The following is an 83,887-nucleotide window of genomic DNA, read 5'->3' as shown; positions in this document are numbered from 1 at the left end:
AACCCAATACACCATTTTTTCTATAAGCAGCACGCCATCTACTTCCCGATGACATAACTCGTTTCATTCCAATCATATCTATATCAAAACCACATTCTTCAAAAATATTTCGAGGTAGCTTTCCTTTTTCATTTTCCTCAATAAAAATATGCTTAAATTCCTCTGTATAAGTGATACCTTTCTGACTTACAGATTTTACGTATAGATTATTTGATAGAATTTGAATTTCTCTTTCTGTAAATAGTTTTTTTGTCATTTTCAACATTCTCCGATCCCAATTTTCCTTTTATTATACAAGAAATACCCTATAGAATAGACTTTTTTCAAGTGTCTATTCTATAGGGTACATTTTATTTCGATTCAGTTTTTTTATTCATATCAAATGCGAATATACCCTCGTTATGTAATACGGAGTAAACTTTGTGAAACACACTTTTTAGTTCATCTAAATTAAACTATCACCGGCAGAGATGACCAGTCCCGCAACAAAAATCTAATATACGAGAGTAGGGAAGAGCATCTTGTAAAACGAGGCTGGATAGGAGTATTCAACAAAATGTCCCCAATGTTTATTATAGATGTCTGCTAAAATATCATAATTAGAATAAATTGTTTTTTTAACATATGTATTCACCTAAAAATTAATTAAATTATAATAGTCATGCCTCGTGTTAATTTCAAAACCACATTGTGTATATAGTTTTAAAGCGTGGATATTTTTCGTTTCGACGTCTAACTCAATTGTTGAAACTCCTTCTGTAATAAGAGTATGTACTATATTACAAAGAATATCTTTTCCGTATCCTTTACCTTGATAAGAAGGATGAACGGCGAATCCTGATAGTGTAGTAGATTGCTCTTGTTTAGAAACTGTAATTGTTCCTATCACTTTTCCAGCAATAAGGGCACTGTAAACTTGATGGGAAGATGAATTCATCATTTTTTGTAACCATGTAGCCGTATTTTCTACTGAATCACCAAAAGCTTTACTAGAAATTTCAATAAGATCAAGAAGTGATTCTGAAGGTGCAAGAGTAAGCTGTATATTATTATCTGTTGTTTTTTGAATTTCGTTTGTTTTGAACCCCATACTATATTCACTATATAAATATGGTAACTTCATATGTTTTACAAATTCATTCCCAGAAATAGAATCCCCATTAATAATAAGAAGAGCTTCATCTGTCTCTCTATTTTGTATTTCTTTCATTGCAGTTTGTAAAAGGATAGTTCCGAAACGTTGTTTTCTAAAATGAGGATGTACAAAGCCTATTAGTTCAAGCTTTGTTGGTCTTTCGAAATCATACATATTTAAAGCGCCAATTAATTGAGTACCGTTATAAAGAAGAAAATCGTTTATATAATCTTCATTTCGATTTTTTAAAAAGTTGATATGTAAATCTGAAGAGTAATCAAGATTGTCTTGTTGCCCGCAAATATAAGCCAAATCCTTCATTTGCTGTATTTCACTTTCTGTTACATAACGCTTTTTCTGAATATCCATTGTATACTCCCTCTCATTTGTATTTAAAAATAGGATGGGTGACTTAACCATTTCTTTAATTCCACATTACCTTGCACAGATAACAGTCGGTATAAATAACGATAAGGCTGTCTATATTCTTCTAATTGAGGAATAGACATAATTGTTTCGTAACCACTTTTAAAGGCATGCGCTTATTTTTCTGTAAATTCTATAAATTAATTATATAACAGATGATGTGTTATGAGGATAAAGATAAAAAGATAGACAGCATACTTACATTTATAGTGAAAACTCATTAAAAATATTATATTTCTCTATTTTTGTATGAATTGTCTAAAAATAATGGTGGTAATACTTGAATGTAAGACTCGTATCTTTAAATCTATGAAGAGTAAAAGTAAAATTAAGCATTCATTTATAAGATTGTAAATCACAATAATGTAGACTATAGAAAATATTTCTCAATAATAAAATGAAGAGAAAAGCATGAAGAAGTAGAATGCATTCATTTATAATAGACTTAAATTAATTAATATAATTAATTGTTAATTTTATTATATTAATTGGATAGGAGAGAATGTTATGGCAAATGTACTCGTAATAAATTTTCCTGGGGAAGGTCATATTAATCCAACTTTAGCTGTTGTAAGTGAGTTAATTCAGCGAGGGGAAACAGTTGTTTCTTATTGTATTGAAGATTATAGAAAGAAGGTTGAAGCAACAGGTGCGGAATTCCGAGTGTTTGAGAATTTTCTCTCTCAAATTAATATTATGGAACGAGTAAATGAAGGTGGGAGCCCTTTGACGATGCTATCTCATATGATTGAAGCATCAGAGCGTATTGTTACTCAAATTGTAGAAGAAACAAAAGAGGAAAAATATGATTATTTAATATATGATAATCATTTTCCAGTAGGACGTATTATAGCGAATATTTTACAATTACCAAGCGTTTCATCCTGTACAACGTTTGCTGTTAATCAGTACATTAATTTTCATGATGAGCAAGAATCGAGACAAGTAGATGAAATGGATCCATTATATCAATCTTGTTTAGCGGGAATGGAAAGATGGAATAAGCAGTATGGAATGAAATGTAATAGTATGTATGATATTATGAACCATCCTGGTGATATTACGATTGTATATACTTCAAAAGAATATCAGCCACGTTCAGAGGTATTTGATCAATCGTATAAATTTGTAGGTCCATCAATTGCTACTCGAAAAGAAGTGGGGAGTTTTCCTACCGAAGATTTAAAAAATGAAAAAGTGATTTTCATTTCTATGGGAACAGTTTTTAATGAACAACCTGCTTTGTATGAAAAATGTTTTGAAGCGTTTAAAGATGTTGATGCGACAGTCGTATTAGTCGTTGGTAAGAAGATAAATATAAGTCAATTTGAAAATATCCCGAAAAACTTTAAGTTGTATAATTATGTCCCGCAATTAGAAGTTTTACAGCATGCTGATGTATTCGTGACACATGGTGGTATGAATAGTTCGAGTGAAGCGTTATATTACGGTGTTCCATTAGTTGTAATTCCGGTAACAGGAGATCAGCCATTCGTTGCAAAACGATTGACTGAAGTAGGGGCAGGAATAAGACTTAATCGCAACGAGTTAACTTCTGAATTGTTACGTGAGACTGTAAAGAAAGTAATGGATGATGTGACGTTTAAGGAGAATAGTCGTAAAGTGGGAGAGTCGCTTAGAAATGCCGGTGGATATCAAAGGGCAGTTGAGGAAATATTCAAATTAAAAATGAAGCCGTACGTAAAGATTAAATAGATGTTAAAAACACACTTACTTTTAATTTGTAAGTGTGTTTTTAGTATTACGCGTTCCATGTGTTACATAAAAATAGCGATAAAGGAGAAACTTTTGTGTATATAAATCGATACCTTTGAATTAGTAGTAAAATTACGTTAAAATAATACTAAGAAAATATATAAGTTTTGGGGGTAATGAATGAAGAAAGTATTTGAATACGTATTATTAACAATTGGCTCAATTATAGTAGCAGGTTCATTAGAGCTTATTTTAGCACCTAATGGATTAGTAGATGGCGGGGTAACGGCTATTGCTATTATGGCAAATAAAGTCGCAGGATTGCCGCTTTATGGTGTGTTCTTAGGAATTAATATCCCAATTTTATTATTTACTGCAAAAGTAATGGGAAAGAAATTTTTTATCCGTACATCTTATGCGAATGTAGTTACAACACTCGGATTAATTTATTTAAAACCATTTCCAGCAATTACGACTTCTGAGTTATTAATTGTACTTTATGGTGGAGTACTGTTTGGAATTGGTGTTGGGATTGTTGTTAAAATGGGTGGAGCAATTGACGGTTCGGAAATGTTAGCAGTTTGGATGAATAAACACTTTAATGTACCGATTAGTACATTTTTACTTGCAGTAAATGCAGTTATTTTCATCTTTGTTGCCATTTTATTTTCAATCGAACAAGCGATGTTCTCATTAGCAATTTTCTATATTGTTACGAAGATGATTGATTTTATATTAGATGGTATTAATCAAGGTAAGAGCGTTATGATTATTTCTGGTAAGAATAAAGAAATAGGCGATTTACTTATGAAAGAATTGCAACTATCTGTTACGTATCTACATGGAGAAGGTGGTTTTTTAGGGGAGCATAAGAGAATCATTTATTGCATTACAAACCGATTCATTTATCCGAAAATGAAAGATCTCGTTCTCTCTGTAGATCCAGCCGCTATAATCGAAGCTTCCTATTCAACAGAAACGACTGGTGTGAAACGTCCGGGAAGGAAAGCTAGGTCAGGTGAATAACTAGAAGAAGGCTGTCCAAAAAGTTATTTTGGAACAGCCTTCTTTTTTATTTTGTTGAATTGTTAACATGTTACAAGTTAAATCCACTGTTAAAAAGTTTCCTTGCAACTAGGAAACCAAGCGTCTTTTAATAATGTAGCCAACGTTTCAATTTTATTTTCTGGAATACTACCAAAGCCGAGTAATACGTATGATTCCTTACGTAAATCATTCACGAAATCATATGGAGAAAGTGGGTATAATTTAACGCTTTGTTTTTTAGCGGATTCAATCAGTTCATTTTCATTCATACTGTTATGGACATATAAAACAATATGAAGTCCGGACTGTTCGCCAAGAATTTGAACATTAGCCCCCATTTCTTTCATAATGGATTTTACTAACGCATGATGTTTTCTTTTATATAGTGTACGACTCCGATTAAGGTGACGTTCCCAATTCCCGCTTTGTATAAAGTTAGCAAAAGCAAGTTGTTGTATTGTAGCGACTGTTTGTTTGAAAATTCCATGCAGTTCTTGATATGTTTTTAAAAGGTGTGGTGGTAAAACAACATATCCCATTCGTAAAGAAGGTAAAAAAGATTTTGAGAAAGTCCCCATATAAATAACGCGTTCATTTGAATCAAGACTTTGTAAAGAAGGAATCGGCTTACCAGCGTAGCGAAACTCTCCATCATAGTCATCTTCAATAATGTATCCGCTGCAATCATTAGCCCACTTTAACAATTCTAATCTTCTAGATAAAGGCATAATAATCCCGAGTGGAAATTGGTGTGATGGTGTAACGTATGCGACATTGGAATTTGTATTGTATAAACTAGAAATATCAATACCTTTTTCATCCAATGGTATGGGATGAATTTGTCTATCACAGCTTTTAATGATTGCGTGTATACGGTGAAATCCAGGGTTTTCAATGCCGTATTCTTTTGTAGGGCCAAGCAGTTGAAGTAGTAGCCAGAGAAGTGGCTGCGTTCCGGCGCCAATCACAATTTGATCAGGTGAAGAATGGACACCGCGAGAATGATATAAATATGTTGATATATGCTCTCGAAGAGCGAATTCACCTTGAGGGTCTTCTTTGGCAAATAGTGCATTTTCGTATGTAAGTATGGATTCTTGTAATGCTCGTTTCCAATTTGTAATCGGAAATGCATTTTGATCAATAAGTCCTTGGCTACAATCATATTCAAATTTTTCGTCTATCAAATTGCTCGTCTTCTTTGCTGCATTTCGCTTTTTATTTGGGATAACGTCAATATCGAAATTTGCTACAAAAATACCACGTTTCGGTTTACTTTCTACATAACCTTCAGCTAATAATTGTTGATAAGCTGATTCAACAGTAATGCGGCTAATATTAAGTTGTGATGCTAAATTTCTGTGTGAGGGTAGACGTGTGCCGACAGAAATAGTCCCTTGTATAATTTCAGCTTTTATATATTCGTAAATTTGCAAGTAAATAGGTGTGTTACTTTGTAATTGCAATGGGATAGTAAAATCCATATAAAACTCTCCTTTAAAACTGGCCTTATAAAAAACACTTAAACTGTCACTTAAGTGAAGGGCAGTTACTTTCTATAATAATGATATAACATTTAGAAAATTAAATAAATATTTAGAGGAGAGTTAAAAATGAATGTTAAAGAAGTAGTAACAGAAGAGCAATTACATGAAGTATTACCTGTTTTACAGCAATTACGAATGAAACTTTCAAAAGAGGAAACAAGCTCTTTATTTCGAAATATGAAAGAAGAAAATTATAAACTATTTTCGCTGCGTAATGAGAATGATGAAGTTGTTAGCCTTGCAGGTGTAGCGATTTGTACGAACTTTTATAATAAGAAACACGTTTTCGTATATGACCTTGTAACAGCAGAAGCACATCGTTCAAAAGGACATGGGAAAGTATTACTTTCGTATATAGAGAACTGGGGAAAGGAAAACGAATGTGAGTCTATCGTCCTCACGTCAGCATTTTCAAGAATTGATGCTCATCGTTTTTATGAAAGAGAAGGGTATGATAAGGTGAGTTATTCTTTTCATAAAGAATTATAAAAAATAAGAAGAAGTTGTCCCGCAAAAGTTGGGAACAGCTCCTTCTTATTTTTTAAGTTATTATTAAACCGTAAATAGGTTGTAAGTTATGGTATATGTATTTGAAAAGGTTATATAGTGTATTTTGTCGAATAGTTTTAATTTAATAAAGAGAATGATTGGAGCGCTTATACTTGAAAAAAATAAAGAAACTATCAATCCCTAATGATGCTAGAGTTATCGTCATATCGGATATTCATGGAGAATTAAATCTTTTAAAAGAAGCACTACATAAAGTTAACTTTAAAGATGAAGATTATTTAATTATTAATGGAGATCTTTGCGAGAAAGGACGAGATAGCGTAGGCGTAGTAAACTACGTTATGAATCTTGTAAAGAACAATTCAAAGGTTCACGTTGTTGAAGGGAATTGTGAAGTTTTAGTTGATGCTCTTCTAAATGAAAATCCTGGTCTTATTAATTATTTATGTACGAGGAAGCATTCAATTTTTAATGAATGGCTAGAGCAATTGGGTTTTTCAGTTCATGAGGGCACTTCAATTCGTGAAGTGAAAGAAGCATTGTTAAGTGAATTTTCACAAGAACTATATTGGCTAACAGAGTTGCCAACAGCGATTGAAACAGAAGATTATATTTTTGTGCATGCCGGTCTAGAAGATAGAGTAGATTGGAAAGAAACTGAGCGCAAAAATGCGATAGCAATGCCGGAGTTTTTCAATCAATCACATAAAGCAAATAAGTATGTAATAGTCGGTCATTGGCCTGTCGTGAACTATTCTGAAGAAGCACCGTCTAATAATCCAGTTATTGATAAGGAGAAAAAAATTATTGCAATTGATGGAGGAAATGCAATTAAAGAAGCAGGGCAATTAAACGTATTTATTATTCAGAGGAAACAAACGGGCGATACGTTTTCTTATACATATGTAGACTATTTTCCAGATTACGAAGTAATAGCGGATTTTAATGCGAATTCAGAAATGCAGGGCGGAGTGACATATCCGTATTATTACATAGAGCCTATCGAGAAGATGCAAGATTACACCGTATGTAAACAAAAGGAAACGAATAATGTGCTCACTGTAAAAAATGAATATATGAAACAACTTAAGTCAGGTGAATATACAGTGAAAACCGATATTTCTTGTGCGCAAATAAGCGTTAGGAAGGGAGATATCGTTTCTCTCATTGATGATAGCTGTTCAGGATATGATTTAATTAAAAAAGATGGCGTAGAGGGTTGGATAGAGAAAGGGATTTTAGTTGAGATAGAAAAAGTGAAAAATAAAACATTAAGCTGAAATAGGAGGGATATAACCTCCTATTTTTTTAAAGGAGTAGATTGCTTGCTGTCTTTAATAAGTAAATAAATCGTACTTGGCAGAATGATAAGCGTCATTCCTAAAAGAATTGCTAGTATAGCATAACCTCTATAGGGAGCAGAAACGATAAAAGGAAGTATCGCTAAAAAAATACCTGCTATCATCATTGAAATACTACTAATATTTGAAGCTCTTTTTTCAAGGTACTTATCATTCCATTCTAATGAAACGGTTGATTTAGTCGTATCAATTTTGGAACTGAAATAACCTATTAATATAAATAAAAGCCCTAATGCTAAAAATATGAAATGATCAAGAGGAAGTGAAAAGCCAAGAGCGATGAGGGCGATGACAATATTGACAAAAAATAAGAATAGTAACATTGTGTTGCCGATCCAATGGAGAAATTTCTGGTTACTCGCTGCTTTAGATAAAGCTAAAAATACAAAGAATAAGAAGGAACATATAATTATATTTACGATTACAAAAGTGCTTTTATCCATTGTTGATGTAGGCGTTCCATTAAAGTCCCATTTCGTAACAATACTTAATGGTAAGAAGAAATAGAGAATAATATTTGTCATAATAATAGTAAGAAATAAAGCAATACTAAATCGTTTATTCATTGAATCACCAGCTTTCTAAATCAATAATTGGTACCTTATAACAAAATTATACAATATAATAAATGATATTTGTTTTGATTTTTCAGAAAAAATATTATAATTATATATGAAATAAAGAGGAATGCAGGAGGGAATTATGCAAAACGTTGTATTAAAGGGGAAGAAAGTTACAATTCGTACAATTGAAGAATCAGATATAAAAACATTATGGAATCTCGTGTTTAAAGAAGAAAATCCAGAATGGAAAAAATGGGATGCACCGTATTTTCCGTTTTCAATGCAAGAATACTCATCCTATAAGGAAAAGATGCAAACTCGTTTAAAAGAAGAACCGCTATCCAATTTAATTATAGAAAATAACGGTCAAATCATTGGGACAGTTGGGTTTTATTGGGAATACAAACCGACGCGTTGGTTAGAGATGGGGCTTGTGATTTATGACCCAACATACTGGAATGGTGGATACGGTACAGAAACATTGACATTATATAGAGATTTGCTATTTGAAAAAATGGAGATTGGTAGAGTAGGAATCACGACTTGGTCTGGCAATGAACGAATGATGAAAGTAGCGGAGAAAATAGGAATGAGCTTAGAAGGTAGAATGCGAAAGTGTCGTTATTATAACGGAACATACTATGATTCTATTCGAATGGGCATGATTCGTGAAGAATGGGAAGCGCTATGTGTAACGAAGGGGTGAGAAAGATTGTACGCTATTATTGCTACATTTGATCGTGTGTTTACTAATAAAATTACAGAACTGCAAAATGAATTAACAAATGTAATTGGAACAAATCAACTAGCTGGAGTAGAACCTCATATTACGTTAGCTGATTATAATGAGTTAGATGTTCATTTGTATACTGAGAAACTAGGGGAGTTTGTAGCTATTCAAGAAAATATGGATGCAGTAACTTTTCCTTCTGTTGGAATTTTTCCTACTAATGGAACGGTCTTTCTAGCGCCGACTGTTACCAATGAATTGTTAAAACTTCATCATTCTTATCATGATTATTTTAAAACTTTTCATGACAACCCAAATTCATATTACGTACCGGGAAAATGGGTACCGCATTGTACAATTGCAAATAGATTACATACAAAGCAGTTTTTAAGTGTAATGGAATATATTTATGAGAAATTTGATTTTGTAACAGCTTCAATTGAGAAATTAAAATTAATTAAGGTGAATTATGAAAATGGTTCTGCCATTTCTTCTAGTATATTAGCAGAATATAATTTAAAGAGAATGGAGACATCGAGATGACATATATAATTAGAGAAATGAAGCAAGAAGATATTCATGCTGTACAATCAGTAGCAAAAATAGCTTGGCATGATACATATGAAGGCATTATTCCAAGAGAAATTCAAGACAGTTTTTTAGACGAGGCATATTCTGATGAAAAAATGAAATATCGTCTTAAAAATACGCATTTATTCGTTGCGGAAGAAGAAGGAGAAGTAATAGGGTTTGCGAACTTTTCACCTGTTAGACTACAAAATGAAGCGGAATTAGGTGCGATTTATTTGTTACCAGATCAGCAAGGAAAAGGGATCGGAAGTGCTTTATTACAAAAAGGAATTAAAGCATTAAATGGGATACGGAAATTGTACATACATGTAGAAGCAGCAAATGAAAAAGGAAAACGCTTTTATGAAGCGAAAGGTTTTGCTGAATTAGAGCAATTTGAAGAAGACTTTGAAGGACATATGATGCAGACAGTAAGGATGGTTTTATACGTATAAGGAGAACTAGTAATGAAAATTTTTGATTTTAGTGAAAAAGTAGGAAAGCACCTATCAGTATTTCAATCTAATTTCATCATGTCGAAAATAGTAAACCATCGAGGAAATATACATATTGGTGCTATGCATTTACACGAGAATGGAATCATCGGTAATCATGAAGCAGTTGTATCTCAACTGCTTCTTATTGTGGAAGGAGCTGGATATGTATGTGGGGTAAATAAAGAAAAGATAAAGATAGAGGCGGGACAAGCTGTGTTTTGGGAAAAGGGAGAGCTCCATGAAACAAGTACAGAACACGGATTAACAGCAATTGTTATGGAAGCGGAGAATCTTGAACAAGCGATAGTAATGCCTATTATTCAAGGGGAGTTGTGAAAAATGATTGTTAAGGCGAATCAAGAAGATACCAATGAAATATTAAAATATTCGGCTCAATCGCTTTTTGAAGGGACGAGAGGGAATTGTCAATTAAGTACCGAGAAAGCAATTGAGATTACAAAGCCGATTGTAGAAAAAGGAGCATACTATTTAATCGTTAAAGAAAAAAATAAAGTAATGGGATGGATATTAATAGGGGAAAATACAGACTATTTTTCTCGTGAAAAACTTGGATTTATATATGAATTGTACGTTTTCCCAGAATATCGCGGGAGAGGATTATCGCGAGAACTGATGGAAGCTGGTATTAAGGAATTAAAGGAGAAGTATTCAGAAATTCGGTTGAATGTATTTGCTGGGAATTTTGCAAAAGAGATGTACGAAGAGTTTGGGTTTGTTGAAAGGCAGGTAATTATGACTTTGAAGTGAGTAGAATAGTCTGAATGAGAGAAGAGAAAATAATGATTTAGTGGCTACTTTATCGCTGGAATTTAAAGCGAATAAGTATAAAATAGATGGTTTGCCTTTATTTTATAGTAGATTTATAGAGTGTGCTTAAAAACAAATAAATTAGTATTATACAATATATCGTTATTATAGTAAAAGAGAAATTTTGGAAAAATATCATTTTTTTGTTTAGAAATTTTTAAATTATTGATATAATCAATTTGTAGAATTGATTATTGGTTAATTTTACTATTTTTTAATTTTAAGGGGGATTTAATAATGGCAGGACAAATTCGTATGTCACCAGAGGAGCTTAAATCGAAAGCGACTCGATATGGACAAGGTGCAAATCAAATTGAGGACATTTTACGTCAACTACAAAACTTACAAAATGAATTAAGAGGAGAATGGGAAGGTCGTGCTTTCGAAGGTTTTGACCAACAGTTCAATCAATTAAAGCCAAAAGTACAAAACTTCGCACAGCTATTACAAGAAATTAATATGCAGCTTAATAAAACTGCAGAAGCTGTTGCTAGACATGACGAAGATCTTTCTCGTAATTTCGGTCTACAATAAGACAGATAAAAAGAAATATATAATTTAGCCATGCAACCATACGTTGTATGGCTAAATTACTTTAAAACTAGAGTAAGATACGAAGTCTTTCATTAGATAGACTCGCAGTCGCAGGAGTGATAAGTAGTGAAAAAGTTCAAATGGAGCATCTTGTTGTTTATTATTTTAGCTCTTGTACTATCAACAGGGGTCTCCTATTTAGCATTAAATCAAAATGTTAAGAAAGCTAATGAGAATACTACACCAAAAATGACAGTTGCGTTGGTAAATGAAGATCAGGGCACTGTATTTGAGGGCAATAAAATAGCGTTTGGAGATCAATTTGTTAAAAATGTAAATAAAAATACGAAACAAGAATGGTACGTAGTTAGCCGCGGGGTAGCAGAAAATGGATTGAAAAATAATAATTACAATATGATGATTGTTATTCCAAATGATTTTTCTAGGAAGGCAGTTGCGATTGATTCAGAGATTCCAGAGAAATTAACGTTAAACTACAAAGTAAATGCAACTGGGAATAAGGATTTGAAAGCTGAGGCAGAAAATACAGCTTCTGTTATTTTAGAAGATTTCAATAAGCAAATAATCGACGTTTATTTTGCGAGTATTATCGGTAAGCTACAAGGTGCACAAGATAATATAGGTAAAATAATTGAAAAAGGAAACGTTCAAACAACTATGTATAAAAAAGATATACATAGTCCGTTAGCAAATTACACAAATCAATTTAAAACAGTACAAGATTATACAGGTGTTTCTGTTAATAGTTTCAAAGGATTTCAGGATGTTTTAAAAGGTTTCGGTCAAGCGTTAGATGAAGGGAATAAATCTAACAGTACGTACTTAGATGGTTTTAATAACTTTCAAAAAATGCAAACTGATAACAATTTGTTAGCGAATAATTTCACAAATCAATTCAATCAATATATGAATGATATGAATACAGGCGATGCTTTAAAGCAATTAAGTGCATTGGAATCCGCTAATAAAATTATTTCAAATCAATTTACGTTTTCAGAGAAAGAACCGAATATTTTAACTGATGCTGCAGCGATTCAAAAATATTTAGCAGATGTAAAAAAACAAGTATCTGAATATGATACAGAACTTGCAGGAAAGTTAGAAAGTGATATTCAAGAGACGGTAATTAAGAAGTTAAAGCAATCTATGTCGAATGATGGAAAGCAAGAAATCTTTATAAATACATTAATGAAACAACCAGATGCTCGAATAAAGAAACAAATCGAGAATTTAATTGCGAAATTACCTAGTTTAAACATGGAAGAAATCGGTCAAAGTGATTTGCCAGATACAACGAAATTACAACTGCAAAATGTAATTCAATTTACAAAAAAATATAATAAAGAAAATAATTTTTATTATGATCCTGTAAATAAAATATCTTTAGGAAACGCTATTAAAGAAGTAAAGGATAGACTTTATACAGAGGGAATTACATTTAGTGATACTGCGAAAGTAATTAAAATGGAATCTCCGCAAATTTTGAAGATAAGTATTCCGGAAGAGTTTGAACTATATGGAAGTACAGAAGCTTTGAAGATTGATGATGTGGATTACACAAGTATGTTTCTGGAGAAAAACGGAGAAATCACTATACCTCCTCGTAATGAAGGGGATATAAAAATTAATCTGAATGTGAAGTTAAAAGATCCAAACATCAATATAGATGTTTTCTCTCCTGTAATGTGGCAGTGGGAATTGAGTGGGACTCATAAAAAAGAAACTAGTCCTGAAAAAGAAAAACCTAACAAAGAAGATAAAGGAACACAAACGGAAAATAGCAAGGTGGAAAATGTGGTTCATAAATCACAGTATGGCATAATGCCGTTAGTACACAATGCTAAAACGCCTATTATCAAAAAAATGGAAAATACAACAGGGAATAACGGAGGAAGCCAAGAGGGTGGATCTGGAACAGGTAATGGAGGAAACCAAGAAGGTGGATCTGGAACAGGTAATGGAGGAAACCAAGAAGGTGGATCTGGAACAGGTAATGGAGGAAACCAAGAAGGTGGATCTGGAACAGGTAATGGAGGAAACCAAGAAGGTGGATCTGGAACAGGTAATGGAGGAAACCAAGAAGGTGGATCTGGAACAGGTAATGGAGGAAACCAAGAAGGTGGATCTGGAACAGGTAACGGAGGAAACCAAGAAGGTGGATCTGGAACAGGTAATGGAGGAAACCAAGAAGGTGGATCTGGAACAGGTAATGGAGGAAACCAAGAAGGCGGATCTGGAACAGGTAACGGAGGAAACCAAGAAGGCGGATCTGGAACAGGTAACGGAGGAAACCAAGAAGGTGGAACCGGAACCGGTAACGAGGGAAACCAAAATCAAGGTGGTAACTCAAAGACTATTGAAAGTACAACGAATAAAGTTATACATCAAAAAACAGAAAAATTAACAGAAAATACATCCAATGTATTAATAAAAGAAGCAGTAGATACAGTCGAAAGTTATCAAGGTTTAATGAGCCTTTACGAAATGTATTATGGGATTGATTTAAGAACGAAAGATGTAGGTCCTAAGTTAGAAGAGGGAAGTTTAGATGCAATTGCGACGGATCAATCTTTGTACTACGTATTAAATAAACAAAGTTTAATTGATTTAATTTCAAATCTTGTTTCATCAAGTATTACTACAGAAATAAAGCAAGATATGTCAGGTTTAAAACAAAAAATAAACTCTTATCAACAATCTATTACTAGTGCGGATCAAAATTCTATGCTACTAGCGGAGAAATTAAATGGAACGACGCAACAAGCAACTAGTATGAATGAAAATTTAGGAGAGTATTTAAAAGGTTTAGCGAAATGGCGTGAGAATAGCTTAAAGCTAGTTGAAGAGCAGCAAGTATTAACAACAAATCATGCTGGTGAGCAAACAGCTATTTTATCGTTAGATTCTGGTATTAAATCATTAATGATGCAAAGTCAGTCATTGGTCGAAAGTTCGAAGCATAGTTTAGCAACTTCAGACGATGTATATAAAACATTTGATCAAATTAATGGACAAGCAAAAGAAATTCAAGACAGCGGAACGACAATTGTTTCAAAAGCTGATCTATTATTAAATGACTTTACGAAGAAAATGGAAGATGATAAATCATTCTCCAAAAACTTTACGAAAATTTTAGCGAATAGCCGTATTGGAGATCGTCAAAATGAGATGCTATATGACTTTTTAGCTAGTCCAGTTCAAAAGCAAAATGATGGAGTAATTGTAGCAGGAAATGCTTTTACACCATACTTAATTGTATTAACTTGTTTCATTGTTGCATTATTTACAGCATACGCAATTGCGAATCAAGAAAAGAAACGAATGCAATCAGATCATTTTGAAGAGAAATTCTCATTAATTGATATGAATGTACCAACTACAGTAGTAGCTTTCGGTATATCAATTGTGGAAGGGATTAGTATAGGTATCATTTCTGGGCGTCTTTTAAAGTTCGGTCAGGATCAAAGTTTACTATGGATTGCGTTCATCACATTTATTATGATGGCGTTTGTATTGGTCTCAACCTACTTATTACGACAAATAAAAATGGTAGGAATGTTTATACTATTAGTATTTTTAAGCATGTACCTATTTTTAACTGAGGCAGTTGGAAGTAAAGTAGATCAAATGTCGTCTGTCGGAAAGATACGTCAATTCTCACCGCTTCAGTATATAGAAAGTTTTCTAAATGATTTTATTAGTGGTAAAGATACTGGGAAAGTTATTTTTGTCGTATTGTTTGTAATTGCCATTATTGGATTGGTTAGTAATCTATTTGTATGGCATAAGAAATGGGAGGAAAAAGAAGTAAATGATCAAACAATGGAGCATAGTGGCTAAGTTATCATTTCTCTCTATCCTTTTACTGTTTGTCGCGCTACCGATAAGGAGCGCGGCTGACAGTTATCTTGGTGATGATGGGAAGATTAAGTTTAAAGTGGATCGACTTGAAGAAAGCGACCAAGAAAAAAATAAAAAGGAACATAAGGAAACAGAATTAGATAAAGCATCGATTGAGTTATTTAACAAAGATATAGAAGAAGAAATTGAGAAAAAGAAAAAGAAAGAACAAAAAGATATGGAAGCTTTGCGAGATTCTCTTTTTACAAAACCAAAAGAGAATAATAGTGTTAAAGATACGAAAAATAGTTTGTTTAGCAGTGAATACATTGTCAGAAAAAGTGCAGATGAAGTAGCGAGTAATGAAACAATGAATGAAGAGCCAATTAGTATAACAATAATATTATTATTTGGCGGCGGCATTCTACTTATTTGCATCGGTATTTATACGGTTCTTCGTAAAAGTTGGAGGTAAAGCGATGGCAATACAAACACATATCAATGTGACAGTAGATTTTAGTAAATGGAATGGAAATACATATGATTTGCGTATTCCGAATCATCAATCTATTAAATATTTATTAAAAAACTTATTAGATACGCTAAAGATTGATAATCATGAAGGTTCACATTTTGTAATTAAAGTGAAAAATAAGTCAATTGTTTTAACAGATAATGATCGTTTAATTGATCACCAAATAACAGATGGAGATATTTTGCAAGTTTTATAAAGAATATTTTTTACTTTTAGTTATTTGAAAATAAGTTATTACGGGTTATAAAGAAAAGGAGAAGAGGATAAACATGACGGAAAAAATAATTCAAATTGATGCAATGAACTATCAATTTCAAATAGAAAAAGAAAATTGGAAATTGGAGATGACCAAATCTCAAACACGTATAAAATACTTCCGTCAATTCGATATAATTACGGGCGAATCATCTGAATTTGTACCATTAACAATAGAAGAAACGGATGATATGTTTACGTTTCTATATCAAGTAGATAAAAAATTATATAAGTGGGACGATCTTAGCCGTTTTGGAAGAAATGAGAAATTAAGACTACTTCGGAATGTTGCGCAGTTTCGTAAATATTTAAATAAACGAATCACGTTCTTTTTACATCCAGACAATATAGTTTTTAATGCTAATTTAATACCAAGTATTATACATAGAGGAATTCGAGATATTGTTCCGCCAACCCCGTTATTAGAAGAGCAATTTTTAACACAATATAAGTGTCTAATTATTGCTTTATTCTCCCAAAAACATAACTTTGATGATTTGTATGCTGGGTTACTAAAAGATGCAAAAGAAACAACATTTGAACAGACCGTTGCTCAAATGGAAAGCTTAGATGCATTACTGCAGTTTCTTGATGACAGCTTTGAGAAGGAACAAACAAAAACAGAAAAAAATATGCAGTTAGTACCTAAAAAAAGCTATAAATCGTTTAAATACTTAGCTTTTTCCTTCATAGCGGCGACAGTTATTTTAGCTGCTCCTTTAATATATTTCACTTTTATAAAATTTCCTTATCAAAATAAATTGTTAGAAGCAAATGCAAGTTTCATAGCAACTGATTATGACAAAGTCATTACGCAATTGAATGAAGAGGAGTTTGAATCATTACCGATTGCATCTAAATATGAGTTAGCATTTGCATACATTACAGCTGAAAAACTAGGTGAAGCTCAAAAGAAATCGATTATGAAAAACATTAGTTTGAAAAGTGATGAAAAGTATTTGCTGTATTGGATGTATAACGGAAAAGGTAATTTTGATAAATCATTAGATTTAGCTAAGACACTTGATGATCCTCAGCTTATTATGTACGGCCTTGTTAAACAAATTGAATCACTGAAAAATAATCCAGATTTATCAGGGGAAGAACGTGATCAAAAGTTAAAAACATATGAGCAACAATTAGATGAATATAAAAAGAAATATGGCAATTCATCAAACGATAAAAATTTGTCGGACACAGAGAAAAAAGAGTAAGCACTTGATGAGACAGTTGAAAAGGAGCAGTGAACACGGATGGAGCAACTATTAGTATTGACTTATGGAGACAAAATATATAAGTGCACATTACATCCAAATGAGCAATCAATAGTGTCGATTGGAAAAGAGTGGACAAATGATATTACGAATCCAAGTTTAGAACAAGAAGTAGAGTTAAAGTGGAATAATGAAGTAAATGCTTGGATGGTACAGGATCAATTAATAGAATTCAATAAGGAAATTGAGATTGGGAAAACAAGAGATATGAGCTTGAAAATCTTTATATCTATTGTTGGCACAACTAAAGTGTTTGATATTGGAACGAAACATTCTCTTACAGTGAGTCAAAACGATTACGATGATATTTCTATTACCGGGACTAGTGTAGATTTAATGCTATCTCGCGAAACGTTGTACGATTCTTTTAAAGTGAACGTGTATGGCGGGGATGTATTTCATAATTATACGAAGTTAAAAGATAGCGTTATGTTGGAATCAGGAGACGTATTATATTTTGATGGTATTTTATTGGAGATTGGTAGTGAAGACATTCAAGTACTTTCTTCAGAAGATAAAGTGAAATCTGCGTTACCTATTTTAGTAGAATCAGAAACGAATTATCAAAGTGGTTATCCAGACTATCATCGTTCACCACGTATTATTTACCGTGAACCAGAAGAGAAAATGACAATTGCAAAGCCTTCAAGTATGCCATCAAAACCAACGGAGCATTTAGCAAGAATCATTGCACCTTCACTTGTCATGATTGTCGTAACAGTATTACTTGCAATTTTCATGAAATATGGAATGTTTATTATCGCATCGATTGCGATGACATTAGTAACAATCATTGTTTCTGTCACATCGTATATTAAAAATTTGAAGCAATATAAAGTCGACATTGTTGAACGAGATAAAAGCTATAGAGAGTATATAAAACAAAAAACGAAAGATTTACATGCAGAAAGTGAAAAACAGCGTCACGCATTACATTATCACAATCCAAATGTAGAAGTAATACGTAATATGGCAGTTCAAGTAAATCCTAGAATTTATGAAAAAACAATGTTACATCATGATTTCTTAACATTTAGCGTTGGAACAGGACAAGCTAATACGAGTTTTGAAATTCAATTTAATGAAGAAGAATTTAGTCAAACGAAAGATGAATTAATCGATATAGCACGTGAACTAAGACAGCGTTATCTATCATTGGAAGATGTACCAGTTGTAACAGATTTAATGAATGGACCAGTCGGTTATATTGGCCAACGCTCTTTAGTGTTAGAGCAATTACAATTATTAGTTGCACAAACGGCTTTATTCCATAGTTATTATGACTTGCAGTTTATTACTATTTTTCCGGAAGAAGAAAAAGAAAAATGGGATTGGATGCGCTGGTTACCTCATGGAAGTGTTCGCGATATAAATGTACGTGGATTTGTATACCATGATCGTAGCCGTGATCAAGTGTTAAATAGTTTGTATCAAATATTGAAAGAACGAAAATTAAAACTAGATGAAAAAAGTTCTACTAATGAAAAAATGTACTTTGCACCGCACTATGTCGTTCTCATTACAGATGAAAAACTAATATTAGACCATGTTGTTATGGAATTTTTTAATGATGATCCGAGTCAATTAGGTGTATCACTTGTATTTGTACAAGATGTTATGCAAAGTTTACCGGAGCATGTGAAAACGGTAATAGATATAAGAGATGCAAAACAAGGGAACATCATCTTAGAGCAAGGAGAGCTTGTTAACCGTCAATTTAAACTAAATCACGTACCGAAAGGGTTCAATTTAGAAGATATTTCACGGGCATTAGCACCATTAAATCATTTGCAAAACTTAAAAAATAGTATTCCAGAAAGCGTAACATTTTTAGAAATGTACGGCGTTGAAAAAGTAAAAGAACTGAATATCACAAGTCGTTGGGAGAAAAATGCAGCGCATAAATCTTTAGCTGTACCACTTGGATTACGTGGTAAAGAAGATATCGTAAACTTAAACTTACACGAAAAAGCACACGGACCACACGGATTAATAGCAGGTACAACAGGTTCAGGTAAATCGGAAATTATACAATCGTATATTTTATCTCTAGCAGTCAATTTCCATCCTTACGAAGTAGCCTTTCTACTCATTGACTATAAAGGCGGCGGTATGGCGAATTTATTCAAAAACTTACCACATTTATTAGGAACAATTACGAACTTAGATGGAGCACAAAGTATGAGAGCGCTCGCATCAATTAAAGCTGAATTACAAAAAAGACAACGATTATTTGGCGAAAATGATGTAAACCATATTAATCAGTATCAAAAACTGTATAAAGAAGGCTTAGTAAGTGAACCGATGCCACATCTATTTTTAATTAGTGATGAATTCGCGGAACTGAAGTCAGAACAACCAGAATTTATGAAAGAGTTAGTTTCAACAGCGCGTATCGGTCGTTCACTCGGAATTCATTTAATATTAGCTACGCAAAAACCAAGTGGTGTTGTAGATGATCAAATTTGGAGTAACTCGAAATTCAAACTAGCATTAAAAGTTCAAAATACGTCAGATAGTAATGAAATTTTAAAAACACCAGATGCTGCTGAAATTACATTACCAGGACGTGCTTACTTACAAGTAGGGAATAATGAAATTTATGAACTATTCCAATCAGCTTGGAGCGGAGCAGACTATGTAGAAAACAAAGAGGATAAAGAACATTTAGACGCAACAATCTATGCAATAAATGATCTAGGACAATATGAAATATTAAGTGAAGATTTAAGTGGACTTGGTAGCAGTAAAGAAGTAATAAGCGTACCATCTGAACTGGATGCTGTTATTGACTACATTCACGATTACGCAGAAATAAATGAAATTGAAGCATTAGCAAGACCGTGGTTACCACCACTTCCAGAAAGCGTATATTTACAAGACTTACACGCTATTCAGTTCAAAGAAGCATGGACGAAAGAAAAGAAACCATTACAAGCAACAATTGGTCTACTAGATCAGCCTGAATTACAATCACAAACACCATTAACACTAGATATTAGTAAAGACGGACACGTAGCGGTCTTCTCAAGCCCTGGCTACGGAAAATCAACATTCTTACAATCAGTCATTATGGATGTAGCTCGTCAGCATAGTCCGGAGCATTTGCATGTGTATTTATTAGACTTCGGAACAAATGGCTTAATGCCATTAAAATCTTTACCGCATGTGGCAGACATCATTACATTAGACCAAGTTGAAAAATGCGAGAAATTTCTTCGTCGCATAGAAGACCTATTAAAAGATAGAAAGCAATTGCTAAGTAAATATGGTGTTGCGAGTCTTGAAATGTATGAGAGAGCTAGTAAAGAAGTATTACCAACAATATTAATTACGTTAGATAACTATGATGCTGTTAGAGAAGCTGGATTTGTCGAAGACTTTGAACGCATTATTGCACAAATTGTACGTGAAGGGGCAGCAGTAGGAATTCATTTAATGCTTACGGCTACACGTCAAAATGCATTGAGAGTACAAGTAAATACAAATATTAAACTACAAATTGCTCTATATATGATAGATGAGGCAGAATCTAGAGCTATTGTAGGAAGAACAGAGTTAAAAATTGAAGAATTAGCAGGCCGTGGTTTAGTTAAAATTGACGAACCAACAATATTCCAAACAGCTTTACCGACAAATGGAGAAGATGTCCTTACTCGAATTGAAAATATACAAGCTGAAGGAAAAGAGATGGATTCCTTCTGGGATGGAGAAAGACCGAAAGCAATTCCTATGGTACCTGAAGTTCTGGAATACAAGGAATTCATTGCATGGCCAGAAACAAGAAAAATTATTGAAGCAGGCAAACTAACATTTGGTGTAGAGACAGAAAACGTTACGCCTCTCGAATTAGATTTAACGGAAGCGTCTAATATTGTTGTAGGGGGAATTAAGAAAGATGAAGTTGAAAATGTAGTTCATCAATTCCTTCAACAGTTAGCAGACAGTGGACACTTTGACCTAGGTTTAATTGATACAAGAACACGAAATTTCTCAAACTATAGAGAGAGCGCTGCTTTATATGTAGCTGAAAAAACAGGAATTGAGAAAACGATTAAACAAGTTACAAACGCTTATAAATCGAGAGAAGCGGCGTTTAAAGAGGAGCAGGAAGCATCAAGTGAAACAGTGAACCCGGCAGAATTTATTAAGAAATTTAAGCCGATTGTAATCGTAATTGCAGATGTAAATGATATTTTAAGTAATTTAGAAGATAGCGATATATATAGTTTAGCGGAATTAATAACAAATGGTGCATTTATGGGCATCCACTTCGTAATTGGCTGTGATGTTGATTCAATTGACAGTCGATACGACTTAGTTTCAAAAACAATAAAAACGCAATCTCATGTTATTTTACTTAGAAAATCATCAGGCCAAATGGTCTTCGATGTATCTAATAAAGATTTAAGTAGTACAAAATTAAATCCATTTGAAGGGTATTTTGTTGAAAATCGTTTTGCTACTAGAATTAAAGTGCCAACTATTTAAGGGGGGATTTGCATGGGGATAGAGGAATTAAATAGTCAAAAATCTGGTTTATTAAGTAGTATAAGTCATCAACAAGGGCAATTGGCTGAACTACAAATGAAACTAAGAAGGCTAATAACTGCTAAGGGGAAATTTGTAAATAATCTTGAAGCAATTAAACAAAATCAAGAGCAGTTTAAGTCCTTAGAAATAAACGAGAGTAGTTGGAAAGGGCAAAGAGCAACTACTTTTAAAGAAACATATGAACAACAAGTCATTTCGAATTTAGGGAAGTTTATCGGAGAACTAGGGAGAGTGCAAGAAGACATCGATCAAGCTATACGGCGGCTTGAAAGAGAAATCGCTACATGTGAGTCTAGTATTCTTTCTCTAAGTAGAAGTGTTTCAATGGTTGACGCTAGTATTCAAGTAGAAGTACAGAAGGCGGGGAAATGATAAATGGGGGAAATTAAATTAAATAAAGGGGTATTTGATGCGAAAGTAAGTGATTTGAAAAGTGGTGCTAGTGATTTAGGTAAGACTAAATTTAATGGTATGCAGTTACATCGTACGAATTTAAGTAAACTGAAAAAATATTGTGAAGCGATTGAAAAGTTATCGAAAAAAGTGCAGCAATATGAACAAATACTACAAAAGGATATTAGTAGAATTCAGCAAACAGGACAAGAAATGGTTCAGCAAGATGAAAAGCTTGGAAAAGATTTGAAAGACAGTTCAGCTCACCGTGCTATGTAAAGGGATAGGAGGGGGAAAATATGAGCAAAATCATAGAGTTACAAGAAGTAAAAGAACTGCAAGAGCGGTTTAATTCAAGTGCTGAAGAGTTAAATCAACATTTGGAAACATTGCAGCAAAAAATAGAGGACTTTACACAAATTAACTCTTTTCAAGGGAAAGCTGCTGATACTATTAAGAATCATTTATCTACAGTTCATGGAGCTGTTATCACGGGATTTACAGTTACAACGGAAATGTTAAAAAGTCAATTTCAAAAAGCAGTAGAGGAGTTTAACAGTCAGGTCGATAGCGATGCAGATGCAAAAATTCATGGAAGTTATTTGGATGATGTAAAGAAAAAAGTTAATGGATATAGTGAGGGATTTAGCCACTCTAATGAAGAGGCGAAAAAAACAGTAGGTACGATTAGTGACATCGTCGCAATTCAATATCCATCATCATCAAGCATCACTGAAGGCGCTGTAAAAAGCCAAAAAGAAATCAGTGATACATTAGAAAAATTAGAGACTTATAATAGTAAGCAAAGTGACCTGCAAGAGTTTGATGAATTAATGCGTAAGATAGATGAGGGAATGAAACAAATAAAAGTGAATAATGGGAATTTGTCTATCGCTTCAATAGGGAAGTTATTAGCTGACACATCAATTGGAAATATCATTAAGGGATTGGCAGATGGCATGACTAAGTTTGATATTGGGAACAAGGGAGCTAAGGCTACTTTAAATGCCTACATACGTATGCATTATGTTACAAAGAAATTGGGTTTGGAAGTCCTTTTTGATCCTAAAGGCCGAAAAGGTAAAGGGGCATATACATTATCGACTTCTAAGAAAGAAGATATGGTTTTAGCAGAAAGAATACTTAAAATGGATAATAAAGATGACGTTTTATTCAAATATTTAAAGGATAAATTAGAATTTAAATTCGAGGGTTTGAAAACAACAAAGGAACAAATAAAAAAGGCACGCAGAAATATTTATAAATTACCAGAGTTTCAAAATTACGCAGATTTTCGGATGGATCGGGAGAACAAAGGATTGCCTACCGCGATTGGGAAAAAAGGACTGAGTTCATTTAAAGCTGCTTGGGCAGACGGCTTAAAGGATATTAATCCTATGAAATGGAAAGAATCGTTTAAAGGCCTAGGTAAAGCAGGAGGGATATTGAAAGGAGCAGGTATTTTTGGAGCGGTTGTGTCAGTTGGAGGTAATGTTGTAGACGCTAAGCAAGGTGTAGATGATAGAAAAGATGGTTGGCAGTTAAAAGATGTAGTAGATATAGCAACAGATTCAGCTGTAGATATTGGAGCAAATGCTGGAGCGATGGCAGCTGGTGCTGTAGCAGGATCGTTTTTCCTTCCGCCGCTTGGTACTGTGGTTGGGGCTGGTGTTGCAGTGGTTGCTACGGCGGGACTGAATTACAAATGGAAAGCACTTGGTGGTAAGGACAATATCATTGATATTACTAAAAAAGGAATTAAAAATGTAACTGGAAAGGTAACAGAAAAACTTAAAACTGTATTTTGGTAATTAGACTACACGAGAGGTGCATATAGGATGATGTGGAATATAAAAGAGGAAGAATTAGATAAATTTAGAATGACATGTAGACAACGTTTAAGCCCTGAAAGTGCTGTGGGATTTATGCTTGGAACAATATTTTATATTTCGATATTTATGTTTGTTATTCTTGTAGGAGGTTTGGATTACTATAACAATTTTTTTGATAGAACAATTGTTAAGACCGAAATTGTGTTATTTAGTATTCAAATTATATTTTTAATTATATTTCTATTTCCGAAAGCGTGTTTTAAACTTCAAAAATTACAAACACTAGTCATATTACTTTATGCGTTTCAACTCGGAACAATATTATTTGCAGTTTCGATTGTTTCTGAAATGGCTGATAATTCAAATGGTAGGATATATACAGGGCTATTATTTTTAGGGGCAGTTATTGTTCATATTGTGTCAACGATTGATACATTTAAACAGGCAAGTGAAGGAGCGTTTAGTAGCGATGAAAGGTCCAGTTCGTTTTTTACTAAAACAAAAGGAAATGTTATAAAGGGAGCTACAATATACGTATTAATACTTCTTATTTTGTTGTGTTTTCAACATGATTATACAATTGATTTTTTAGTTATGTATGTGGTAGGTACTGTTTTAATGTATACGATAGCCATCGGTGCAGCTGAATTTCAGCTATTAGCGTATTGCAGATTTAAATTCCCTTCATTTAACATATCGTGGGAGCAACATAAAAGAGAGTCTCCAAGATATCAAAAGAAAAATAAAAAAGGTAAATCAAAACGTAAGGCGTAAAGGAAATGAGTATAGTAGATTTAAATGTTCGTCATTTACTATAATGTGGAAGGAATATGAAGGAGAGCGTAAGTGAAATTTGAAGAAACATAAAAAATATAGCCAAGAGAAAGTATAGTAAAAGGAGTAGTTATTATGAAAATTCAATATAAAGCATTATCACTTTTAAATTTAATTAGTATTACTCAAATTGTAAAAAAAGAAGATTGGTTATTACCTGCTATCGCACTGAGAAATCAAGTTGTTCATAATGGAATATATGCAGTAGGTCCCGTTCTTTTTAAATATCAGCCATTGGAAAATGAACCAGAGTACGGTGAATATACGTATTCTGTTCCAGTAAATGAGCGTGTTAAATTAGGAGAGAATTCTGCATATGAATACGTTGATGGATTAATTATTGAAGAGGCATTAAGTGTTCGATTTACTGATGAAGATGGTGATATTGAGGAGGCTTATAATTTAATACATGAGTTTGCAGAACAGCATCATATTAAATTAGATAACGGTTTTTATCACGTATGTTTAGACGTATACGGTGACATGTGGCTAGATATTTATGCTCCTATTATAGAAGTAGGTGAAACAATAAAATGATAATTGAAGGACAAAGTATTGCATATACAAATGTTGTTTCGAAAGAGTACTATTTTCATTACGAAGATATGGAAGAAGCAATTGAACATTTTATGTCAGAAATTGCAACAGCGAATTTAACAGTAAAAGGTCCGATGTTTTATGCTTTGAAAAATATACCATCTGATGAAAATATGTACGTTGAATTATTCATGCCAGTGAATGAAGATAAAATTCCAGCATCAGAAACACTTCAATTTAGGAGCTATTATTATGTTGATGAGATGCTCATGAGACGATATACGGGAGATTATGAAAAATTAACAGAGCAGGTATATGGTGAAATGCTTCTGTATATGGAGGATAATAATCTGAATTTAGCCTCGCCAATTTATCATGTGTTTAGCGGTGATGAGTCTTTACAGTATGTTGAAGTGAAGATTGCTGTATTTAATGAAGAATAATATTTTAAGCTTGTGACTTTTAAAATATGGAAATATCATAAAAGAGATAGTTTTGAATAGGGTTTGGGGAAATGACATAAATAAAACCTTCTCTTCTTGTTAGAATGAGGAGGTTTTTTTATTCTAAAATCTATATGCAATTAATTGAATAGTTCGACATGAGATTTTTCAGTTGGGTCAATCTGTATGGGGAGTAGTTACGTTCTGCAGTTCGCTTTGTTCTTATTTTGAAAGGGAAAATTTATTCGAAAGTCAATTTGGAAAGAGAGAAAGGTGTTATTTTGGATAAAAATCGGAATATTTCGGAAACAGAGAAAAGTTTTTTTGAAAGGACAATAGTATCTATATATAAAGCGTTAGAATTTATAGTGAAATATACAATGATTCTAATAATAATAATTTCAATATTTGTGATAATTGCTGCTGTTTATTTTAAAATATATGAGGGTATAGGGGCAGGTGTATTTCTCTTAATCTCGTCATTATTTGCATATGTGGTGTTTTTTAAGAAAAGTAAAAATGCCTAAATTAATAGTGAAAATAAAATTAAAAAGATTAACTATAATACGTTATTTCAAGAGGGAAAGTTTTGAATATGGCATGAATGTATAACAGCAAGAAAACCTTCTCTTTTCATTAAAATGAGAAGGTTTTTATTTTTAATCTATATGATTTAAGTAAAGGTAGTTAAAGGTGGGAAACTTGGATGTGGAATATAAAAGAAGAATATTTAGATAAATTCCGGATGATATGTAAACATCGTTGGAGTCCTGAGGATGCTTTAGGATTTATGATAGGAACAATAAGGGAACGTAATGAAACTAAAAATGCCTAGAGTAACTGGTGACAGTATGAAGTTAAAGAGGAAAGCGAAGCAAGATTATGTGAATTATGAAAAGTCTTTTCATAATAATAAATCATTCTAAGGGAGCTGATTTGTTTTGAAGAATGGAAGATCAATTTGCAGCTAAGTTTAAAATGTGGCGGAATAAGTTGGGGGAATCATAGACGTAAGAAAAAGAAACCGAAACAAATAAGAAAAGAAGCTGTTCAGATAAAACCGATAGTAGAAGAAAAACCATTAAAGAAGAGTAGCAACAAGTTGGTTGATATTCTCCTAGGTATTCTTCTTTTCCCAATTTTTATATGGGCTGTCTTGAAAGGTTCTCCAACACAAGTAAGCAAAGAGAAGACTTTCCTTATTATCGTTTTCTTTATCTTAATTGCAATAGGGTTATCTATGATAGGAAACAAATAAGGGGGAGTTCAGATGTTTAAGAAGAAGGAGAAAAAAAGCATTTACGTTAGACTGGTAAACACACAAGGGGAAATCATTCGAGAGTTTAATTGTACAGAAAAAGACTTGCGAAAAGTAAAAGAAACTGGTGCTGAAATTCGTTTGGTTGGGGATAACTCATATGAGATGGTAGCAACCGATGAACAACTAGAAAAATTAGCAAGAGCTGAAGCAGAAATTGAAGCGGAAATTAAGGCATGGGAAGACGCTTTAAATGAGAGTTTGGATGAACGCGAAGAAAGAGAAGCGAGACAGAAGGAATTGAAAGAAAAGAATAAATGGAGTACAAAGAAGAAAGTAATCGTATTTGGACTCATATTCTTTGTATTTATTGGATTACCTATTATCGAAGGGTATCAAAATAGTAAATTAGTTGAAGAAGGTACATCATTAAATGCAGAAATTGTAGGTAGGCATGTAGAGAAGGAATTCATGTTTACACACCCCACATTAGTAGTTGAGGTAGATGGTAAAAAGCATAATGTATGGGTAAGTGAAGAGACATATAACGGAGCAGAGTGGTTAGGTAGACTAAAAGTCATCAAAACAAAAGATGGTAAAGTTGAGAAAGACCCTAGATATGAGGGGGAAGACTTAATTACGAGTTATTAAGCAGTATGTTTTTAATATTCGCTGCTCAAATTAAATAACATTATTATTTGCAAAAATCGAATCCATTAAAATAAAAAACAAATTTTAAATAACTGTAATAACCTCCTAGCATATTGTTGATGGGAGGTTATCACCTTTCTGAAGATAAAATTAAAGAGCTATATTATCTTGATACAATTGTGATGACAGTAACGTTTTTACTAAGTGAGTGCAGTTTCGGGGGAAACAAAAATAGAGTATGAGGAATATACTTAAGTGAAAGAGAGAAGAATATTTAGAGCTTTTGAGGAGAAAGAAGGCTATTTGAACTATCAAAAGCATTCTGATTATGTACGGTAATTAATGTAGTGAGGATATACATAAAAGATTATCTAAATTTAGTTACACAAAGATGAATGTACTTAAAAAATTAGGAATGTAATGGGATTTTAGTGAATGAAAATTATTTAAACTGTATAGAAGGTGAAAAACTGAATGTGGAATATAAAAGAAGAAGATTTAGATGGATTTCGAGTAACATGTAGCAGCCGTTTAAGCCCTGAGGCTGCTTTAGGTTTTATGATAGGAACCATAGTATATGTTTCAGTTATGATGTTTTTTCTTATTGGTACTTTAGTAACCTTTAGTTGGGACTATTATACTACTTTCTTTGAGAAAACAATCGTTAGAATGGAACTTGTGCTATATAGCTTGCAAATAATTTTTTTAATTCTATATTCATTTCCAAAAGCTAGATTCAAATTTCAAAAGTTACAAACGATTGTCGTATTATTATATGCATTTCAATTAGGTACAATATTATTCACGGCTTTAATTCTTCCTGGAATGTCGGATTATACAATCGACGGAATTACATGGGTATATGTAGGTTTCTTATTTATAGGAGCAGTAATTGTTCATATTGTGACAACGATTGATACGTTTAAACAGGCAAGTGAAGGTGCATTTAGTATGAATGAAAGATCCGCTTCCTTTTTTAGTAAAACAAAAGGAACTATGATGAAAGTAACTTCAATATACGTATTAATCCTACTTATTTTGATTTATTTTCATAATGATTATGCGATTGATACTTTTATTGGATATGTAATAGGTACTGTTTTACTGTACACAGTAGCCGTTGGTGCAGCAGAATTCCAGCTATTGGTGTACTGTAGATTCAAATTTAAATCATTTAATATTACGTGGGAAGAAAATGAGAGAATGCGTGGGAGAATTCGAAAGCAAAATACAAAATCCAAAACGAAAAGTAAATAAGGATGAAATAGAATTTAAGTGTATGAGAATTATTTAAACTATATAGAAGGTGAAAAGGTTGAATGTGGAATATAAGAGAAGAAGATATGGGTCTTTTTAAAATTGAAAATAGAAATCGATTAAGTCCGGATTATATAAGAATTTTTTATGAGGGAGTTTTTGCATATACTTCTATACCCATGCTTATTATGTTTTTAATTTTTTTGCTGAATGGTGATAAGATTTCTTTAACTCCTTTTGAGAAGATGGTTGTACAAACTGAAGTGAAATTGTATATTTTGGAGTTCGTTTTTTTTATGTTATTCATGTCTAAAAAAATTGCTTTTAAATTACAGAAACTCCAAACCATTGTGACTGTATTTTATTCTTTTCAGTTAGCACCATTACCATTTATGGCTATGGTGGTGGAAGAAATCTTTGATTTTCCATGTGATAATAAAACACGGGTTTATGTTGGTTTAATACTATTAGGTGCAATCTGTATGCACATTGTGGCAACGATTGATGTTTTTAGAAAAGCAAAGCATGGGGGATATAAATTGGAAGGAAAGGCTGTCTCGTTTTTTACTAATACGAAATTATATTTATTGATTGGAATGACAATCATTGTAATAGTTCTACTTGTATTAATTTTTTTAAACCTTAATTATGCATTTGATGAAATGGAAATTTATGTTATACAAACAATAATATTATATACATTTGCTGTAGTATCAGCAGAGTTCGTCCTGTTAGTGTATTGTCGCTTCAAATTCCCATCTTTTAATATTACGTGGGAACAACATGAAAAGGAACGCCAAGAATTTATAGCAAATAGAAAAAGAATCAGAGAAAAAGAACAAAAGAGAAATAAAAATTGAAATGAGATTTGTAAATGATAGTCATAAACTGTTTTTTTTATGTGCGTGGAAGAATCTATTTGTGAAGAAATAAATAAATCACTGTCTAAGAGGTAGAGATTATGAAAGTTCAGTATAAAGCATTATCGCTTTCAAATTTAATAAGCATCACTCAAATTGTAAAAAAGGATGATTGGTTGTTATCGGCTATCTCACTTAGAAATTAAGTAATTCATAGTGATATATACCCAAAAAGTAGCTAGAGGTGAGTAACTAGATGTGGGATGTAAAAGAAGAAAATTTAGAAAAGTTTAGGATGACATGTAAAAATCGTTTAAGTCCTGAAGGTGCTATAGTTTTCTTTATTGGAGGGGTAGTTTATACTTCAGTATTTATGTTTTTTATTTTTATGGGGGGCTTGGAGTATTATAATACTTTCTTTGACAAAACAATTGTTAAAATTGAAATTGTGTTATATAGCTTACAAATAATGTTTTTAATTCTATATTCATTTCCAAAAGTGTGTTTTAAATTACAAAAACTACAAACTTTTGTAATTTTATTATATGCATTTCAATTAGGTACTATAACATTCACAGCGTTGATTCTTCCTGGAATTTCGGAGGATTCAATTGACAGAATTACATTAATATATGTAGGTATGTTATTCCTAGGAGCAGCCATTGTTCACATTGTGACAACTATCGATACGTTTAAACAAGCGAGTGAAGGTGCGTTCAGTAAGGATAAAAGATCCACCTCATTTTTCAGTAAAACAAAAGGCAATGTGATGAAGTGGGCTACAATATATGCGCTAATCCTGCTTGTTTTGATATATATTCATAATGGTTATGGAATTGATGTTTTAGTTCTTTATGTAGTGGGTACTGTATTAATGTATACAGTTGCTGTCGGCGCAGCTGAATTTCAGCTATTAATGTATTGTAGATTTAAATTCAAGTCATTTCATATGTCATGGGAAGAGAATGAGAGAATGCGTGGAAGATTTCGAAAGCGAAATACAAAATCCAAATCGAAAAGTAAATAAGAGGGAAATAGAATTGAAGTGAATGGAAATTATTTAAACTGTATAGAAGGTGAAATGTCAGGGTGTGGAATATAAAAGAAGAAGATTTATATAAGTTTCGAATGACATGTCAAGGGCGTTTAAGTCCTGAAGGTGCTACGGGATTTATGCTTGGAACGATATTTTATACTTCATTATTTATGGTTATTATTTTTGTGGGAGGAATAGATTATTATACTACCTTGTTTGATAAGGTAATTGTTAGGGTTGAATTAGTGTTATATGGTTTGCAAGTAATGTTTTTAATACTATATTTATTCCCTAAAGTTCGTTATAAATTTCAAAAATTACAAACGCTCGTGATATTATTATATGCATTTCAACTTGGAACTATCGGATGCACGTTATTTGTTCTTTCTGGGATGATAGAGCATTCAATTGATCTCCATACACGTGTTTATGTAGGGCTATTAGTATTAGGTGGAATTATTGTTCATATTGTGACAACAGTTGATACATTTAAACAAGCAAGCGAGGGTGCATTTAGTAGTGGGGACAAATCAGCTTCATTTTTTAGTAAAACAAAGGGACATGTTATACGAGGTGCTGTAATTTATGTGTTAATTCTTCTTGTTTTGATTTATATAAATAATAATTACTCATTAAACACAATGTTTGGTTATGTTATATGTAATGTTGTTATGTATGCAGTAGCAATAGGAGCGGCAGAGTTCCAGCTCTTAGTGTATTGCAGATTCAAATTCAAGTCATTTAATATAACGTGGGAAGAGAATGAGAGAATGCGTGGGAGAATTCGAAAGCGAAATAAGAAATTCAAAACGAAAAATAAATAATATATTAATAGAATTTTAGTGCTCGAAAAATAATTGAAACGTATAGAAGGTGAAGGGCCAGGATGTGGAATATAAAAGAAGAAGATTTAGATAAGTTTAGGATGACATGTAATGATCGTTTAAGTCCTGAGGGTGCTACAGGGTTTATGTTTGGAGGAATACTATTTAGTTCAATAACAATTTTTTCTATTGTTTTATCAGCTGGGTGGGATTACTGCATGCTTCTCTTTAATATAGGAATTGTTAAGTTAGAAGTATTCTTATATATTATACAAATAATTCTTTTCGTCATTTATTCATTTCCGATAGCTCAATTTAAATTTCAAAAACTACAAACCCTTGTCGTATTATTATGTTCATTCCAATTGGCAACAATAGCTCCTATTGCTTTGACTGTTACTAAAATGGCTAATAATTCAATTGACTGGATTACAATACTGTATGCGGGTTTATTGCTTTTAGGAGCAGTAATTTTTCATGTTTTGACAACAATTGATACGTTTAAACAAGCGAGTGAAGGTGCGTTTAGTATGGATGAGAGGTCTGCTTCTTTCTTTAGTAAAACAAAAGGAAAGATGATGAAGTGGGCTACACTATACGCAGTAACTATTCTTATTTTGATATATTTTCATAACGATTATGGGTTTGATGATTTATTTATGTATGTAGTAGGGACCTTTTTAATGTATACGATAGCAATCGGTGCAGCTGAATTTCAGCTATTAGCATATTGCAGATTTAAATTTCCATCATTTAATAAAACGTGGGAGCAACATAAAAGAGAGACTCCAAGATATCGAAAGAAAAATAAAAAAGGTAAATCGAAACGTAAGGCATAAAGAAAGTGCGTATTGTAAGTTTTGATGATAGAAAAGTAATTATTTACAGGAGAGTATTTTAACTTCTAAAAGAAAATTTAATTATGTAAGGTGATTAAAGTGATTAGAAGGTTATCTGATCGAAAATGTAGAGTGGGTAGTGTGATGATGAAATGAACACAAAAAAGGTTTCTAAAATGATTACTATCATAATAACAATCAGCCTACTACAAGCATGTAGTTTTTTTGAAAAAAAGATAGAATATGAGCCATTTGTCAAAGCTTTGGATGAAGGTGATATGAAAAAGGTTATGTCCGCTAGTGATGATGGATATGCCTATGTGAAACAAAGAGGTATATATAGTACATATGAGCAAAAGGAAGATGGAGAGCACAGTAAAACAATCTATCAAACTTCGAAAGGCATATATAATACGAAAGATAAAAGTTTATATGGAAATACAACACAAGAAATTACCTCGGAAGTAGATAATAAAAATTATAAAGAAGAAGTTAATTATAGTACAAATATTAGTTATGAGAATGGACAGGTACAAAGTACGGATTCAAGTCTGGATGTTTCATACGTGAACTTAATTGTAGATCGTTTAAAAGGGATAGGGAAACTAAAGATGAAGCCAGGAGGTGATATAAAAAAGTTTGGTCAGCCTAGTACTGTTGGATATACATTAACTGAATCAGAGTTTCAAAATATTATTAATGATAAGTTGAAAATACAATATGATGAATATGGTGGTGGATCGATCGCACTGCATATTGAGTTTACAAAGGGCTCAGAGCAGATATTGGAAGTGAGTATTGTAGTGAATTATAAAAAGAGAAATGAAGAAGGAAAGTCAGTAGAACACATATCACAAATACACACATACTTTGATAGTCAACAAGGTAATAATCAGGACGCGAGACAGGAATATATTGATTTTAAAGCACAGTATAATAAGAAGCAGTAATATTAAAAAGAGCATTTGCACGTAATGATAATAGCGACATAAGTGGAATAAATGTTTCATAAATATAGTGGAAAGAATTTGAGGGTAAACGCCCCAATTGCTGGAGTAGATGCAACTGGGGCATTTATCTGTCTAAATTTAGCTTGAATACATGACATGTTTTAGTTAGAGTCATTGCTCCGCAAGTAGCTTCTTTATCTTCATAATAACAGTATGAAATTGTGTATAATCTGCTTTTATTGTTAAGTTATAACTATTTCTGCTTATAAAGTACCCCTTATTATCGATACATCGTCCACATCCCAATGTCTTTAAATCCTAGACGTTTATAAATTCGTCCAGCAGCTGGATTGTTATAAAATAAACAAAGTGTTCGGCTTTCTTTCGTAAAGTCTTGAATCATTTTTTGTAGTATGAGTGAAGCGTAGCCATTTCCACGATAATTCGGGTGTGTACATACACCAACTACCATAGCGGATAATGAATTTTCAGCGGAAGTAGAGGCGGATGCGATGATCACGCCGTCTTTTTCAATATAGTATGTGCGTCCTGTATTCGTTTCGATAGCCTGCCTTAATATTTTCTCTGATTCATTGGTAGTCGGAAATTCAGCAATGTCACTTCGTAATTTCATAATTCGTTCTATATCATCGAGTGACGCAAGTTTAATCGTTTCATGAATAGGCGTGTCAGGTAAGTTGTTGTCATTTAGACATTCACAAAAATACATTTCATTTTTGACGCCTAATTGTAGACTTGGAGCAGTTTCAAACTTTTCTACAATGGTTGACTTACCAGAGAGTTTAAGTGGCTTATATGCGGAAAGAAGTGCCTCATAATCAGTGGTAACAAAGTCTTCTTTACTATATGGTATAAATGAATCGTGGAATCGGAGTAAAATTGATTTTAATGTTCCATTCTCTTTAAATACTCCCCATAGTTCTTGAAAATCTGTGTCATAACCGAAAGCTTCAATATCTCCAATAATAAACAAGTTAAGGGCTGCTTCTTCTTTTAGGTAAGCGAATACTTGTTCATGATCTTTCTTTGTTAATTTTCGCATCATAACGAATCGACCTCTTTTTTATTTTTCTAAATATTACAACTTGAGTTTTTTGAAATCAATATTAAATTTTATGTTTAGTTCACAAACTTTCGGAAAAACTAGGAAAGATATGACAAAGGAGGTTATGAACGGTGGATCATCCAATTCAAGGGTTAATGAAAGCAGCAATGGAAAATTTAAAAGAAATGGTTGATGTAAATACGATTGTTGGAGAGCCTGTTCAAACGGCTGACGGTGGTGTGGTGTTAACGGTTTCTAAAGTAGCGTTCGGTTTTGGAGCAGGAGGTTCTGATTTCCAAACGAATGATGGACAAAGAGCGAACGGTAACGCTGCATTTGGTGGCGGTAGCGCGGGTGGTGTTTCGATTACACCAGTAGCATTTCTTGTGGTGAATAAAGATGGAGTAAATATTCTTCATCTACAAAATGCGACACATTTAGCAGAAAAAATGATTGAATTAGCTCCACAAACAATTGATAAAATTCAATCGATGTTCCAAAAAGAAGAAAAGAAAGAGGGAAATCATCATCCTCAAAACCCTGATGAAATCCTTTAAAAACGCCTGCTTATGAGCAGGCGTTTTTTCTTGTAATCACTATGTAATAAAACACATGAAATTGTAAATAGTTTTTGAAGTTTTTTCTATGTTTCTAAAATTTTTCATGTTAAAATATGCTATAGAATTGAAACATATAAAACGAAGGTGGCTAGGTGCTTTGTCTGGAGGATCTGACCAAGTAAAGAATATGATATATATTAATGGTAATCGTCGAGGTCATTGTTTTATTACATCAGGAATTACGTTTAAAGAGTTTGCGAGTAACATCCCTTCACCGCTTCATCAAGTGTTGCTTTTGAAGCACAACTTTGAATGGACGGATTTTCATTATCATACTTTATTTGAATATGTTGAGGAAGAAAATATACATAAGTTAATTCAAGCAGAGATTGATGAATTTGATGAATTTTGTTGGGTAGATTTTGATGATGCAAGCGATTTAGATGAATTAGAGCCGAAAGAAATTGCAGAATTATTATATTTGGCTCACAAAAAAGAACCACTTGCAAGAACATTCTTTCCGCTGTTGAAAAATCGATTTGTTTATTTTTCACATGATGACGGATGGTACAACAAAGTGTATTATCGTAGAATTGCTGATTTTGTAGGAATGTTAAGTAAAGTTATTCCGTATAAACTCGGTGCTTTCGGTAAGAAACGTTTTTCTTTCTTCCAAAAATCAAAAATTTTCCCAGCAATTTCAAAAGAATTGATCATGGGACTGATTCCACTAATGGAAGATGGTCTTTACATAGATCTAGCAGGGAAGATTGAGTCAAGAAGAGGTCTTGAAATTCCGGTATATGTAGTTGGTTCGTATGAAAGTACGGATGAGGTGTTAGATAATATCGATGAATTGAAAGAGGAAGCAACAGAAACAGGTTGGCTCATTTTTGATAAGAAAGAACAAGAGTGGCAATGGGTTGTTGACTAAGAAAACTTGGCGTATGAAGTCAAGTTTTCTTGTCATTTGAAAGGAGTACAAATGAAGAAATATTATACAATTGTGGGTATTATAAGTATTATTCTCGTGGCAATATTACTTATAACTTGTCCGAAAGAATCAGATTTTAAAGTGTATGTACAGGATAAGTATGCATTGAAATGTGATGAGAGTAGTTTTGAATGCACACAAAATGTAGATGGTAAAAAAGAAAAATTAAAATTTGAAAGTACAGATGCACGAAATGGTGTATTCTTTATGACTGTAAAGCAAACATTTAAAACAGAAGCTGATGTTACGAAAGAATATAGCGGAGTAGGAATGTTTGGTACATTTCTTTTTGTTTCAGAGAAGACTTTCTAGTAATAGAAGGTCTTTTTCTTATGCTTATGTTCATATAGATGAAGTAAGACAAGCATAGGAGGGGTAGTAATGAAGAATACATGTATCGTTTGCGGTGGTGAGGAGTTTTTTTCCTCCACTTTGTATGCACGTACGAAACAAGATTGGGCATATGCACAAAATATGTATCGATTTGAAAAGGTGTTTATTGAGCATCGGGATGAAGAGAATTATCCAGTGTTTCAAGAAATTACAGCGAAACATTGCTGTGGATGCGGTCATATTATGTTGTATCACGAATGAACACACCAAGTATAACTTGGTGTGTTTTTTTTAAAACGCTGACAAAGCAAGCGGATAGAGTAAAGTAAATAAAACAGAAAAACTTCCAAAACCAATTGCAGTATATCCAAGTGTTCTTGCTCCGAAATTGACAGCTAATAAGCCGACTAAAATCGCAAGAGAGCCGAGTGTAACCGGATAAAATGCAATTGAGAAAAGCGAAAGAAATAAAGCGACATAGCCTACCATTGCACCGGTATTTGTACCTTCTATTTCATTTGCAATTTCTTTACGCTTATGTCTAATCGGAATGCCAGCTGGTGATATTTCAGCTGCATACTCTTCGTTTTTTTCACCACTTTTAAAATGATGATTTCTCTTTCTTCGCATGTACATCCCTCTCTTTCAATTGGGTGTACCTATAGTATCTTACATAAAGAGAAGAACATGAGTATGAGTTAAACCCAAGTAAAGCAAAAATTGGAGAATAAAGATTCCATTATTAGCTTGTACATCTCCTAATGAAGATAAACAGGAATTTTGGAAAATGATGTAGAATGAAATGAATGATAAAGCGTGAAGGTAGGGGAATGTATGACGAAATTTAATTGGCATGAATCAGCAGAAAAGAAATGGGATAGTAGTGCAGAGTTTTGGAATCAAAATAGTCAAGAGATGTGGGACAGTGGTAGCAGAAGTACAATTATTCCGTTTTTTGAACAATACGTGAAGAAAGAAGCACAAGTGCTCGATGTTGGTTGTGGTGATGGCTACGGTACATATAAATTAAGTCGCGCAGGCTATAAAGCAGTGGGAGTAGATTTATCGGAAGTGATGATTCAAAAAGGTAAGGAGCGCGGAGAAGGACCGAATTTATCTTTTATAAAAGGAGATCTTTCTGCATTACCATTTGAAAATGAGCAATTTGAATCAATTATGGCAATTAATTCTTTAGAATGGACGGAAGAGCCATTACGAGCGTTAAATGAAATAAAGCGTGTGTTAAAGAAAGATGGATATGCATGTATTGCAATTTTAGGACCGACAGCAAAGCCACGAGAGAATAGTTATCCTCGCTTGTACGGAAAAGACGTTGTTTGTAATACGATGATGCCTTGGGAATTTGAACAGTTAGCGAAAGAACAAGGTTTTAAAGTTATAGATGGCATCGGCGTATATAAGCGCGGAGTAAATGAGAAGATGTTAGGTCAACTACCTACAGAGTTGCAACAATCGTTAACATTCTTATGGGTATTTATGTTAAAAAACGTATAAAGAAATGAAAGAATTTTTAGGAGGTAAATAAGTGCAGAAAATACAAAAAACTGATACAATATCATCAGAACCAATTAAAGGGGGACTAGGGTATATGACAACTACTACAACAGTGAAATCCGATATTGAAATCGCACAAGAAGCGAGTATGAAGAAGATTCAAGAAATTGCAGCTGATTTAAATATTTTAGAAGATGAATTAGAGCCATACGGGCATTATAAAGGTAAGTTATCTCTTGATATTTTTAAGCGCTTACAAAATGAGGAAGACGGTAAAGTTGTTTTAGTAACAGCGATTAACCCAACTCCAGCTGGAGAAGGTAAATCAACAGTAACAGTTGGTTTAGGTCAAGCTTTTAACAAAATTGGTAAGAAAACAGTAATTGCACTTCGTGAACCATCTCTTGGACCGACGATGGGATTAAAAGGTGGAGCAGCGGGTGGCGGTTTTTCACAAGTCGTACCTATGGAAGACATTAACCTTCACTTTACTGGAGATATCCATGCGATCACAACTGCTAATAACGCATTAGCAGCGTTTATTGATAATCATATCCAACAAGGAAACACACTTGGAATTGATACACGTAAAATCGTTTGGAAACGCTGTGTTGACTTAAATGATCGTGCCCTTCGTAACGTAGTAATTGGTCTTGGTGGACCAGTTCAAGGTGTACCACGTGAAGACGGTTTTGATATTACAGTAGCATCTGAAATTATGGCGGTATTCTGCCTTGCAACAGATATTCAAGATTTAAAAGCGCGTCTATCACGCATCGTAGTTGCTTATAACTTTGCAAATCAACCTGTAACGGTTAAAGATTTAGGTGTAGAAGGTGCGTTAACATTATTATTAAAAGATGCATTAAAACCAAACTTAGTACAAACGTTAGAAAATACACCAGCTATCATTCACGGCGGACCATTTGCGAATATCGCTCACGGTTGTAACAGTGTTATCGCTACAACAATGGCAGCAAAATTAGGTGATTATGTTATTACAGAAGCTGGATTCGGTGCTGATTTAGGCGCTGAGAAGTTTTTAGATATTAAAGCTCGTGCAGCTGGCATTAAACCAGAAGCAGTTGTTATTGTTGCGACGATTCGTGCGCTTAAAATGCATGGCGGCGTTGCAAAAGATCAATTAAAAGAAGAAAATGTAGATGCATTAGCAAAAGGTATGGAAAACTTACAGAAGCATGTTGAAACAATTCAAAGCTTCGGTGTGCCTTTCGTAATTGCAATTAATAAATTCATTACAGATACAGATGCAGAAGTTACATACTTACAAGAGTGGTGTAATGAGCGTGGCTATGCAGTATCCTTAACAGAAGTTTGGGAGAAAGGTGGCCAAGGCGGAGTTGACCTTGCTGAAAAAGTACTAAAAGAAATCGAAAAAGGTGAAAACAACTACGCACCACTTTATGAATTAGAATTACCCTTAGAAGAAAAAATTCGTACAATTGCTCAAAAAGTATATGGCGCAAAAGATATTGAATTTGCTCCGAAAGCACGTAAGCAATTAGCTCAATATGAAGGAGAAGGTTGGAGTAACCTACCAGTTTGTATGGCGAAAACACAATACTCTCTTTCTGACGATGCAACAAAATTAGGTCGTCCATCTGACTTTATCGTTACAATTCGTGAGTTAAAACCATCTATCGGTGCAGGCTTTATCGTTGCGTTAACAGGTACAATGTTAACAATGCCAGGTCTTCCAAAACAACCAGCAGCACTTCAAATGGATGTAAATGAAGATGGAAAAGCAGTAGGTTTATTCTAAAAGGTTGTAATTCATCTCGTTTATCTGTAAACTATATATACATCAAGTGGCGCCTTTCCATCGAAAGGCGCCTGTTTTTTGGAGGAAATTATGTTTGATCCAACTGCTTTTGACAATTTAAAAGTAATCGTAGAAGGTGCTGTGTATGATTTTGATCTACATGGAGATATTCTTGTAACAGATCGAAAAGATATGATGGATCTTGCTTCATTAAGTCGTATATATCATATCTCATTTCAATTAACAGAACCGTTTGAACCATTAGTAGAAGCAACATTTTCATTATCTGTGGATGCAAAGAACTTGTCTGGTGAAATACTAGAAGTGCCTCAGTTTACACCAGGTTGTGAAATGAAGCTAGCATTTTCATTCCCGTTAGAGCAACCAGAAGTAAAATGCGAAGAAATTGAAACATTAATACGTTCTATATGGGGAAAAGAAAGAATGATTATGCAGAAAGTTTCATACGAATATAATAAGCAAGCGATTTCATATCATAATAAGGTAGAGGTTCTATTTCAAAAAGCGATTACAGAAGACCATGTTGATGATTTAATAGCTGTTATTTCACACATGATAGAAACGGTGCGAACAATACAGCATTTTCTTCAAAAATAGAGATAAAGGAGAAAAACAAATGATAAAAGATATGCAACCATTTTTACAACAAGCTTGGGAGAAGGCTGGTTTTAAAGAGTTAACTGAAATTCAAAAACAAGCGATTCCAACTATTTTAGAAGGACAAGACGTTATAGCTGAATCTCCAACTGGAACAGGAAAAACATTAGCGTACTTATTACCACTTTTACATAAAATTAATCCTGAAGTAAAACAGCCACAAGTTGTTGTTTTAGCGCCAACACGTGAACTTGTAATGCAAATTCATGAAGAGGTTCAAAAGTTTACAGCAGGAACTGAAATTTCAGGTGCATCTTTAATTGGTGGTGCAGATATTAAGCGCCAAGTTGAAAAATTAAAGAAACACCCAAGAGTAATTGTCGGTTCACCAGGCCGTATTTTAGAATTAATTCGTATGAAAAAGCTAAAAATGCATGAAGTAAAAACAATTGTATTTGATGAGTTTGATCAAATTGTAAAGCAAAAAATGATGGGCGCAGTGCAAGATGTAATTAAATCAACGATGCGCGATCGTCAATTAGTATTCTTCTCGGCGACAATGACAAAAGCGGCAGAAGATGCGGCACGTGATTTAGCAGTTGAACCACAATTAGTACGTGTAACACGTGCAGAATCAAAAAGCTTAGTTGAGCATACGTATATCATTTGTGAGCGACGCGAAAAAAATGATTACGTAAGAAGAATTATGCATATGGGCGATGTAAAAGCAGTTGCTTTCTTAAACGACCCATTCCGTTTAGATGAAATTACTGAGAAATTGAAATTCCGTAAAATGAAAGCAGCGGCTCTTCATGCAGAAGCAAGTAAACAAGAGCGTGAAGCGACAATGCGTGCTTTCCGCGGAGGGAAATTAGAAATTCTACTTGCTACTGATATTGCAGCGCGCGGTATCGACATTGACGATTTAACACACGTAATTCACCTAGAATTACCAGACACAGTAGACCAATATATTCACCGCTCAGGACGTACTGGACGTATGGGCAAAGAAGGAACTGTCGTATCTCTTGTAACACCACAAGAAGAGCGCAAATTACTGCAATTTGCGAAAAAACTAGGCATCGTATTTACGAAGCAAGAAATGTTCAAAGGATCATTTGTAGAAACGAAACCGAAAGCACCAAAGAAAAAGAAACCAGCATTTACTGGAAAGAAAAAGCCTAGATAAATGATGGAGAAGGCGTAACTATTTGTAGTTACGTCTTTTTTGTTTGTAAACAAGTGATAATGGGAATTGTATTAGTGTTTTTAATGTGCCTATCATATATATGCTTCTACTGGGAGTATCGAAAAAAGGGTAGTTTATTTATTTGGTTTATACGAGGAAATAATATAAAAAAGTCGTATATTAAAATGATGCGAAATAATAAAAAGAAGGTACATATATGGATAGGAAATTAGGAATGTTTTTGAATACGAAATATATTGAAGTAAACGAAGGAATAAAAAAGGCGAGAGAATGGGGGTTAGAATATATTCAATTATATGCTATGAATAAAAACTTTAACTTAGCTAATATTCCAATGGCAGAGTGGAATGCTTTAAAGAAAAGCGTATCTTTTAATGGAATAAAGATTCCATCATTAGCAATTAGTTTTGGAGAAAATGGAATTATGGGAATAGAAGCTGAGAGTGCAATAGATCAGTTTAAATATATTACTGACAGAGGTTTGGAGCTTGGGGCAAAGATCATAACAGCTCATATTGGGAAAGTTCCAGATGATAAAAAAAGTGCCTACTATGATAAAATGCTACGTGTTTGTAATGAAATAGGGGACTTAGCGTTCAGATTTGGAGGATTCTTCGCCATTGAGACGGGATCTGAAAAAGCAATAGTATTAAAACGATTTTTAGAAACTGCAAACTCGAAAGGACTAGCTGTTAACTTTGACCCAGCAAATTTAATAAGTGATGTAAATGAAAATCCGGGAGAAGGTTTATTACTACTAAAAGATTATATAGTACAAACTCATATTAAAGATTGTACAAAGGTGAAAAGCGATAGTTCAAGTAAGTATATTGAAGTCGCAGCAGGGAATGGTGAAGTAGATTTCGATATATTCTACAAAGTATTAGATAAAATTGGATTCGACGGATATAACATGATTGAAAGAAATGATTATTTTGATGAACTGGATGGGATGAGTCAGTCGATAAATTTTGCAAAGAAGTACATACCAACTCAAAAGGAATAACGATAGTATTTGTAGAAAGCTACATAGAATATAAAAACCATTAGGGGGAAATGTAATGATCCATAAAGTAGGACAAATTATGTTATATGTAAATAATCAAGATGAGGCAGTAAATTTTTGGACGGAGAAGGTAGGGTTTCATGTAGTTGCAGAGGAAGATAATAAGCATGGAATGAGATGGATTGAAATCGCTCCGAAAAGCGGTGCAGAAACGAGCATTATATTACATAATAAAGAAATTATTTCTAAAATGAGCCCAGAATTGAATCTTGGTACACCGTCTTTAATGTTCTTCTCAGAAAATCTTGATCAACTATATACAGATTTAACAAATAAAAATGTTACTGTTGGAGAAATGGTAACTATGCCTTCTGGTAAAGTGTTTAACTTTGCTGATAGCGAAGGGAATTATTTTGCGGTTATGGAGAAGAACCAATAATAATATTGCTATGTGAAAATCCCCCTCAAATATATTTGAGGGGGATTAAATTTTTGAAGTGGATTTTTCATTAGAGAGTTGTTTAATAAAAAATACTCCTTTTTCAATAGCTGTCTCAATATAGCCAACGATTTGATCAAACGTAAATACTTGTAAGTCTTCATGCAAATGTTGCTTTGGATACAACATATCTTCAAAAAGATACTTTCGAAAAGCTAAAACGTTTTCTTTAGAAACCTCTTCAATATCCACAATGTGAGCCTCTTGATTGAGAAGAGAGAAAAGCTGTTGTTCTTGATCGTAATGATGAAGCAACTTTGCATTTAACAATTTAAAATCGTTATAGTACAGGGGTGCGATAGTTTCGTCATTCTCTATTCTATTTTTTAGCCAAGGTAGAAAAAATCCACTTAGCCAATTATCATCGGCAATGAGGTGGGTATAATAGCCTAAAATAAATGGGGAATCTATATGTGATTCATATTTATGAAAAAATGAATCATAATCTATTCTTCTCGTATAGTTCTTCGTTGTACCGGCATAAAAATGTGAGGTTCCTTTTTCTTTTTTTGAATGAACAGCATCAGGGGCTACAGCTCCAAGTAAGAAAGAAGTCTTATCGTGAATTGATAGTTTCTCAGCAATACCACTAGCGATAATAACATGCATAATTCGTGATCCCATGAATGCCACCTCTGTTTCCAGTATTCATTTCAGGAAGAGGACTAAACAGTTAGTATTACTTTCCCTGTACTTTTTCTACTTTCGACCCATTCATGTGCTTTCCCTGCATTTTGAAGTGGAAAAGATTTCGTAGCCTTAATTTGTAAACGTCCGTCACGCAAATAACGGAAAACTTCATTTGCAGTTTCTTGGAGCAGTTCAGGACGCTTTTTTCGTGTGGTTCCAAAGCTAAAACCAAGTATAGAGCGGCAACTTGCATGTAAATCTTTCGTTTGAAAGTTACCAATTTCACCGCTAGCATTACCGAAATGAACGAGGCGACCGTAATAAGCAAGGCAGTTTAAACTTCTTTCAGAAACCGTTCCAGAAATAGAGTCTAAAATTACATCAACCCCTTCACCATTTGTCAGTTCATTGACTTTCTCTACAAAATCTTCATCTTGATGACAAATAACATAATCAGCTCCAGCATCTAAAGCAATTTCTTTTTTTGCTTCACTTCCGACAGTGCCTATAACTGTTCCAGCCTCTAATAGTTTAGCAAGTTGAATAGCAGTAGTGCCAATTCCGCCAGCAGCCGCATGAATGAGTACAGATTCACCTTGTTGAAGCCTTGCAACATTTGCGAGTAAATTATAGCTTGTAAAAGATACGATTGGACAAGCGGCTGCAGTTTGAAAGTCAACTTCATGGGGTAATACGAAAGTAAGATTTTCATTTGCAACAACGTATTCTGCGTAAGATCCATTTTGAGGAAAAGCAATGACACGTTGTCCAGGGTGAATATTTTTCACATGAGAACCGACACGTTCTACAATACCAGTGGCATCTATACCTGGAATAAAAGGTAGTGCTTTATTTCCTTTTTTACCATAACGTGATTTAATATCAGCGAAATTTACACTAGTAGCAACAACGCGAATTAAAACTTGATCTTCTGAAATAGACGGTATATCCAAATCTGTATATTTCATCACTTCAGGACCACCGAACGACGTTACAACGATAGCTTTCATCATATATCCTCCTAAATTTGACTATATAAATTATTTTAAATCTTTATCAGAAATTGGAAAAATATATAATAGTTATGTGTGGTTATAAGTGAAGCTTATGAACTAAATGAATCATAATATTAATTTATATAAAAAAACTTTAAAAAAATCGAACGAAATATGAATTACCTGCCAATATATAGTGTAAGACAAAGGAGGGCTGGAATATGAAGGGTGAAATAGATTACGCACATTTAATCCAATTAACTTTATCAGGAAATAAAGAAGCATATAGCAAGTTGTATGATAAAACGATTCAAGAAGTATATAAAACAGCACATTTTTTAATAGAGGATAAAACGGATGTAGATGATGTCGTTCAAGAAATATACATACAACTATATGAATCGCTTCGTAAGTATGATAGCGAGAAGCCATTTCGTCCTTGGCTAATTGGACTTGCGATTAAACAAATTCACTCTTATAGAAGAAAGAGGTGGATGCGACTACGAATTATAAAAAAAGCAGAAGAGCAAAGAAAGTCAGTGCAAATTGATTTTTCTAACGATGTTGTAAGTAAAATATCAAACCAAAAACTAATTGAACTCATTCATAAATTACCGTATAAATTGAAACAAGTTATTATCTTAAGATACTTACACGATTATTCACAAGAAGAAGTAGCACAAATATTACATATTCCAATTGGTACTGTGAAATCTAGAATTCACGCAGCATTAAAGAAACTACGTCAAAAAGAGCAAGTAGAAGAAATCTTTTTAGGAGAGGTAGGGAATGTGAAATGAGTTTAGATTGTAGAGTTAGAGAATCTATACAAGAAGAATCGAAGGGAATTGTTGCCCCGCCGGAGTTAAAAGAAAAAGTAATTGTTCAGATTAAAATGAATCGCGGAGGGAACAAAAGGAAGAAGCGTCTTATTGCAGGAGTGCTTGCGGCAGCATTTTTAATCCCGACGACTGGTTTTGCGTATCAATCTATTATGGCGGATGGTATATACGGATCTTTCGAGAATTTAAAAAAACATGCCGGAACGATGACATTAGAGGCGTATATGCGTTTTAGTGCAAAATTATCAGAGGCGAAAGATGAAATGGGTACGAAGGAATATGAAGAGTTTACAAAAGAACTAAAAAAATTAACAAATGCAAAACTTACGTACGGAGATTCGAACGGTAATATTGATTATGATCAATTATCACCAGCAAAAAGAGAAGAAATGAAAAAGGTAAGTATGGGTCTTCAGCCATACTTTGATAAATTAAATGGTCATAAGTCTAGTAAAGAAGTATTAACACAAAAAGAGTTTGACCGTTATGTGGAAGCTTTAATGACATATGAAATCGTACAAGTGAAGACAAAATCAACTGGTGGGATGAAAGTAGAAGAAGTACCTGAGGCGTACAAAGAAAGATTTATTCAAGCGGAGCAGTTTATGGAGTATGTAGATGAAAAGGTGAGATAAGTAAAAAGCTCAATGCTTTAGCTTTGAGCTTTTTTATTAAAACAAAAAAAGAGTGTTCAATTATATTTTTTCATATTTGCAGTATCTTTTTGTATAAAACAATCTAAAAGTGAATAACCAGCTATTAAACTAATTATCGTAACAAAAGTTGTATTTATTAGAATAATATTAACTAAATAAGGTAGGTATTCTGCAAGTGGTGAAAAGAGTAGTGCTGGGGAAAAGGAAATGAATAGTGTAGGCACTGTAATAGCAATAAATTTATCCGGTTGAAAGCTCCAGTTTTGTTTACTTGTTTCGCGATTAATAGATTGAAGGAATCGTAATAAAATGCCAACTATAAGAGGGAAGAGTGTAAAGTAGAATAATCTTGGATAAACGTTAAAGTTCACTTGCGTGTCTGTATCTAAATAAAATTGAATTTTTACTCCTACAAATAATAATAAGACGATAAATAATGTAAAGCAGAGGTATAGCATCACTTTTTGCATTATATTCCACCATCCTTTACTCAAAATATATTCAAAAAAAGAAGAGATATACAATAACTACTGTTGTATATCTCTTCTTTTACTGTTAGTTAATAGTGGAGTTTGCTTTTTCTTGCTTCGTGAAATAATCAATAATGCCCATTGCACTAATTTCTATATCTAGATGTAAAATATTATAAACGGAATGATCTGATGGAACGTTTAACTTTGTAAGATGAGAAGAGATTTTATCCATTAACAAAGTTTGTAAAGCTTTAGTAGCTTCATCGAAATCATTATACTTTTCAAAGACTTCCTTACCAGTCTGAACGAAAATAGGTAGCCAATATTCCAGTTGATTGTATACTTCTGTAACATGAGAGGATGCGCCGTAATGACCGAAATAAATAGTATCTACATCCATACTTTGAATATGATTTTTAGAAGCAATCATCGCATCTGGTTGAAATTGTGAAGGGGACGTTGATGGTAGATACAGTTCTACACCAACGTTTGCGAGTTCTCTATAATAAATTCCAATTGTATCACCAGTGAAAATCCCGTTTGTTAATGAATCGTGAATGCTAATATGGTGCTTAGCATGCCCCGGTGTATCGTAAAATGTAAGGATACGTTCTTCGGCAATTTTTAACGTATCACCATGTTGTACAATACGAACACGTTCTTCTTCTATAGGAAGAATTGGATCAAATAGTTTATCAAAATCTTCTTTGTATACAGCTTTTGCACCTAAAATGAGTTTTGTTGGGTCAATCATATGACGAGCACCGCGAGAATGCACATATAAAGTAGCATTTGGGCACTTTTCCATCATTAAACCAGCAGCCCCTGCGTGATCTAAATGAACGTGTGTAACGATAATGTTTTTAACTGCGTTTAAATCAATATGTAATTGTTGTAAGCCTTCTAAAATATACGGAAGAGAAGGGGCTGCACAAGTTTCAATTAAAGTAATATCGTCACCTAATAAAACGTACGTACCAGTTCGTTCATTATGTTGTAAATCGAAATCATCAATCAGATATAGGTGAGAAGATAATTGCTCTACTTTTTTCATATTTACCACTCCTTATATACTGCATGTTTCTATTATACGCTAAAATAGAAAAAAGGCAGAAAACGAAGCTCGTCTTCTGCCTTTTTGTAATATTATTATTTCGTTTGTTGTTTATTAATAGACATAATGAACAGTCCAACAATCCCGCCTACTAATGGAAGCATAATTTCTCCTGCTAAATTAAAGTAGGAGCTTAAGAATAAACCATTTACATCGATTACCCAGCCAGTAACATACAATAACATCATATATAGTACGAAATAAAACTCGCGATTTGAAATCGTTTCATGTTGTGCAGTTTTCATAATGGACACCATCCTTTTCTTTTATAATGGAATATAAACTGTCACATTTTGTTCACATTTCAATTGTAAAACTTTCCATCATAAAAGTCTAGTAGTATGTGTCGAATTTTGAACGGAAATAAAGCGTTATCATTATATCTTATAAGTACGTAATAAGAGATGTATATTCACGAATGTAGTATAGTATAAACATAGAATGATAGTGAAGAGAGGGGCAAAGACAATGACAGTTTATGATTTTTCAGCTAAAACAATTACCGGTGAAGAAAAATCGTTAAAAGATTACGAAGGAAAAGCACTTCTTATTGTAAATGTAGCTAGTAAATGTGGTTTCACACCGCAATATAAAGGATTACAAGAGGTGTATGATAAATATAAAGACCAAGGACTTGAAATACTCGGATTCCCTTGTAACCAATTCGGAGGACAAGAACCAGGTACAGAAGCGGACATTACTAGTTTTTGTGAATTAAACTACGGTGTAAACTTCCCAATGTTTGCAAAGGTTGATGTGAAAGGTGATAAGGCTCATCCTTTATATACATACATGACAGAACAAGCACCAGGTTTACTCGGTATGAAAGCAGTGAAATGGAATTTTACGAAGTTTTTAATTGGAAAAGACGGGAAAGTAGTAGGGCGTTTTGCGCCACAGACGAAGCCGGTAGATTTAGAGGTTGAGATTGAGAAGGTACTTGGAGAATAATTAGGAGTTTCACTTTATTAAAAAACGTCTCAAAGAACAATGTAGTTCTTTGAGACGTTTTCTTTAAACTCACATTTTCAAGATTAAATTACTGTATCAAAGCCATCTGATTTAGGTAGAGAAGCTGCTTTTTTCATAAGCACTTCCCATAAGTGTACGGATTTCTTCCATTCTGCTGCAGCCTGCCCCTGTTTATACATAGCATTCTCATAACTGGCAGTAAGTTGTTGCATATCGGCCGAGTTGTAAAGTGTATCGATATGGAGAGCGTATTCTCGGAATGTTTGACTTTCACCCCGTGGCATGCCAATTCTCGCAAATTGTTTTAAAAGTGCACCGTAAGCTTTTTGATAAACAGCATCATCTTTTCGGTATTTATAGAAATGAATAATAAGAAATGTCCTCCATATCATTCTAGTGGTGAAGAGAATGTATCCCATAATACTAATTAGTATCGTAGAGAGGAATACGTACCACCAAGAAAAACTAGTTTGAGAATTTGTGACCTTTTTAGTAGAAGCTTCTTCTGTATTTTCTATTAAACTTTTAAGTTTTGCTTCATTATTTCGTTGTTGTATTTGCGTGTTATTAGAATTATTTGCTTCGCTATTTTGTGAAATAGGAGCAGGCGTATTATTTATAAAATTATAGGGATTAGTAAATCCTTTTGTTGGTTCGAATGGAATCCATCCGTATCCTGGGAAATATACTTCGACCCAAGAGTGTGCGTTATCGTTCGTGATTGTATAAACATCCTCACCTTCTGCAGAGGCAAGTGTATTGTCAAGAGTTCCTTCTGTATAGCCTTTTACCCAGCGAGCAGGAATCCCGGCAGAACGAAGTAGTACAATCATAGACGTCGAAAAATTATTACAGTAGCCGCTTTTTGTATCGAAAAGGAATTGATCTACATAATCTTGGCTTTTGGCAGGGAATAAGACATTCGTTGATTCGTATGTAAAAGAGTTGTCTGTAAAGTAATTTTCAATAGCTAATACTTTATCATATCGGTTGTCTTTATCATTTGTAAGATTGACAGCCAAGTTTTTTACGCGCTGTGGTAATGACTTGGGAAGTTGTGTGTACTTTGTCATAAAATAAGGATTTGTTTCTTGACCTTCATTTGTTTTTACAGCTTTCAAGTTTTCTATGGAAAACTCAGGGATCTCATATGTTACTTTATACGAATGTAAAGTAGTAGAAGAGTCTCCATTCATTGTATAAATTTTTTCTGAAAACGGGTCAACACTGTATGATACATCAGAAGCAGCCTCAACTGATACTAATCCTGCTGGATAGGTAAGGTGAGGGTAACTTTTTTGCATGGTAATTGTTGCCTCAGTCGTTTTCATTTTTGTATTTTGTTCGTACCAGCTTACGACGTCGTTTTTATTTTTAAAAGAAATCTTTTTCGGATTTTCAGAAATTTCCCAGCCTTTTCCTGTATAAAAATCTTTTGTTTCTACTCTCCAATATTGTTTGTTTTGCGTTCGTGCTGTGAAAACAACTGTAGGATCCGCCTTAAAAGGACCGCCTAATCGCGAGTCATCTAAACCATACCCAATTGTATAAATTTTTTGTTCTTTACTTGCTTCAGATGTGTTGAATTTTAAAAAATCCATTGGGTTTGGCCATTGAGGGCCAAATTTTGGAGCAAAGTATGCAATGGTTACTAATAATACGATAAATATTGTAAGTGGTCTAAGTAATTTTGAGATTTCTCTAGCATAATTTTGTAAGTGTTCACGTTCTTTTATTCGTTCTACTTGAAGAAGACTAAGCATAAAAAAGCCGATGACAACAGTACGAATAATAGCGTAGTTTGCATTGTATAAATGTAAGTTATGAAAAGTTGCGATATAAATAATAGTCAATACAAGGAATAGAAACCCACGTTTTTTATGAATAATCCAAAATGAAGTGAAAGAACTCAAAAACCAAAATGAGAGAAAAAATAAAACCGTCGGAAAAACTGGAGAAATATCTAGTAAATTCCCTTGGAAAAACAGGGAGGAATTTCGAAACATATCAGAAAAGAATGTTGTTAGCCAAGATGGATTTATAAAAGCATTTTTATAATATAGGGAATGAATGATAAATAAGACTGTGACAATTTTTATAGGAATCTGCCACCTCGTTTGAAAAAAAGAGAGAGCGAAGCAAATTCCTATAAATGTTACGAAAATATCTAATCTACCTACATTTGTAATACCTATAAGAGGTCTTAGCCATTCTAGTAAAAGAAGAAATACACATGCATGCATGAAGAATCTGTTCGTATCCCACTTGTATTTTGCTTGTAATATCATCATTTGTTCACCTCAAAAAACACGTTTGTATACCGGTTTTCATAAACCGTGTTTACAAATATTTGTCGTTTTTTTAGAGTTTCTAGTATACTGAGTTCTCGGTGTGAAAGTTGATTCGCTTTTTCTTTCACGACAAAAACCATACATTTTCTATTTCTTATAGCAGCACAATCAGCCGCCTTTTGAATATCGGGAGAAAGATTACTGGTCACGAGTATAACCGTGACGGGCTCATAAATTTTTCTTAGTTCCATGTCTACACTCTGGGAGAGCGGGAATACACTGTCTGCTTGTACTTTTGCTAAATGACAAAGGATTTGTTGTAACTGCGTATCTCCATTGTCTAAAGGGAAAATAGTTTGTTCTTTTCCGATAGACACGAATGATGCTGGTGAATTTTGTTTCAAGACAGCCCTTACGATAGAGGCAGTAAATGTGACGACTGATTCGAATAGAGGAGACTCGGTTCTGTCTATGAATATCATGATATTATGGCTGCGCTGTTGTTCAAACTCTTTTGTCATAATATTGTTTGTTCGTGCAGTTGCTTTCCAATCGATCCATGAAAAGCGATCGCCAGGTTTATAGTCTCTGACACCGACCGAGATTGTAGAGTCTTTTGCTGAATTTATATTTGCTGAAAGCGCTCCTTGTTCGAAATGATTTTCCAATTGTCGATACGCTATATCTACATACTGGGGATAGACTAAAAATGTATTTGGAACTGAAAAAGTTACTTCTTTCTCCATCATGCCGAATAAATCGCCAGTTTTGACACGAACGCTTGAAAAAGTGTGCTCGCCTCTAGGGATTGTGTCAATAACATATTGAAACGAAATATTTCGTTTCAATCCTGGGAAGAGTACTACCTTATTCATCTTTATTTGTTTACAACTTATAAATTGTGGTGGCAGTTCATCTTCTATAACTAAATAAAGTAAGGGAAAAGGAAATTTTCTTTTTATTGTAATCGTGCTTACAAATTGTTCTCCTACTACATATCCATTTTGGTTTGTTATTCGCTTTACTTCAGCGTCCCGTAAAGCGTAGAAGGGGAGTAGTAGTGAATAAAGAGCAATGGGAATTATGCTGTAAAATAAAAACCAACTGACAAACCCTCCTTGAAACATAGCGTACACAAATGTTAAGACTAGGCATAAAGGGAGTAGCAATAACTTCATAACGTGATATAGCGCTCGCAGCATTCGTTTCATCAAGGGTTCATCGCCCTTTGAGTAGGCACGGTAGTTCGTGCAACGATTTTTGCGATAACTTGTTCGCCAGTTATTCCTTCAAATTTTGCTTCCATTTTTAGAATGAGCCTATGCGCTAAAACGTAAGGAGCTAAAAGTTTAACATCGTCTGGAATAACATAATTTCTGCCATGGATAAATGCATAAGCTTGTGAAGCTTTCATTAAAGCAATTGAGCCACGTGGACTTGCACCTAGCTGTATAGAACTGTACGTACGAGTCTGATTAACAAGCTTTACAATGTAATGCTTAATTGCTTTGTCCATACTTACTACCCGTACGCTTTGTTGTAAATAAAGTAATTCTTCTATTGTAGTAATGGTCTGTAATTGAGAGAGTGGATTTGTTTTTTCCATCCGGTTTAAAATTTCAAATTCTTCTTCTGGTGTAGGATATCCCATTTTTAGTTTCAATAAGAAACGATCGAGCTGAGCTTCTGGTAGAGAATATGTTCCTTCATATTCGACCGGATTTTGTGTAGCCATGACAAAGAACGGCTTTGGTAAAGGTCTTGTAATACCATCTATTGTAATATTGCCTTCTTCCATACATTCAAGTAAAGCAGATTGTGTCTTTGGAGATGTACGATTAATTTCATCAGCAAGTACAAAATTCCCCATAATTGGTCCAGGCTTGAACTCAAATTGGAGCTCTTTCGGATTATAAATAGAAACTCCTGTTACATCTGACGGCAATAAATCAGGTGTAAATTGAATTCGCTTATAATCAGCATCAATGGATTTAGAAAGAGCACGTACTAGCATTGTTTTCCCGACACCAGGAACATCTTCTAATAGCACATGACCTTCAGCTAAGAGAGCTGTCAAAGCTAAGGTCGTTTCTTTTCGTTTTCCGACCATTATTTTTTCAATATTATTGATTATTTTTTCTACAGTGGGATGTAATGAATCAAGCTGGGGCATCGTAATCCTCCTAATGTTATTATCGTTTTCTAATCTATTTAGTGGACATATTTCTAATTCTATTTGTAGATAGTAAAACTTCTACCTTAAATTCTGAGAATATTCAGATTATTTATTTCGATTACATCTAGTATAATTGTTTCCGTAACTAAGGGCAATACAGTAAATAATGATTTGTAGTTTTATGTAAAATCAGACTCGATATAAAATAATAACATTGGGAAAAATTTTTTTACATACAATTTATACTCTTTTCCTTATGGCAGTTTTGAAATAATATCAAAACTCTTTTTCTTTTGCAAAATAGTCGATACCTCAAAATAGCATTCTCCTAATAATTAAGATTAACCATAATCTTCACAACGGAACAAAAGATTTTCTCACAAACTTATTTTCTACTGAATTTTTGACAATCTCTTGAACTGTGCGAAATGTCACATCTGTATTTTACAACCTCTCTTATAGTAAGGGTATGTAAGAGAGACGTATTAAAGGAGTGAACAGTATGAAGAAAAAAACTTCAGCACTAATGAGACGTTTAAAATATTTTTCGCCAATAGATCGTTATAACGATAATCATACACAAGAAACATATGAAGATCGCGAATGGGAAAATGTGTACAGAAAGCGTTGGCAGCATGATAAAGTAATTCGTTCTACACACGGCGTGAACTGTACTGGTTCATGTAGCTGGAATATATATGTGAAAGATGGAATTGTAACTTGGGAAGGGCAGGAGCTTAACTATCCGACTACAGGTCCTGATATGCCAGATTTTGAACCGCGAGGATGCCCACGTGGAGCAAGTTTTTCTTGGTACATTTATAGTCCACTTCGTGTGAAATACCCGTATGTACGTGGTGTTCTTTGGAATATGTGGCAAGAAGAATTGCAAAATAACGAGTCACCATTAGAGGCTTGGAAAAGCATTGTGGAAAACCGTGAAAAGGCACGTACGTATAAGCAGGCGCGTGGTAAAGGGGGATTCATTCGTGCGAATTGGGATGAAGTGTTACAACTCGTTTCAGCTTCATTACTGTACACAGTAATGAAATACGGTCCAGACCGAAATGTTGGCTTTTCACCAATTCCAGCTATGTCGATGTTAAGTCATGCTGCTGGTAGTCGCTTTATGCAACTTATGGGTGGACCGATGCTTAGCTTCTATGATTGGTATGCGGATTTACCACCAGCTTCTCCTCAAATTTGGGGTGATCAAACAGATGTACCAGAAAGTAGTGACTGGTATAACTCTGGTTACATTATGACATGGGGTTCAAATGTACCAATGACGAGAACACCAGATGCACACTTTTTAGCAGAGGTTCGATATAAAGGAACGAAAGTCGTTTCTGTCAGTCCTGATTTCGCTGAATCAACAAAGTTTGCGGATGATTGGATTAGTGTGAAACAAGGTACAGACGGTGCACTTGCGATGGCAATGGGACACGTAATCTTACAAGAATTTTACGTGGATAATCAAGTGGAATATTTCACAAAGTATGCGAAGCAATATACTGATTTTCCTTTCTTTGTCACATTGAAACAAAAAGGAGATCAATTCGTTGCTGATCGCTTCTTAAATGCTTCTGATATTGGACGAGAAACGAAGTTAGGGGAATGGAAACCTGTTCTTTGGAACGAGAATACGAATGATTTTGCAACACCTCACGGCACAATGGGGTCACGTTGGGATAATGAAAAGAAATGGAACTTGCGTTTAGAAGATGAAGAAACAGGTGAAAAGATTGATCCACGTCTTTCTTTACTTGGAATGGAGGAAGCGATTGGAACTGTACAAATTCCGTACTTCTCTGATGATGGAAACAAAATATTAGAACGTACAATTCCAGTGAAAAAGGTTATGACAGAAGAAGGCGAATTGTTCGTTACAACTGTATACGACTTAACGTTAGCAAATTACGGTGTGAACCGAGGGCTTGGCGGACAAGAACCGAAAGATTTCAATGATGACATACCGTTTACACCTGCATGGCAAGAGAAAATGACAGGAGTAAAACGTGAGCTTATTATTCAAATCGCTCGTGAGTTCGCACAAAATGCTGTTGATACGAATGGTCGCTCAATGATAATTGTCGGAGCGGGTATTAACCATTGGTTTAACTCTGATACGATTTATCGCGCCGTTTTAAATCTTGTTCTTCTCGTTGGAGCACAAGGTGTAAACGGCGGTGGTTGGGCTCATTATGTTGGTCAAGAAAAATTAAGACCAGCAGAAGGATGGCAAACAATCGCGATGGCAAAAGATTGGCAAGGTCCACCGAAATTACAAAACGGTACATCCTTCTTCTATTTCGTAACAGATCAATGGCGTTATGAAGATACACCTGTTGGACATTTAGCATCACCAGTTGAAGGTAACTCTCGTTATCAACATCACGGTGATTACAACGTATTAGCTGCACGACTTGGCTGGTTACCTTCTTATCCAACATTCGAGAAAAATGGAATTGAATTATATAAAGAGGCTGTTGCTGCTGGTGCAACAACGCAAGAAGAAATCGGAAAATACGTTGCACAAAAATTAAAAGAAAAAGAACTGAAATTTGCGATTGAAGATCCAGATAACAAAAACAACTTCCCGCGCAACTTATTCGTATGGCGTGCGAATTTAATTTCGAGTTCTGGTAAAGGACATGAATATTTCTTAAAACATTTATTAGGTACAACAAACGGGTTAATGAATGACGACAGTGATTCATTACGACCAGAAGAAATAAAGTGGCATGAAGAAGCGCCAGAAGGGAAGCTTGATTTACTCATTAATTTAGATTTCCGTATGGCTGGAACAGCACTGTATTCTGATATCGTCTTACCTGCTTCAACTTGGTACGAAAAACACGATTTAAGCAGTACAGATATGCATCCATTTGTACATCCATTTAATCCGGCAATCGGTTCACCGTGGGAAGCGCGCTCTGACTGGGGTATTTTCACTTCACTTTCTAAAGCAGTGTCTGATTTAGCGAAGAAAATTGATCTTGAACCAATGAAAGAAGTTGTTGCAACACCACTTCTTCATGATACACCGCAAGAATTAGCGCAACCACTTGGCAAGATTAAAGATTGGAGTAAAGGTGAATGTGAACCAATCCCGGGTAAAACGATGCCACAAATTCACGTTGTTGAAAGGGATTATAAAACGATTTATGACAAAATGACTGCGCTTGGACCAAATGCCGGAAAACAACCGATTGGTACGAAAGGGATCTCTTGGTCAGCAGAAAAAGAGTATGAGCAATTAAAGAGCAAATTAGGAGTCGTTCGAACGGATTCTATCGCGAAAGGTTGTCCAGACATTAAAGAAGCAATCAATGCTGCTGAAGCGGTATTAACACTATCTTCTACAACAAACGGTCATATGGCAGTAAAAGCATGGGAAGCACTTGAAAAACAAACAGATTTAAAACTACGTGATTTAGCAGAAGAACGTGAAGAAGAATGCTTTACATTCGAACAAATTACAGCACAACCGAAAACAGTAATTACTTCTCCGGCCTTTACAGGTTCAGAAAAAGGTGGACGACGTTACTCACCGTTTACAACAAATGTGGAACGTCTCATCCCTTGGAGAACGATAACTGGTCGACAATCTTTCTACTTAGACCATGACATGATGAAAGAATTTGGTGAAACGATGGCAACATTTAAACCAATTCTGCAACATAAACCGTTCCGTAAATCACGACCTGAAGTAGAAGGGAAAGAAATTACATTAAACTATTTAACACCGCATAATAAGTGGTCGATTCATAGTATGTACTTCGATTCATTACCGATGTTAACGCTATTTAGAGGTGGTCCAACTGTTTGGATGAATAAAGAGGACGCTGCTGAAGCGGGTGTTGCAGATAATGATTGGATTGAGTGCTTTAATCGTAACGGTGTTGTTGTAGCGCGTGCTGTTGTAACGCACCGTATACCGAGAGGAATGGCATTTATGCATCATGCGCAAGATCGTCACATTAACGTACCTGGTACGAAATTAACAAGTAATCGCGGGGGAACGCATAATAGTCCAACTCGAATTCACGTAAAACCGACACATATGATTGGTGGATATGGTCAATTAAGTTATGGATTTAACTATTATGGTCCAACTGGGAACCAGCGTGATTTAAATGTTGTAATCCGTAAACTGAAGGAGGTAGATTGGCTTGAAGATTAAAGCACAAGTCGGAATGGTAATGAACCTAGATAAATGCATCGGCTGTCATACTTGTAGCGTAACATGCAAAAACACCTGGACAAATCGTCCAGGTGCTGAATATATGTATTTCAATAACGTAGAAACGAAACCAGGTATTGGTTATCCGAAACAATGGGAAGATCAGGAGAAATATAAAGGCGGCTGGGAATTGAAAAATGGTGAAATTCAGCTAAAATCCGGTTCGAAAATGAAACGTCTTATGAATATTTTCCACAATCCAGATCAACCAACGATTGATGATTACTTTGAACCTTGGAACTATGATTATGAAACGTTAACAAATAGTCCGCAGCGTAAGCATCAGCCAGTTGCTCGTCCGAAATCAGCAATTACAGGCGAATTTATCGACAAAATTGAATGGGGTCCAAACTGGGAAGATGACTTAGCAGGCGGACATATAACTGGATTGCAAGATCCAAACGTAAAGAAAATGGAAGAAGAAATTAAAACAGATTTTGAAAACGTCTTTATGATGTATTTACCACGCATATGTGAACATTGTATGAATCCATCTTGCGTATCATCTTGTCCATCTGGTGCGATGTATAAACGTGAAGAAGATGGAATTGTTCTTGTAGATCAAAATGCATGTCGCGCATGGAGATTCTGCGTATCATCTTGTCCATATAAAAAAGTGTATTTTAACTGGCAAACGAATAAAGCTGAAAAATGTACAATGTGCTTCCCACGTATTGAAGCTGGTATGCCAACAATTTGTTCAGAAACATGTGTAGGACGTATCAGGTATATTGGAGTAATGCTATATGACGCTGATAAAGTAAAAGAAGCAGCTTCTGTTGAAGACGAAAAAGATTTATATGAATCTCAGCTTACTGTTTTCCTAGATCCAAATGATCCAGAAATAGCAGCTGAAGCGAAAAAACAAGGCATTCCTGAAGAATGGATTAAAGCAGCACAACAGTCACCTATCTATAAAATGATTATCGATTGGAAAATTGCTCTGCCTCTTCACCCGGAGTATCGTACAATGCCGATGGTTTGGTATATCCCTCCGCTTAGCCCAATTATGAACATGGTGGAAGGGAAAGGTAGTAACTGGCAAGCAGAAGAGGTTTTCCCTGCAATTGATAATATGCGTATTCCAATTCAATATTTAGCGAATTTACTCACTGCAGGGGATGAATCACACATTCGTCTTACATTGAAAAAAATGGCTGTTATGCGAACATATATGAGAGCACTGCAAATTAATAAAGAGCCAAATGAAGCTGTATTAAAAGAACTTGGTTTAGCGAAACAGGATGTAGAAGATATGTATCGTCTTCTTGCCATTGCGAAATATAAAGATCGCTTCGTTATCCCGACATCTCACCGTGAACAAGTGGCAGATTTATATAGCGAACAAGGAAGCTGTGGTTTATCATTCACAGGTGGTCCAGGCTCTTGTATGACAATTTCTTAAATAAAGGGGGCAGAAAATTATGAGACAAAGTTTACAAACAGCTTTTTCTTGTTCTTCTTTTCTTCTCTCCTATCCTGAACTAGGGTGGAGAGAAGCTGTAACTGAATTGCAAGAAGAGGTTGAAACAATAAAACAGGAAGACGTTAAAGCGTCACTTACAGCCTTTATAAAGCAAGTGCTAAATAAAACGAATGATCAACTCATTGATAGTTACGTATATACATTCGATTTTGGTAAGAAAACAAATATGTATCTTACTTATATGAACACTGGTGAACAAAGAGAAAGAGGTATTGAATTACTGGAGTTAAAACAGCATTATAAAAAATCTGGTTTTGAAGTAACAGATAAAGAATTACCTGATTATTTACCGCTATTGCTTGAGTTCTTTGCAAATGCAAATGAGATAGACAGTGAACCAATTATGAGTAAATACACGGAGAATATACAAGCGTTACACGTTCAATTAAAAGAAGCAGACAGTATGTATGAACCAATTCTTGCGGCTGTTCTACTCGCTATCGAAACATGGGGTGTACAGACAAATTAGAAAGGAGAGTTGTTAAAATGATGGATCAATTTCTATGGGTATTGTTTCCCTATATCATTTTTGCAATATTTATCGGTGGACATATTTTTAGATACAACTATGATCAATTTGGATGGACATCAAAATCTAGTGAACTATTAGAAAAGAAGATGCTCCGGGTCGGGAGTCTATTATTCCACTTTGGGATCATGTTCGTAATTGGCGGTCATGTTATGGGAATTTTAATTCCAGAAGCTGTATACCGTTCAATAGGTATCTCTGAGCATATGTATCATGTAGTAGCAATTAGTTTCGGACTTCCGGCAGGTGTTGCTTCTATTATCGGTTTAATTATATTAACGTACCGCCGCGTAACTGTAAAACGTATCATTGCAACGAGTACAAAGGGAGATTATATTGCGCTTATTTTATTACTTATCGTAATGCTAGCAGGACTTTCTTCAACATTTTTAAATATCGATTCAAAAGGATTTGATTATCGTACAACGATTGGCCCTTGGTTCCGAAGTCTCTTTATTTTCCAACCGAAAGTTGAATATATGATGGAAGTACCAATATGGTTTAAAATTCACATTCTCGCAGGGATGGGGCTTTTCGCAGTGTGGCCATTTACAAGACTTGTACATGTATTTAGTGCCCCAATTAAATATGTAAGCCGTAGTTATGTGATTTACAGAAGACGTATTCCTAATGAGTTGAAAAAATAATACTGCTGTAAACGGATAGGAGCTAATGGTTAAAACGAAACGAGGTCTAATATGGAAGGCCTCGTTTTTGTTTACATAGGGAATAAACGTTAATAAGTAGTTTAAATTGAAAAAAGATTAGCATCTAAATAAGATGCTAATCAATGCTACAAACAGAAGCAGAGCAATCTTCACAAGCAATTTCACATTTTAAAAATTGTAAATCGTGGATTGTAATCTTTCCTTTATGAATTGAAATTGTACCTTGCTTTTTTAATTCATTTAACATTCGATTTACACTTTCACGTGAAGTTGCACAGAAATTAGCGAGTTCTTGATTCGTTAATGGTAAATCGATGAGAATACCATTTTCTTTTAATACACCGTAACTATTTGTCATTCGTATAAGAGTAGAGTACAGGGCACCTTTTTTGCCGTGTAATACTAAATCTCGGAACTTCGTTTGCATTCTTCTTAAATGTTCACTAATCCATTTCATAAATTCAAATACAAGAGCGGGTTTTTGGAGTAATGCTTTTTCTAACGCTTCACGTTTTATTACACCTACTTCAACATCTTCAAGACATTTTGAGTTTAATAAATATTTTGCATTATCCGTGAACAATGTTAATTCTCCAATAATGTCATATTCCGAACAAATTCGAAGTGTTAATTCTTGTCCGTCAGCACTAAGTTTACTAATTTGTACTTTTCCTGAGTGAATGATATAGAGTTCTGTTGCCTCCATACCTTCTTGAAAAATAAAACTACCTTTTTTTATCTGCATTTTATATTCAACAGATGCAAGTAATTCTTTTAAATCTTGAGATAATGTCATACTGTTTGCCACAGTGATCACCTTTCTTCTTATAAGCAATACATTTCCTATTTTGAGTGTAAGTATGATGAAAATGCAAGAGCTATTTAAAAATAAATTGAAATTTCAATGACCGTAAGGAGGAGTGGCTAAAGATGTGAACAAAATGCGAACGGATTTGTGAAAATTTTTTGAATGGGGAAAGTGATGTGAGAAAAGTCACATTGAATATGTAGCTTCTTTTTTATAATGAAGGCAAATAAAAAAATGAAAGCTTACTAAGGATTGCAGCAGAAAAGAAGGGATATAGATGCACGAGAACATGAAAGATTCTTTAAAGCGGCCACTTCAAGATTTACGCATTTCAGTTATTGATCGTTGTAATTTTAGGTGCACATATTGTATGCCTGCTGAAGTGTTCGGACCTGATTATGCTTTTTTACAGGAAGAGTGTTTATTAACATTTAATGAAATAGAAAGGTTAGCGAGATTATTTATAAGTATGGGAGTTAATAAAATTAGGCTTACTGGCGGTGAACCTTTATTGCGTAAAGACTTACCGAAATTAATTGCAAGACTTACAAATCTAGAAGGCTTAAAAGACATCGGACTCACAACAAACGGAATTCATTTAGCAAAACAAGCTAAGGCGCTAAAAGACGCGGGATTAAAACGTGTAAATATTAGTTTAGATGCGATAGAGGACCATGTCTTCAAAAAAATTAACGGAAGAAATGTAAGTACAAAACCTGTACTGAAAGGAATAGAAGCAGCAAATGCTGCTGGATTAGAAGTAAAGGTAAATATGGTCGTAAAAAAAGGGATGAATGATAGTCAAATTCTTCATATGGCTCGTTATTTTAAAGAAAAAGAAATTCAGCTCCGTTTCATTGAGTTTATGGATGTAGGTAGTACAAACGGATGGAATTTTGAAGAAGTCATTACGAAGGAACAATTAATAGAGAAAATTAATCGTGTATATCCAATTGAGCCCGCTCAGCCTCGTTATTTTGGAGAGGTTGCGAAATTGTATCGATATGTAGGGAGTAATGCAGAAGTTGGATTTATTACTTCTGTTTCTGAGTCATTTTGTTCTTCTTGTACGAGAGCTCGTATTTCGGCAGACGGCAAGTTTTTCACGTGCCTATTTGGAGCGAAAGGAACGGATTTGCGAACGCTTCTTCGAGAAAATATTTCTGATGCATCACTATTAAAAATTTTAAATGATACATGGCGATATAGAACAGATCGATATTCAGATGAAAGAACGGTTGAGAATACAAGTAAACGTCCAAAAGTTGAAATGTCTTACATTGGTGGATAGTGAAAGGAGGATTTCTTATGCAAGAGCGTTATTCAAGACAAGTGTTGTTTTCTGGAATTGGTGAAATGGGACAAAGAAAAATAAGAGAAAAGCATGTGCTCCTAATCGGTGCGGGTGCGCTAGGAGCTGCGAATGCAGAAGCACTTGCTAGGATGGGAATTGGGAAATTGACAATTGCTGATCGTGACTACGTCGAATGGAGTAATTTACAGCGGCAGCAGTTATATACAGAAGAAGATGCGCAGCAGTGTAAACCAAAAGCAATTGCAGCAGCAGAACATGTAAGAAAGATTAATTCTGAAGTGGAAATTGTACCAGTTGTAACAGATGTCACAATGCGAGAAATAGAAGAGTTAACAAAAGATGTGGATCTCATATTAGATGCGACTGACAATTTCGATACGCGTCTACTTATAAATGACATTTCACAAAAAGAAAATATACCTTGGATATATGGCGGATGCATTGGGAGTTACGGTGTAACGTATACAATTCTTCCTGGGAAAACACCATGTTTTCGCTGTCTAATGGATCATCCTATGGGCGGTGCAACATGCGATACAGCCGGAATCATTCAGCCAGCTGTACAAATGGTTGTTGCTCACCAAGTTACAGAGGCGATGAAAATATTGGTGGATGATTATGAATCATTAAGAGGGACAATGTTATCATTTGATATTTGGAACAATCAATATCTCTCATTAAAAGTAAATAGACAGAAGAAAAATACATGTCCATCTTGTGGAAATACACGCACGTATCCAAGTTTAACATTTGAAGCACAGATGAAAACGGAAGTGCTATGTGGACGGAATACGGTTCAAATCCGTCCAGGGATAAAACGTGTTCTTCATTTAGAGGAAGTTCAAAAACGATTACAAAAAAGTGTACTTGTCCAAAAAACGCCTTACTTACTATCATTTCTAATTGATGAATATCGTTTCGTTTTATTTACAGACGGTAGGGCATTTATTCATGGAACAAATGATGTGAAAATAGCAAAACGATTATACGCAAAATATATAGGATGAACAGAAAGAGAGTTGCCCCTTATTAAAACGAGGTGAAAAAAGAATGTTAGAAAAACGTATACCAATTCCAGTGGCAGAAGCAGTTGCTCGTGTAATGGAATATGCTTACCAAGGTGAAATAGAAAAGGTTTCTCTTATAGAAAGCTACGGTAGAACACTTGGAGAAGATGTTATTGCAGATCATGATGTTCCGCATTTTGATCGCTCTCCGTACGACGGGTTTGCGATTCGAGCGGAAGATACAAAAGAAGCGAGTAGTAGTAACCCCATTCAGTTTGAAGTAATTGGCGAAATTGGAGCAGGCTTTGTTTTTACAGAAGAAGTGAAAGCATTTCAAGCTGTCCGTATTATGACAGGTGCCGCAATTCCGGAAGGGTGTAATGCGGTTGTTATGTTAGAGCTAACGGAAGGATTTGAAGAAAACGAAAAGATTTATATGGTATTAAAACGCTCTTTCTCTTCTGGCGATAACATTTCTTTTAAAGGAGAAGATGTAAACCAAAATAGCATCCTTGTGAAAAAAGGGACTGTTATTAATCCTGGAGTTGCAGCGCTTCTTGCTACGTTTGGTTATAGTACGTTATATGTTGTAAAACAGCCAGTCATTGGAATTGTAACGACAGGAAGTGAACTGCTCGAAGTACATGAACAATTAAAGCCAGGGAAGATTCGAAATAGTAACTCTTATATGGTAGCTGCTCAAATTGAACGAGCAGGTGGAATTGTACAGTATTATGGGCAATTCGCTGACAATTTTGAGACGTGTTATAACACTGTAAAAAAAGCGATAAAAGAAGTTGATATATTAATTACAACTGGTGGCGTTTCAGTAGGAGACTATGATTATTTACCGGCTATTTATGAGAGATTACAAGCTAATGTACTTTTTAACAAAATAGCGATGCGACCAGGAAGTGTGACAACTGTAGCTGAGTTAGAGGGAAAACTATTATTTGGTCTATCTGGTAATCCTTCTGCTTGTTATGTCGGATGTGAATTGTTTGTTCGACCTGTCATTGGAACATACTTGCATAGGAAAGATCCGCACATATATCGTGCAGAGGCAATATTACAGAAAGACATTTCGAAAGCAAATCCGTTTACTCGTTTTGTAAGAGGGAGAGTGGAATTTGTAGATGGTCAATTACAAGTTACACCAGTTGGTTTAGATAAATCTAGTGCAATTTCTTCACTTGCAGAGGCGAACGCATTTATCGTCCTGCCAGGAGGAACGAGAGGATTTGAAGCAGGAATAACTGTTTCGGTACTGTTATTAGAATCAAACGCTGGAAGTGAGTGGCCGTGGGAAGAACCACTTCGATCATACAAATAATAGAAAAATAGATTACTAACTTATACAAAGATAAGAGGTGCAAAATGATACAAACGTATTATGAAGTAATTGATACACCTATTTCAATTGAGGAAGTTACAAACAAAGTAATTCGTCGTGAGTGCGGCGCAGTTACTACTTTCGTTGGTACTGTTAGAGAATTTACGAAAGGGCGTCGTACGCTACATTTAGAGTATGTAGCATATAAAACAATGGCAGAAAAACAACTTGAGAGAATTGGTACTGAAGTAGGAGAGAGGTGGCCTGGGACATTTGTCGCCATTACACATCGCATTGGTACATTACAAATTTCTGATCTTGCTGTTGTCGTCGCTGTTTCTACACCACACCGGAAAGCTGCATATGAGGCGAACGAATATATTATGGAGCGTATAAAACAAATCGTTCCAATTTGGAAGAAAGAATTTTGGGAAGATGGTGAATCATGGATTGGTGATCAGCTAGAGAATGTAGCATATGAGAATGGTGAGCCTGAAGAGGAGATGAGAATATGATTGAAGTACTATTATTTGCACATTTACAAGAAGAAGTAAGTAAGCCAGCATTACAAATCGATTGTGAAAATATTACAGTTTCTGAACTAAAGAAGGTACTCATTAAGAAATACAACGTAGCGATTTCAAATGAAATCATGGTAGCTATAAATGAAGAGTATGCAAATGAGGATGACATCATTCAAACTGGCGATGTCATAGCGATAATTCCGCCAGTAAGTGGTGGTTGATTCTTTTCGACTTAATCATGTTACGACGTGATTAGGCTGGAGAGAATGAATATAAATATGCATACATAGGAGGGAACAGGATGAAAAGTCCTAATTTTCAATTAAGTTTACAAACTTCTAATCTAATTATAGGTTTTATGGTATGGGTCATTTTATCATCATTAATGCCTTATATTAAAGTGGATATCCCATTAACTGCGGGGCAAATTTCTATGGTCACAGCAGTACCCGTTATTTTAGGTTCTGTTCTTCGCATTCCAATTGGTTATTGGACAAATCGTTTCGGAGCAAGAAAATTATTCTTTATTAGTTTTATTCTATTATTATTTCCTGTCTTTTATATTAGTGTTGCCAATTCTATGATGGATTTAATTATTGGTGGATTATTTGTAGGAATCGGTGGTGCTGTATTCTCTGTAGGAGTAACTTCTTTACCAAAATACTTTCCGAAAGAGAGTCATGGTTTTGTAAATGGTATTTACGGTGTCGGTAACGCCGGAACAGCAATTACTTCATTTTTAGCGCCTGTTATCGCAACTTCAGTTGGCTGGAGAACGACAGTACAATGTTATTTAGTTTTACTTGCAGCATTTGCACTTATGAACTTTTTATTAGGTGATCGTAAGGAGAAAAAGGTGAATACACCATTAATGGAACAAATAAAAGGTGTATATAAAAATGAGAAACTTTGGTTTTTATGTATCTTTTACTTTTTAACATTCGGATCATTTGTCGCATTTACAGTATACTTACCAAACTTTTTAGTATCTCACTTCGGATTAGAGAAAGTAGATGCTGGTATGCGAACTGCAGGATTCATTGTACTCGCAACAATTATGCGTCCGATTGGTGGTTGGCTCGGCGATAAGTTTAATCCATTTAAAATATTAATCTTCGTATTTATCGGTTTAACACTTTCAGGTATTATTTTATCATTCATGCCTAGTATGAACGTGTATACATTTGGTTGCTTACTAGTCGCATTTTGTGCAGGCATTGGTAATGGTACAATCTTTAAACTCGTTCCAATGTACTTCTCAGAACAAGCAGGTATTGTAAATGGACTTGTTTCAGCTTTAGGCGGACTAGGAGGGTTCTTCCCGCCCCTAATTTTAACATTACTATTCCAACTAACAGGCCATTATGCAATTGGATTTATGGCATTATCAGAAGTCGCACTTGCTTGTTTAATCATTACAGTGTGGATGTATAGTCAAGAAAAGCTGTTAGTGATGTTAAAAAATCATTAATAAGGAAAAAGAACCATCCCAAAGTATTTTGGGATGGTTCTTTTAGTAATAGGCTTCAACATGTTTTTATTGATCTCTCAATAAACGCTTATTTTCTATAAGAATTTGCTTTTAAAATGAAGATGTCAAAAGTTATTCAATTAAAGGGCAGATTAGTTAAGGAAATCTTAAATCTATTCTAAAGATCGAACTCATTTTTAGAATGCAAATATTTAATTGAATCGGGATGTTTAGATGAAAAAAATATAAGTCCACTCAAGATAAACAAGTATCAGGTGTGTTAGGTAGTTTAAGCGACAAGTATAGGATTGATGCAAGTATCCTTCGCATAGTAACTGCATTATCAGATTTTTTTAGGGCCAAATTTTTTGGTAAGGTTAATGGATATTGTGAAAAAGTATATTTAAAATAAAGAAGATAGTTTAGGTCAATAAGATAAAATTATGAATTTGTATAAATAATCCATAATTTTCTTTATGAGTTATATTTGGTATGTTAAAGAAAAGAGAGGAGAGGGAAATGAAATAAGAATTTTTGATGCACATTTTCATATTATTGGTTTAAGTTTTTCTGATTATTGAGAATTGAAGGGGTTTTCCGACTGATTAAATGTGATTCATATTTAGTAAAGTGTTTAATCCAACTAAAATATATTTAGAATGAGGTTTTACATGTTTGTTTTTATTATACTAGACGTAATATTACCAATATTAATATTAATGCTAATTGGTGCAATCTTACAAAGAAAGTTCCAATTTAACTTAAAGCAGCTTTCTACACTTATTACTTATTGCTTAATGCCAGCAGCTGTATTTGTGAATATATATGATATTAGTATAGAGACAGGTTTGTTGCTCCAAATAATATACTATTTAATGCTTTATAGTCTGAGTCTGATCATAGTAAGTCATTTCATTTCAAAAACATTAAAGTTAGAAAAAGGAGAAAGTGCAGCTCTAAAAAATAGCATTTCGTTAATGAATTCCGGTAATTATGGGTTACCAGTAAGTCAATTGATTTTCAGTCACAATCCAGTGGGGGTTTCCATTCAGATTTTTATTGTGATTTTCCAGAATCTTTTAACTTATTCATATGGGATATATAACTTACTATCAGCAACAAAAACAATCGGAGGTATTATTCAATCATTTCTAAGACTGCCTGTATTTCATGCGCTCGTATTAGGGGTTCTCTTTCAATCTTTTAAAATTCAAATACCTAATTCTATCTTGCTACCTCTTAATCAGCTTGCGAATGGTTTTGTTGCAATAGCACTCATATTGCTAGGGGCGCAATTATCCAACATTAAACTTAATTTTTTCCATCGAGTCATAACATGGGCTTTAATTGGAAGGTTACTGATGGGACCATTATTAGCACTTGCTGTAATATACATACTAAACATCGATGGTATTGTTGCGCAATCGTTATTTATTGCAAGTTCTTTTCCTACTTCAAGAAATACATCAACCATTGCTATGGAATATCAAATAGAGCCTGAATTACATGCACAAATCGTTTTATTTTCAACAATTTTCAGCATTATTACAGTAACTGTCGTTATTTATTTATCATATATTTTGTTTTGAATATACGTGCAAAAACGAAAAGATTTGAGGCGGTAAATGATGGACAGAAGTCCTATAGATATGAGAAGAAAGCAGTCTTTCATATATTGGGTGTCGTTTACAATTGTACCATGTTTCAAAATCTAGTGATTTAATTCAAAAAAAGAAACTTATTAGGGTTTATTTCGTATGGAAATCTTTAAAGTATTTACATATAGACTGGCGAAAAAAAGACACAATCTCGCTTATAATTAAAGTTATATGAGCTTAAGGTGATAGCGATGGGGTGGGAGTGTCAAGTAAGAATTTTATGCATAATTGCCACTAAGGGAGATGATTAAAAGTTGAGTAAACAGAATATCAGCACAATAGTTTCAGGAGATTTGATTGTTACCCATCTAATTGGCCAGATTAATACAGAAGATGTGTATGAATGGTTTAATGATTTTGAGCAGGTTTGTCAGCAATTTATTTCTGAGGGTCGGAAATACAAAGTGTTGGTGGATAGAAAAGGGTATACCCCAAATCATTTTTCTGTTCAAAAAGTATGGAAAGATAAGTTCTTCAATGAAACCATTTTGAATCATAGTAAGGCAATTGCATTTCTTCTTGAAGAAGGAGAGATACTGAAGTATTTACAACAATCCAATACAAAAGAATCCGTGGAGTTTTTTGATGATTATGAACAAGCGCTAATTTGGTTGAATGAATATCCAATATAAAAACTGAATAGAAAGAGTTGCTCGTAATGTTACACTTGTCATGAAATTTATTTGTTTACAAGTTGCAAACACCATTTATTTTCTTCATAGATTACTTGTGAAATAAAAGAACGGAACTACAACAAAAAGAACAAACGTCCCCTAAAAAACGTTTGTCCAAAGGTAATTACTATTTTAACTAAGAAATAGATTACAATTTATGTGTACGAGAAATCTTTTTTATAAGTTTAGGCAATATAGATGTTAGTTCTTGCTTCAAACGCTTCGTAAATGATGGATCTTTACCAGAAGTTGAAATAGTGACAACATATTCATTATTTCTTATAACGCCAGGTGTGTGAAAAGATGATTCTGTACCATCACTTACAACGTTAACCCACTGGAAATCATGAGCGGCCTGTTTGACCATCATATTTACAGCGTGTTGATTTGTAGCTGCATAAATAAGGTGAGCATCTTTAATATCATCATTACTAAAAGCTTTTTGCTTCCAAGTAATATAAGAAAGTTCCTTCATTTCCTCGCAAATTTCTGGGCTGACAACAGTGACGAAAGCGCCTGTATCTTTTAATCCAGACGCTTTTCGATATGCAATTTTACCTCCACCAATGATAACAACGACTTTATTTTGTAGATTAAACATAAGAGGGTACATGTTATACATATATGCATTCCTCCATTCGTTCTAACAATGTTAGTTTCATATATGTATCAAACTGAAGACAGTTACAAGTCGTAACATGATTATATTTTTTTGTATGCAATTCAATTTTTTGAAGTAATAATCCGGTAAAGAGAAGGTATGGCATGACATATACATGGGACGCAGTCGATGTTATATCCTTGAGCTCGGCAGTAAAAGAGGGAGTTCCTTTCGTTAAAAAGGAACAGGATACTGGCATACCAAGTTTTCGTTCGACAGCTGCTCCGATTAGTTGTAACTCATGTATCGGTTGTGTATCACTACTGCCTCGTCCTACGAGTAAAATACTACTATTTTGCATTGGCATAGCTTCACGTATTCTTTTCACTACAAGTTCCACCATATGTGGATGTGTACTAAAAGGAGGTACAACTGAAAATGTTATTTGTGGATATTTCTTTTGTAGTTGTTCTATTTCAAAAGGAATATCACGTTTATAGTGAGCTGCTGCAAATAATAAAACAGGTACAATCATTATTTCAGTTACTCCCTCTATTATCGTTTCTGTAACTGCATCCGAAATAGTAGGTGTCGTTAGTTCTAGAAAAGCTATTTTTTGAATTCTTTCGTTTCGCTCTTTCATAACAGATTGAATTAATTGAATGAATTGTTCATTACCTTCTTGTAGCCGGCTCCCATGTCCAACATATACAATTCCTTTCATTGTCTTACCATGTCTTTCTTCATAAGAGTTTCTTGTAATTGATGATCTACGTTATGAAACCCAACTTTATTTGCATAGTATAAAGTTGGAACGTCGGTATACGAGAATGGGAGAGTAAGAAAATTGATAAAGCCAAGGCGTTTTATTTCTGCTAGAAACGTATCAATAGAAGCACGACCTTCAAATACAATGCTATCCCATGAGAATTCAGAAAGCATACGTGAATGAATTTCATCGAAGCGATGATCAATTGTGTACTCATGAGTCATCATATAGGAACCAGCACCAATTTTTTCTTGAATAACAGCAATTCGGTTAATGTTTCGTCCTAAATAAACTGTTGTATTGGAAGAGAACTCTGCTTGTTTACTTAGTAGCCCATATTGCATAAGTTTTTCTTGAGTGGCAACGTTCATATGTTGTAGTTGCGCTTGTAAAGAACGAATATCTTTTTGGTGTTTACTACATGATTGCATCAATATTTCTACACTTTCAGCTGAACAAAAAACAAGACGATTAACGTTAAAAATTTCATTGATTTGTTCAAGTGTTAATGTGTATTCTACCTTTTTGAAAGTAGGAATTTGATATATTTCTGCACCGGCTTCTTGTAACTTTTGCTTCATTGAACTTGTTTTATTCGTTGCAGATGCAAATAAAACTTTTTTCTCGTGTAATGGTTTACGTTCTTTCCAAGCGATCTGATCCCGTAAGGAAACGACATCACCAATAATTGTCATAGAAGGATTAGAAATATTTTCGTTTTTGACAATAGAAACAATGGTAGACAGTGTCCCTGTGACAACGCGCTGTTTACCAGTTGTACCCCATTCAATGACTGCTACTGGCGTATCTTCTTTTTTTTCTGCTTGTAGTAAGTTTTCACAAATTGTAGGTAAGTTTTCTATACCCATGTAGTAGGCAATTGTGTCGCTATTGTGAGATGAATTATATTTTCCATGGTCGGTTAAAGGACCTTTTGCATGTCCGGTTAATAAAGTGACGCTATTACTGTAGTCACGGTGGGTGAGGGGAATACCTGCATAGATACTAGCGGCGATGCTAGATGTAATACCTGGTACAATTTCATATGGAATATTTGCTGATGCTAAAGTCTCTGCTTCTTCACCAACACGGCCAAAAATAGATGGATCTCCGCCTTTTAAGCGGACTACGATTTTTCCCTCTTTCGCAAATTGAAGGAGGTGTGCGTTAATCATTTCTTGACGCATAGTATGATTCTTTGGCATTTTTCCGCAATAAATAAGTTCACATGTTTCTTTTGTATAATTAAGAAAGGAAGGGTTTAATAAGCGGTCATATAAGACGATATCTGCACGATTTAAGCACTCTATCGCTTTTTTTGTAATAAGCCCTTCATCACCTGGTCCTGCACCAACTAAATATACATATCCGTTCATATTCGCACCTCGTCTATTTTTATTTAAAAGGAAGCCAGGGGAGGCTTCCTTTTGTAAATTACATGTATATATAAATATCCCCGTCAATAACTTCTACTTCATACGTTTGAATACAACCATCATCAGGTTTTTGAACTTCACCTGTTAGTAGTGAAATTTTCCAATCATGTAGTGGACAAAAGACGAATTCTCCAGATACAATACCTTCCGCTAATGGCCCGTTTTTATGAGGACAACGATTTTCTACAGCTCGAATATCGCCATTTGAAAGGCGGAATAGGGCGATAGACATACCTTTCATTTGTACCTCTTTACCGATTTGAATAGGAAGGTCTTCTGCACGCATAACTTTTATTTTTTCTTTCGTTTGTATCATATAGATCACAGCTCCTTATTTCACAGTTTCTACTTCATACATCGCTTTTAATGATTTCGTTTCTAATGCTTGTCCCCATGCTTCTTTATATGTGCCACGAGCTTTTTGGAAACGTTCATTTAACTTAGTGACCATATTTGCATCTTGCAGTATTTCCTTTATGTGATCGAAGCCTAATCGTTCTGTCCAGTAGGCAGTACGCTCTCCGTAAATACCAGTTTCACGATAATATTGCATGTAAGCTGTAGCGATGCGAAGGACATCATCTTCAGTAGGGACAATCATTACAAAATCAGCTTCGCGTACTTCCGTACCACCATTTCCGCCAATATAAAGTTGGTATCCATTTTCGACACAAACAACGCCAAAATCTTTCGTCAGTACTTCCGCACAGTTACGCGGACAGCCCGTTACACCCATCTTCATTTTATGAGGTGTATCTACCATTTCTAATGATTGTTCAAGCAACATACCAAGTCCTAATGAATCTTTCGTACCGAAACGGCAGAAACGAGAGCCAACACATGATTTTACATTACGAAGAGATTTTGAATACGCATATCCAGAAGCCATATTTAATTCAGCCCATACGTTAGGTAAATCTTGTTTCTTAACACCGTATAAGCCAATTCGGCTCGCACCTGTAATTTTCACAAGTGGAACATCGTACTTTTTCGCAACTTCAGCAATTTTCATTAAATCATCTGCTGTTGTAACGCCTCCGTACATACGTGGAATAACAGAGAAGGTACCATCGTGCTGGATGTTACCATTCATTCTTTCATTCACGAAACGGGATGATTTATCATCTTCATATTCTTCTGGAATCGCCATACGTAAATAGTAGTTTAAAGCAGGACGACATTTCGAACATCCATCTTCATGTACAAAACCAAGAACGTTTCGTACTTCTTTTGGAGATTTTAAACCTTTCTCATGAATGGCCGCTACGACTTCATCACGTGATAAAGGTGTACATCCGCACATACCGGTAGACTGTGCAGAAGCATCAAAAGCATCTCCAAGTGTATGAGATAAAACTTGTTCTACAAGCGGACGACATTTACCACAAGACCCTGCGGCTTTCGTACAGGCTTTAACTTCTTCAAAAGTCTTTAACTCCTGTTCTAAAATGGCTTGAACGATTGTGCCTTTCGTAACACCATTACATCCGCAAATTGTGTCATCCGCACTCATAGTAGCAACGTCAAGTTCACATTCTTCACCAGCTTTGTGAAGAATGGAAGCTGGTGTATATTCTTGTATATCTTCTTCTTTCTTTAACATGCTAAAGAGGCGGGTACCGTCAGCTGTATCACCGTATAAAACGATACCGACGACTTTATTATCACGAATTAATACTTTTTTATAGGAACGTTTACATTCATTAAAGATGGATATTGCTTTCGTTTGATCATCTTCATAAATTTGGCCAGCAGAGAATAAATCACAACCAGCAACTTTTAATTGTGTACCGACGATACTGCCCGAATATCCATCAGTTTGTAAATTTGTTATATGTTTTGCTAATATCGCACCTTGTTCATAAAGAGGAGCAACAAGTCCATATGCGATACCGTCATGCTCTGCACATTCTCCAACTGCATAAATGGACTCATCATTTGTTAGCATATAGTCATTGACTACAATACCGCGATTTACAATTAGACCAGCATCTTTTGCTATTTGCGTATTTGGGCGTATACCGACAGCCATTACGATTAAATCACAATCTACAACTTCACCATCTTCAAATTGAATGCCCTCAACATGGTCTGTACCAAGAATTTTTACAGTTTTCTTTTCCATTAAAAACTTCATGCCTTGTGCTTCTAAATCTTCACGCAGAAGAGCAGCTGCTTTCGTATCTAGTTGTTGCTCCATTAAGCTAGGCATTAAATGAACAACATGTACGTCCATTCCTAAATCAATTAGACCTCTTGCGGCTTCTAAACCGAGTAACCCGCCACCAATGACAACGGCCTTTTTCTTTTCTTTAGCGGTATCTATCATAAATTGTGTATCTTCAATAGTTCGAAATCCTGTTACACCAGAAAGTGCGGAACCTTCAACAGGTAAAATAAAAGCACTAGAACCTGTTGCGATAATGAGCTTGTCGTATGTAAGAGTACGCTTCTTTTCTGTAATAATAATTTTTTCTTCTCGGTTAATACTTTGAACTCTTTCATTCGTATACAAAGTTATTTCGTTTTCTTCATACCAACTGTATTCATTCATAATGATATCTTGCATATTTGTTTTGCCTTGTAAAACATGAGAGAGCATAATGCGGTTGTAGTTTGGATGCGGTTCATCTCCAAAAATAGTAATCTCATATGAATCACTATCATGTTTTAAGATTTCTTCCATACAGCGAATGCCAGCCATACCATTCCCGATCATAACTAAACGTTTTTTCATTTTCGTTTCCCCTTTTTATGTGAAATATTGAACAAAGGATTATATTTTTATTATAGAAAATCAAATAAGGGGGAGATGTGATGTTTATCACATTTTTATAATGATTCACAAATTGTTAAAATTCGGTTTTATGTGAAGGGGATGTGAATATTTTTCGCGAAACGAAAAAGCAGGCCATAAGTATTTACACTCATGTCCTGCACTTGATTTATGCTTTCGTAATGGCACGCGGAAATAAAATATTATTTTCTAAATGAATATGCTCAAATAAATCAGACTCTAGCGCTTCGAGGCGTTGGTAAACAAGTCGATAAGTACCGCAAGCACCTTCTGGAGGAGTAAAGTCATTTGTCACTTTACGAAGTTCTTTTATAATATTTCCAGCATGATTGTGCTCATTTTCTAGTTCATTTACTACTTTACGTAACTTAGCATAGTTTTCATTAGTTGGATTTTGTTCAAATTCTAAAATTAATGGAAAATCTTCCATTTCTTCTTTAATTAAATGCTGTTCTAATTCCATTTTAAGTTCATGAAATAGCTTATGAATTTGAGCTAAATGAGGCTGACTTGCCCCATGAACACGTAATACTTTTGTCACATATGGACTTAACTGTGGTAATTCTTCATTTAAATAGCGGTGATGCTTATTTATAACATAATCAATCAATTCACGATAAGAAGCATTTTTCCAATCAATTTTCGATTCATTTAATCGTTTCGTATTATGATAAAGCGTATTTAACTCTGTAAGCACTTCAGTAGCTGATAAATTTCTTTCATGAATTGCATCAATAAGTGGCTTATTACCGCCACAACAAAAATCTATTCTATATGATTTAAAAAGATCACTAGCTTTCGGAAATTGTGTAACAATCTCACCAACAATTGAAGTTTCAGTAAATGTATGTTCCATATGAATGCCTCCATAAAATTTTAATGTAATATCTGAATTAAGAATAGCGATAAATTAAAATCTATGTAGTGATTGAAATCACTTATTCTGTGTCGTTTTTGAGAATAATAAGAAGAATGTTATTAAAATAAGGGGGAAAGTAATAAGTGGTAATATTTTACGTTAATAAAAAAGAAGCTTAGTAAAAGCTTCTTTTTTATTACTATTTTTCACATGCAATTCCATCGCCATCCCGATCAAGATGAGAGCTATAACCTGGTTGCCCTTTATGTAAAGGAGCTTTCCCAGCTGCTCTAACTGCAGCACAATTTTTGTAGTATGCACTATCAGTATTTACCATTAGCTGGTTGTGTTTGAGCTTGCTGTGCTTTTTGTTCTTCTTGTTGTTTGCGAGCTTGTTCATCAGCCTGACGTTTTTGTTCTTCTTGTTGTTTACGAGCTTGTTCATCAGCCTGACGTTTTTGTTCTTCTTGTTGTTTACGAGCTTGTTCATCAGCCTGACGTTTTTGCTCTTCTTGTTGTTTACGAGCTTGTTCATCAGCCTGACGTTTTTGTTCTTCTTGTTGTTTACGAGCTTGTTCATCAGCCTGACGTTTTTCATCCTCTTGCTTACGAGCTTGTTCTTCGGCTAGACGCTTCTCATCTTCTTGCTTTTGAGTTTTTTCGTCCGCCTCTTTCTTTTCTAGCTCTTTTTTCTGTTCGCTATCTTTTGGCTCTTCATTATTAGAGGCAACTTTTGTACTAGTTGCTGTCGTTTTTTCAGAAGAAGGAGCTGAAATACCTAATAACGCAACAAAAATGACAAATAATACAGCTGTAATAATAAATTGTTTTTTCGCTACACCTGTTTTCTTAATAACAGATAAGATTGCTAGAACAAGGAAGAATATAAATAGAATGAAACTTAAAGTAGAAAAAAACTCGACGACGGGGTGTTCCGATTTTGGTGTACCGGCCGTTATTAATATAATAGAAATCATAAAAAGAATAACGGTAGGACGTCCATATTGTTTTGATTTTCCATTTTTCTTAAAGAATGAAATGATACATAAGATTAAAAGAATAAAAGCAATAAAAAATAAAGCTGCACCAATATTACTTAAAATCAACATTTTCATACCTCCATTTGTAAGATTCTTCTTATTGATTATATAGGAATTTATTGGATATTACACGTTTTGTATAAATTTAGAAAATTAATATTTTTAATAGACTTGTAAACATTTATTTTATATATAAGGAAAAATGGATATATTTCCTATTACTTTTTGAAAGAGATTTCATAAATTATAGTATATCGATTGAAAGGAGGAGATTTGAATGGAATTTCAATTGTTGGTAACTTGTATATTACAAGAAGGTAATGCTTACTTTTTAGTAACGAAGGTAGATGATGTTATTACGTTAAAAGTACCGATTACTGCGGGAGTAGCAGGTTTATTTTTAGCTTTAGGTGTACCAAGATGTTCTTAATTTAAATCTCTATAGTAGAAGGGGAAGGGACATGCCTTCCTTTTCTACTATTACATAATATAATTATGTAAACTTAAATATCATATTTGTGATAGCACGTTTGAAATGGACATGCATATACTATAATGTTTCATTGGATGTTAGCGGTGAAAGGTAGTTTTAATAAGTGCATCCAGTGATATTTTTAAGCTATGAAAATAAAAGAGGTGCTATTATATATGAAAAGAAAAACATTGGATATTCCAGTTACATTGCGAAGAGAGTGGTTTTTAATAGAGTTAGCTCATTTAACGAAAAAATATGGAATTGAAATTGCAACTAGTAAAATGGATGCTGCACCGTTTTTAAAAGATCAAGTTACGGAGTCAAAGATAGGGAAAGGGCTACAATACGATAAATATGATGATGAGTATATAATTGAAAATTAAAGGGTAACAACAAAATTAAATTAATTTATAACAAAATATAAAATAAAGCAGATTCTAAATATAGAATCTGCTTTATTATGAAATACTTGTAGTCAACTAGCCTCTTTCTAGTGTTTTTCCTACATATTTCTCTTGCGTTATTCCAAAAGAGTCACGAAGAATGCGAGCATAATCTTTAGATTCTATTGGTCGTTTATTTTTGGTGCCTTTAAAGGTTTCTGTATAATTTTTATTTGTTAATGATATGTGACCATAAGTAGTTAATTTACAAGTGATAGCTCCTTTATTAAAAGGAGATTCTTTATGCTCTACAATCACTTTTTGAATCTTATTCACTTTTTTCTCATCTATTGGATCTACAGTGAAAGCATAGCCTATTTTCCATTCGTTTGAAGGTTCAGACTGTAAGAAACTTGTAGATTCCCCGTTAGCTCCTTTTCTCATTTCTAAAATATGCGTACCTTTTCGAGTATTTCGCTTACGAATTCGATATTCTCCTGTTTGAGAGGAGATGACTTCTCCGTTAAAAGGGACTGGATGTAAAGGGAGATGAGATGCAAAACCTGCATCCACAACATAATCTTTATCCTCATGACTTAATATGATAATGACATGACCATCATCGGGTTTCCATTTATTATCGTAAAGGTCATAAACAGTACCGGCTACTTTGTATACTTGAAACCCACAATCAATTAAAAAATAATACAATAGGGAGTTTAATTCATAACAAAGTCCACCTCGTTTTTGAATAAGTAACTTTTCTATTAAGTTATCTTTTGAGATATTTTTAATAGTACCAGCCATGATATCAAGATTTTCATAGGGGAGAATCATTCCCATTTTCAAGAGAATTTCATCTAAATCATCAAATGTTATTTCTTTTGCAGGAATTTCTAAGCGTTTAAAAAACTCCTTTTGTAATTTGGTCATCATAAAGTATTCTCCTTTCTTTTTACAGAATTTTCTTCTGTTCACCGATAGGTTAGTACTTCTAAAAAGTTAATTCAAGTGTGCGGAAATTATCATAATATATGTTTCTGGAAATGTGATTTTCTATTCGGAAATTTCAGTTTAATTTTTAATCGTAGGAAAGTCTTATAATACAAGCTCCTTTAAAATTAGTTTGTATTTAATGAAAAGAAAGTACATATCTTTATTATATTTTTAAATAACTAACTAGTAATAAAATGTTTTTTTACTAAAATTTTTTCAAGATTTGTATGCTTTATATAAACAATAATGATTTAAAAAATATCTGGGTGTAGCGAAGGTAACAATTATTGAGAAACTTTTTTGTCGTATTCTATCAAAAGGAAGAGGTAGAAACAAAGAGAATAACGAGAGTTAAGGAAGAGGGTATACAACTAGTAACCTTCTAAAAATAGGGCTAACATCTTTTAAAAATAAAAGATTAGCTATTATTAAGGAAGGGAAAATATAAAATATTATAAAGAACACCTTCTTTCAAAAAAATAGGGGGAGTAATATGCGACTGATGAGAAGATGTGTGGCCTTACTAATTGTATTTTTTATCATGGCTCCAACGATTAGCACAAATGTACAGGCAGAAGTTATAAAAGAGCTTGGAAAGGGGTTTCCTGATACAGAAGTATTCACACCTGGAGAATGGTTTTTAGGCCAAAAACCTGCTAATTATGATGAGAATAAACCGCCAATTCTCTTTGTACAAGGAAGAAATGGTAATGCTGATAGTTGGTATGGAAAGACAGTATATCATGATATAAATGATATGTATGATTATGCTTTAAAAGCAGGCTATCAAACAGTGTTTATACAATTGTATGATGCTGCAGGGAAAGGTTCGGCTAGTCAGTGGGATAACGGAAAGTTGTTAGCACAAAAACTTGAAGAAATATATAATCATTTCGGTAAAAAAGTTAATATTGTAGCGCATAGTAAAGGTGGTATTGATACACAAGCCGCATTAGTTGAATATGGTGCGAATCGATTTGTTGGAAATGTTATTACACTTGCTACACCGCATCACGGCTCAAATTTAGCAGATTTGTCATATAGTTGGTGGGCAGGGTGGCTTGCTTCTATATTAGGTCAAAAAGATGATGGTACGTATTCGTTACAAATAGGTGAAATGGCAAAGTTTCGTTCAATAATAGATAACAACCCAGCAGCTAAATTAAACCGTTACTATACGGCTACTGGAACTAGCTGGGGGCCAACATTTTCTGCATTATCTATGGGCGGGTTATATTTATCATCGTACGGTTCAAATGATGGACTAGTAAATGAATGGAGTGCGAAGCTATCGTACGGTACACATTTATTTACAGATTCCAGATTTGATCATGACAATATAAGAAAAGGATCAGCTGTTTTTGCACGAATTGAACCATATTTACGTACGACAAATGTGGGATTACCAGCTTTAGTAGCATCCAGCACTAGTTCAAATGGAGATCTAGAACAATTAAATACAACTTCAAATCAAAATATTTTAGGAGGCGAATTACCACAAAATCAGTGGATAGAGCAAAGTATTTCTGTTGATAAAAAGGCTGAAGGAATAGTTTCTGTACTAACTGCTTCTTCTGATGTAGAAGTACAAATGGTATCTCCAAAAGGAAAAATCTATGCAAATAAAGATAGCGCTATAACTACTGGTGAAGGCGAATCTTTTTTTAATGGGGCGACAATTAGAACGTTTAAGTTTGATAAATTAGAAGTAGGCGAATGGAAAATCAAAATGATGGCGAAGCAGTCGAAAGATGCATATTTAGTTGTAAGCGATTACAAGGATGACGCACCATTTGTTCTTCGAATGCCTACAAAAGTTAAAATAAATAAACCTGAGTATAAACTGAAAAAATCACCTGTAGCACCTGAAATGAAAGGGGATCTTTCCATAACAGTAAGAGTCGTTAATAAAGAAGGTAAGTTAGTCTCTGAATTTAATGAATTACAAAATGTTAATACGAATACATTTACAGGTGCTTTGAAAGATATAAAACAACCGGGAGTATATAACGTTACGATGGATATAAAAGGGATGAATAAAGAAGGAAAACCATATAATCGTACGATTGTTAAGTCGGTTTATGTAGAGAAATAAGGAAGAATAAATAAGTATAATAAAAAAGTGCAGAAATCTTGTGTTAGAAAGAATTCTGCACTTTTTTATGTGGGGAGAGATAATAAAAGTTGAAAAAACTGTTATTCGATAAAAAAAGATGCTGAAATAGCATCTGAATGTGAAGAAATAATTTTAACTTAGTTTTGTAACTGTTAATTCAACTGAATTTATACCATTGTCACAAGTTACAATACTTTGACGATTAAAACCACTATTATTTCTAAGTTGAAGAGTTGAATTAGCAGGCACTGTAACAATCGTTTCGCCAACGAGTTGAAGACATTCGTTATTTGATGAAGTATTCATTTGAATAGCGAAGTCACCTTGACTATTAGCAAGTGGATTGTTATTTAAAAATATAGTTATGACTGGGATATGTGGAAATACAGGATTTAAAGTAGTATTAATACTGGAAATGAACGAAACTCTATAATCACCAGCTTGTCTAAAGTGTATAGTAGTAGGATTTAGTAAGGAAACACCTCCTGCTAAAGGTCCAACGTGATTAAATGGAAAAGGATCTCCAAAAGGAACAGTTATAAATTCAGTTTGCCAAAAAGTTCCGTATGCAGGACAGCTTCGTTTATGTGAATGGTCACATGAACATTTTTTATTTGAACTGGAAGAAGATTTGCATGAGCATTTTTTATACGAGTTTGAAGAATGATAGTATGAACCCAAAATATTACCTCCTATTCTTAATAAATTTAAACCACATAGTAGTTTATGAAGATGAATCACAATTGGCGTGTATGCTTGTACTATAAAAGGAGATAGATTTGGAATATAAAGTGGTCAAATGATGAAGTGTAGTATTTGGGTATTACCTGTAACACCTTTTGAAGATGATAAGGTTTATAATTTGATAGAAAAATAAATGGAATTTCTAAATAGATTGAAGTAACGAGGAAACGTTTATCCCGCTATTTTCCGAGCAGTAAGACTCCCATCTCAAAATTCAGCGAAAGCAAAGAAGTTAGGTGGGGGATGAATTAAACCCCCACTCATTAAAATTTCACTTTACTATATTTATTTAGTCTGACAAAACAGAAATATTACCTTTAGCTGTATGGATGTTATCATTTGGTGAAGTTATAATATTTATCTATATTTATATTAGGTTATTCAGTTTATTTTTTATTTGCGTAGCTGAGCAGGAAAAAGTCAGAAAATATAGAATAATATACATATGAAGCATCGTTTGTTTTTGGTGTGAATAGTAATTAAAGATACGCTAAAATATTTAAAATTGTAACGAAAGAGAGATTAAATAATAGAGGGAGCAACTTACATGGAAAATATATTAAAGGTATCTTCAAAATCAAGCCCAAATTCAGTCGCAGGTGCAATAGCAGGAGTACTAAGAACAAGTGGTAATGTGGAAATTCAAGCGATTGGGGCTGGAGCTATAAATCAAGCGATTAAAGCAATTGCGATTGCAAGAGGGTTCGTCGCTCCAAGTGGTATTGACTTAGCTTTTGTTCCAGCGTTTCAAGAGATTTCTATCAATAATGAAGAAAGAACAGCGATTAAATTAATTGTAGGCCCTAGAAAGAAAAGGTCTTAGTAGAAGAGAGCGTTACTATAAGGGCAAAAGGCCAATAGACTTCCCAGGTTAGATACGCTATTTTATGTAACCGATCCTTGGGTGTGGACACGGCATTATACCGGACTCATGTCTGTTAATTTCTCCTTAAATTTAGCGCGTGTTCTAGATACTTAAAAATGCCAAATCCTTTGTGATATAAGGGATTTGGCATTTTTGATGTTTTTAAAAATAAACAACCTTAAAACTGCTCATTTAGAAGATTTAGTTTTAGTAGCGGCCATTGAACGTTTTTATGATAGTTTACCTGATAAATGGAGAGAAATAGTAGCAGACAATATTGATTGTGCTAGTTATGTAGATGGGAAATATGAAGCGCACGTTTTAATGGAAAATGGTATGGAAATAAAAATAGAAATCTTTTATGTGGAAGAAGACAAAGATGAAGAATGGATATATAAAGCTTATAAAGTTTTATTATAGAAATTTCATTTTCATACAAAGGGGAATTGATATGAATTTTGTAAACTTTGAAACACAAGAGCAATTTAAACAGTTACAAAAAAATAATGTTGTAATTGTGAAATGGAAAAAAAACGTAAGGCAGTACAAGGAATTAGGAGAAATCACAAATCATAATTCTTACACAATTAATCGTATAAATGAATTGATTTTGAAAATAGTTTAGATGTTGTTGGAAATATAGTTAGTATATGTCCGAACTGTCATAGGTTGATTCATTATGGAAGAGACAAAGATAAGAAAAAAGTTTTAGAACTTCTCTTTGAACAAAGAAAAGATTCTTTGAAGAAGTTCGGTATTGAGGTATTTCTCAAAGAGCTATTTGGATACTATGGAATTCTAAAATAAGAATATTCATAGCTATAGTGAAGGTAGAATGTTTCATACTTAAACATAGCTATTATTGTGATGGAAATTTAAATTTCGTCTTTTGAAAGTATCAATAATTTGTATTATTTTTATAGGGTTATATATTTTTCTTTTGCTCTGCTGTATAGCAGAGCTCTTTTTTTTGTCGTACAAAAGCCACCTATATATGTGAAGTGCACCCCAATTGTTAGGCTGTGTCTAACAATTGGGGTGCACTTCAGTCCTGTCGGGCGGCTTCTTTTAATTTATATTCACCAATTCATCAAACTTAAACTTAGTATTCAAACCAAAGGCATCTGTACAATATATAGTTTTCGTCATCGGTTCAATATGTAATACATTTATGTACATGTCTTGCACCATTCCATCACGATAGTATGAGATATGTATTTCTTCTTCCTCGTGAAAAGATTGCATTAACGCTCTTTCTATTCGTTCCATAGTATCTTGTGTTAAAAAAGGTTTAGGTACTTTATATTGTTCCTCAAACATTCTATGTATTTCCTCGTATTGCTCCGGTATTGAAGCAAACGGATTCCATTTCACCATACCTCTTCCACGTACTACAGGAAAGCTGTTATATTCCATGATGTAATACCTCACTTTTGTTTTTTTAACTCCGCTACAAACATGTGTTCTTTTTTAAGGTTTGAAAAGGGACCATTTTGTTAACATGAATATTCAAAAATAATTTTTTCAAGTTAGAATATTCAAAAACTTATTCATGCAAACAAGCATGTCATGATAACATTTAACAAAAGGGGGTAGAAGTAGATGAGTGTTGACATTATTTCTAAAGAAGAAATCACAAAATTATTAAACGAATGGTATCAAGCTATGATTTCACAACGTGTATTACAGTCTCAGAA

The 83,887-nt window shown here is 34.0% G+C and carries 86 protein-coding genes and 5 pseudogenes (1 of these 91 only partly in view); 64 read left to right on the top strand and 27 right to left on the bottom strand.

What is annotated here, in order from left to right; genetic code table 11:
- The 4 genes and pseudogenes from D1166_RS06490 to D1166_RS06475 all read right to left on the bottom strand — a co-directional run.
- A partial coding sequence (locus D1166_RS06490; protein ID WP_347400119.1) for an HTH domain-containing protein occupies window positions 1-256 on the bottom strand: 256 nt, incomplete at its 3' end.
- 115 nt (window positions 257-371) lie between these two features.
- Window positions 372-634: pseudogene (locus D1166_RS31730) on the bottom strand (class I SAM-dependent methyltransferase); the annotation flags it as partial.
- A complete protein-coding gene (locus tag D1166_RS06480) occupies window positions 635-1,504 on the bottom strand; it encodes a GNAT family N-acetyltransferase (RefSeq protein ID WP_097856129.1) in 870 nt (289 codons plus the stop codon).
- Window positions 1,505-1,527: 23 nt separating this feature from the next.
- Window positions 1,528-1,677 (bottom strand): annotated as a pseudogene (locus tag D1166_RS06475) (nitrate reductase); the annotation flags it as partial.
- Window positions 1,678-2,068: 391 nt separating this feature from the next.
- Here D1166_RS06475 and D1166_RS06470 point away from each other — a divergent pair.
- Both D1166_RS06470 and D1166_RS06465 read left to right on the top strand, forming a co-directional pair.
- A complete protein-coding gene (locus D1166_RS06470; RefSeq protein WP_000024495.1) occupies window positions 2,069-3,277 on the top strand; it encodes a macrolide family glycosyltransferase in 1,209 nt (402 codons plus the stop codon).
- 180 nt (window positions 3,278-3,457) lie between these two features.
- Window positions 3,458-4,303: a YitT family protein gene (locus D1166_RS06465; protein WP_000755125.1), complete on the top strand. Its 846-nt coding sequence runs from the start codon at window positions 3,458-3,460 to the stop codon at window positions 4,301-4,303.
- Window positions 4,304-4,392: 89 nt separating this feature from the next.
- On the opposite strand, the gene pdxR is transcribed toward D1166_RS06465, so the two are convergent.
- Window positions 4,393-5,808: a MocR-like pyridoxine biosynthesis transcription factor PdxR gene (pdxR, locus tag D1166_RS06460; RefSeq protein WP_000348038.1), complete on the bottom strand. Its 1,416-nt coding sequence runs from the start codon at window positions 5,806-5,808 to the stop codon at window positions 4,393-4,395.
- 129 nt (window positions 5,809-5,937) lie between these two features.
- Here pdxR and D1166_RS06455 point away from each other — a divergent pair, with 129 nt between their 5' ends.
- Window positions 5,938-6,360 (top strand): GNAT family N-acetyltransferase, encoded by a 423-nt coding sequence (locus D1166_RS06455; RefSeq protein WP_001101110.1) that lies wholly within the window; start codon window positions 5,938-5,940, stop codon window positions 6,358-6,360.
- Window positions 6,361-6,533: 173 nt separating this feature from the next.
- Window positions 6,534-7,661 (top strand): metallophosphoesterase, encoded by a 1,128-nt coding sequence (locus tag D1166_RS06450; protein ID WP_000721384.1) that lies wholly within the window; start codon window positions 6,534-6,536, stop codon window positions 7,659-7,661.
- A 20-nt stretch (window positions 7,662-7,681) separates the two neighbouring features.
- On the opposite strand, the gene D1166_RS06445 is transcribed toward D1166_RS06450, so the two are convergent.
- On the bottom strand, window positions 7,682-8,308 hold the full coding sequence (locus D1166_RS06445; RefSeq protein WP_001042100.1) for a DUF1648 domain-containing protein: 627 nt from the start codon (window positions 8,306-8,308) through the stop codon (window positions 7,682-7,684).
- A gap of 136 nt (window positions 8,309-8,444) precedes the next feature.
- Here D1166_RS06445 and D1166_RS06440 point away from each other — a divergent pair, with 136 nt between their 5' ends.
- The 26 genes from D1166_RS06440 to D1166_RS06315 all read left to right on the top strand — a co-directional run bounded on the left by D1166_RS06440 (window position 8,445) and on the right by D1166_RS06315 (window position 33,657).
- Window positions 8,445-9,011: a GNAT family N-acetyltransferase gene (locus D1166_RS06440; protein ID WP_001181860.1), complete on the top strand. Its 567-nt coding sequence runs from the start codon at window positions 8,445-8,447 to the stop codon at window positions 9,009-9,011.
- 6 nt (window positions 9,012-9,017) lie between these two features.
- Window positions 9,018-9,578 (top strand): 2'-5' RNA ligase family protein, encoded by a 561-nt coding sequence (locus D1166_RS06435; RefSeq protein WP_000270892.1) that lies wholly within the window; start codon window positions 9,018-9,020, stop codon window positions 9,576-9,578.
- Entirely contained in the window at window positions 9,575-10,060 is a 486-nt protein-coding gene (locus tag D1166_RS06430) for a GNAT family N-acetyltransferase (RefSeq protein WP_000221048.1), read from the top strand. The genes D1166_RS06435 and D1166_RS06430 overlap by 4 nt, the downstream gene beginning before the upstream one ends.
- 12 nt (window positions 10,061-10,072) lie before the next feature.
- Entirely contained in the window at window positions 10,073-10,438 is a 366-nt protein-coding gene (locus D1166_RS06425) for a cupin domain-containing protein (protein ID WP_000688082.1), read from the top strand.
- Window positions 10,439-10,441: 3 nt separating this feature from the next.
- On the top strand, window positions 10,442-10,870 hold the full coding sequence (locus D1166_RS06420) for a GNAT family N-acetyltransferase (protein ID WP_000635650.1): 429 nt from the start codon (window positions 10,442-10,444) through the stop codon (window positions 10,868-10,870).
- 297 nt (window positions 10,871-11,167) lie between these two features.
- Window positions 11,168-11,464: a WXG100 family type VII secretion target gene (locus D1166_RS06415; protein ID WP_000918601.1), complete on the top strand. Its 297-nt coding sequence runs from the start codon at window positions 11,168-11,170 to the stop codon at window positions 11,462-11,464.
- Between the two features lie 126 nt (window positions 11,465-11,590).
- On the top strand, window positions 11,591-15,325 hold the full coding sequence (esaA, locus tag D1166_RS06410; protein ID WP_118043258.1) for a type VII secretion protein EsaA: 3,735 nt from the start codon (window positions 11,591-11,593) through the stop codon (window positions 15,323-15,325).
- Window positions 15,297-15,800: a type VII secretion protein EssA gene (gene essA, locus D1166_RS06405; protein WP_000595655.1), complete on the top strand. Its 504-nt coding sequence runs from the start codon at window positions 15,297-15,299 to the stop codon at window positions 15,798-15,800. The genes esaA and essA overlap by 29 nt, the downstream gene beginning before the upstream one ends.
- A 4-nt stretch (window positions 15,801-15,804) precedes the next feature.
- Complete coding sequence (locus D1166_RS06400) at window positions 15,805-16,056, top strand: EsaB/YukD family protein (protein ID WP_001007571.1); 252 nt, start codon at window positions 15,805-15,807, stop codon at window positions 16,054-16,056.
- A 73-nt stretch (window positions 16,057-16,129) separates the two neighbouring features.
- Window positions 16,130-17,329: a type VII secretion protein EssB gene (gene essB, locus D1166_RS06395; RefSeq protein WP_097856333.1), complete on the top strand. Its 1,200-nt coding sequence runs from the start codon at window positions 16,130-16,132 to the stop codon at window positions 17,327-17,329.
- Between the two features lie 39 nt (window positions 17,330-17,368).
- The gene (gene essC / locus D1166_RS06390) at window positions 17,369-21,880 is read left to right on the top strand and encodes a type VII secretion protein EssC (protein WP_097856334.1); all 4,512 of its coding nucleotides are present in this window, start codon (window positions 17,369-17,371) and stop codon (window positions 21,878-21,880) included.
- A gap of 12 nt (window positions 21,881-21,892) precedes the next feature.
- Window positions 21,893-22,315, top strand: a complete 423-nt coding sequence (locus D1166_RS06385) for a YwqH-like family protein (protein WP_000510565.1) — start codon at window positions 21,893-21,895, stop codon at window positions 22,313-22,315.
- Between the two features lie 3 nt (window positions 22,316-22,318).
- Entirely contained in the window at window positions 22,319-22,615 is a 297-nt protein-coding gene (locus D1166_RS06380; protein ID WP_000503886.1) for a TIGR04197 family type VII secretion effector, read from the top strand.
- A gap of 20 nt (window positions 22,616-22,635) precedes the next feature.
- Window positions 22,636-24,147, top strand: a complete 1,512-nt coding sequence (locus D1166_RS06375) for a T7SS effector LXG polymorphic toxin (protein WP_097856335.1) — start codon at window positions 22,636-22,638, stop codon at window positions 24,145-24,147.
- 30 nt (window positions 24,148-24,177) lie between these two features.
- Window positions 24,178-24,942, top strand: a complete 765-nt coding sequence (locus D1166_RS06370; protein WP_025921922.1) for a hypothetical protein — start codon at window positions 24,178-24,180, stop codon at window positions 24,940-24,942.
- 135 nt (window positions 24,943-25,077) lie between these two features.
- Window positions 25,078-25,539 carry a DUF5085 family protein gene (locus tag D1166_RS06365; protein ID WP_000701784.1) on the top strand — a complete coding sequence of 154 codons (462 nt, stop codon included), beginning with the start codon at window positions 25,078-25,080 and terminating at the stop codon, window positions 25,537-25,539.
- Entirely contained in the window at window positions 25,536-25,982 is a 447-nt protein-coding gene (locus tag D1166_RS06360) for a DUF5085 family protein (protein WP_097856336.1), read from the top strand. The genes D1166_RS06365 and D1166_RS06360 overlap by 4 nt, the downstream gene beginning before the upstream one ends.
- Before the next feature lie 281 nt (window positions 25,983-26,263).
- Entirely contained in the window at window positions 26,264-26,509 is a 246-nt protein-coding gene (locus D1166_RS32140) for a hypothetical protein (protein WP_097856355.1), read from the top strand.
- Window positions 26,510-26,943: 434 nt separating this feature from the next.
- Window positions 26,944-27,240 carry a hypothetical protein gene (locus D1166_RS06350; protein ID WP_170953989.1) on the top strand — a complete coding sequence of 99 codons (297 nt, stop codon included), beginning with the start codon at window positions 26,944-26,946 and terminating at the stop codon, window positions 27,238-27,240.
- 12 nt (window positions 27,241-27,252) lie between these two features.
- Window positions 27,253-27,891: a hypothetical protein gene (locus tag D1166_RS06345; protein ID WP_097856337.1), complete on the top strand. Its 639-nt coding sequence runs from the start codon at window positions 27,253-27,255 to the stop codon at window positions 27,889-27,891.
- A gap of 474 nt (window positions 27,892-28,365) precedes the next feature.
- Window positions 28,366-29,148, top strand: coding sequence for a hypothetical protein (locus D1166_RS06340; RefSeq protein WP_097856338.1), 783 nt, complete (start codon window positions 28,366-28,368; stop codon window positions 29,146-29,148).
- Between the two features lie 62 nt (window positions 29,149-29,210).
- Window positions 29,211-30,008 carry a hypothetical protein gene (locus D1166_RS06335; RefSeq protein ID WP_097856339.1) on the top strand — a complete coding sequence of 266 codons (798 nt, stop codon included), beginning with the start codon at window positions 29,211-29,213 and terminating at the stop codon, window positions 30,006-30,008.
- A 256-nt stretch (window positions 30,009-30,264) separates the two neighbouring features.
- The gene (locus D1166_RS06330) at window positions 30,265-31,035 is read left to right on the top strand and encodes a hypothetical protein (protein WP_097856340.1); all 771 of its coding nucleotides are present in this window, start codon (window positions 30,265-30,267) and stop codon (window positions 31,033-31,035) included.
- Window positions 31,036-31,097: 62 nt separating this feature from the next.
- Entirely contained in the window at window positions 31,098-31,868 is a 771-nt protein-coding gene (locus D1166_RS06325) for a hypothetical protein (protein WP_097856341.1), read from the top strand.
- A 62-nt stretch (window positions 31,869-31,930) separates the two neighbouring features.
- Window positions 31,931-32,707, top strand: coding sequence for a hypothetical protein (locus D1166_RS06320; protein WP_078384704.1), 777 nt, complete (start codon window positions 31,931-31,933; stop codon window positions 32,705-32,707).
- A 176-nt stretch (window positions 32,708-32,883) separates the two neighbouring features.
- Window positions 32,884-33,657, top strand: a complete 774-nt coding sequence (locus D1166_RS06315) for a DUF3952 domain-containing protein (RefSeq protein WP_000628355.1) — start codon at window positions 32,884-32,886, stop codon at window positions 33,655-33,657.
- Window positions 33,658-33,937: 280 nt separating this feature from the next.
- On the opposite strand, the gene D1166_RS06310 is transcribed toward D1166_RS06315, so the two are convergent.
- Window positions 33,938-34,723: a GNAT family N-acetyltransferase gene (locus D1166_RS06310; protein WP_000984749.1), complete on the bottom strand. Its 786-nt coding sequence runs from the start codon at window positions 34,721-34,723 to the stop codon at window positions 33,938-33,940.
- Between the two features lie 131 nt (window positions 34,724-34,854).
- Here D1166_RS06310 and ytfJ point away from each other — a divergent pair, with 131 nt between their 5' ends.
- From ytfJ to D1166_RS06290, 4 genes are all read left to right on the top strand, one after another.
- Window positions 34,855-35,280, top strand: coding sequence for a GerW family sporulation protein (ytfJ, locus tag D1166_RS06305; RefSeq protein WP_000349986.1), 426 nt, complete (start codon window positions 34,855-34,857; stop codon window positions 35,278-35,280).
- 160 nt (window positions 35,281-35,440) lie between these two features.
- Window positions 35,441-36,217 (top strand): oxalate:formate antiporter, encoded by a 777-nt coding sequence (locus tag D1166_RS06300; protein ID WP_000014087.1) that lies wholly within the window; start codon window positions 35,441-35,443, stop codon window positions 36,215-36,217.
- A 51-nt stretch (window positions 36,218-36,268) separates the two neighbouring features.
- The gene (locus tag D1166_RS06295) at window positions 36,269-36,589 is read left to right on the top strand and encodes a hypothetical protein (RefSeq protein ID WP_065223581.1); all 321 of its coding nucleotides are present in this window, start codon (window positions 36,269-36,271) and stop codon (window positions 36,587-36,589) included.
- A 69-nt stretch (window positions 36,590-36,658) separates the two neighbouring features.
- Complete coding sequence (locus D1166_RS06290; RefSeq protein ID WP_000798748.1) at window positions 36,659-36,871, top strand: hypothetical protein; 213 nt, start codon at window positions 36,659-36,661, stop codon at window positions 36,869-36,871.
- Between the two features lie 30 nt (window positions 36,872-36,901).
- On the opposite strand, the gene D1166_RS06285 is transcribed toward D1166_RS06290, so the two are convergent.
- A complete protein-coding gene (locus D1166_RS06285; protein WP_001253201.1) occupies window positions 36,902-37,240 on the bottom strand; it encodes a hypothetical protein in 339 nt (112 codons plus the stop codon).
- Between the two features lie 204 nt (window positions 37,241-37,444).
- Between D1166_RS06285 and D1166_RS06280 the strand changes: the two genes are divergently transcribed.
- The 6 genes from D1166_RS06280 to D1166_RS06255 all read left to right on the top strand — a co-directional run bounded on the left by D1166_RS06280 (window position 37,445) and on the right by D1166_RS06255 (window position 43,181).
- The gene (locus D1166_RS06280) at window positions 37,445-38,125 is read left to right on the top strand and encodes a class I SAM-dependent methyltransferase (RefSeq protein ID WP_000160043.1); all 681 of its coding nucleotides are present in this window, start codon (window positions 37,445-37,447) and stop codon (window positions 38,123-38,125) included.
- 94 nt (window positions 38,126-38,219) lie between these two features.
- A complete protein-coding gene (locus D1166_RS06275) occupies window positions 38,220-39,908 on the top strand; it encodes a formate--tetrahydrofolate ligase (RefSeq protein WP_097856357.1) in 1,689 nt (562 codons plus the stop codon).
- 90 nt (window positions 39,909-39,998) lie between these two features.
- Entirely contained in the window at window positions 39,999-40,526 is a 528-nt protein-coding gene (locus D1166_RS06270; RefSeq protein ID WP_000460218.1) for a hypothetical protein, read from the top strand.
- A gap of 19 nt (window positions 40,527-40,545) precedes the next feature.
- Complete coding sequence (locus D1166_RS06265) at window positions 40,546-41,715, top strand: DEAD/DEAH box helicase (protein ID WP_000588613.1); 1,170 nt, start codon at window positions 40,546-40,548, stop codon at window positions 41,713-41,715.
- Window positions 41,716-41,932: 217 nt separating this feature from the next.
- Window positions 41,933-42,742 carry a sugar phosphate isomerase/epimerase family protein gene (locus D1166_RS06260; RefSeq protein WP_065845422.1) on the top strand — a complete coding sequence of 270 codons (810 nt, stop codon included), beginning with the start codon at window positions 41,933-41,935 and terminating at the stop codon, window positions 42,740-42,742.
- Window positions 42,743-42,797: 55 nt separating this feature from the next.
- The gene (locus D1166_RS06255) at window positions 42,798-43,181 is read left to right on the top strand and encodes a VOC family protein (RefSeq protein ID WP_097856342.1); all 384 of its coding nucleotides are present in this window, start codon (window positions 42,798-42,800) and stop codon (window positions 43,179-43,181) included.
- Window positions 43,182-43,226: 45 nt separating this feature from the next.
- Here D1166_RS06255 and D1166_RS06250 read toward each other — a convergent pair whose 3' ends face one another.
- Together D1166_RS06250 and D1166_RS06245 are read right to left on the bottom strand one after the other, a co-directional pair.
- Entirely contained in the window at window positions 43,227-43,865 is a 639-nt protein-coding gene (locus D1166_RS06250) for a zinc dependent phospholipase C family protein (protein ID WP_000535630.1), read from the bottom strand.
- Between the two features lie 41 nt (window positions 43,866-43,906).
- Window positions 43,907-44,881, bottom strand: a complete 975-nt coding sequence (locus D1166_RS06245; RefSeq protein ID WP_097856343.1) for a quinone oxidoreductase family protein — start codon at window positions 44,879-44,881, stop codon at window positions 43,907-43,909.
- Window positions 44,882-45,087: 206 nt separating this feature from the next.
- Here D1166_RS06245 and D1166_RS06240 point away from each other — a divergent pair, with 206 nt between their 5' ends.
- Together D1166_RS06240 and D1166_RS06235 are read left to right on the top strand one after the other, a co-directional pair.
- Entirely contained in the window at window positions 45,088-45,666 is a 579-nt protein-coding gene (locus tag D1166_RS06240) for a sigma-70 family RNA polymerase sigma factor (RefSeq protein ID WP_000675563.1), read from the top strand.
- Window positions 45,663-46,343 carry a DUF3600 domain-containing protein gene (locus tag D1166_RS06235; protein WP_000050697.1) on the top strand — a complete coding sequence of 227 codons (681 nt, stop codon included), beginning with the start codon at window positions 45,663-45,665 and terminating at the stop codon, window positions 46,341-46,343. Before D1166_RS06240 ends, D1166_RS06235 begins: the two co-directional genes overlap by 4 nt.
- A gap of 56 nt (window positions 46,344-46,399) precedes the next feature.
- On the opposite strand, the gene D1166_RS06230 is transcribed toward D1166_RS06235, so the two are convergent.
- The 3 genes from D1166_RS06230 to D1166_RS06220 all read right to left on the bottom strand — a co-directional run bounded on the left by D1166_RS06230 (window position 46,400) and on the right by D1166_RS06220 (window position 48,196).
- Window positions 46,400-46,834: a hypothetical protein gene (locus tag D1166_RS06230; protein WP_001174544.1), complete on the bottom strand. Its 435-nt coding sequence runs from the start codon at window positions 46,832-46,834 to the stop codon at window positions 46,400-46,402.
- An 85-nt stretch (window positions 46,835-46,919) separates the two neighbouring features.
- A complete protein-coding gene (locus tag D1166_RS06225) occupies window positions 46,920-47,891 on the bottom strand; it encodes an MBL fold metallo-hydrolase (protein ID WP_097856344.1) in 972 nt (323 codons plus the stop codon).
- A 95-nt stretch (window positions 47,892-47,986) separates the two neighbouring features.
- Complete coding sequence (locus D1166_RS06220) at window positions 47,987-48,196, bottom strand: DUF3925 domain-containing protein (protein ID WP_000844984.1); 210 nt, start codon at window positions 48,194-48,196, stop codon at window positions 47,987-47,989.
- Window positions 48,197-48,419: 223 nt separating this feature from the next.
- Between D1166_RS06220 and bsaA the strand changes: the two genes are divergently transcribed.
- Complete coding sequence (gene bsaA, locus D1166_RS06215) at window positions 48,420-48,902, top strand: glutathione peroxidase (RefSeq protein ID WP_000219434.1); 483 nt, start codon at window positions 48,420-48,422, stop codon at window positions 48,900-48,902.
- An 83-nt stretch (window positions 48,903-48,985) separates the two neighbouring features.
- On the opposite strand, the gene D1166_RS06210 is transcribed toward bsaA, so the two are convergent.
- From D1166_RS06210 to D1166_RS06200, 3 genes are read right to left on the bottom strand one after another with little or no spacing between them, the layout of a single operon-like run.
- Window positions 48,986-51,214, bottom strand: a complete 2,229-nt coding sequence (locus tag D1166_RS06210; protein WP_097856345.1) for a transglutaminase TgpA family protein — start codon at window positions 51,212-51,214, stop codon at window positions 48,986-48,988.
- On the bottom strand, window positions 51,211-52,425 hold the full coding sequence (locus D1166_RS06205) for a DUF58 domain-containing protein (RefSeq protein ID WP_000827541.1): 1,215 nt from the start codon (window positions 52,423-52,425) through the stop codon (window positions 51,211-51,213). Before D1166_RS06205 ends, D1166_RS06210 begins: the two co-directional genes overlap by 4 nt.
- Window positions 52,425-53,387 carry an AAA family ATPase gene (locus tag D1166_RS06200; RefSeq protein ID WP_097856346.1) on the bottom strand — a complete coding sequence of 321 codons (963 nt, stop codon included), beginning with the start codon at window positions 53,385-53,387 and terminating at the stop codon, window positions 52,425-52,427. The genes D1166_RS06205 and D1166_RS06200 overlap by 1 nt, the downstream gene beginning before the upstream one ends.
- 505 nt (window positions 53,388-53,892) lie before the next feature.
- Between D1166_RS06200 and D1166_RS06195 the strand changes: the two genes are divergently transcribed.
- Genes D1166_RS06195 through narI form a run of 4 tightly spaced genes read left to right on the top strand, consistent with a single transcriptional unit; the run spans window position 53,893 to window position 60,298 of the window.
- Window positions 53,893-57,576 (top strand): nitrate reductase subunit alpha, encoded by a 3,684-nt coding sequence (locus D1166_RS06195; protein WP_097856347.1) that lies wholly within the window; start codon window positions 53,893-53,895, stop codon window positions 57,574-57,576.
- Complete coding sequence (narH, locus tag D1166_RS06190) at window positions 57,566-59,041, top strand: nitrate reductase subunit beta (RefSeq protein ID WP_000692663.1); 1,476 nt, start codon at window positions 57,566-57,568, stop codon at window positions 59,039-59,041. The genes D1166_RS06195 and narH overlap by 11 nt, the downstream gene beginning before the upstream one ends.
- Before the next feature lie 19 nt (window positions 59,042-59,060).
- Complete coding sequence (narJ, locus tag D1166_RS06185; RefSeq protein ID WP_001249925.1) at window positions 59,061-59,591, top strand: nitrate reductase molybdenum cofactor assembly chaperone; 531 nt, start codon at window positions 59,061-59,063, stop codon at window positions 59,589-59,591.
- Between the two features lie 17 nt (window positions 59,592-59,608).
- Entirely contained in the window at window positions 59,609-60,298 is a 690-nt protein-coding gene (gene narI / locus D1166_RS06180; RefSeq protein WP_000969225.1) for a respiratory nitrate reductase subunit gamma, read from the top strand.
- Between the two features lie 136 nt (window positions 60,299-60,434).
- Here the strand turns inward: narI and D1166_RS06175 are convergent, their stop codons facing one another.
- Window positions 60,435-61,127, bottom strand: a complete 693-nt coding sequence (locus D1166_RS06175) for a Crp/Fnr family transcriptional regulator (RefSeq protein ID WP_000013866.1) — start codon at window positions 61,125-61,127, stop codon at window positions 60,435-60,437.
- A gap of 277 nt (window positions 61,128-61,404) precedes the next feature.
- On the opposite strand from D1166_RS06175, the gene moaA reads away from it, so the two are divergent.
- The 9 genes and pseudogenes from moaA (at window position 61,405) to D1166_RS06130 (ending at window position 69,067) form a co-directional block, all read left to right on the top strand.
- Window positions 61,405-62,418, top strand: a complete 1,014-nt coding sequence (moaA, locus tag D1166_RS06170) for a GTP 3',8-cyclase MoaA (protein WP_000545029.1) — start codon at window positions 61,405-61,407, stop codon at window positions 62,416-62,418.
- Between the two features lie 17 nt (window positions 62,419-62,435).
- Complete coding sequence (locus D1166_RS06165) at window positions 62,436-63,449, top strand: molybdopterin-synthase adenylyltransferase MoeB (protein WP_001158128.1); 1,014 nt, start codon at window positions 62,436-62,438, stop codon at window positions 63,447-63,449.
- Between the two features lie 43 nt (window positions 63,450-63,492).
- Complete coding sequence (locus D1166_RS06160; protein WP_097856348.1) at window positions 63,493-64,782, top strand: molybdopterin molybdotransferase MoeA; 1,290 nt, start codon at window positions 63,493-63,495, stop codon at window positions 64,780-64,782.
- Between the two features lie 44 nt (window positions 64,783-64,826).
- Complete coding sequence (locus D1166_RS06155; RefSeq protein ID WP_000616829.1) at window positions 64,827-65,297, top strand: molybdenum cofactor biosynthesis protein MoaE; 471 nt, start codon at window positions 64,827-64,829, stop codon at window positions 65,295-65,297.
- Window positions 65,294-65,527, top strand: coding sequence for a molybdopterin converting factor subunit 1 (gene moaD / locus D1166_RS06150; protein ID WP_097856349.1), 234 nt, complete (start codon window positions 65,294-65,296; stop codon window positions 65,525-65,527). The genes D1166_RS06155 and moaD overlap by 4 nt, the downstream gene beginning before the upstream one ends.
- An 80-nt stretch (window positions 65,528-65,607) precedes the next feature.
- Window positions 65,608-66,777 carry a nitrate transporter NarK gene (gene narK, locus D1166_RS06145; RefSeq protein ID WP_000841851.1) on the top strand — a complete coding sequence of 390 codons (1,170 nt, stop codon included), beginning with the start codon at window positions 65,608-65,610 and terminating at the stop codon, window positions 66,775-66,777.
- Window positions 66,778-67,015: 238 nt separating this feature from the next.
- A pseudogene (locus D1166_RS32135) lies at window positions 67,016-67,144 on the top strand (PspC domain-containing protein); the annotation flags it as partial.
- Window positions 67,145-67,448: 304 nt separating this feature from the next.
- Window positions 67,449-68,366, top strand: coding sequence for an AEC family transporter (locus D1166_RS06135; protein WP_000497508.1), 918 nt, complete (start codon window positions 67,449-67,451; stop codon window positions 68,364-68,366).
- Between the two features lie 323 nt (window positions 68,367-68,689).
- Entirely contained in the window at window positions 68,690-69,067 is a 378-nt protein-coding gene (locus D1166_RS06130; RefSeq protein ID WP_000043364.1) for an STAS/SEC14 domain-containing protein, read from the top strand.
- A 190-nt stretch (window positions 69,068-69,257) separates the two neighbouring features.
- On the opposite strand, the gene D1166_RS06125 is transcribed toward D1166_RS06130, so the two are convergent.
- The 7 genes and pseudogenes from D1166_RS06125 to D1166_RS06095 form a co-directional block, all read right to left on the bottom strand.
- Entirely contained in the window at window positions 69,258-69,731 is a 474-nt protein-coding gene (locus D1166_RS06125) for a precorrin-2 dehydrogenase (protein WP_000282595.1), read from the bottom strand.
- Window positions 69,724-70,434: a sirohydrochlorin chelatase gene (locus tag D1166_RS06120; RefSeq protein WP_069604793.1), complete on the bottom strand. Its 711-nt coding sequence runs from the start codon at window positions 70,432-70,434 to the stop codon at window positions 69,724-69,726. Before D1166_RS06120 ends, D1166_RS06125 begins: the two co-directional genes overlap by 8 nt.
- Window positions 70,431-71,855, bottom strand: a complete 1,425-nt coding sequence (locus D1166_RS06115) for a uroporphyrin-III C-methyltransferase (protein ID WP_097856350.1) — start codon at window positions 71,853-71,855, stop codon at window positions 70,431-70,433. Before D1166_RS06115 ends, D1166_RS06120 begins: the two co-directional genes overlap by 4 nt.
- Window positions 71,856-71,913: 58 nt before the next feature.
- Complete coding sequence (gene nirD / locus D1166_RS06110) at window positions 71,914-72,231, bottom strand: nitrite reductase small subunit NirD (protein ID WP_000616692.1); 318 nt, start codon at window positions 72,229-72,231, stop codon at window positions 71,914-71,916.
- 15 nt (window positions 72,232-72,246) lie between these two features.
- Window positions 72,247-74,652, bottom strand: a complete 2,406-nt coding sequence (gene nirB / locus D1166_RS06105) for an NADPH-nitrite reductase large subunit (protein WP_097856351.1) — start codon at window positions 74,650-74,652, stop codon at window positions 72,247-72,249.
- A 208-nt stretch (window positions 74,653-74,860) separates the two neighbouring features.
- Window positions 74,861-75,568 carry an iron-sulfur cluster repair di-iron protein gene (ric, locus tag D1166_RS06100; protein WP_097856352.1) on the bottom strand — a complete coding sequence of 236 codons (708 nt, stop codon included), beginning with the start codon at window positions 75,566-75,568 and terminating at the stop codon, window positions 74,861-74,863.
- Between the two features lie 202 nt (window positions 75,569-75,770).
- Window positions 75,771-76,680, bottom strand: a pseudogene (locus D1166_RS06095) (excalibur calcium-binding domain-containing protein).
- Between the two features lie 208 nt (window positions 76,681-76,888).
- Between D1166_RS06095 and exsG the strand changes: the two are divergent.
- Together exsG and D1166_RS06085 are read left to right on the top strand one after the other, a co-directional pair.
- Window positions 76,889-77,041 carry an exosporium protein ExsG gene (gene exsG / locus D1166_RS06090; RefSeq protein ID WP_000395679.1) on the top strand — a complete coding sequence of 51 codons (153 nt, stop codon included), beginning with the start codon at window positions 76,889-76,891 and terminating at the stop codon, window positions 77,039-77,041.
- A gap of 218 nt (window positions 77,042-77,259) precedes the next feature.
- A complete protein-coding gene (locus tag D1166_RS06085) occupies window positions 77,260-77,469 on the top strand; it encodes a hypothetical protein (protein ID WP_000824205.1) in 210 nt (69 codons plus the stop codon).
- A gap of 96 nt (window positions 77,470-77,565) precedes the next feature.
- Here the strand turns inward: D1166_RS06085 and D1166_RS06080 are convergent, their stop codons facing one another.
- A complete protein-coding gene (locus D1166_RS06080; RefSeq protein ID WP_000988427.1) occupies window positions 77,566-78,405 on the bottom strand; it encodes an arylamine N-acetyltransferase family protein in 840 nt (279 codons plus the stop codon).
- Between the two features lie 553 nt (window positions 78,406-78,958).
- Here D1166_RS06080 and D1166_RS06075 point away from each other — a divergent pair.
- On the top strand, window positions 78,959-80,560 hold the full coding sequence (locus D1166_RS06075) for an esterase/lipase family protein (RefSeq protein WP_097856353.1): 1,602 nt from the start codon (window positions 78,959-78,961) through the stop codon (window positions 80,558-80,560).
- 153 nt (window positions 80,561-80,713) lie between these two features.
- Here the strand turns inward: D1166_RS06075 and D1166_RS06070 are convergent, their stop codons facing one another.
- Window positions 80,714-81,262, bottom strand: a complete 549-nt coding sequence (locus D1166_RS06070; RefSeq protein ID WP_000536153.1) for a hypothetical protein — start codon at window positions 81,260-81,262, stop codon at window positions 80,714-80,716.
- Window positions 81,263-81,872: 610 nt separating this feature from the next.
- On the opposite strand from D1166_RS06070, the gene D1166_RS06065 reads away from it, so the two are divergent.
- The 4 genes and pseudogenes from D1166_RS06065 to D1166_RS32130 form a co-directional block, all read left to right on the top strand.
- Window positions 81,873-82,148, top strand: coding sequence for a stage V sporulation protein S (locus D1166_RS06065; protein ID WP_000427801.1), 276 nt, complete (start codon window positions 81,873-81,875; stop codon window positions 82,146-82,148).
- 198 nt (window positions 82,149-82,346) lie between these two features.
- Window positions 82,347-82,610 (top strand): hypothetical protein, encoded by a 264-nt coding sequence (locus tag D1166_RS06060; protein WP_000478848.1) that lies wholly within the window; start codon window positions 82,347-82,349, stop codon window positions 82,608-82,610.
- Window positions 82,611-82,641: 31 nt separating this feature from the next.
- Entirely contained in the window at window positions 82,642-82,815 is a 174-nt protein-coding gene (locus D1166_RS31180) for a hypothetical protein (RefSeq protein ID WP_165851657.1), read from the top strand.
- Window positions 82,797-82,997, top strand: a pseudogene (locus tag D1166_RS32130) (HNH endonuclease); the annotation flags it as partial. The gene D1166_RS31180 and the pseudogene D1166_RS32130, both read left to right, overlap by 19 nt.
- 261 nt (window positions 82,998-83,258) lie before the next feature.
- On the opposite strand, the gene D1166_RS06050 reads toward D1166_RS32130, so the two are convergent.
- On the bottom strand, window positions 83,259-83,606 hold the full coding sequence (locus D1166_RS06050; protein WP_000456233.1) for a YolD-like family protein: 348 nt from the start codon (window positions 83,604-83,606) through the stop codon (window positions 83,259-83,261).
- Between the two features lie 186 nt (window positions 83,607-83,792).
- Here D1166_RS06050 and D1166_RS06045 point away from each other — a divergent pair, with 186 nt between their 5' ends.
- On the top strand, window positions 83,793-83,887 hold the 5' portion of the coding sequence (locus D1166_RS06045; RefSeq protein ID WP_000109862.1) for a response regulator aspartate phosphatase. Its footprint extends 979 nt past the window's final position; the window shows 95 of its 1,074 coding nt (coding positions 1-95); its start codon is at window positions 83,793-83,795; its stop codon lies beyond the right edge, outside the window.

Source organism: Bacillus sp. ISO11, assembly GCF_003458115.1.
Taxonomy (GTDB): Bacteria; Bacillota; Bacilli; order Bacillales; family Bacillaceae_G; genus Bacillus_A; species Bacillus_A cereus.
This window is presented reverse-complemented; position numbering and strand designations above follow the sequence as displayed.

Bases quoted from the DNA above. Each gene is read 5' to 3' on its own strand.
- D1166_RS06480 (WP_097856129.1), bottom strand. From the start codon at position 1,504: ATGGATATTCAGAAAAAGCGTTATGTAACAGAAAGTGAAATACAGCAA.
- D1166_RS06470 (WP_000024495.1), top strand. From the start codon at position 2,069: ATGGCAAATGTACTCGTAATAAATTTTCCTGGGGAAGGTCATATTAAT.
- D1166_RS06465 (WP_000755125.1), top strand. From the start codon at position 3,458: ATGAAGAAAGTATTTGAATACGTATTATTAACAATTGGCTCAATTATA.
- pdxR (WP_000348038.1), bottom strand. From the start codon at position 5,808: ATGGATTTTACTATCCCATTGCAATTACAAAGTAACACACCTATTTAC.
- D1166_RS06455 (WP_001101110.1), top strand. From the start codon at position 5,938: ATGAATGTTAAAGAAGTAGTAACAGAAGAGCAATTACATGAAGTATTA.
- D1166_RS06445 (WP_001042100.1), bottom strand. From the start codon at position 8,308: ATGAATAAACGATTTAGTATTGCTTTATTTCTTACTATTATTATGACA.
- D1166_RS06440 (WP_001181860.1), top strand. From the start codon at position 8,445: ATGCAAAACGTTGTATTAAAGGGGAAGAAAGTTACAATTCGTACAATT.
- D1166_RS06430 (WP_000221048.1), top strand. From the start codon at position 9,575: ATGACATATATAATTAGAGAAATGAAGCAAGAAGATATTCATGCTGTA.
- D1166_RS06425 (WP_000688082.1), top strand. From the start codon at position 10,073: ATGAAAATTTTTGATTTTAGTGAAAAAGTAGGAAAGCACCTATCAGTA.
- D1166_RS06420 (WP_000635650.1), top strand. From the start codon at position 10,442: ATGATTGTTAAGGCGAATCAAGAAGATACCAATGAAATATTAAAATAT.
- D1166_RS06415 (WP_000918601.1), top strand. From the start codon at position 11,168: ATGGCAGGACAAATTCGTATGTCACCAGAGGAGCTTAAATCGAAAGCG.
- essA (WP_000595655.1), top strand. From the start codon at position 15,297: ATGATCAAACAATGGAGCATAGTGGCTAAGTTATCATTTCTCTCTATC.
- D1166_RS06400 (WP_001007571.1), top strand. From the start codon at position 15,805: ATGGCAATACAAACACATATCAATGTGACAGTAGATTTTAGTAAATGG.
- essB (WP_097856333.1), top strand. From the start codon at position 16,130: ATGACGGAAAAAATAATTCAAATTGATGCAATGAACTATCAATTTCAA.
- essC (WP_097856334.1), top strand. From the start codon at position 17,369: ATGGAGCAACTATTAGTATTGACTTATGGAGACAAAATATATAAGTGC.
- D1166_RS06385 (WP_000510565.1), top strand. From the start codon at position 21,893: ATGGGGATAGAGGAATTAAATAGTCAAAAATCTGGTTTATTAAGTAGT.
- D1166_RS06380 (WP_000503886.1), top strand. From the start codon at position 22,319: ATGGGGGAAATTAAATTAAATAAAGGGGTATTTGATGCGAAAGTAAGT.
- D1166_RS06375 (WP_097856335.1), top strand. From the start codon at position 22,636: ATGAGCAAAATCATAGAGTTACAAGAAGTAAAAGAACTGCAAGAGCGG.
- D1166_RS06370 (WP_025921922.1), top strand. From the start codon at position 24,178: ATGTGGAATATAAAAGAGGAAGAATTAGATAAATTTAGAATGACATGT.
- D1166_RS06365 (WP_000701784.1), top strand. From the start codon at position 25,078: ATGAAAATTCAATATAAAGCATTATCACTTTTAAATTTAATTAGTATT.
- D1166_RS06360 (WP_097856336.1), top strand. From the start codon at position 25,536: ATGATAATTGAAGGACAAAGTATTGCATATACAAATGTTGTTTCGAAA.
- D1166_RS06345 (WP_097856337.1), top strand. From the start codon at position 27,253: ATGTTTAAGAAGAAGGAGAAAAAAAGCATTTACGTTAGACTGGTAAAC.
- D1166_RS06340 (WP_097856338.1), top strand. From the start codon at position 28,366: ATGTGGAATATAAAAGAAGAAGATTTAGATGGATTTCGAGTAACATGT.
- D1166_RS06335 (WP_097856339.1), top strand. From the start codon at position 29,211: ATGTGGAATATAAGAGAAGAAGATATGGGTCTTTTTAAAATTGAAAAT.
- D1166_RS06330 (WP_097856340.1), top strand. From the start codon at position 30,265: ATGTGGGATGTAAAAGAAGAAAATTTAGAAAAGTTTAGGATGACATGT.
- D1166_RS06320 (WP_078384704.1), top strand. From the start codon at position 31,931: ATGTGGAATATAAAAGAAGAAGATTTAGATAAGTTTAGGATGACATGT.
- D1166_RS06315 (WP_000628355.1), top strand. From the start codon at position 32,884: ATGATTACTATCATAATAACAATCAGCCTACTACAAGCATGTAGTTTT.
- D1166_RS06310 (WP_000984749.1), bottom strand. From the start codon at position 34,723: ATGATGCGAAAATTAACAAAGAAAGATCATGAACAAGTATTCGCTTAC.
- D1166_RS06295 (WP_065223581.1), top strand. From the start codon at position 36,269: ATGAAGAAATATTATACAATTGTGGGTATTATAAGTATTATTCTCGTG.
- D1166_RS06290 (WP_000798748.1), top strand. From the start codon at position 36,659: ATGAAGAATACATGTATCGTTTGCGGTGGTGAGGAGTTTTTTTCCTCC.
- D1166_RS06285 (WP_001253201.1), bottom strand. From the start codon at position 37,240: ATGCGAAGAAAGAGAAATCATCATTTTAAAAGTGGTGAAAAAAACGAA.
- D1166_RS06280 (WP_000160043.1), top strand. From the start codon at position 37,445: ATGACGAAATTTAATTGGCATGAATCAGCAGAAAAGAAATGGGATAGT.
- D1166_RS06275 (WP_097856357.1), top strand. From the start codon at position 38,220: ATGACAACTACTACAACAGTGAAATCCGATATTGAAATCGCACAAGAA.
- D1166_RS06270 (WP_000460218.1), top strand. From the start codon at position 39,999: ATGTTTGATCCAACTGCTTTTGACAATTTAAAAGTAATCGTAGAAGGT.
- D1166_RS06265 (WP_000588613.1), top strand. From the start codon at position 40,546: ATGATAAAAGATATGCAACCATTTTTACAACAAGCTTGGGAGAAGGCT.
- D1166_RS06260 (WP_065845422.1), top strand. From the start codon at position 41,933: ATGGATAGGAAATTAGGAATGTTTTTGAATACGAAATATATTGAAGTA.
- D1166_RS06255 (WP_097856342.1), top strand. From the start codon at position 42,798: ATGATCCATAAAGTAGGACAAATTATGTTATATGTAAATAATCAAGAT.
- D1166_RS06250 (WP_000535630.1), bottom strand. From the start codon at position 43,865: ATGGGATCACGAATTATGCATGTTATTATCGCTAGTGGTATTGCTGAG.
- D1166_RS06245 (WP_097856343.1), bottom strand. From the start codon at position 44,881: ATGAAAGCTATCGTTGTAACGTCGTTCGGTGGTCCTGAAGTGATGAAA.
- D1166_RS06240 (WP_000675563.1), top strand. From the start codon at position 45,088: ATGAAGGGTGAAATAGATTACGCACATTTAATCCAATTAACTTTATCA.
- D1166_RS06235 (WP_000050697.1), top strand. From the start codon at position 45,663: ATGAGTTTAGATTGTAGAGTTAGAGAATCTATACAAGAAGAATCGAAG.
- D1166_RS06230 (WP_001174544.1), bottom strand. From the start codon at position 46,834: ATGCAAAAAGTGATGCTATACCTCTGCTTTACATTATTTATCGTCTTA.
- D1166_RS06225 (WP_097856344.1), bottom strand. From the start codon at position 47,891: ATGAAAAAAGTAGAGCAATTATCTTCTCACCTATATCTGATTGATGAT.
- D1166_RS06220 (WP_000844984.1), bottom strand. From the start codon at position 48,196: ATGAAAACTGCACAACATGAAACGATTTCAAATCGCGAGTTTTATTTC.
- bsaA (WP_000219434.1), top strand. From the start codon at position 48,420: ATGACAGTTTATGATTTTTCAGCTAAAACAATTACCGGTGAAGAAAAA.
- D1166_RS06210 (WP_097856345.1), bottom strand. From the start codon at position 51,214: ATGATGATATTACAAGCAAAATACAAGTGGGATACGAACAGATTCTTC.
- D1166_RS06205 (WP_000827541.1), bottom strand. From the start codon at position 52,425: ATGAAACGAATGCTGCGAGCGCTATATCACGTTATGAAGTTATTGCTA.
- D1166_RS06200 (WP_097856346.1), bottom strand. From the start codon at position 53,387: ATGCCCCAGCTTGATTCATTACATCCCACTGTAGAAAAAATAATCAAT.
- D1166_RS06195 (WP_097856347.1), top strand. From the start codon at position 53,893: ATGAAGAAAAAAACTTCAGCACTAATGAGACGTTTAAAATATTTTTCG.
- narJ (WP_001249925.1), top strand. From the start codon at position 59,061: ATGAGACAAAGTTTACAAACAGCTTTTTCTTGTTCTTCTTTTCTTCTC.
- narI (WP_000969225.1), top strand. From the start codon at position 59,609: ATGATGGATCAATTTCTATGGGTATTGTTTCCCTATATCATTTTTGCA.
- moaA (WP_000545029.1), top strand. From the start codon at position 61,405: ATGCACGAGAACATGAAAGATTCTTTAAAGCGGCCACTTCAAGATTTA.
- D1166_RS06165 (WP_001158128.1), top strand. From the start codon at position 62,436: ATGCAAGAGCGTTATTCAAGACAAGTGTTGTTTTCTGGAATTGGTGAA.
- D1166_RS06160 (WP_097856348.1), top strand. From the start codon at position 63,493: ATGTTAGAAAAACGTATACCAATTCCAGTGGCAGAAGCAGTTGCTCGT.
- D1166_RS06155 (WP_000616829.1), top strand. From the start codon at position 64,827: ATGATACAAACGTATTATGAAGTAATTGATACACCTATTTCAATTGAG.
- moaD (WP_097856349.1), top strand. From the start codon at position 65,294: ATGATTGAAGTACTATTATTTGCACATTTACAAGAAGAAGTAAGTAAG.
- narK (WP_000841851.1), top strand. From the start codon at position 65,608: ATGAAAAGTCCTAATTTTCAATTAAGTTTACAAACTTCTAATCTAATT.
- D1166_RS06135 (WP_000497508.1), top strand. From the start codon at position 67,449: ATGTTTGTTTTTATTATACTAGACGTAATATTACCAATATTAATATTA.
- D1166_RS06125 (WP_000282595.1), bottom strand. From the start codon at position 69,731: ATGTATAACATGTACCCTCTTATGTTTAATCTACAAAATAAAGTCGTT.
- D1166_RS06120 (WP_069604793.1), bottom strand. From the start codon at position 70,434: ATGAAAGGAATTGTATATGTTGGACATGGGAGCCGGCTACAAGAAGGT.
- D1166_RS06115 (WP_097856350.1), bottom strand. From the start codon at position 71,855: ATGAACGGATATGTATATTTAGTTGGTGCAGGACCAGGTGATGAAGGG.
- nirD (WP_000616692.1), bottom strand. From the start codon at position 72,231: ATGATACAAACGAAAGAAAAAATAAAAGTTATGCGTGCAGAAGACCTT.
- nirB (WP_097856351.1), bottom strand. From the start codon at position 74,652: ATGAAAAAACGTTTAGTTATGATCGGGAATGGTATGGCTGGCATTCGC.
- ric (WP_097856352.1), bottom strand. From the start codon at position 75,568: ATGGAACATACATTTACTGAAACTTCAATTGTTGGTGAGATTGTTACA.
- exsG (WP_000395679.1), top strand. From the start codon at position 76,889: ATGGAATTTCAATTGTTGGTAACTTGTATATTACAAGAAGGTAATGCT.
- D1166_RS06085 (WP_000824205.1), top strand. From the start codon at position 77,260: ATGAAAAGAAAAACATTGGATATTCCAGTTACATTGCGAAGAGAGTGG.
- D1166_RS06080 (WP_000988427.1), bottom strand. From the start codon at position 78,405: ATGATGACCAAATTACAAAAGGAGTTTTTTAAACGCTTAGAAATTCCT.
- D1166_RS06075 (WP_097856353.1), top strand. From the start codon at position 78,959: ATGCGACTGATGAGAAGATGTGTGGCCTTACTAATTGTATTTTTTATC.
- D1166_RS06065 (WP_000427801.1), top strand. From the start codon at position 81,873: ATGGAAAATATATTAAAGGTATCTTCAAAATCAAGCCCAAATTCAGTC.
- D1166_RS06060 (WP_000478848.1), top strand. From the start codon at position 82,347: ATGTTTTTAAAAATAAACAACCTTAAAACTGCTCATTTAGAAGATTTA.
- D1166_RS31180 (WP_165851657.1), top strand. From the start codon at position 82,642: ATGAATTTTGTAAACTTTGAAACACAAGAGCAATTTAAACAGTTACAA.
- D1166_RS06050 (WP_000456233.1), bottom strand. From the start codon at position 83,606: ATGGAATATAACAGCTTTCCTGTAGTACGTGGAAGAGGTATGGTGAAA.